General features: G+C 62.3%; 112 protein-coding genes, 1 pseudogene and 1 riboswitch (1 of these 114 running past the window's edge). Of the genes and pseudogenes, 62 read left to right on the top strand and 51 right to left on the bottom strand.

Annotated elements, in window-relative coordinates:
• On the top strand, positions 1-1,157 hold a 1,157-nt coding region (locus ACFQ6Y_RS26225), incomplete at its 5' end, for an RDD family protein (protein WP_378639018.1).
• 32 nt (positions 1,158-1,189) lie between these two features.
• Here the strand turns inward: ACFQ6Y_RS26225 and ACFQ6Y_RS26230 are convergent.
• Together ACFQ6Y_RS26230 and ACFQ6Y_RS26235 are read right to left on the bottom strand one after the other, a co-directional pair.
• Positions 1,190-2,599, bottom strand: a complete 1,410-nt coding sequence (locus tag ACFQ6Y_RS26230; protein ID WP_378639025.1) for an acyl-CoA synthetase — start codon at positions 2,597-2,599, stop codon at positions 1,190-1,192.
• 28 nt (positions 2,600-2,627) lie between these two features.
• A pseudogene (locus tag ACFQ6Y_RS26235) lies at positions 2,628-3,968 on the bottom strand (SLC13 family permease).
• Between the two features lie 99 nt (positions 3,969-4,067).
• Here ACFQ6Y_RS26235 and ACFQ6Y_RS26240 point away from each other — a divergent pair.
• The 14 genes from ACFQ6Y_RS26240 to ACFQ6Y_RS26305 all read left to right on the top strand — a co-directional run bounded on the left by ACFQ6Y_RS26240 (position 4,068) and on the right by ACFQ6Y_RS26305 (position 16,077).
• Entirely contained in the window at positions 4,068-4,715 is a 648-nt protein-coding gene (locus tag ACFQ6Y_RS26240) for a FadR/GntR family transcriptional regulator (RefSeq protein WP_378546228.1), read from the top strand.
• A gap of 267 nt (positions 4,716-4,982) precedes the next feature.
• Positions 4,983-7,529 carry an ATP-dependent zinc metalloprotease FtsH gene (gene ftsH, locus ACFQ6Y_RS26245; RefSeq protein ID WP_378639028.1) on the top strand — a complete coding sequence of 849 codons (2,547 nt, stop codon included), beginning with the start codon at positions 4,983-4,985 and terminating at the stop codon, positions 7,527-7,529.
• A gap of 59 nt (positions 7,530-7,588) precedes the next feature.
• On the top strand, positions 7,589-8,206 hold the full coding sequence (gene folE / locus ACFQ6Y_RS26250; protein WP_019746783.1) for a GTP cyclohydrolase I FolE: 618 nt from the start codon (positions 7,589-7,591) through the stop codon (positions 8,204-8,206).
• A 5-nt stretch (positions 8,207-8,211) separates the two neighbouring features.
• Positions 8,212-9,072 carry a dihydropteroate synthase gene (gene folP / locus ACFQ6Y_RS26255; protein WP_378639567.1) on the top strand — a complete coding sequence of 287 codons (861 nt, stop codon included), beginning with the start codon at positions 8,212-8,214 and terminating at the stop codon, positions 9,070-9,072.
• A gap of 1 nt (position 9,073) precedes the next feature.
• Positions 9,074-9,439, top strand: a complete 366-nt coding sequence (folB, locus tag ACFQ6Y_RS26260) for a dihydroneopterin aldolase (RefSeq protein WP_378639030.1) — start codon at positions 9,074-9,076, stop codon at positions 9,437-9,439.
• On the top strand, positions 9,436-9,939 hold the full coding sequence (folK, locus tag ACFQ6Y_RS26265; RefSeq protein ID WP_378639034.1) for a 2-amino-4-hydroxy-6-hydroxymethyldihydropteridine diphosphokinase: 504 nt from the start codon (positions 9,436-9,438) through the stop codon (positions 9,937-9,939). The genes folB and folK overlap by 4 nt, the downstream gene beginning before the upstream one ends.
• Before the next feature lie 17 nt (positions 9,940-9,956).
• Positions 9,957-10,424 carry a DUF3180 domain-containing protein gene (locus tag ACFQ6Y_RS26270; protein WP_230816814.1) on the top strand — a complete coding sequence of 156 codons (468 nt, stop codon included), beginning with the start codon at positions 9,957-9,959 and terminating at the stop codon, positions 10,422-10,424.
• Between the two features lie 68 nt (positions 10,425-10,492).
• On the top strand, positions 10,493-11,608 hold the full coding sequence (locus ACFQ6Y_RS26275) for a DUF6779 domain-containing protein (protein ID WP_378639038.1): 1,116 nt from the start codon (positions 10,493-10,495) through the stop codon (positions 11,606-11,608).
• 110 nt (positions 11,609-11,718) lie between these two features.
• On the top strand, positions 11,719-12,660 hold the full coding sequence (locus ACFQ6Y_RS26280) for a Rossmann-like and DUF2520 domain-containing protein (protein ID WP_378639041.1): 942 nt from the start codon (positions 11,719-11,721) through the stop codon (positions 12,658-12,660).
• Positions 12,653-13,585 carry a pantoate--beta-alanine ligase gene (gene panC, locus ACFQ6Y_RS26285; RefSeq protein ID WP_378546243.1) on the top strand — a complete coding sequence of 311 codons (933 nt, stop codon included), beginning with the start codon at positions 12,653-12,655 and terminating at the stop codon, positions 13,583-13,585. Before ACFQ6Y_RS26280 ends, panC begins: the two co-directional genes overlap by 8 nt.
• Before the next feature lie 27 nt (positions 13,586-13,612).
• Entirely contained in the window at positions 13,613-14,059 is a 447-nt protein-coding gene (panD, locus tag ACFQ6Y_RS26290) for an aspartate 1-decarboxylase (RefSeq protein WP_003945761.1), read from the top strand.
• 3 nt (positions 14,060-14,062) lie between these two features.
• Positions 14,063-14,878: a type III pantothenate kinase gene (locus ACFQ6Y_RS26295; protein ID WP_230816726.1), complete on the top strand. Its 816-nt coding sequence runs from the start codon at positions 14,063-14,065 to the stop codon at positions 14,876-14,878.
• Between the two features lie 219 nt (positions 14,879-15,097).
• On the top strand, positions 15,098-15,658 hold the full coding sequence (locus ACFQ6Y_RS26300; protein WP_378639591.1) for a cysteine dioxygenase: 561 nt from the start codon (positions 15,098-15,100) through the stop codon (positions 15,656-15,658).
• On the top strand, positions 15,655-16,077 hold the full coding sequence (locus ACFQ6Y_RS26305; RefSeq protein ID WP_003945445.1) for a rhodanese-like domain-containing protein: 423 nt from the start codon (positions 15,655-15,657) through the stop codon (positions 16,075-16,077). The genes ACFQ6Y_RS26300 and ACFQ6Y_RS26305 overlap by 4 nt, the downstream gene beginning before the upstream one ends.
• Before the next feature lie 21 nt (positions 16,078-16,098).
• On the opposite strand, the gene ACFQ6Y_RS26310 is transcribed toward ACFQ6Y_RS26305, so the two are convergent.
• The gene (locus ACFQ6Y_RS26310; protein ID WP_378639048.1) at positions 16,099-17,058 is read right to left on the bottom strand and encodes an AraC family transcriptional regulator; all 960 of its coding nucleotides are present in this window, start codon (positions 17,056-17,058) and stop codon (positions 16,099-16,101) included.
• Between the two features lie 80 nt (positions 17,059-17,138).
• Between ACFQ6Y_RS26310 and ACFQ6Y_RS26315 the strand changes: the two genes are divergently transcribed.
• The 3 genes from ACFQ6Y_RS26315 to lysS are packed head-to-tail and all read left to right on the top strand — an operon-like array spanning position 17,139 to position 19,995.
• On the top strand, positions 17,139-17,972 hold the full coding sequence (locus tag ACFQ6Y_RS26315) for an NAD(P)H-binding protein (protein ID WP_378639052.1): 834 nt from the start codon (positions 17,139-17,141) through the stop codon (positions 17,970-17,972).
• Complete coding sequence (locus ACFQ6Y_RS26320; protein ID WP_378639056.1) at positions 17,969-18,472, top strand: DUF1772 domain-containing protein; 504 nt, start codon at positions 17,969-17,971, stop codon at positions 18,470-18,472. The genes ACFQ6Y_RS26315 and ACFQ6Y_RS26320 overlap by 4 nt, the downstream gene beginning before the upstream one ends.
• Before the next feature lie 11 nt (positions 18,473-18,483).
• Positions 18,484-19,995: a lysine--tRNA ligase gene (lysS, locus tag ACFQ6Y_RS26325; RefSeq protein ID WP_378639060.1), complete on the top strand. Its 1,512-nt coding sequence runs from the start codon at positions 18,484-18,486 to the stop codon at positions 19,993-19,995.
• Between the two features lie 48 nt (positions 19,996-20,043).
• On the opposite strand, the gene ACFQ6Y_RS26330 is transcribed toward lysS, so the two are convergent.
• From ACFQ6Y_RS26330 to ACFQ6Y_RS26345, 4 genes are all read right to left on the bottom strand, one after another.
• Complete coding sequence (locus ACFQ6Y_RS26330; protein ID WP_378639063.1) at positions 20,044-20,421, bottom strand: hypothetical protein; 378 nt, start codon at positions 20,419-20,421, stop codon at positions 20,044-20,046.
• Positions 20,418-21,638, bottom strand: a complete 1,221-nt coding sequence (locus ACFQ6Y_RS26335; protein ID WP_378639066.1) for a hypothetical protein — start codon at positions 21,636-21,638, stop codon at positions 20,418-20,420. The genes ACFQ6Y_RS26330 and ACFQ6Y_RS26335 overlap by 4 nt, the downstream gene beginning before the upstream one ends.
• Positions 21,631-22,443 (bottom strand): hypothetical protein, encoded by an 813-nt coding sequence (locus tag ACFQ6Y_RS26340; RefSeq protein ID WP_378639069.1) that lies wholly within the window; start codon positions 22,441-22,443, stop codon positions 21,631-21,633. The genes ACFQ6Y_RS26335 and ACFQ6Y_RS26340 overlap by 8 nt, the downstream gene beginning before the upstream one ends.
• 85 nt (positions 22,444-22,528) lie before the next feature.
• Positions 22,529-23,323, bottom strand: a complete 795-nt coding sequence (locus ACFQ6Y_RS26345) for a hypothetical protein (protein WP_378639073.1) — start codon at positions 23,321-23,323, stop codon at positions 22,529-22,531.
• A 184-nt stretch (positions 23,324-23,507) separates the two neighbouring features.
• Between ACFQ6Y_RS26345 and ACFQ6Y_RS26350 the strand changes: the two genes are divergently transcribed.
• The 5 genes from ACFQ6Y_RS26350 to ACFQ6Y_RS26370 all read left to right on the top strand — a co-directional run bounded on the left by ACFQ6Y_RS26350 (position 23,508) and on the right by ACFQ6Y_RS26370 (position 29,187).
• Positions 23,508-23,846, top strand: a complete 339-nt coding sequence (locus ACFQ6Y_RS26350; protein ID WP_378546685.1) for an Lsr2 family protein — start codon at positions 23,508-23,510, stop codon at positions 23,844-23,846.
• Between the two features lie 105 nt (positions 23,847-23,951).
• Complete coding sequence (locus tag ACFQ6Y_RS26355) at positions 23,952-24,893, top strand: esterase/lipase family protein (RefSeq protein WP_378639077.1); 942 nt, start codon at positions 23,952-23,954, stop codon at positions 24,891-24,893.
• A 5-nt stretch (positions 24,894-24,898) separates the two neighbouring features.
• Positions 24,899-25,789 (top strand): esterase/lipase family protein, encoded by an 891-nt coding sequence (locus ACFQ6Y_RS26360; RefSeq protein WP_378639081.1) that lies wholly within the window; start codon positions 24,899-24,901, stop codon positions 25,787-25,789.
• Positions 25,790-26,086: 297 nt separating this feature from the next.
• Entirely contained in the window at positions 26,087-28,630 is a 2,544-nt protein-coding gene (locus tag ACFQ6Y_RS26365) for an ATP-dependent Clp protease ATP-binding subunit (RefSeq protein ID WP_003945604.1), read from the top strand.
• Positions 28,631-28,707: 77 nt separating this feature from the next.
• Positions 28,708-29,187 carry a nucleoside deaminase gene (locus ACFQ6Y_RS26370; RefSeq protein WP_378639086.1) on the top strand — a complete coding sequence of 160 codons (480 nt, stop codon included), beginning with the start codon at positions 28,708-28,710 and terminating at the stop codon, positions 29,185-29,187.
• 54 nt (positions 29,188-29,241) lie between these two features.
• Here ACFQ6Y_RS26370 and fadD5 read toward each other — a convergent pair whose 3' ends face one another.
• The 3 genes from fadD5 to ACFQ6Y_RS26385 all read right to left on the bottom strand — a co-directional run bounded on the left by fadD5 (position 29,242) and on the right by ACFQ6Y_RS26385 (position 32,692).
• Positions 29,242-30,831: a fatty-acid--CoA ligase FadD5 gene (gene fadD5 / locus ACFQ6Y_RS26375; protein WP_378639090.1), complete on the bottom strand. Its 1,590-nt coding sequence runs from the start codon at positions 30,829-30,831 to the stop codon at positions 29,242-29,244.
• Between the two features lie 95 nt (positions 30,832-30,926).
• Positions 30,927-31,706 carry an enoyl-CoA hydratase gene (locus ACFQ6Y_RS26380; protein ID WP_378639095.1) on the bottom strand — a complete coding sequence of 260 codons (780 nt, stop codon included), beginning with the start codon at positions 31,704-31,706 and terminating at the stop codon, positions 30,927-30,929.
• On the bottom strand, positions 31,703-32,692 hold the full coding sequence (locus ACFQ6Y_RS26385) for an NAD(P)H-dependent flavin oxidoreductase (RefSeq protein WP_378639099.1): 990 nt from the start codon (positions 32,690-32,692) through the stop codon (positions 31,703-31,705). Before ACFQ6Y_RS26385 ends, ACFQ6Y_RS26380 begins: the two co-directional genes overlap by 4 nt.
• A gap of 341 nt (positions 32,693-33,033) precedes the next feature.
• On the opposite strand from ACFQ6Y_RS26385, the gene ACFQ6Y_RS26390 reads away from it, so the two are divergent.
• Both ACFQ6Y_RS26390 and ACFQ6Y_RS26395 read left to right on the top strand, forming a co-directional pair.
• A complete protein-coding gene (locus ACFQ6Y_RS26390; RefSeq protein ID WP_378639102.1) occupies positions 33,034-34,257 on the top strand; it encodes a TetR/AcrR family transcriptional regulator in 1,224 nt (407 codons plus the stop codon).
• Positions 34,258-34,355: 98 nt separating this feature from the next.
• Positions 34,356-34,790, top strand: coding sequence for an OsmC family protein (locus ACFQ6Y_RS26395; protein WP_003945839.1), 435 nt, complete (start codon positions 34,356-34,358; stop codon positions 34,788-34,790).
• Here the strand turns inward: ACFQ6Y_RS26395 and ACFQ6Y_RS26400 are convergent.
• Positions 34,765-35,247, bottom strand: coding sequence for a hypothetical protein (locus ACFQ6Y_RS26400; protein WP_378639106.1), 483 nt, complete (start codon positions 35,245-35,247; stop codon positions 34,765-34,767). The genes ACFQ6Y_RS26395 and ACFQ6Y_RS26400 overlap by 26 nt on opposite strands.
• On the bottom strand, positions 35,244-35,759 hold the full coding sequence (locus ACFQ6Y_RS26405; protein ID WP_378639109.1) for a DUF4352 domain-containing protein: 516 nt from the start codon (positions 35,757-35,759) through the stop codon (positions 35,244-35,246). Before ACFQ6Y_RS26405 ends, ACFQ6Y_RS26400 begins: the two co-directional genes overlap by 4 nt.
• A 24-nt stretch (positions 35,760-35,783) precedes the next feature.
• On the opposite strand from ACFQ6Y_RS26405, the gene ACFQ6Y_RS26410 reads away from it, so the two are divergent.
• The 3 genes from ACFQ6Y_RS26410 to ACFQ6Y_RS26420 are packed head-to-tail and all read left to right on the top strand — an operon-like array spanning position 35,784 to position 38,540.
• Positions 35,784-37,139, top strand: a complete 1,356-nt coding sequence (locus tag ACFQ6Y_RS26410; protein ID WP_378639112.1) for a sensor histidine kinase — start codon at positions 35,784-35,786, stop codon at positions 37,137-37,139.
• Between the two features lie 47 nt (positions 37,140-37,186).
• Positions 37,187-37,840, top strand: coding sequence for a response regulator (locus ACFQ6Y_RS26415; protein ID WP_378639115.1), 654 nt, complete (start codon positions 37,187-37,189; stop codon positions 37,838-37,840).
• A 55-nt stretch (positions 37,841-37,895) separates the two neighbouring features.
• The gene (locus ACFQ6Y_RS26420) at positions 37,896-38,540 is read left to right on the top strand and encodes a DsbA family protein (protein ID WP_378639120.1); all 645 of its coding nucleotides are present in this window, start codon (positions 37,896-37,898) and stop codon (positions 38,538-38,540) included.
• Here the strand turns inward: ACFQ6Y_RS26420 and ACFQ6Y_RS26425 are convergent.
• Both ACFQ6Y_RS26425 and ACFQ6Y_RS26430 read right to left on the bottom strand, forming a co-directional pair.
• On the bottom strand, positions 38,519-39,787 hold the full coding sequence (locus ACFQ6Y_RS26425; protein ID WP_378639594.1) for a GAF domain-containing protein: 1,269 nt from the start codon (positions 39,785-39,787) through the stop codon (positions 38,519-38,521). The genes ACFQ6Y_RS26420 and ACFQ6Y_RS26425 overlap by 22 nt on opposite strands.
• Before the next feature lie 95 nt (positions 39,788-39,882).
• Positions 39,883-40,662, bottom strand: coding sequence for an acetoin reductase (locus ACFQ6Y_RS26430; protein WP_054831662.1), 780 nt, complete (start codon positions 40,660-40,662; stop codon positions 39,883-39,885).
• Between the two features lie 220 nt (positions 40,663-40,882).
• Here ACFQ6Y_RS26430 and ACFQ6Y_RS26435 point away from each other — a divergent pair, with 220 nt between their 5' ends.
• Positions 40,883-42,028, top strand: coding sequence for a hypothetical protein (locus ACFQ6Y_RS26435; protein ID WP_378639127.1), 1,146 nt, complete (start codon positions 40,883-40,885; stop codon positions 42,026-42,028).
• A 39-nt stretch (positions 42,029-42,067) separates the two neighbouring features.
• Here ACFQ6Y_RS26435 and ACFQ6Y_RS26440 read toward each other — a convergent pair whose 3' ends face one another.
• Positions 42,068-43,531, bottom strand: coding sequence for an MFS transporter (locus tag ACFQ6Y_RS26440; protein WP_378639130.1), 1,464 nt, complete (start codon positions 43,529-43,531; stop codon positions 42,068-42,070).
• Positions 43,532-43,742: 211 nt separating this feature from the next.
• On the opposite strand from ACFQ6Y_RS26440, the gene ACFQ6Y_RS26445 reads away from it, so the two are divergent.
• On the top strand, positions 43,743-45,578 hold the full coding sequence (locus ACFQ6Y_RS26445) for an NAD(P)-binding domain-containing protein (RefSeq protein ID WP_378639133.1): 1,836 nt from the start codon (positions 43,743-43,745) through the stop codon (positions 45,576-45,578).
• A gap of 58 nt (positions 45,579-45,636) precedes the next feature.
• Here the strand turns inward: ACFQ6Y_RS26445 and ACFQ6Y_RS26450 are convergent, their stop codons facing one another.
• The 3 genes from ACFQ6Y_RS26450 to mhuD all read right to left on the bottom strand — a co-directional run bounded on the left by ACFQ6Y_RS26450 (position 45,637) and on the right by mhuD (position 47,159).
• Positions 45,637-46,413 carry a CbtA family protein gene (locus tag ACFQ6Y_RS26450; RefSeq protein WP_378534934.1) on the bottom strand — a complete coding sequence of 259 codons (777 nt, stop codon included), beginning with the start codon at positions 46,411-46,413 and terminating at the stop codon, positions 45,637-45,639.
• Entirely contained in the window at positions 46,404-46,598 is a 195-nt protein-coding gene (locus ACFQ6Y_RS26455) for a CbtB domain-containing protein (protein ID WP_378639137.1), read from the bottom strand. The genes ACFQ6Y_RS26450 and ACFQ6Y_RS26455 overlap by 10 nt, the downstream gene beginning before the upstream one ends.
• Positions 46,599-46,622: 24 nt before the next feature.
• Positions 46,623-46,762: riboswitch (cobalamin riboswitch) on the bottom strand.
• Between the two features lie 88 nt (positions 46,763-46,850).
• Positions 46,851-47,159, bottom strand: a complete 309-nt coding sequence (mhuD, locus tag ACFQ6Y_RS26460) for a mycobilin-forming heme oxygenase MhuD (protein ID WP_007726927.1) — start codon at positions 47,157-47,159, stop codon at positions 46,851-46,853.
• Between the two features lie 45 nt (positions 47,160-47,204).
• Here mhuD and ACFQ6Y_RS26465 point away from each other — a divergent pair, with 45 nt between their 5' ends.
• Positions 47,205-47,942 (top strand): alpha/beta fold hydrolase, encoded by a 738-nt coding sequence (locus ACFQ6Y_RS26465; protein WP_378639141.1) that lies wholly within the window; start codon positions 47,205-47,207, stop codon positions 47,940-47,942.
• Here ACFQ6Y_RS26465 and ACFQ6Y_RS26470 read toward each other — a convergent pair.
• Positions 47,927-48,352: an HIT family protein gene (locus ACFQ6Y_RS26470; protein WP_378534940.1), complete on the bottom strand. Its 426-nt coding sequence runs from the start codon at positions 48,350-48,352 to the stop codon at positions 47,927-47,929. The two genes, ACFQ6Y_RS26465 and ACFQ6Y_RS26470, sit on opposite strands and share 16 nt — an antisense overlap.
• A gap of 38 nt (positions 48,353-48,390) precedes the next feature.
• Entirely contained in the window at positions 48,391-51,012 is a 2,622-nt protein-coding gene (locus tag ACFQ6Y_RS26475; RefSeq protein WP_378639145.1) for a LuxR C-terminal-related transcriptional regulator, read from the bottom strand.
• Between the two features lie 294 nt (positions 51,013-51,306).
• On the opposite strand from ACFQ6Y_RS26475, the gene ACFQ6Y_RS26480 reads away from it, so the two are divergent.
• Entirely contained in the window at positions 51,307-52,218 is a 912-nt protein-coding gene (locus ACFQ6Y_RS26480; RefSeq protein WP_378639149.1) for a hypothetical protein, read from the top strand.
• Positions 52,219-52,267: 49 nt separating this feature from the next.
• Positions 52,268-53,284: a hypothetical protein gene (locus ACFQ6Y_RS26485; protein WP_378639153.1), complete on the top strand. Its 1,017-nt coding sequence runs from the start codon at positions 52,268-52,270 to the stop codon at positions 53,282-53,284.
• On the opposite strand, the gene ACFQ6Y_RS26490 is transcribed toward ACFQ6Y_RS26485, so the two are convergent.
• From ACFQ6Y_RS26490 to ACFQ6Y_RS26535, 10 genes are all read right to left on the bottom strand, one after another.
• Entirely contained in the window at positions 53,281-54,162 is an 882-nt protein-coding gene (locus ACFQ6Y_RS26490) for an A/G-specific adenine glycosylase (RefSeq protein ID WP_378536154.1), read from the bottom strand. The genes ACFQ6Y_RS26485 and ACFQ6Y_RS26490 overlap by 4 nt on opposite strands.
• 165 nt (positions 54,163-54,327) lie before the next feature.
• On the bottom strand, positions 54,328-54,867 hold the full coding sequence (locus ACFQ6Y_RS26495) for a hypothetical protein (RefSeq protein ID WP_378639158.1): 540 nt from the start codon (positions 54,865-54,867) through the stop codon (positions 54,328-54,330).
• The gene (locus ACFQ6Y_RS26500; RefSeq protein WP_378639161.1) at positions 54,864-56,114 is read right to left on the bottom strand and encodes an MlaD family protein; all 1,251 of its coding nucleotides are present in this window, start codon (positions 56,112-56,114) and stop codon (positions 54,864-54,866) included. Before ACFQ6Y_RS26500 ends, ACFQ6Y_RS26495 begins: the two co-directional genes overlap by 4 nt.
• Positions 56,111-57,184 (bottom strand): MCE family protein, encoded by a 1,074-nt coding sequence (locus tag ACFQ6Y_RS26505; protein WP_378639165.1) that lies wholly within the window; start codon positions 57,182-57,184, stop codon positions 56,111-56,113. The genes ACFQ6Y_RS26500 and ACFQ6Y_RS26505 overlap by 4 nt, the downstream gene beginning before the upstream one ends.
• A complete protein-coding gene (locus ACFQ6Y_RS26510; RefSeq protein ID WP_378534954.1) occupies positions 57,184-58,263 on the bottom strand; it encodes an MCE family protein in 1,080 nt (359 codons plus the stop codon). Before ACFQ6Y_RS26510 ends, ACFQ6Y_RS26505 begins: the two co-directional genes overlap by 1 nt.
• Positions 58,260-59,252 carry an MCE family protein gene (locus ACFQ6Y_RS26515; protein ID WP_378639170.1) on the bottom strand — a complete coding sequence of 331 codons (993 nt, stop codon included), beginning with the start codon at positions 59,250-59,252 and terminating at the stop codon, positions 58,260-58,262. The genes ACFQ6Y_RS26510 and ACFQ6Y_RS26515 overlap by 4 nt, the downstream gene beginning before the upstream one ends.
• Positions 59,249-60,259, bottom strand: a complete 1,011-nt coding sequence (locus tag ACFQ6Y_RS26520; RefSeq protein WP_378639173.1) for an MCE family protein — start codon at positions 60,257-60,259, stop codon at positions 59,249-59,251. Before ACFQ6Y_RS26520 ends, ACFQ6Y_RS26515 begins: the two co-directional genes overlap by 4 nt.
• On the bottom strand, positions 60,256-61,440 hold the full coding sequence (locus tag ACFQ6Y_RS26525) for an MCE family protein (RefSeq protein WP_378639177.1): 1,185 nt from the start codon (positions 61,438-61,440) through the stop codon (positions 60,256-60,258). The genes ACFQ6Y_RS26520 and ACFQ6Y_RS26525 overlap by 4 nt, the downstream gene beginning before the upstream one ends.
• Positions 61,437-62,282 carry an MlaE family ABC transporter permease gene (locus ACFQ6Y_RS26530; protein WP_378639182.1) on the bottom strand — a complete coding sequence of 282 codons (846 nt, stop codon included), beginning with the start codon at positions 62,280-62,282 and terminating at the stop codon, positions 61,437-61,439. Before ACFQ6Y_RS26530 ends, ACFQ6Y_RS26525 begins: the two co-directional genes overlap by 4 nt.
• Positions 62,282-63,148, bottom strand: a complete 867-nt coding sequence (locus ACFQ6Y_RS26535; RefSeq protein ID WP_378546338.1) for an MlaE family ABC transporter permease — start codon at positions 63,146-63,148, stop codon at positions 62,282-62,284. The genes ACFQ6Y_RS26530 and ACFQ6Y_RS26535 overlap by 1 nt, the downstream gene beginning before the upstream one ends.
• 228 nt (positions 63,149-63,376) lie before the next feature.
• Between ACFQ6Y_RS26535 and ACFQ6Y_RS26540 the strand changes: the two genes are divergently transcribed.
• Both ACFQ6Y_RS26540 and ACFQ6Y_RS26545 read left to right on the top strand, forming a co-directional pair.
• The gene (locus ACFQ6Y_RS26540) at positions 63,377-64,015 is read left to right on the top strand and encodes a carbonic anhydrase (RefSeq protein ID WP_007726896.1); all 639 of its coding nucleotides are present in this window, start codon (positions 63,377-63,379) and stop codon (positions 64,013-64,015) included.
• Between the two features lie 97 nt (positions 64,016-64,112).
• Positions 64,113-64,856 carry a DUF4232 domain-containing protein gene (locus ACFQ6Y_RS26545; protein WP_378639187.1) on the top strand — a complete coding sequence of 248 codons (744 nt, stop codon included), beginning with the start codon at positions 64,113-64,115 and terminating at the stop codon, positions 64,854-64,856.
• Between the two features lie 26 nt (positions 64,857-64,882).
• On the opposite strand, the gene disA is transcribed toward ACFQ6Y_RS26545, so the two are convergent.
• Complete coding sequence (gene disA, locus ACFQ6Y_RS26550; RefSeq protein ID WP_378546691.1) at positions 64,883-65,968, bottom strand: DNA integrity scanning diadenylate cyclase DisA; 1,086 nt, start codon at positions 65,966-65,968, stop codon at positions 64,883-64,885.
• A gap of 96 nt (positions 65,969-66,064) precedes the next feature.
• Here disA and ACFQ6Y_RS26555 point away from each other — a divergent pair, with 96 nt between their 5' ends.
• On the top strand, positions 66,065-66,625 hold the full coding sequence (locus ACFQ6Y_RS26555; protein WP_378534968.1) for a PaaI family thioesterase: 561 nt from the start codon (positions 66,065-66,067) through the stop codon (positions 66,623-66,625).
• A gap of 23 nt (positions 66,626-66,648) precedes the next feature.
• Here ACFQ6Y_RS26555 and radA read toward each other — a convergent pair whose 3' ends face one another.
• Together radA and ACFQ6Y_RS26565 are read right to left on the bottom strand one after the other, a co-directional pair.
• Positions 66,649-68,082 carry a DNA repair protein RadA gene (radA, locus tag ACFQ6Y_RS26560; RefSeq protein ID WP_276116490.1) on the bottom strand — a complete coding sequence of 478 codons (1,434 nt, stop codon included), beginning with the start codon at positions 68,080-68,082 and terminating at the stop codon, positions 66,649-66,651.
• Between the two features lie 98 nt (positions 68,083-68,180).
• Entirely contained in the window at positions 68,181-68,816 is a 636-nt protein-coding gene (locus ACFQ6Y_RS26565) for a copper chaperone PCu(A)C (protein WP_021342814.1), read from the bottom strand.
• Between the two features lie 265 nt (positions 68,817-69,081).
• On the opposite strand from ACFQ6Y_RS26565, the gene carD reads away from it, so the two are divergent.
• From carD to rlmB, 5 genes are read left to right on the top strand one after another with little or no spacing between them, the layout of a single operon-like run.
• Entirely contained in the window at positions 69,082-69,570 is a 489-nt protein-coding gene (gene carD, locus ACFQ6Y_RS26570; protein WP_003945666.1) for an RNA polymerase-binding transcription factor CarD, read from the top strand.
• A 22-nt stretch (positions 69,571-69,592) separates the two neighbouring features.
• The gene (gene ispD / locus ACFQ6Y_RS26575) at positions 69,593-70,300 is read left to right on the top strand and encodes a 2-C-methyl-D-erythritol 4-phosphate cytidylyltransferase (protein WP_378639190.1); all 708 of its coding nucleotides are present in this window, start codon (positions 69,593-69,595) and stop codon (positions 70,298-70,300) included.
• The gene (gene ispF / locus ACFQ6Y_RS26580; RefSeq protein WP_378639194.1) at positions 70,301-70,777 is read left to right on the top strand and encodes a 2-C-methyl-D-erythritol 2,4-cyclodiphosphate synthase; all 477 of its coding nucleotides are present in this window, start codon (positions 70,301-70,303) and stop codon (positions 70,775-70,777) included.
• An 11-nt stretch (positions 70,778-70,788) separates the two neighbouring features.
• Positions 70,789-72,183, top strand: coding sequence for a cysteine--tRNA ligase (gene cysS, locus ACFQ6Y_RS26585; protein ID WP_378546347.1), 1,395 nt, complete (start codon positions 70,789-70,791; stop codon positions 72,181-72,183).
• Positions 72,184-72,185: 2 nt separating this feature from the next.
• The gene (gene rlmB, locus ACFQ6Y_RS26590) at positions 72,186-73,163 is read left to right on the top strand and encodes a 23S rRNA (guanosine(2251)-2'-O)-methyltransferase RlmB (RefSeq protein ID WP_020906105.1); all 978 of its coding nucleotides are present in this window, start codon (positions 72,186-72,188) and stop codon (positions 73,161-73,163) included.
• 34 nt (positions 73,164-73,197) lie between these two features.
• Here rlmB and ACFQ6Y_RS26595 read toward each other — a convergent pair whose 3' ends face one another.
• Both ACFQ6Y_RS26595 and ACFQ6Y_RS26600 read right to left on the bottom strand, forming a co-directional pair.
• Positions 73,198-74,979 carry an ABC transporter ATP-binding protein gene (locus ACFQ6Y_RS26595; protein WP_378639200.1) on the bottom strand — a complete coding sequence of 594 codons (1,782 nt, stop codon included), beginning with the start codon at positions 74,977-74,979 and terminating at the stop codon, positions 73,198-73,200.
• Entirely contained in the window at positions 74,976-76,601 is a 1,626-nt protein-coding gene (locus ACFQ6Y_RS26600) for an ABC transporter transmembrane domain-containing protein (RefSeq protein ID WP_378639203.1), read from the bottom strand. Before ACFQ6Y_RS26600 ends, ACFQ6Y_RS26595 begins: the two co-directional genes overlap by 4 nt.
• A 199-nt stretch (positions 76,602-76,800) precedes the next feature.
• Between ACFQ6Y_RS26600 and ACFQ6Y_RS26605 the strand changes: the two genes are divergently transcribed.
• Positions 76,801-77,790, top strand: a complete 990-nt coding sequence (locus ACFQ6Y_RS26605; protein WP_378546358.1) for an ABC transporter substrate-binding protein — start codon at positions 76,801-76,803, stop codon at positions 77,788-77,790.
• 38 nt (positions 77,791-77,828) lie between these two features.
• Here the strand turns inward: ACFQ6Y_RS26605 and ACFQ6Y_RS26610 are convergent, their stop codons facing one another.
• Both ACFQ6Y_RS26610 and ACFQ6Y_RS26615 read right to left on the bottom strand, forming a co-directional pair.
• The gene (locus tag ACFQ6Y_RS26610; RefSeq protein ID WP_378639207.1) at positions 77,829-78,626 is read right to left on the bottom strand and encodes a helix-turn-helix domain-containing protein; all 798 of its coding nucleotides are present in this window, start codon (positions 78,624-78,626) and stop codon (positions 77,829-77,831) included.
• A 170-nt stretch (positions 78,627-78,796) separates the two neighbouring features.
• Complete coding sequence (locus tag ACFQ6Y_RS26615) at positions 78,797-79,516, bottom strand: hypothetical protein (RefSeq protein WP_378639212.1); 720 nt, start codon at positions 79,514-79,516, stop codon at positions 78,797-78,799.
• Positions 79,517-79,819: 303 nt separating this feature from the next.
• On the opposite strand from ACFQ6Y_RS26615, the gene ACFQ6Y_RS26620 reads away from it, so the two are divergent.
• Positions 79,820-80,527 carry a hypothetical protein gene (locus ACFQ6Y_RS26620; protein WP_378639215.1) on the top strand — a complete coding sequence of 236 codons (708 nt, stop codon included), beginning with the start codon at positions 79,820-79,822 and terminating at the stop codon, positions 80,525-80,527.
• 88 nt (positions 80,528-80,615) lie between these two features.
• Here ACFQ6Y_RS26620 and ACFQ6Y_RS26625 read toward each other — a convergent pair whose 3' ends face one another.
• The 7 genes from ACFQ6Y_RS26625 to ACFQ6Y_RS26655 form a co-directional block, all read right to left on the bottom strand.
• Positions 80,616-81,308, bottom strand: a complete 693-nt coding sequence (locus ACFQ6Y_RS26625; protein ID WP_378639218.1) for an LpqN/LpqT family lipoprotein — start codon at positions 81,306-81,308, stop codon at positions 80,616-80,618.
• 77 nt (positions 81,309-81,385) lie between these two features.
• A complete protein-coding gene (locus ACFQ6Y_RS26630; protein WP_378639221.1) occupies positions 81,386-82,258 on the bottom strand; it encodes a biotin-dependent carboxyltransferase family protein in 873 nt (290 codons plus the stop codon).
• A gap of 57 nt (positions 82,259-82,315) precedes the next feature.
• Positions 82,316-82,930 carry a 5-oxoprolinase subunit PxpB gene (gene pxpB / locus ACFQ6Y_RS26635; RefSeq protein ID WP_378639224.1) on the bottom strand — a complete coding sequence of 205 codons (615 nt, stop codon included), beginning with the start codon at positions 82,928-82,930 and terminating at the stop codon, positions 82,316-82,318.
• Complete coding sequence (locus ACFQ6Y_RS26640; protein ID WP_378546379.1) at positions 82,927-83,688, bottom strand: LamB/YcsF family protein; 762 nt, start codon at positions 83,686-83,688, stop codon at positions 82,927-82,929. The genes pxpB and ACFQ6Y_RS26640 overlap by 4 nt, the downstream gene beginning before the upstream one ends.
• A 34-nt stretch (positions 83,689-83,722) precedes the next feature.
• Positions 83,723-84,604 carry a metal ABC transporter permease gene (locus tag ACFQ6Y_RS26645; RefSeq protein WP_003945811.1) on the bottom strand — a complete coding sequence of 294 codons (882 nt, stop codon included), beginning with the start codon at positions 84,602-84,604 and terminating at the stop codon, positions 83,723-83,725.
• Positions 84,601-85,443 (bottom strand): metal ABC transporter ATP-binding protein, encoded by an 843-nt coding sequence (locus ACFQ6Y_RS26650; protein WP_378639227.1) that lies wholly within the window; start codon positions 85,441-85,443, stop codon positions 84,601-84,603. Before ACFQ6Y_RS26650 ends, ACFQ6Y_RS26645 begins: the two co-directional genes overlap by 4 nt.
• A gap of 155 nt (positions 85,444-85,598) precedes the next feature.
• On the bottom strand, positions 85,599-86,549 hold the full coding sequence (locus ACFQ6Y_RS26655; RefSeq protein ID WP_317551632.1) for a metal ABC transporter solute-binding protein, Zn/Mn family: 951 nt from the start codon (positions 86,547-86,549) through the stop codon (positions 85,599-85,601).
• Between the two features lie 139 nt (positions 86,550-86,688).
• Between ACFQ6Y_RS26655 and ACFQ6Y_RS26660 the strand changes: the two genes are divergently transcribed.
• On the top strand, positions 86,689-87,777 hold the full coding sequence (locus ACFQ6Y_RS26660) for a LacI family DNA-binding transcriptional regulator (RefSeq protein WP_003945452.1): 1,089 nt from the start codon (positions 86,689-86,691) through the stop codon (positions 87,775-87,777).
• A 32-nt stretch (positions 87,778-87,809) separates the two neighbouring features.
• Here ACFQ6Y_RS26660 and otsB read toward each other — a convergent pair whose 3' ends face one another.
• Both otsB and kstR read right to left on the bottom strand, forming a co-directional pair.
• On the bottom strand, positions 87,810-90,350 hold the full coding sequence (otsB, locus tag ACFQ6Y_RS26665; RefSeq protein ID WP_378534998.1) for a trehalose-phosphatase: 2,541 nt from the start codon (positions 90,348-90,350) through the stop codon (positions 87,810-87,812).
• An 87-nt stretch (positions 90,351-90,437) separates the two neighbouring features.
• Positions 90,438-91,076 (bottom strand): cholesterol catabolism transcriptional regulator KstR, encoded by a 639-nt coding sequence (gene kstR, locus ACFQ6Y_RS26670; protein WP_003945752.1) that lies wholly within the window; start codon positions 91,074-91,076, stop codon positions 90,438-90,440.
• 94 nt (positions 91,077-91,170) lie between these two features.
• Between kstR and ACFQ6Y_RS26675 the strand changes: the two genes are divergently transcribed.
• The 6 genes from ACFQ6Y_RS26675 (at position 91,171) to ACFQ6Y_RS26700 (ending at position 98,211) form a co-directional block, all read left to right on the top strand.
• On the top strand, positions 91,171-93,333 hold the full coding sequence (locus ACFQ6Y_RS26675; protein ID WP_378639232.1) for an acyl-CoA dehydrogenase: 2,163 nt from the start codon (positions 91,171-91,173) through the stop codon (positions 93,331-93,333).
• Positions 93,334-93,416: 83 nt separating this feature from the next.
• Positions 93,417-94,457, top strand: coding sequence for an acyl-CoA dehydrogenase family protein (locus ACFQ6Y_RS26680; RefSeq protein WP_378639235.1), 1,041 nt, complete (start codon positions 93,417-93,419; stop codon positions 94,455-94,457).
• Positions 94,442-95,593 (top strand): acyl-CoA dehydrogenase family protein, encoded by a 1,152-nt coding sequence (locus tag ACFQ6Y_RS26685; protein WP_378639238.1) that lies wholly within the window; start codon positions 94,442-94,444, stop codon positions 95,591-95,593. Before ACFQ6Y_RS26680 ends, ACFQ6Y_RS26685 begins: the two co-directional genes overlap by 16 nt.
• 10 nt (positions 95,594-95,603) lie before the next feature.
• Positions 95,604-96,602 (top strand): bifunctional MaoC family dehydratase N-terminal/OB-fold nucleic acid binding domain-containing protein, encoded by a 999-nt coding sequence (locus ACFQ6Y_RS26690; RefSeq protein WP_378639241.1) that lies wholly within the window; start codon positions 95,604-95,606, stop codon positions 96,600-96,602.
• A gap of 2 nt (positions 96,603-96,604) precedes the next feature.
• Positions 96,605-97,045, top strand: coding sequence for a MaoC family dehydratase (locus ACFQ6Y_RS26695; RefSeq protein WP_378535008.1), 441 nt, complete (start codon positions 96,605-96,607; stop codon positions 97,043-97,045).
• Complete coding sequence (locus tag ACFQ6Y_RS26700) at positions 97,042-98,211, top strand: lipid-transfer protein (protein WP_317551625.1); 1,170 nt, start codon at positions 97,042-97,044, stop codon at positions 98,209-98,211. Before ACFQ6Y_RS26695 ends, ACFQ6Y_RS26700 begins: the two co-directional genes overlap by 4 nt.
• Before the next feature lie 121 nt (positions 98,212-98,332).
• Here ACFQ6Y_RS26700 and ACFQ6Y_RS26705 read toward each other — a convergent pair whose 3' ends face one another.
• Complete coding sequence (locus ACFQ6Y_RS26705; protein WP_378639245.1) at positions 98,333-99,631, bottom strand: DUF222 domain-containing protein; 1,299 nt, start codon at positions 99,629-99,631, stop codon at positions 98,333-98,335.
• Positions 99,632-99,715: 84 nt separating this feature from the next.
• Between ACFQ6Y_RS26705 and ACFQ6Y_RS26710 the strand changes: the two genes are divergently transcribed.
• The 6 genes from ACFQ6Y_RS26710 to ACFQ6Y_RS26735 all read left to right on the top strand — a co-directional run bounded on the left by ACFQ6Y_RS26710 (position 99,716) and on the right by ACFQ6Y_RS26735 (position 105,574).
• Positions 99,716-100,267 carry a GNAT family N-acetyltransferase gene (locus ACFQ6Y_RS26710; RefSeq protein WP_378639249.1) on the top strand — a complete coding sequence of 184 codons (552 nt, stop codon included), beginning with the start codon at positions 99,716-99,718 and terminating at the stop codon, positions 100,265-100,267.
• Positions 100,268-100,298: 31 nt separating this feature from the next.
• Entirely contained in the window at positions 100,299-101,300 is a 1,002-nt protein-coding gene (locus ACFQ6Y_RS26715; protein ID WP_378448229.1) for a helix-turn-helix domain-containing protein, read from the top strand.
• Between the two features lie 134 nt (positions 101,301-101,434).
• Positions 101,435-101,845, top strand: coding sequence for a VOC family protein (locus tag ACFQ6Y_RS26720; RefSeq protein WP_047269632.1), 411 nt, complete (start codon positions 101,435-101,437; stop codon positions 101,843-101,845).
• Positions 101,846-102,025: 180 nt separating this feature from the next.
• On the top strand, positions 102,026-103,165 hold the full coding sequence (locus ACFQ6Y_RS26725) for a serine hydrolase domain-containing protein (protein ID WP_378639597.1): 1,140 nt from the start codon (positions 102,026-102,028) through the stop codon (positions 103,163-103,165).
• Positions 103,166-103,268: 103 nt separating this feature from the next.
• The gene (locus ACFQ6Y_RS26730; protein ID WP_378546400.1) at positions 103,269-104,117 is read left to right on the top strand and encodes a mycofactocin-coupled SDR family oxidoreductase; all 849 of its coding nucleotides are present in this window, start codon (positions 103,269-103,271) and stop codon (positions 104,115-104,117) included.
• On the top strand, positions 104,114-105,574 hold the full coding sequence (locus ACFQ6Y_RS26735) for an MFS transporter (protein ID WP_378639253.1): 1,461 nt from the start codon (positions 104,114-104,116) through the stop codon (positions 105,572-105,574). The genes ACFQ6Y_RS26730 and ACFQ6Y_RS26735 overlap by 4 nt, the downstream gene beginning before the upstream one ends.
• Before the next feature lie 30 nt (positions 105,575-105,604).
• Here the strand turns inward: ACFQ6Y_RS26735 and ACFQ6Y_RS26740 are convergent, their stop codons facing one another.
• Positions 105,605-106,192, bottom strand: coding sequence for an endo-1,3-alpha-glucanase family glycosylhydrolase (locus ACFQ6Y_RS26740; RefSeq protein WP_378639256.1), 588 nt, complete (start codon positions 106,190-106,192; stop codon positions 105,605-105,607).
• A gap of 84 nt (positions 106,193-106,276) precedes the next feature.
• Here ACFQ6Y_RS26740 and ACFQ6Y_RS26745 point away from each other — a divergent pair, with 84 nt between their 5' ends.
• The 3 genes from ACFQ6Y_RS26745 to ACFQ6Y_RS26755 are packed head-to-tail and all read left to right on the top strand — an operon-like array spanning position 106,277 to position 108,672.
• Complete coding sequence (locus ACFQ6Y_RS26745) at positions 106,277-107,233, top strand: daunorubicin resistance protein DrrA family ABC transporter ATP-binding protein (RefSeq protein ID WP_003945489.1); 957 nt, start codon at positions 106,277-106,279, stop codon at positions 107,231-107,233.
• The gene (locus ACFQ6Y_RS26750; RefSeq protein WP_003945537.1) at positions 107,230-108,030 is read left to right on the top strand and encodes an ABC transporter permease; all 801 of its coding nucleotides are present in this window, start codon (positions 107,230-107,232) and stop codon (positions 108,028-108,030) included. Before ACFQ6Y_RS26745 ends, ACFQ6Y_RS26750 begins: the two co-directional genes overlap by 4 nt.
• Positions 108,031-108,060: 30 nt before the next feature.
• Positions 108,061-108,672: a TetR/AcrR family transcriptional regulator gene (locus ACFQ6Y_RS26755; RefSeq protein WP_378546415.1), complete on the top strand. Its 612-nt coding sequence runs from the start codon at positions 108,061-108,063 to the stop codon at positions 108,670-108,672.
• Positions 108,673-108,683: 11 nt separating this feature from the next.
• Here ACFQ6Y_RS26755 and ACFQ6Y_RS26760 read toward each other — a convergent pair whose 3' ends face one another.
• Positions 108,684-109,478 carry a putative protein N(5)-glutamine methyltransferase gene (locus ACFQ6Y_RS26760; protein ID WP_378639261.1) on the bottom strand — a complete coding sequence of 265 codons (795 nt, stop codon included), beginning with the start codon at positions 109,476-109,478 and terminating at the stop codon, positions 108,684-108,686.
• Positions 109,479-109,689: 211 nt separating this feature from the next.
• Here ACFQ6Y_RS26760 and ACFQ6Y_RS26765 point away from each other — a divergent pair, with 211 nt between their 5' ends.
• Entirely contained in the window at positions 109,690-110,850 is a 1,161-nt protein-coding gene (locus ACFQ6Y_RS26765; RefSeq protein ID WP_378639265.1) for a lipase family protein, read from the top strand.
• A 10-nt stretch (positions 110,851-110,860) separates the two neighbouring features.
• Here ACFQ6Y_RS26765 and ACFQ6Y_RS26770 read toward each other — a convergent pair whose 3' ends face one another.
• Positions 110,861-111,427, bottom strand: coding sequence for a TetR/AcrR family transcriptional regulator (locus tag ACFQ6Y_RS26770; RefSeq protein WP_378448237.1), 567 nt, complete (start codon positions 111,425-111,427; stop codon positions 110,861-110,863).
• 127 nt (positions 111,428-111,554) lie between these two features.
• Here ACFQ6Y_RS26770 and zapE point away from each other — a divergent pair, with 127 nt between their 5' ends.
• Positions 111,555-112,502, top strand: coding sequence for a cell division protein ZapE (gene zapE / locus ACFQ6Y_RS26775; protein WP_378639269.1), 948 nt, complete (start codon positions 111,555-111,557; stop codon positions 112,500-112,502).
• A 26-nt stretch (positions 112,503-112,528) separates the two neighbouring features.
• Here zapE and ACFQ6Y_RS26780 read toward each other — a convergent pair whose 3' ends face one another.
• Entirely contained in the window at positions 112,529-113,278 is a 750-nt protein-coding gene (locus tag ACFQ6Y_RS26780) for a helix-turn-helix domain-containing protein (RefSeq protein WP_378639274.1), read from the bottom strand.
• Between ACFQ6Y_RS26780 and ACFQ6Y_RS26785 the strand changes: the two genes are divergently transcribed.
• Positions 113,253-113,286, top strand: partial view of an ABC transporter ATP-binding protein gene (locus ACFQ6Y_RS26785; protein ID WP_378448240.1) — the 5' portion only. The gene runs 812 nt beyond the window's last position; the window shows 34 of its 846 coding nt (coding positions 1-34); it begins with the start codon at positions 113,253-113,255; its stop codon lies beyond the right edge, outside the window. The two genes, ACFQ6Y_RS26780 and ACFQ6Y_RS26785, sit on opposite strands and share 26 nt — an antisense overlap.

Consider the following 113,286-nt stretch of genomic DNA (forward strand, 5'->3'; position numbering starts at 1 on the left):
CGGCGGTGCTGTTCGAGATTGCGTCGAGTTCGCCGGAGTTGCGGCCGGCGATTGCTGCGAATCCGTCGACGTACGACGATCTTGTGACGTGGCTCGAGGCGTTGGGTGATCCTGCTGTGGATGCGGCGTTGGATCGAAGGGCTGCTGGGCAATTCGGTCTACCTGAGCCTCAGCCTGAGCCTGAGCCTGAGCCTGAGCCTGAGCCTGAACCGGTGCCCGTGCCCGTGTCGGTGCCTGCGCCGGTGAAGCCTTCGTGGCGTGCTCTCGAGGCTGGAGATCCGCGGACCCCGGCGGCGGTGCTGTTCGAGATTGCGTCGAGTTCGCCGGAGTTGCGGCCGGCGATTGCTGCGAATCCGTCGACGTACGACGATCTTGTGACGTGGCTCGGAGCGTTGGGTGATCCTGCTGTGGATGAGGCGTTGGATCGAAGGGCTGCTGGGCAATTCGGTCTACCCGAACCCGAACCCGAACCCGAACCTGCGACCGAGACCTTCATCTCGAACGCACAGGAATCCCGCTCCGGTAGCGACCCCGTGCAACTGGCCGCACCGCCACTGGTCGTGCCGCAACCGAACCCGGGGTATGCGCCGACCGGCGTTCCACTCCGGCCTGGTGGTTTTCGGCCGGCCGGAGCCGGGATACGAGTTGCCGCGCGATTCATCGATTTTGCCATTCTCGCAGTCGTGTCGGTCGTCGGCGGCATGATCTCCACCGCGACGCTCAGAAACGGTTTCGACTTCGATGCCTACCGGACAAGTTCGGGTCTGATCGGCCTCCTGATCGGGATGGGTTCGATCGTGTACTTCGTTTGGGGAGAGTCAGCATTCGGGGTAACCCTGGGCAAACTTGCGCTCGGAATAGGCGTTCGCTCGGTAGGAGGTGCGCGCCCGACCCTGGCGCAGTCCTTCAAACGGAATGCATTCGTGATCCCCATGTACCTCGGATCGGCTGTTTCGGCGTTGGCCATGCTCGGTAGTGGTGACGAGCTCGTCGGCATGCTGAACACGATGTCGTTGGGCAGTATCGCCAGTGTCCTGGGTACTGTTGTAACAGTGGGTATTTCGATCGCGATCATCGTCTCGATCAGCTCTGCACCGGATGTACGCGGTTTTCACGATCGGATGGCTGACGCCGTCGTCGTGGTCACCAGACAGTGAGCGAGCGCGCTTCGAGGGAAACACGCATGCCTTCAGAGCGTCAGCAGTTTCTTCTGCACCTTGCCCATGGCGTTGCGGGGCAAGCTGTCCACCAGACAAACCTGGCGAGGACGCTTGTGGATCGACAGCGATTCGGCGACGAAGTCCGAAACCACGGTGCAGTCGGCTACGTCGCCGACGATGAACGCGACTATGCGCTGGCCGAGGTCGTCGTCCGGCACGCCGACGACGGCGGCTTCGCGAACACCCGGGTATGCGAGAAGGGCCTGTTCCACCTCGCCGGCACCGATGCGGTATCCACCGGATTTGATCATGTCGACCGACTCGCGACCGACGATGCGGTGGAATCCGCTCTCGTCGATCACCGCGATGTCGCCGGTGCGGAACCAGCCGTCCTCGGTCATGGATTCCGCTGTCTTCGAGGGGTTCCCGAGGTACTCGTCGAAGAGCACGGCTCCCGCGACTTCCAGTTGACCTAGCTGCTCTCCGTCGTGCGCCGACAATTCACCGTTCTCGCCGCGCAACCTCGTCCTGACTCCCGGAACGGCGTGCCCGACCCAACCCGGGCGACGTTCGCCATCGTGCGTCGTGCTGACGGTGATGAGGGTTTCACTCATTCCGTAGCGCTCGACGGGAGCCAACCCCGTCAGCGATTTCATCCGCTCGAACAACGGAACCGGAAGTGGTGCACTGCCGGATACGAGCAAGCGCGCAGATCGCAATGCTGCCGCCGCCGAGGGATCACCGCACACGCGTGACCAGACGGTCGGAACACCGAAGTACAACGAGCCACCCGCGGCCGCATACGAATCCGGGGTCGGTCTGACGGTATGAATCAGCGGCGAGCCCACGCGCAACGCGCCCAACACGCCGAGAATCAACCCGTGGACATGGAAGAGGGGCAGTCCATGGACGAGTGTGTCCTCCGGAGTCCAATCCCACACATGAGCGAGCGCGTCGAGATCCGCTGCGATCGATGCTCGCGAGAGGACGACGCCTTTCGGAGCTCCGGTGGTTCCCGAGGTGTACATGATCAGTGCAGTAGCTGCCGCGCTCGGTTCGGGATAGGACGTCGCGGATCGCGTGTGAATATCGATGGGAATCAACGGGATACTCGAATCCGTTGGCCCTTCTCCGAGTATCAGTTCGGCCTTGGAATCGGCGATGATGTGCTGACGCTCGAGCGGGCCGGAGTCCGGTGGAATCGGGACCACGGCAACACCGGCGATCAGTGCGCCGGTGACGGCGACCACCGTCTCGAGGCCGGCGGCGGCTTGTACTGCCACTCGCTGTGCACCATGGATTTGATCGGCGACTGCGGTGGCGGCGGCTAACAGGTCGGCGCGAGAGAGGGTGGAACCTTCGCCGAAACTGACCGCCGCCTCGTGGTCGTCGAATGCGCGAGGGTCGAGGGAGCGCAGAAGTGTGGATTCGCTGTTCATCGCGAGTTCCCTTTCTTTGAGCGAAGATTCAGACGGACCAGGGAACAACGAACAGCAACCAGGCGAGAATCGGTGTCACCACCATGATGGTCATGCCCCACCGCATCGTCAGCCCGAACACCACGTCGCGTTCTTCCGGAGCGGCGTTTGCCACTACCAGTGCGCCATTGGTCGAGAACGGACTGCAATCGACCAGAGACGAGGAGATTGCCAGCGCGATGACCAGACCGGTTGCGTTGACCTGACCGGTCATGAGGAAGGGAATAGCCAAAGGGATGAGTGCTCCCAGGATTCCGGTGGTGGATGCAAACGCCGATACGATCGCGCCGATCAGGCAGATCAAGAAGGCTGCGAGAAGTGGAATGCCGACGTGTGCAACCGAATCCCCGAGCCACTGGACGGTGTTCTGGTTCTGCAGAAGAGCGACGTACGTGACAATTCCGCCGATGAGGAGCACGGTGCCCCAGCTGATCTTGTCGACGGCGCCGCGGGCGGAGGCCGGGAAGATCAGGGTGAGAAGTACCGCGACGGTCAGTGCGGTGAATCCGACGTCGAGGTCGAAGACCAAGGCGCCGAGTGCAAGTGACGCCAGTCCGAGCAGGGTGAGTCGGCGCTCGAGATTGAGTGCTCCCTCGTGCGGAGCGGTCCCACCGGAGGACTTGCCGCCACCCTTCGAGCTGTCACCGGAACCCGAACCGGTGATGGTGTCGCCACCGCCAGACGCGTTGCCGACTGCGTTGACGAGCACGCGCTCGGAGGCGCCGCGCGCAATCAGTGCGCGACCGCCGAACGAGACGTACGCGATGGCAGCAACAACGGCCGCGGCCGCGAAGGTCGAGACGAACAGCAAGGCCGGGCTCGACGGGAGGCCGTTCTGACGCATGACGTCGTTGGTGATCACACCGAAGATTCCGATGGGGGAGAAGCTGCCCGCCGTTGCGCCCTGGACGACCATGAAGCCCATCAGCATGGGGTGGATTCGGTAGCGGGTGGCGAAGCCCATCGCCACGGGCGCGATGATGGCGACGGCAGCGGGACTGACCGCGCCCATGGCGGTGACGGCCGCGCACACCGCGAACATTGCCCACGGCACGAGGGCCACTCGTCCTCTGACCGCCCGGACGGCCGCGTGAATGATCCAGTCGACCGTGCCGTTGTTTCTGGCCAGCGCGAACAGGTAGGTGACGCCGACCAGGATGACGAAGAGGCTGGCAGGGAAGCCGTCGAGGATCTCGCTGGTATCGACGGTGAAGACCAGTGTTCAGACGACGAAGGCAGCCACCAGGGCAAGCGCACCCATGTTCACCGACCTCACGGTGGATATGACGAACACCAGGACAAGTACTGACAGGGCTATGACATTTGCCATCGAACTCTCAATCCGTTCGCGACCAGCTTGTGGTCTGCATCACTTGGAATTGGCCTAGCCTCTCTGCCACTGCTCCATTTGTCAAGTACACTCCGAGGCATGAATTCGACGTCATCGCCCGGCTCGCGCTCGGGCCTGCCCGGACGATTGAAGCGTCCGCGCCTGTACGAGCAGTTGGCCGAGCACATTTCGAATTTCATCGAGGCTCAAGGTCTTTCGCCCGGTGATCGGCTTCCTCCCGAACGCAGCCTGGCTGCCGAACTCGGCGTGAGCCGCGCATCGCTGGCTCAAGCGCTCGTTGCCCTCGAGATCCGGGGCCGAGTCGAAATCCAGCACGGCAACGGTGCAGTGATTCGTGAAGCACCGACGCTCGACGCGGGCCGCTCGGCGGACTCGGGCGTGCGGCTTCAGGATCGGACCGTCGACGAACTGACTGCGGCGCGGGAAGCGATCATGGCCGGGCTGGCTCGGGCGGCGGCGTCGAATCCCAACGCTGCACTGCGGGTCGCGATGCTGACCGACGACGGGACCGCGAGAAACTTCGCCGAGACGTGGCGTTGTGTCAGGCACCTTGCCGGAGGTGGCTTATTGGCTGATCTCGACGACACGATCGCCCAGCAGGCGGACGTGCCCGAGTCCTCGGCTCGGCTGTCTGCGCGACTCGATCAGCTCGCACACCGCATCATCGACGGTGACCAATCGGGCGCCGCCGACGCTGTTGCGGGAATCCTCTCCGAGACGGCCTGACGAATAACGACGGACGAGCGTCGGAAAAGCGCACGATAACCACTATGCGCATGTTCGCTCACAGGAAACTGTGCTGCGACTTAGCCCGGGAACCTGATCGGCAATGCGCACGTTGGACACAGTGACGACCGTTCCAACCAAGCGGCACGGCTGCTGGCGGGCATCGATGGGGCCGATCGCGGTAACCTGCAGGTGTCCGGTTGGCAGCCGGAAGGCGACCTGGCAGACCCGCACTCTCGAAAGGACCGGCCACATCGGCCGACCTGTATGAACCGTAAGACTGTGTTCCGTAACGTGCTACTCGTAGCCGTCGTGCTGTTGGTGATCTATGCCTTCAGCTACTTCAGCAACGACACCCGCGACTTCAAGACCGTCGACACGTCGGTCGCGATCTCCCAACTCGACGCCAAGAACGTTGATTCGGCGCAGATCGACGACCGTGAGCAGCAGGTTCGTCTGTGGCTCAAGAACGGCAACGACGCCACCGACGGTAAGACGCAGATCCTGGCGAAGTACCCCGCGAGTGCGTCGGAGCAGATCTTCGACAAGGTCGAAGGCGCCGGAGCGGACAAGTTCAACACGACGGTCACTCAGGAGAGTTGGCTGACGTCGATCCTTCTGTTCGTGCTGCCGATGATCATTCTGTTCGGCATCTTCTTCTTCGTCATGAACCGGATGCAGGGCGGCGGTGGTCGCGGCGGAGTCATGGGATTCGGTAAGTCGAAGGCCAAGCAGCTCACCAAGGACATGCCGAAAACCACGTTCGCCGACGTCGCCGGTGCGGACGAGGCTGTCGAAGAGTTGTACGAGATCAAGGACTTCCTGCAGAACCCGGCTCGCTACCAGGCGCTCGGCGCCAAGATTCCGCGCGGTGTGCTGCTGTACGGCCCTCCCGGAACCGGTAAGACGCTGCTCGCTCGCGCTGTCGCAGGCGAAGCCGGCGTCCCGTTCTTCACCATCTCCGGTTCGGACTTCGTCGAGATGTTCGTCGGTGTCGGTGCTTCGCGTGTTCGCGACATGTTCGAGCAGGCCAAGCAGAACAGCCCCTGCATCATCTTCGTCGACGAGATCGACGCAGTCGGTCGTCAGCGCGGCGCAGGCCTGGGCGGCGGACACGACGAGCGCGAGCAGACGCTCAACCAGTTGCTCGTCGAGATGGACGGCTTCGGTGATCGCACCGGCATCATCTTGATCGCCGCAACCAACCGCCCCGACATCCTGGACCCAGCACTCCTGCGTCCGGGACGCTTCGATCGCCAGATTCCGGTCGGCGCCCCCGACCTCGCCGGCCGCCGCGCGATCCTGCGCGTGCACTCGCAGGGCAAGCCGATCGATCCCAACGCCGATCTCGAAGGTCTCGCCAAGCGGACCGTCGGAATGTCGGGTGCCGATCTCGCCAACGTCATCAACGAGGCTGCGCTGCTCACCGCACGCGAAAACGGGACCGTCATCACCGAAGCCTCGCTCGAGGAATCGGTGGACCGTGTTGTCGGTGGACCGCGGCGTAAGAGTCGCATCATCAGCGAGCACGAGAAGAAGATCACGGCGTACCACGAGGGCGGCCACACGCTCGCTGCCTGGGCAATGCCTGACATCGAGCCGGTCTACAAGGTCACGATCCTCGCTCGCGGTCGCACCGGCGGTCACGCGATGACCGTGCCCGAGGACGACAAGGGTTTGATGACGCGTTCCGAGATGATCGCTCGTCTCGTCATGGCAATGGGCGGACGCGCCGCCGAAGAGCTGGTGTTCCACGAGCCCACCACCGGAGCGTCGTCGGACATCGACATGGCGACGAAGATCGCCCGCGCGATGGTCACCGAATACGGCATGAGTGCCAAGCTTGGCGCAGTTCGCTACGGACAGGAGGGCGGGGATCCGTTCCTCGGCCGTTCGATGGGCGTGCAGTCCGACTACTCACATGAGATCGCTCGTGAAATCGACGAAGAGGTGCGCAACCTCATCGAGGCAGCGCACACCGAAGCGTGGGCAATCCTCAACGAGTACCGCGATGCGCTCGACCTCATCGCTACCGAACTGCTCGAACGTGAGACGTTGACTCGCAAGGACCTCGAGAAGATCCTTGCCGGCGTCGAAAAGCGTCCGCGCATCACGGCTTTCAACGATTTCGGTGGGCGCACGCCTTCGGATCGTCCGCCGGTGAAGACCCCGCGTGAACTCGCGATCGAGCGCGGCGAAACCTGGCCGGAGCCCGCTGCCGCACCAGTTCTCGTCAAGGCCGGCGCAGCCAACAACAGTGTCCCCAACGGCGGTGTCCCCAACAACGGCAACCAGGGACCCTCGAACGGGTATGCACAGCCTTCGTACCCGCAGCCGGGTGCTCCGCAGCAGACTCCGCAACCGGGAACACCCGACTACGGAGCGCCCGCCGGATGGTCGGCACCGGGTTGGCCTCCGCGTGAGAACCAGTCGCCGACGTACCCCGGACAGCAGTCGGGTGGATACACCGGTGGACAGAATCCGAACCCGCCGAACCAGCAGCAGGGCCAGTACGGTCAGCCCCAACACGGTCAATCCCAGCCCGATCAGGGGCAGTACGGTCAGCCGCATCCGGGACAGCAGGCGTACCCGGAGCAGCCGCACCCCGGCCGCCGCTACCCCGCGCAACCCGACTACCCGGTGCAGTACCCGGACGGTGGACCCTTCGCCGATCCGAACCGGGGAAACCCGACCGGCGAAAACCAGTGGCAGAGCCCCGCACCGGAACAGCCGCAAACTCCTCCGCCGCATCATTCGGCTGAGGACGAGGGACCGAGCACCGTTCGCTGGGACGGACCGGACGGATCTCGCTGACCTTGCGCCACTAGGCTCTGCGGCGGGGGACCTGTGAACAATTCTCGAGGAGAGTTCGGTTGTCGGTGAATGATGTGGCCAGTGAACTGGTGTCGCTCGGAACGGGCCGCCCGTTCGATCAGGCGCGGGCAGAGGCTGCCGTACGGGAATTGTTGATCGCGGTCGGTGAAGATCCCGAGCGCCCAGGCCTGCTCGATACGCCGGCCCGGGTGGCGCGCTCGTACAAGGAGATCTTCGCGGGTCTGTACTCCGAGCCCGACGACGCGTTGAACACGACCTTCGACGAGGGTCACCAGGAATTGGTGCTCGTGCGAGACATTCCGATGTTCTCGACGTGCGAGCACCACCTGGTGTCTTTCCACGGTGTTGCCCACGTGGGTTACATCCCGGGAAAGTCCGGCAAGGTCACCGGTTTGTCGAAGCTGGCGCGCGTCGTCGATCTGTACGCCAAGCGTCCGCAGGTTCAAGAACGCCTGACCAGTCAGATCGCGGATGCTTTGATGCGCAAGCTCGATCCGCGTGGAGCCATCGTCGTCATCGAAGCCGAGCATCTCTGCATGGCGATGCGCGGTATCCGCAAGCCCGGAGCCAGCACGACCACGTCTGCGGTTCGTGGGCTCCTGCAATCCAGCGCGGCCTCACGGTCCGAAGCGCTGGACCTCATCCTTCGTAAGTGAGCGAGATGTCCGCGGCTTCCGTTGCAGACAGCGATCCGGCCCGGATGGTCGTGATGGGGATTTTGAACGTCACCGCCGATTCGTTTTCCGACGGTGGCCAATTCCTCGATCGTGACGCGGCGATCTCTCGTGGGCTAGAGCTGCAACGCATTGGCGTCGACATCGTCGACATCGGCGGTGAGTCGACGCGTCCCGGTGCCACCCGAGTGGACCCGAAACTCGAGGCCGATCGTATTGCCCCGGTGATCGAAGAACTGGTTGCTGCGGGAATCCGCGTCAGCGTCGACACGATGCGTGCTTCTGTCGCCGCAGCCGCGATCGAAGCGGGTGCGGGGATCGTCAACGACGTCTCGGGCGGTCGCGCGGACCCCGACATGGCGTCCGTGGTTGCCGACGCCGGAGTGCCCTGGATCCTCATGCATTGGCGCTCGGCCCGCGACTACGTCCATCGTGGCAGTGCCGATCGCTACGACGACGTGGTCCGAGACGTCCGTGACGAACTGCTGTCGCAGGTCGACCTGGCGTTGAAGGCGGGCGTTGATTCGTCGTCGATCATCCTTGACCCCGGCCTCGGGTTCGCGAAGAACGCCGACCACAACTGGGCTCTGTTGCGGGCCTTGCCCGAGTTCAACGCACTCGGATTCCCGGTCCTGGTCGGCGCTTCCCGTAAGCGGTTCCTCGGGTCTCTGCTCAGCGATCCCGAAGGCAATCCGCGTCCACCTGGTGGCCGCGAGACTGCGACGGCCGTGGTCTCCGCCCTTGCAGCGCGCGAAGGCGCCTGGGGCGTTCGGGTGCACGACGCACAAGCCTCGCTCGACGCCATTGCCGTGGTCGACGCCTGGAACCGTGGACGAGAAAGGGCCTGACATGGGGGACCGAATCGAACTGCGCGGGCTGAAGGTTCGCGGTAATCACGGAGTGTTCGACCACGAGAAGCGTGACGGTCAGGACTTCTTCATCGACATCACGGTGTGGATGGACCTGGCGCCCGCCGCGGCGTCGGACGATCTGACCCAGACCCTGCACTACGGCGAGTTGGCGGAAGCCGCCGCAGCCATCGTCGCCGGCCCTTCGCGCGATCTCATCGAGACCGTCGCTGCCGAGATCGCTGACGGCGTCATGAAGGATTTGCGAGTCGAGAGCGTCGAGGTCGTGGTCCACAAGCCGTCGGCGCCGATTTCGCTGGTCTTCGCGGACGTCGCCGTCGTCGCACATCGGACCAGGTCGGCATGACGCGCGCTGTTCTGTCGATCGGTTCCAACATCGGCGACAGCGTGGCTCACCTGCAGTCCGTTGTCGACGGGTTGGGCAGCGCCGTCGTTGCTGTCTCACCGGTCTACTCGACGGCGCCGTGGGGTGGCGTCGAGCAGCAGGATTTCTACAATGCGGTGGTGGTGGTCGACGACCCCGAGGCTGACAGTGCTGAATGGCTTCGCCGTTCGCAAGCTCTCGAAGAAGCCGCAGATCGGGTGCGCGAACAGCGTTGGGGACCCCGAAGCCTGGACGTGGACGTGGTCGACTGCGAAGGCGTCGTCAGTTCCGATCCCGAACTCACACTTCCGCACCCCCGGGCTCATCTTCGTGCCTTCGTGCTCGTTCCCTGGCTGGACGTCGAGCCTGATGCGACGCTGATCGTCGACGGCCAGAAGTTGTCGGTGGCAGAAATTCTCGGCGGCCTCGATCGCAGCGAACGCGAAGGTGTGCGCACTACCGATGTGGTGCTTGCGCGGTGACCGAACAAGACAAGGGTTTGAAGCCGACCCGGATCAGTGAACTCGCGGTTCTGGCCGCGGTTGCGGCCGTGGCCACCTGGATTCTGATTCGCGTGTTCTACGGTTCGATGCCGCCCATCCCTGTTTATGCGGGAGCGTCGCTGTACTTCGTGGCCGTTGCCGAAGCCGTCTTCGCTTTTGTCATTCGTGCGCGCGTCAAGAATCGTCAGGTCGGCGACGGGCTCAGACAACTCCATCCGATCACTGCCGCCCGCGCGCTGGCATTGGCAAAAGCATCCGCTTTGGTCGGTTCAGCTACCGTGGGTGTCTGGGTTGGAGTGCTGGTGTATCTCATCCCACAGCGCTCGGTTCTGCAGGCCGCGGCCTCCGACACGCCGGGCGCGTGGGTGGGGTTGGGCGCCGCAATTGCGCTGGTAGCGGCAGCTCTGTGGCTCGAACATTGTTGCAAGACGCCGGAAGATACACCTGACGAGCCGGCGCACTGACAGCCTGGTCGGCAAATCACCCACCGAGGTACGTGGCGACCCCGGTCTCGGCAAGTACCCTGGCAACCATGACAAATTCTGGTCGATCGAAGTCTGCGCGCCGAAGCAAGCGCAGCGCGAGCCAGATGATCATTGCTGCTCTTCTGGCACTTGCTGTCATTGCTTCGCTGTTTCTGATTTTCAGCAACAGCGTTCAGCTTCTTCGGGTGGGTCTGGTCGTCGCTCTGTGGGCAGCCACCCTCGGCGCTATCGCCATGACCAAGTATCGGCGTGAGTCGGCACTGGACAAAGCCAAGGTTGCCGATCTACAGACCGTGTACGAACTGCAGCTCGAGCGTGAAATTTCCGCTCGACGCGAGTACGAATTGAGCGTCGAAGGTCGCGTGCGACGTGAGGTGACCGCGGACGCGGAGGAACTGGCCGGGCTGCGCGCCGAATTGGTGGCGCTGCGCCGAAACCTCGAAGCACTGTTCGAAGGTGGGCTGCTGCCCGAACAGACCGCGCTCAAGACCGATTCGACGCGAGTGCCGGAACTTGGCGGTAGTTCGTACGGCGCGTACCAGCCGGCACCGTCGGGGTTGTACGTTCCCGGCGCCGGCCAGAGCGGGCCCAGTCAACCGGCACCGAATGTCGGCGGATTGGCTTCGCCCAACGACGATCCGGTGACTGCTGAGACAACCGTCGTGTTCGCGGAGACGTCGTGGCGCGACAGCAGCTTCGTTGCGCCGCGCGTCATACCGACGCAGAAGCCGCAGGAGACGCCGAAGCCGCAGGAGACGCAGAAGCCCCAGGATCAGACCCGGAACCAGGCCCCGAAGAATTCTCCGGTGAGTTCTGTGAGTTCTGTGAGTTCCTCGCCGACACGAACGGCGAAAGATGTTCCGGTGGAGAAGGATCCGGAGCCGGTCGAGCCAGAAATCAAGGCTCCCGCCCAGGCCCCGAACATCGAAGACGCCGTCATCGAAGACGCCGTCGTCGAAGAGGTGCCCGAGGTTGTTCCCGAGGTTGTCGCGGAAACAGAACCTGAGCCCGACGCCGAGCCGCGCCGTCGTCGTCGCGCTGCCCCGGAAGATGCCGCGAGTGGTGCTCATTCCAACGGATTGACCGTCGCCGAAATAATGGCAAATCTGAGTTCGGCCAACCCGTCCGAAGGCTCCGGTCGACGCCGTCGCCGAGAGGACTGAGTCGCAGATCACTCGCCCGGCCATGGCATGACGGTTCGGGCGAAGGATATCCTCGGACGCAGAACGTCTGGTACCCGCCGAGCGGGACTGGAACGAACGAGAGGAATCCGGTGACTTCCTTCGGGATCACTAATGGACCTGCACCTGCGCGATTGACGGTAGGAATTGTCTCCGCAGGCCGGGTCGGAACAGCTGTCGGTGCCGCGTTGGAGCGAGCCGGTCATGTTGTCAGCGCTTGCTCCGCAGTCTCCAGTGCCTCGGTCGCCCGCGCTGTGAAGCGGCTTCCCGATACCGAAATTCTTCCGGCCGCCGACGTCGCAGCTCGCTCCGAACTGCTGATTCTCGCTGTTCCGGACGACCAGCTTGCTGATCTTGTCCGAGGGCTCGCGGCCACGAAAGCCGTCAAGCCGGGCAGGCTCGTCGCCCACACGTCGGGCGCCAACGGCATTGCGATCCTCGCTCCGCTGACCGAACTGGGCGCACTGCCCTTGGCTATCCATCCGGCGATGACGTTCACCGGTCACGACGAAGACACTGCGCGGCTGTCGTCGGCGTGCTTCGGAATCACGGCCGGCGACGACATCGGATACGCGATCGCGCAGTCTCTCGTCCTCGAGATCGGCGGCGAGCCGGTCCGAGTGCGCGAGGAGAACCGCGCGCTCTACCACGCTGCCCTGGCTCACGGCAGTAATCACCTGGTCACCCTCGTTGTCGACGCTGTCGAGGCGCTGCGAGCGTCGTTGCAAGGTGACGAGTTGCTCGGTCAGCAGTTGATAGACGGCGATCCGGGTGGAGTGGCCGAGCGTGTCCTGCAACCGCTGTTGTCGGCCGCCCTGGACAACGCACTACGACGCGGTCCCTCGGCGTTGACCGGCCCGGTGGCACGCGGCGATGCCGCTGCCGTCGACAAACATTTGCGCGTACTGACAGAACTGGATCCGGAGCTCGCTGCCGGCTATCGAGCGATGTCCTTGCGATCGGCCCAGCGGGTGGGCGCCCCCACCGAATTGTTCGACATCTTGACTGAAACGGGAGGTGACCGTCGTGAGTGATTTGCAGGGCGGATACAAGCGCGGCGAACTGACGGTGCACCACGATCCGGACAAGCTTCGGCGCGTCTCGCGGGCACTGCGTGGAGTCGGGCGCCAGGTGGCGCTCGTTCCGACGATGGGTGCGCTGCACGCGGGCCACATCGAACTGGTTCGTCAGGCCAAGGTCACCGGCGCCGTCGTGATCGTTTCCATCTTCGTGAACCCGCTGCAGTTCGGTGCCGGCGAAGACCTGGACGCATACCCGCGCACTCTCGATGCCGATCTCGACCTGCTTCGCGCCGAGGGCGTCGAATTGGTGTTCGCGCCCAGCGCCAAGACGATGTACCCGCGTGGTCAGCGCACCACCATCGTGCCCGGACCGTTGGGTGGCGAACTCGAAGGCGGCGCACGCCCCACTCACTTCGCGGGAATGCTGACGGTCGTGGCGAAGCTGCTGCAGATCGCGGCACCCAATCACGCGTACTTCGGCGAGAAGGACTATCAGCAGCTGACGCTCATCCGTCAGATGGTGTGGGATCTCAACTTCGACGTACAGATCATCGGAGTTCCGACGGTCCGCGAGTTCGACGGCCTCGCGTTGTCCTCTCGCAATCGCTACCTCGACGAGAGCCAGCGCGCCGCAGCTGTCGCGCTGTCCGCAGCTCTGATCGCCGGCGCACACGCGGCGGCCGGGGGAGCGGAGGCAATTCTGGAAACCGCACGCGCTGTCCTGGCAGCTGTTCCGGAAATCGAGGTCGACTACCTCGAGGTTCGGGGCGTCGATCTGGGCCCCGCTCCCGAGCGGGGTGACGGCCGACTGTTGGTGGCCGCCAAGCTCGGAACCACCCGTCTGATCGACAATGTCGGCGTTGCCGTGGGAACCGGCTTCCTCGAGCGTGACACCGATCCGTCCGCCGACGCCATCGACGACCTGCTGTCTCACTGAGCACTTTTCACGAGTAAGGACCTGGATATGTTTCGCACAATGATGAAGTCGAAGATCCACCGCGCCACCGTGACTCACGCCGACCTGCACTACGTCGGCTCCGTCACCGTCGACCAGGATCTGATGGACGCCGCCGACCTCCTCGAAGGCGAACAGGTGTGCATCGTCGACATCGACAACGGCGCGCGCCTCGAGACGTACGTCATCGCCGGTGAGCGCGGAACTGGTGTCATCGGAATCAACGGTGCAGCAGCGCATCTGGTCAAGCCGGGCGACCTGGTCATTCTGATCGCCTACGGCGTGATGAACGAGCAGGAAGTCAAGGAGTACTCCCCGCGCGTCGTGTTCGTCGATGCCGACAACAAGCAGATCGAACTCGGTTCCGACCCGGCTCACGCGCCGGAGGGTTCGGGTCTGATCACCCCGCGCATGCTGTCGACACTCGAGGCTTCGCGCGAATCCAGTCTGGTGTAATCCATGCTGCTCACGGTCGACGTGCGGAACACCAACATCGTTCTCGGTCTGTTTTCCGGAACTGGTGAGCATTCGAAGCTGTTGCAGGACTGGCGAATGCGAACCGACCCTCGGATGACTGCCGACGAGTTGGCGTTGACCTTCCGTGGGCTGTTGGGTACTCATGTCGATCAGATCGCCGGTGTCGCCGCGCTGTCGACGGTGCCATCCGTCTTGCGTGAGATCCGCGTCATGCTCGAGCGGTACTGGGGTCATGTTCCCCATGTCGTGGTCGAGCCGGGCGTGCGTACCGGTGTGCCGCTGCTGGTGGACAACCCCAAAGAAGTCGGAGCCGACCGGATCGTCAACAGCCTTGCCGCGCACCATCTTTACGAGGGACCGTGCATCGTCGTGGACTTCGGCACGTCGACCTGCGTCGACGTCGTTTCCGCCAAGGGTGAGTTCCTGGGTGGCTGCATCGCGCCTGGGCTCGAGATCTCGACCGACGCCTTGGCGTCGCAGTCTGCTGCGTTGCGCAAGGTCGAATTGGTGCGTCCGCGTTCGGTGGTCGGGAAGAACACCGTCGAATGCATGCAGTCCGGCGCGGTATTCGGCTTTGCGGGCCTCGTGGACGGACTGGTCAACCGCGTACGCGACGAACTGCCCGAATTCGGTGGTGACGACGTCTCCGTGATCGCGACCGGGGACAGTGCACCGCTGATCATCCCCGAATCCGACACCATCGATCACTTCGAACGTGACCTCACCCTCGAAGGGCTGAGGTTGGTCTTCGAGCGCAATCAGGCGCGTCGCGGATCCGGTCGACGACCGGTCGCCTGATCGATGGTTTTGTTCCAGCAGTTTCGCGATCGCGAAAGTTGTGCCACAATGGTGCTCGTGAATCGCTGCATGGGTGCTCAGGAGTGTTGTCGAGGCTGACCGCTGCCTTGACCAATTCACACTCCTTGGAGCTAGCTCGTGCTATCCACATATTCTGCAGATCTCTCTGTTTTGGCCCCGACTCTTACTGCTGATCGCACTGTTTCCGCAGGTCGTGGCATCAATCGTGGGCCCTCCGGACGTCGCCCGAGCGGTGCCTCGTTGCCCACCCGCCTTCGCCCGGCCGATTTGCTGCGACTGACCGACGAGGGAGCAAACGGCGTGCTCGACGGCCGTTTCGATCACCTCATCCCCGACGCCTTCCCGACGCTCGACCGTTGGTCCACCCGCCTGCACGCGGACGACGACGTCGATGTGTGGCTCATCAGCTGGGTACCCGAACGCAATACCGAATTGCACGACCACGCAGGCTCGTTCGGCGCATTGACCGTTCTCAGTGGTTCTCTCACCGAATTCCGTTGGGCCGGTGACACCCTGGTGGAACGCCAGCTCGACGCCGGCGATCAGGCTTCGTTCCCGCTCGGATGGGTTCACGATGTCGTACGTTCGACGGATGCTCCCGGTGTTCCGGTCGAAATCAGCTCTGATGCACCGACTCTGAGTGTTCACGCCTACTCGCCGCCGCTGACGGCAATGTCCTTCTACGAAGTGACGGATCACCGGACTCTTCGTCGCACCCGTACCGAGCTGACCGACCTGCCCGAGGGGGGCACCAAATGACCATCGACCAAATGCTCGACGACGCTCGCGCACAGATCGATCGTATGTACGTCTTCCAGCTCACCGAAGCCTTCCACCGCGGCGCGATCTTCGTCGACATTCGCCCGCAGGCGCAGCGCGCCATCGAGGGAACTCTTCCCGGCGCACTCGCGATCGAGCGGAACGTGCTCGAATGGCGCCTCGACCCCACCAGTAGCGCGCACCTTGCGCTGGCCACCGACCACGACGTCGAGTGGGTGATCGTGTGCTCGGAGGGTTACACCTCGAGCCTCGCCGCAGCGTCGTTGCAGCAGCTCGGCCTGCACAAGGCCACCGATCTGGTGGGCGGGTACCAGGCGATCAAGGCCGCCGGACTGCTCGGTGCGCTCAGCGGAGTTCGTCATTGCTCCCGCGAGTTGGCGGCTGTTTCCGCTCATTGAGGCATTTGCTGTGCGCCTTTATTAACCGCGGGCGGTTAATAAAGGCGCACAGCGGGTTTGGCGGTACATCTTCGGGCTCAATCCGTGATGGCGGGTGAACGCGGTCGTGAGCGCAAAGGGGCTCGAGTAGCCGACTTCTCGCGCGATCGACGACACTGTTCGCCCGGGATCTGCCAGCAGGTCCGCGGCCACGGACAGTCGCCACTCGGTCAGGTATCCAACCGGCCCGATTCCCATGAGATTGGTGAACCGGCGAGCAAAGGCTGCTCGCGAACTGCCGGCTTCCTGAGCCAGGCTCGCGACTGTCCAGGAGTATTCCGGCCGATTGTGCATGAGCCGCAAGGCATGTCCGACGACTGGATCTTCGTAGGCCTTGATCCATCGCGGTGATCGATCCGGGTTCTCGGCGAACCACGTTCGGACCGCCGAGATCAGGACCAGGTCCAGGAGCCTGTCCAACAACACCTCCTGCCCGGGGCCGTCGGAGGCGATCTGTTGCTCCAGAAGCGTTGTCATCGGCTCGGTTTCGATACTGCGTCGCACGACCGCGACGGGTGTCAGGCTGTCGAGGATCTGGCGGCTGACGTAGGAGTCCAAACGGTATGTGCCCGTGAGCATGACGGTCTCGCCGCTCGTCGAGTTGCCCCAAGTGCGAACCCCGAGCACTGACATGTCCTCGAGTGGTGTGCCGTCGACCGCGGCGCAGTTCTGCGCCTCGTCGATGAGTACGTGGACCGGGGTGCCGGGTTGATCGGCGACTGTATAAGGATCAGGACCCCGCAACAGTGCCACGTCGCCGGCCCCGAGATTCTCGGTCTGTCCTGTGTCGGAGAGGACGACTGCGGTGCCGCGAACCAGAATCAGCACGGTGACGGGTGCGCGGTCCTCGATACGTAACGACCACGGCGGATCGAGTAACGAGCGCAATAGAAATGCACCTTCCGCCCGCGACCCGGCCAGCATCATCGACAATGCATCCATAATTCGAAGGTAGACGCTGGCGTATGTTTTTGCGACCTTCGGCTATGGATCGTATTGCCGTCGCGCGGTCGAATGAGTTCATGACTTCAACAAGTGAAATTCAATCGGCAGTGGTGATCGGTGGTACCGGCAAGACCGGTGCGCGCGTTGCGCAGAGGCTGACGGCGGTGGGAATCCGTACCCGAATCGCGTCGAGAACATCCGGGTCGCGTTTCGACTGGAACGATCAGACGACGTGGCGGCCCGCGGTGTCCGGCGCCGAAGTGGCATACGTGACGTATGCGCCAGATCTGGCTGTTCCGGGATCGAGCACACACATCGAGGAGTTTGCGAATCTCGCGGATCGCGAAGGGGTTCGCCGCATGGTGCTCCTGTCCGGGCGCGGTGAACCGGCGGCGCAGAAAGCCGAACACGTTCTCGCCGACAGCGGTCTGGAATGGGCTGTGGTGCGGGCCAGTTGGTTTGCCCAGAACTTCAGTGAGGGGTATCTGCTCGATCCGATCAGGGAAGGCCACCTGGCACTTCCGGTCGGTGAGGTGGGGGAGCCCTTCATCGACGTCGACGATCTCGCCGACGTGGCGGTGGCCGCATTGACTCGAACCGATCTCCTCGGCCTAGTCCTCGAGGTGACAGGTCCGGAGTTCCTCACTTTCGCGGCAGCGGTGGATGCGATCTCGACGGCGTCGGGTCGCCCCGTGACATTCGAAAGAATTGGACTCCAACAGTTTTCCGACGATATGGCGGAAGTCGGGGTCCCGAGTGACGTCGTGGAGTTGCTCACGTACCTGTTTGCCGAGGTTCTCGACGGACGGAATCAAAGTGTGACCGGCGTCGTCGAAGAGGTCCTGGGACGACCAGCACGCGATTTCTCTACTTTTGCCGCCGAGGCCGCTCGAACAGGGGTGTGGTCATGAAGAAGTCCGAGATCATTCTGGAGCTACTGGTCGGCGTGACTGCACTCGGCGCGCTCGTCGCCGGTGGTGCGTTGTTTGCCTTCTCTTCCTTTGTGATGCCCGCCCTGCGGTCGTTGAATACTCAAGCCGCGATCACGTCGATGCAGGCGATCAACATCGAAGCGCCGCGCAGTGCGTTGATGCTGCCGCTGGTCGGATCGGCGCTCACCGCTATCGCCGCTGGAATCTGGGCATCGATCTCCAGGCCGGACGGCTGGGTCCTTGCTGTTGTCGGTTGTGTCGGGGTGCTCGCGTCCTTCGCGGTGACCGCGATCTACCACGTCCCCCGCAACGACGCGTTTGCCTCGGTCAGCGCTACCGATACAGCCGCATGGGCGTCGTACGAAGCTGGTTGGACTATGTGGAATCACGTTCGGGTCGGGCTGTACTTGCTGTCGGGAATCGTGCTCGCGGTGGCCGCGGTGCTACCAGCAACAAACGCGGTGGACACGGCCCAGTAGTCTTGTACCCCGTGAGTGATGTAGAAGCCCAGCCAGTCGACGACACCCCCGAGCAGCTCCGTATCCGGCGCGAGAAGCGTGAACGGATCCTGGCGCAGGGGCAGGAGGCGTACCCGGTTTCGGTCGATCGCACCCACACGCTCGCGCAGATCCGCGCGGAGTACCCCGAACTCGAACCGGACACGGCGACTGGTGTGCTGGTCGGCGTCGTCGGCCGCGTCATCTTCATGCGCAACACCGGAAAGCTGTGCTTCGCGACTCTGCAGGAAGGCGACGGCACCCAGCTGCAGGCCATGATCAGCCTCGCCGGCGTCGGCGAAGAGGCACTGGCTGCCTGGAAGTCCGACGTCGACCTCGGCGACTTCGTCTTCATTCACGGTGAGGTCATCAGCTCCCGTCGCGGCGAGCTCAGCGTGATGGCCGACGCCTGGCAGATCGCATCCAAGTCGCTTCGCCCCCTGCCGGTTGCGCACAAGGAGATGAGCGAAGAGTCCCGTGTGCGTCAGCGTTACGCAGACCTGATCGTTCGCCCCGAGGCTCGTGACAACGCCCGCAAGCGTGTTGCTGTCGTCCGTGCGTTGCGCAATGCGCTCGAGAGTCGCGGCTTCCTCGAGGTCGAGACGCCGATGCTGCAGACGCTGCACGGCGGGGCGGCGGCTCGCCCGTTCGTCACGCACTCGAACGCCCTCGACATCGACCTGTACCTGCGTATCGCGCCGGAACTATTTCTCAAGCGTTGCGTCGTCGGCGGTATCGAGAAGGTCTTCGAGATCAATCGCAACTTCCGCAACGAGGGCGTCGACTCCACCCACTCGCCCGAGTTCGCAATGCTCGAGACGTACGAGGCCTACGGCACGTACGACGATTCCGCGAAGATGATTCGTGAACTCGTCCAGGAAGTTGCGCAGGAAGCATTCGGCACGCAGGTCCTCACTCTCGCCGACGGCTCCGAGTACGACGTCAGTGGCGAGTGGCAGGTCCTCGAGATGTACCCGTCGTTGTCCGCGGCCATCGGCGCCGAGGTCACCCCGGATACGACGGTCGACGAGCTTCTCGCTTTGGCGGAGAAGGTCGGCCTCGAGGTTCCCAAGGACAAGGGTTACGGCCACGGCAAGCTTGTCGAGGAGCTGTGGGAGCACCAGTGCGGCGATCAGCTGTACGTGCCGACGTTTGTTCGTGACTTCCCGGTCGAGACGTCGCCCCTGACCCGTGATCACCGCAGCAAGAAGGGTGTCACCGAGAAGTGGGACCTGTACATTCGCGGATTCGAGTTGGCGACCGGCTACTCCGAACTTGTCGACCCGGTCATCCAGCGTGAGCGCTTTGTCGATCAGGCGCGCCTCGCGTCGGCCGGCGACGACGAAGCGATGGTGCTGGACGAGGAGTTCCTCGCCGCGATGGAACAGGGCATGCCGCCAACAACGGGCACCGGCATGGGAATCGATCGACTGCTGATGGCTTTGACCGGCCTCGGTATTCGCGAGACGATCCTCTTCCCGATCGTCCGTCCTTCCACTCGCTAGCTTTACTTCGATCAAGGTTCGGCCGCACATGTTGCGGCCGAACCTTTTTCAGTTGGGACGCTCCCAAGGGATTCGGTACGGTTCGTAGTCTTCGTCCCCGTCAGATATCGGCGGTGCGGCGAACCAGATGAATCTGGGTGAGTTCTTCAGCTCGACCAGTTCAGCAGGGAGCGCTCGAAGTTGGGATTCGATTTGTTCCCAACGACATTCGCCTGCCGCCACCCTTGCTGCGTAGTGGCGAAGTTCGGGTGAGGCTTCGGGTCTGTCGGCAAGAAAGTTCAGCAAGTGGTCGGTGACGTCGATCCGGGAGTCCCAGTCCCCGTCCGTGACCCGGTCCAACTTGATCGCTGCATCGGCCACCGCGGCCGCTGCTTTCATGATCTTGTCGTAGCTGCTGCGCAGCTCGGGAGGTATCTCGGAGTTCATACGGCATCAGCCCACGGATCGCGACCGGTCCCCGGGTTGTAGCCGGTCTTCGGCGTATTCAACACGCCCTCCGCATCCGCGACACCGGCGATCGACAGGCCGAGTTCGGTCTTCTTCTTCGCGTCGTCGAGTGTGTCGACGACCGGTGCGAGCAACCGTTCGGACATCTCGCTCAGCTTGCCGGATGGTGAGGTGACGAGATCGAGGAACTCCTTCAAACATTCGACCAGGACTCGGATATCGTCGACAATTTCCTGAACTTTCTGTGCGGTCGAGAATGCTGCGCTGACCAGTTCTACCGTGATGATGGATGGTCCGGCATACGGAACTCGGCGAAGAACCCATTTCATCGCCGATGTCCCGTCGGTAATTTGAACCTGATCATCGAGTTTTCGTTCCAAGAATCGAAGGGCTGATTCGACACCGCGTCGGATCTGATCCGAGAGAACGTACAGAATCTCTTTGACGACTCGACCGTGTGGGCCTTCCCATTTCAACGCTTCCGACAGTTTGCGTGAGTATCCGTCGAACGACTGGGCGGCAAGGCCGTCCCAGCTCTCGCCGACTCGCTTCGTTCCGTCTTCGAGATTCAAGCCGCATTTTTCGATGCCGTCGCCGCCGGTTTTGTATGCGTCGCCGATCCGTTTGAGCTCGTTCCAATTACCGCTCAGCGGTGCGATCAGTCGTTCCAGCGGGCTCCATCCGGTCACAATCTTGAATCCGTTGTCGACGTCTCCCACCCACCCCGCAGATTCCGCGATGACCTTTCGGATGTCGTCGGTCGCAGACTGGGGTGGTGGAAAGTCGACGGCGTTTGCCGGCTTGAACTCTGCTGGACTGTCGTACGGCACGGCGGGGCCAGATATTGGATTCTCGGAATTGTAGGGCGACATGTCCACAATTGACATTTCACTGTGCGCGTTCAGCGCATCGTAGTTTCGCTTCTCTTGATCGTGGTACATCCACGCAGCACGATTGAGATGCATGCCGGTAGTAGCGCAATCGGATGCCAAGTTGGCATAGCGGCGGTAGGTGACATCGGTGTACGTCTGGAGTGGCGTTGAGAGTAGTCGCATCAACTCGCCATCAAAATCTCCGAACGGAGCGGTGTGGTGCAATACCAAGCGGCAGCCGACGCCAGCGTCCTCGCCGATCTGAGTAGCAAGTTTCGACAGCCCGGCGATTTCGCTCGAATCGGCGGTAAAGGATTCATCCATGCGCGGTCGCCTGAGTTTCGGACTTTCGTATTGTTGCGATGATTTGGTCGATCGTGCTCTGGTTGAGTGTGTCAGGTAGTCCCTGATCTGACTGGACAAGGAAGACCATGACCTCGGCTGTGGAGTAACCGGGTGTGGTGACGACATCGAATTGTGCTGAGGGCGGATCGCATTCGTTGTCCGCCGAGATATTGGTGGCGATTGCGGTGTATCGGATCGCAGGGCGTCCGGAGATGGTGAAATTCGTGGGTCCGCTGTAAGCGATGCTGGCGCGAGTGCCGTTCTTGGCGGCGAAGATTGCCTCGGCTTTGTGGACCCATTCTTGTGCTGCGGTGTCGATGTCGACGCCGTTGCGCCCTGTGGCCCCAGTCAGGGCGAGGGTGCTGCCATCAACGGCCGAGCAATAGTTTCTTCTGTACTGGCCGAGCGCACCAAATGTAACCGGACCCCATTTCGTATTCCATCCAGCGACTGAGGTTGCGGCGTTCTTCCAGTCGGCCGGGATGTCGTATGTGAGGCCGAATTTGGTGGCTATGGGTTGGGGTTGGCCGGGTTCGACCTCGATTTTGGGTGGTGGTCGATCCAGTGATGGGAATCCCGGTGGCAGTGGTGGGGGCGGCGTTGTGCTTGTGGTGTTGACGGGTGGGGCGAGTGCGGTTGCGAGTGATTCCGCTGGTGGGAGTTCGTCGGTGTGTGCGTTGCTGATGTGTCCCATGATGAAAATGAATGCGTAGAGTCCGGCGATGGCTCCGCCGATTCGCAGTAGCGCTCGGTAGAGGTCTTTTCTCGAGCCGTCTTCTGTCATGATTCCCCCCGTCTGGATGCATCCCCCGATGCGTTCCGGGGACTTTACCGTCTACCGCGCAACGACGTCGGTAGGCGGTAGCGCGTCAATCTGTTGTTCGACGGATTGTTGAAATGATTTGGTCGATCGTGTCCTGGGCGAGGGCGTTAGGCAGCCCCTGATGCGATTGGACGAGGAAGATCATGACCTCGGCTGTGGCGTAACTGGGTGTTGCGACGATGTCGAATGTTGCGGAGGGCGGGTCGCATTCGTTGTCGGCGGGGATATTTGTTGCGGTTGCTGTGTATCGGATCGCAGGGCGTCCGGAGATGGTGAATTCGGTGGGCTTGCTGTATGCGATGTGGGCGGTGTTGCCCTTTTTGTCGGTGAAGATTGCTTGGGCTTTGTGGACCCATTCTTGTGCTGCGGTGTCGATGTCGACGCCGTTCCGTCCAGTCGCTCCCGTCATCGCGAGTTTTGCGCCGTCGGAAGCCTCGCAGAAATCGTAGGCATATTCGCCGATCGCACCGAAGGCGATCAATCCCGCTGCCGTGCTCCATCCGGCAATTGCGTCCGAACCGTTACGCCAGTCTGGCGGAATGTCGTATGTGAGACCGAATTTGGTGGCTATGGGCTGGGGTTGGCCGGGTTCGACCTCGATTTCGGGTGGTGGTCGATCCAGTGATGGGAATCTCGGTGGCAGTGGTGGGGGCGGCGTAGTGATTGTGGTGTTGACGGGTGGGGCGAGTTCGGTTGCGAGTGATTCCGCTGATGGGAGTTCGTCGATGTGTGCGTTGCTGATCTGTCCCATGATGAGAAAGAATGCGTAGAGTCCGGCGATGGCTCCGCCGATTCGGAGTTGCGCTCGGTAGAGGTCTTTTCGCGAGCCGTCTTCTGTCATGATTCCCCCTCCGGATGCATCCCCCGATGCGTCGCGAAGAGTGTATCGGCACTGTCCTTGTCGCAAGACAAGTCAACCGGCATACCCGGTGGTGAGTAGTCCCAATCATCCGGATCAGCCGAGACAGGACGTTTGTCCAGGTGCTATTGTCGCTGCTTATCGAAGGATCCGGGGAGGAATGGTCGTGGTGAAAAAGGTTGTTGTCACGATGGTTGACGATCTGGACAAGAAATCGCCCGCTGACGAAACTGTCGAGTTTTCGGTCGACGGAGTTGCATACGAAATCGATCTGACCGCCGCCAACGCCGCGGAACTGCGTGATGCACTGAAAAAGTGGATTCCCCATGCAAGAAAGTCGAATTCAGCCAAATCGGTCAACGGGTCGGTGGCCAAATCGCGCCCGGTTGCCGACCGCGATCAGAGTGCCGCCATCCGTGAGTGGGCCAAGGGAGCGGGTTTCGAGATCTCGGCCCGGGGACGCATTTCCACCGAGGTGCGCCGAGCCTACGAAAAGGCCGTCTGAAATGGATCGCGAATGGATTTGGGCGCATTTTCCCGAAACGGATTGGTAACGCGTTCTAGTTTGTTAGCGTCTGCACGGTTCGCATCTCTCTCAGAGGAGTCGGTCGTGCACAGAATCAGGTTGTTCGGGGGCGTGGTTCTTGCCGCTCTGATGCTCGTCGGGTTCACATCCGTGGCTTCGGCTCAGGCTCCATTGCCCGTGCCCAACGCATTCCTCGCAGGAGTTCCTCAGGAGTTGGGAAATCCTGGCGGTTCAGCTCCTGGATCCAATGACTTTTCATGCAAACCGACTGCCGAACATCCCAATCCGGTTGTGCTCGTTCACGGAACCGGTGGAAACAGGCAGACCAACTGGGCCACCTATGCGCCGTTGCTCGCCAACGAGGGCTACTGCGTCTTCGCGCTGACGTACGGCAACTTCCCCGAGCAGCCGTGGCCGTTGTCAGCAATCGGTGGAATGCAGGAAATTCCCTCCAGCGCAGCGCAATTGTCGAATTTCGTCGATCAAGTTCTCGGCGCTACCGGCGCAACGTCGGTGGATCTCATCGGCCATTCGCAAGGCACGATCATCAACGGGTACTACGCGAAGTTCCTCGGCGGTGCTGACAAAGTGGACAACATCGTCTCGGTGGCGTCGCTGTGGAAGGGAACGCTCGGAAACGAGCAGGCAAGTGTCGGCCGCAGCCTTCGCGAACTCGGGGTATCCGAGGCAGCGCAGGCCGGATTCCCGATATGCAAGGCGTGCCTGAACATGGGGGCCGGTTCGGAGTTCATCGAAAATCTCCGTGCGGGAGGCGTTTACGCGCCGGGTGTTCACTACACGAACATCACGACTCGCTACGACGAACTGGTGCTGCCGTATACAAATGGTCTCGAGTCCGGGCCGAACGCCACCAACATCGTCGTTCAGGACGGTTGTGAGCAAGACATCTCTGATCACCTCGCTATCGCGGCATCGCTGCGCGCCGCGACTTTTGCTCTCAATGCACTCGACCCCGCGCATCAGCGGCCGGTACCGTGCAACTCGGTATTGCCCGTCGTGGGTTGATCAATATGCGGAGGCCTTCGGTGGGGATCAGAACATGCGTGGGCGCTCTCGCTCTGGCGGGAGCCGTGGCCGCGTCCGCCGCGCCGCTTGCGTCGGCGAACGAACCTCTCCCCGTTCCGTCGGGTTTCTTCAGCGGAATCGCTCTCGAAGCGATCAACCCGGGCGGATCGGCTCCCGGTACCAACGATTTCTCATGCAAGCCTTCCGCTGCTCATCCTGATCCGGTAGTCCTCGTGCACGGGACGGCGGCCAACCGTCAGACCAATTGGGGCGTACTCGCGCCCGTACTGGCCAACGAGGGGTACTGCGTTTTTGCGCTCACCTTCGGGAATCGAGCGGACCAGCCGTGGCCGATTTCCGCAGCCGGCGGTCTCGCGCCACTCAGAGACAGCGCAGAGCAGCTGTCGGAATTCGTCGACGACGTCCTCTCTGCGACGGGTGCCTCGAAGGTCGACCTGATCGGACACTCTCAGGGAACGACGGTCAGTGCGTACTACGCCAAGTTCCTCGGCGGCGACGCGAAGGTTTCCACGATCGTCTCCATCGCTCCGTTGTGGGACGGCTCGGAGGTCGGTCCGCCTGAAGGCGTCGGGGGACCGGATTTCGACAACGCCACCTTCGTGACAGAGCTGCGCGACGCCGGCGTCTACTCCGAGGGCGTCGAGTACACCAACATCGTGACTCGGTTCGATCAAGTGGTCGTTCCGTACAGCAGCGGAATCCTCGCCGCGTCGAACGCGTCGAACATCGTTGTTCAGGACGGCTGCGAACAGGACCTGTCGGATCACATCGCGCTGGTGGCGTCGCAGCGAACGGCGACTCTGACGCTCAACGCGCTGGATCCGTCGAATCCGCGTGAGGTGCCGTGCGCTCGGGTACTCCCGATATTCGGCTGATCAGGCGTCGAAAATCGCTGTTCGCTTCAGGCGTACAGGAACCGGGAAACGATTCCCTCAGCTGCGACGTTGTGAACGGTAAGCAGTCCGGCTTCCGCCGCCAATCGGGTGGAGGAGCAGCAGGTGGACTTCGCGCCCTCTAGAGTAATAAGTGGGGTCGTGCAACCTTTGTCGATTCGTGGACGTCAGTCCGCTGACCGGCGAGGCGATCAGTCTGTAGTGCCGGAGCGAAACGCGGCGACCAGGGACGAGACATCCGGTCTCGAACCTGCCCGCCGGAGAGTGTGAGGGAGAGCGATGTTCGAGAGGTTCACCGATCGCGCGCGGCGCGTTGTTGTCCTGGCTCAAGAAGAAGCCAGGATGCTCAACCACAACTACATCGGCACGGAGCACATCCTTCTCGGCCTCATTCACGAGGGCGAAGGTGTTGCAGCCAAGTCGTTGGAGTCGTTGGGTATCTCCCTCGAGGGAGTCCGCAGCCAGGTCGAGGAGATCATCGGCCAGGGCCAGCAGGCTCCGTCCGGTCACATCCCCTTCACACCGCGCGCCAAGAAAGTCCTCGAGCTGAGTCTGCGCGAAGCGCTGCAGCTCGGACACAACTACATCGGTACGGAGCACATCCTGCTCGGTCTCATCCGTGAGGGTGAGGGCGTTGCAGCCCAGGTTCTGGTCAAGCTCGGTGCCGATCTCAACCGCGTCCGCCAGCAGGTCATCCAGCTGCTGTCGGGCTACCAGGGCAAAGAGCCCACCGAAACCGGTGGCACCCGCGGAGAGGCCGGCACGCCGTCCACCTCGCTCGTGCTCGACCAGTTCGGTCGCAACCTGACGCAAGCTGCCCTCGAAGGCAAGCTGGACCCGGTCATCGGCCGCTCGAAGGAAATCGAGCGTGTCATGCAGGTTCTCTCGCGTCGTACCAAGAACAACCCGGTTCTCATCGGTGAACCCGGTGTCGGTAAGACCGCTGTGGTCGAGGGCCTGGCTCAGGCAATCGTCAACGGTGAGGTCCCCGAGACCCTCAAGGACAAGCAGCTGTACACGCTCGACCTCGGGTCGCTCGTGGCCGGCAGCCGTTACCGCGGTGACTTCGAAGAGCGCCTGAAGAAGGTTCTCAAGGAGATCAACACCCGCGGCGACATCATCTTGTTCATCGACGAGCTGCATACCCTCGTGGGTGCGGGCGCGGCCGAGGGCGCTATCGACGCGGCCTCCATCCTCAAGCCCAAGCTTGCTCGCGGTGAGCTGCAGACCATCGGTGCCACCACGCTCGACGAGTACCGCAAGTACATCGAGAAGGATGCCGCTCTCGAGCGTCGTTTCCAGCCCGTTCAGGTGGGCGAACCGACCGTCGAGCACACCATCGAGATCCTCAAGGGTCTTCGTGACCGCTACGAGGCTCACCACCGTGTGTCCATCACGGACGGTGCTCTCGTGGCAGCGGCGACGCTGGCCGACCGCTACATCAACGACCGCTTCTTGCCGGACAAGGCGATCGACCTCATCGACGAGGCGGGCGCGCGAATGCGCATCCGTCGGATGACTGCACCGCCGGACCTGCGCGAATTCGACGATCGCATCGCCGACGCGCGTCGCGAGAAGGAGTCCGCGATCGACGCGCAGGACTTCGAGAAGGCCGCGAACCTGCGTGACAAGGAGAAGACCCTCGTCGCTCAGCGCGCTGAGCGTGAGAAGCAGTGGCGTGCGGGCGACCTCGACGTCATCGCCGAGGTCGACGACGAGCAGATCGCCGAGGTTCTGGGCAACTGGACCGGTATCCCCGTCTTCAAGCTCACCGAGGAGGAGACCACTCGTCTGCTCCGCATGGAAGAGGAACTGCACAAGCGGATCATCGGCCAGGAAGAGGCAGTCAAGTCCGTCTCGAAGGCGATCCGTCGTACGCGTGCAGGTCTGAAGGATCCCAAGCGTCCCTCGGGCTCGTTCATCTTCGCCGGCCCGTCCGGTGTCGGTAAGACCGAGCTCGCGAAGTCGCTCGCCAACTTCCTGTTCGGCGACGACGACGCTCTGATCCAGATCGACATGGGCGAGTTCCACGACCGCTTCACCGCTTCGCGTCTGTTCGGTGCCCCTCCCGGGTACGTCGGATACGAAGAGGGCGGCCAGCTCACCGAGAAGGTGCGTCGCAAGCCGTTCAGCGTTGTGCTGTTCGACGAGATCGAGAAGGCACACCAGGAGATCTACAACACCCTCCTGCAGGTGCTCGAGGACGGCCGTCTCACCGACGGTCAGGGACGTACCGTCGACTTCAAGAACACGGTGCTGATCTTCACGTCCAACCTCGGTACGTCGGACATCTCCAAGGCAGTCGGCCTGGGCTTCAGCTCGGGAACGGGCACGGAGTCGAACTACGAGCGCATGAAGCTCAAGGTTCACGACGAGCTGAAGAAGCACTTCCGTCCCGAGTTCTTGAACCGTATCGACGACATCGTCGTCTTCCATCAGCTCACGAACGAGCAGATCGTTCAGATGGTCGACCTGATGCTCGCTCGCGTCGAGGCGGCTCTCAAGAACAAGGACATGGCCATGGAGGTCACCGACAAGGCCAAGTCGCTTCTGGCCAAGCGCGGATTCGATCCGGTACTGGGTGCACGACCGCTGCGTCGCACCATCCAGCGCGAGATCGAGGACCAGATGTCCGAGAAGATCCTCTTCGGAGAGATCGGACCGGGCCACATCGTGCTCGTCGACGTCGAGAACTGGGACGGCGAAGGCTCGGGCGAGGACGCGAAGTTCACGTTCACGCCCACCAAGAAGCCGATCGACGTGCCGGACGCACCGCCGATCGAGCTGACCAAGGCCGGCGAAAGCGAAAGCGCAGCAGAGTAGTACAGCAGAGTAAGTAACAAACGGGCGGCACCTCACCGGTGCCGCCCGTTTCGTGTATCACGGGAGAGGATGTGCACATGAACGACATCGAACTGGGTCACCTGCGCCGTTGCGTCGAATTGGCTTCGGAGGCATTGGATGCCGGTGACGAACCTTTCGGTTCCGTCCTGGCATCGGCCGACGGAACCTTTCTGGCGGAGGATCGAAACCGGATTGCGGGCGGCGACAACACCCGCCACCCCGAGTTCGAGCTGGCGCGGTGGGCGGCTCAATACCTGACGCCGGAAGAGCGCTCCACAGCAACGGTGTTCACCTCGGGCGAGCACTGCGCGATGTGTTCGGCAGCGCACGCATGGGTGGGACTGGGACGTATCGTCTACATCTGCTCTTCGGCCCAACTAGGCGACTGGCTCGCGGAGTGGGGTGTGGCTCCGGCACCGGTGAAGTCTTTGTCCGTCAACGAGGTTGCGCCGAACATCCCGGTCGAAGGCCCGGTATCGGAGTTGGTTCCGCAGGTGCGAGAGCTGCATCGGAAGTTGCATTCGCAGAGCGCTTGACGGGCACACAAACGGGCGGCACCTCCTGGAGGAGCCGCCCGTTTGCGTGTGGAGTCAGGAAACTGCGTCGACCGCTCGAACCTTCTCTCGCAGTTCACCCTTGACGACCTTGCCGCTTGCATTGCGCGGCAGTGCTTCCACGACGACGATGTCCTTCGGGTGCTTGTAGCGCGCGAGCCGATCATTGAGGAAGATGCTCAGCTCCTCGATGGTCAGGTCCACGGCTGAACCTGGCGCCATCGCGACGATCGCGACCGGCACCTCACCCCACTTGGCGTCGGGGCGACCGACTACGGCGGCTTCGATGATCAATTCGTGTTCGTAGAGGACGTTTTCGACCTCGGCGCAATAGATGTTCTCTCCGCCGGAGATGATCATGTCCTTCTTGCGGTCGACGACATAGACGAAGCCTTCGTCGTCGACGCGAACGAGATCGCCCGAGTGGAACCATCCACCGTGGAACGCGTCAGCGGTGGCGGTGGGGTTGTTCCAGTATTCGCTCATCATCGTGGGCCCGCGGTAGACGATTTCACCGATTTCACCGGGCGCCACGTCGTCCATGTTCTCGTCGACGACCCTGGCCGAGATGGTCGGGATGACCCGACCGACGGATCCGAGCTTACGAATCGCATCCTCGCCGTCGAGAACGCAAGTGATGGGCGACATCTCGGTCTGACCGAAGACTGCGACATTGAACGCGTCGGGGAAGGTTTCGGCCATTGCCCGCAGGATCGTGTCGGACGACGGTGCGGCACCCCACGAGATGTTCTTCAGTGACAGTGCTCGAGGTTGCGCCTTCTGCACTGCGCACACGGCCTGCCATTGCACGGGCACGAGGAACAAACTGGTGACCTTCTCGGCTTCCAGAATGTCGAGTAACTGACCCGGGTCGAACGCGCCGACCGGGTGGATCACCGTGGTCGTACCGAGTTGCAGGCTCGGTGCGATGGAACCGAGGGCCGCGATGTGGAACATGGGCGAGGCGCAGAAGCCGATGGAATCGGCATTGAACAAGTGGAAGGCCCTGATGCAGGTCAATGCTTGCGAAGACAGGTTCGAGTGGGAAAGCACCGAACCCTTGGGACGACCGGTGGTTCCCGAGGTGTACATGATGAGAGCCGGAGTGTCGTCCGGGATGTCGACGAACGCGTGCTTCTCGCCCTCTTCGCTGATCAGGTCCTCGTAGTTCAGGCTGTCGCCCTCGGCGGGGGCGCCCACGGTGATGGAGATGTCTATACCCTCGGACGCTGCGCGCGCGGCGCCGGCCAGCGGAGCCAACGGTCCCTCGGCGACAATGACTTTGGAGCCGGAGTCGTTTACCAGGTAAGCGACCTCGGGTGGCGTCAGACGGAAGTTCACCGGAACGGCAATCGCGCCCAGTGCGTTGGTAGCGAGAATGACCTCGAGGTATTCGGGGCGGTTGAGCATCAGGATGAGCACGCGGTCGCCGAAGCTGACGCCGCGTCGGGCGAGAGCGTCCGCCAGCTTCTCGACGCGTGCGTCGAGGGTGCTCCAGGTGATGGAATCGCCCAGGAATCGCAGTGCGGTGCGATCGGGAATCATCTGCGCATGCCTGGCGATCTGATTGTTCCAGTTGGTGCGGCGTGAACGCTGCGCCTCGGAGACTGCATCGGTGGAGGCCATCGATGGGTTCCTCTCATGCGTGGGTGATTGTATGACTCAGGCTACAGTGAGCCGTCGAAGTGCACAGTGGTTTTGTTAACGAAAATTCGCAGCGGTCACTTGAAGTGCGGTGCACGCTTCTGGAGCATCGCCATCGCGCCTTCTTTGAAGTCCTCGCCAGTGAGAAGTTCTGCCTGACCGGTATTTTCGAGCTCCACGGCGGCGTCGAGGCGGTCCAACGTAGCCGCATTGAGTGCGCGTTTGGTGAGTTCGAGGGCGCGTCGGGGAGCCTTCGACGTGCGATCGGCGATCGACTGGATGTGTGCGTCGAACGCGTCGTCGGAGAGGGTGCGGGACACGAGCCCGAACCGCTCGGCGTCCTCGGCGGAAACCCGCTCGCCCAGCAACGCCATCTCGGCCGCGCGGGCGCGTCCGATCGCCGCCGGTACCAGCGCGCTGGCGCCGCCGTCCGGCATCAGACCGATGTTGACGAACGAGAGAAGGAAGTAGGCGCTCGATGCTGCGTACGTCAGGTCCGCGGCTAGAGCGATGGATACACCGACGCCGGCGGCCGGGCCGTTGACCGCGGCGATCACCGGGACGGGGGCGCCGGTGATGGCGCGAATCAGAGACGTTGCCGCTTCCATGACGACCTTCGGGTCTGCGGGGTTGACGGCCGCTGCGGCGAGGTCGGCGCCGGTACAGAATGCTCGACCGGCGCCGGTGATGACGATGGTACGAACTGCCGGGTCTGTGCCGCCGTCGTGGACGGCGGCAGCGAAAGCGTTCATCGTGGGCAGATCGATCGCGTTCATGCGCTTGGGGCGATCGAAAGTCAATCGCAGTACGCCGTCGGTGATTTCGGAGCGGAAGCCAGCCTCGGCAGTGGCGGTCATGCCGCGCTCACCGCCGTCACGAATCCGGAAAGCCGTGAGGTGATGATGTGTTCGGCCTCCGACACCATACGGTCGATCATGTAGGCGACGGTCGGGATGTCGTTGATCAATCCCTGGCTTTGGCCGGCCGACCAGATGCCTGCATCGAGATCGCCGTCTTCGAAGACCTTGCGCCCGCGTGCTCCGGCGACCAGATGCTGAATGTCGCTGAACTCTGCGCCGCCGCGTGCCTCGATGTCGACGACCTCTGCGCTGATCGCATTTGCGGCCACGCGTGCCGTGTTGTGAAGGGTCCGGAAGATCAGCTTGGTATCACGCTCGGTGTTTGCGACAATCTGCTCTTTAACCGATTGTGCTACAGGGGATTCCACGGTGCACATGAATCGAGTTCCCATGTTGACGCCGTCCGCTCCGAGAGCAAGCGCCGCAACGAGTCCTCGGGAATCTGCGATTCCGCCCGAAGCGATCACGGGAATCGTGAGTTGCTGCGTGGCAGCCGGAATCAGAATCAGCCCTGGTATGTCGTCCTCACCTGGATGCCCAGCGCATTCGAAACCGTCGATGCTGACGGCGTCGACGCCCAGTCTCTCGGCCTTGACCGCATGTCGAACTGCAGTGCACTTGTGGATAACCTTCACGCCCGCGTCCTTGAAATGCGGAAGATGATCGATCGGATTGGAACCGGCAGTCTCGACGATCTTGATTCCGGATTCGATGATCGCCTGGCGGTATTCGGCGTACGGCGGCGGCGTGATCGACGGCAGAATAGTGATATTGACGCCGAAAGGCTTGTCGGTGAGATCGCGGGTCCGAGCAATTTCCTTGACGAGGTCTTCCGGTGTGGGCTGGGTGAGGCCCGCCAAGAACCCGAGGGCGCCGGAATTTGCCGTGGCCGCAACAAGTTCTGCGCGTCCTACCCACATCATGCCGCCCTGCACGATGGGATGGTCTACGCCGAACATCTCGGTGAAGCGAGTGCGAATCATGTGCTCACAACTACTTTCTTACGGTCGGTCTATCGACGTCGAACCCTCTTGGGGGCAAGGAAAAACCCCACGCAGCATGGAATGAGCCCGCCAGCGGACTTCGTGCAAGTTTGTGCGAATCGTCACTAACATAACACCGGGGTGAGAGCGTGTGTCAAGACTCTTTTTGCGGAATCCGTCCGTCGCAACACCTGCGTTGTAGGGTTTCGGGTGAAGCTGTACCGGGCGCGAATTGCGACTTTCGTGACGGTTACCATGATCCGTTCGGACTCGCGCTTGTGAAAGAGCGGTGCAGCGGACGAAGGACGTAGAAGAGGAAAGCAACGGAAGTGGAGGGTTTGGTGCCCGGACAGACACGCGTCTCCGTGCGCGGCAGTGAACCTGCACCACGGACGCGTCCGAAGAATCGGAAGGCGCAAATCGCGGCCGCTGCCGCGGAGGCGTTCAGTGAACGTGGCTACCACGCGGTCGGTATCGACGAGATCGCAGCGAAGGTCGGAATCTCCGGGCCGGCCCTCTACCGTCATTTCCCTACGAAATACGCGCTTTTCGTCTACACGGTGAACAACCTGACGCAGGCGTTGTTGGATGCCAGCGATCCAGCGGTACACGGAAACGAAGATCCACGCGAGCAGTTGAACTCCACGATGGTGGGTGTCATCCGCGCGACGATCGAGAATCGGCGCAGGGGAGGGCTCTACCGTTGGGAGGGGCGCTACCTGGTCGACGAGGATCGTGAGCAATTGCGGGTGGGAATGCGCACGCTCAATCTTCGGATCGCCGAGCCGCTTGCCGCGGTGCGTCCCGAACTCGATCCGGCCGATGTAGAGCTGATCGCACCGGCCGTGCTCAGTGTGATCGCCAGTATTACCGGACACCGATCGGCGTTGTCCGCCAAGCAGATCGAAGCGCTGATTCTTGCGGCATGCTGGTCTGTCATCGGCGTCGAATTGCCCGTTGGTGAGGAGGATGGCGCGAGGGTAGCGGCGTCCGAACGCAAGACCGGCCTGGTGCGGACGTCGAAACGTGAAGTGCTGCTTCAGGAAGCAGTTTTGCTGTTCTATCAGCGCGGCTACCACGACGTGAGCATCGAGGAGATCGGTGCCGCGGCGGGTATCAATGCGTCGAGCGTGTATCGGCACTTCGCGAGCAAGGCCGACCTACTTGCTGCTGCATTCCACCGGGCGTCCGATCGTCTGACTATGACGTTGGGTTCGGCCTTGGCGGAGTCGGAGACTCCTCTCGCGGCCGTCGAGACGTTGGCGAAGATGTACGTCGAGGTTTCATTCGGGACCAGCGAACTGTTGGCCGTGTACTTTGCCGAGATCGGCAGCTTGCCGGATCGATCACGGACCGAGTTGCGCAACATTCAGCGGCTCAATGTCGAGGAGTGGGCGCACCTGTGCGTCGAGGCACGTCCGGAGTTGACGCTCGTCCAAGCGCGGTTCCTCGTCCACGCGGCGCTCGGACTGGTCTTCGACATCGGCCGAATCGTGCACTTTTCCTCCGGGAACTCCGCGCAGGCGCGTGTCGAGAAACTGCTGTCTGCGACGCTCCTCGGGTAGAGCAGTCCGAAACAGTAGGTGTGACTTCACGTATCGCGGGTAGGTTCGTGAACGCAAGGCGTTCACCGAATCATGTGAAGACGGAAGTAGGGACAGCAATGCCAACTCGTACCGCACGCACCGCCTGGAACGGCACCCTCGAGGCCGGATCGGGACAGGTGGAACTCACCAGCTCGGGCGTCGCCACCTTCGACGTGTCGTTCCCCAAGCGCGCAGCTGAGGAGGCCGGCGGAACCACCAGCCCCGAGGAACTCATCGCCGCGGCGCATTCGTCCTGCTACGCGATGCAGTTGTCGGCCCTGATCGCCGAGGCCGGCGGAACCCCGCAGAGCCTCGACATCACCGCGGACGTGTCACTCGGCCCCGACACGGTCGGCTTCAAGCTCACCGGAATCAAGCTCACCGTTCGCGCCGAGGTCGACGGCCTCGACGCTGACGGTTTTGCCAAGGTTGCCCAGGCGGCAAAGGAAACCTGCCCGATCAGCAAGGCTCTCACCGGCGTCGACATCACGTTGGACGCGGCCCTGGACTGATCATCTCGTGCTCGGGCGCCCCCTCCGGCGCCCGAGTGCGGTGGTGTGTGATGACCAGGTAGCTCGCGAACAGTATCGGGAGCACCCACAGATCCGAGGGATCGCGAAAGACCACGATCGGCACGAGATCTCCGCGGAATCCTCCTGCGGTCAGGCGGAGAAACCCGATCACCCACTCGTACGCGTCGCCGATCGGCGGTACCACCTTCACGGCGGCGAAGCCGATTCCCGTGACTGCGATGGACCAGGCGATCGCTGCTCGCCCCACCAGGTTTCGCCTGAGCACCTCGAGAACCGAGAGAAGAAGCAGGGGAAACAGGAACACACCGGCGACGTCGGACAGCTTGCCCGTCATCGTGTTCCCGAAGGCTCCTTTGAGTACGTGGTCGTTGACCAAGATGACGGCCACCGAGACCAGCGCCCACGGACTCAGCAGCAGATCGCCCGGACGGTTCACGACAGGTTGATCGTTGCCGAGCCGGACGAGAACAGATCGCACTTGAACTGAAGGCGCAGACCGGTGGCGGCTTCGGGGACCTCGTACGCCAATTCGCCTCGCTTGGCAGCGCCCGGCGCAAGTTCTCCGTCGACACTCGACGTGCTGCTGTCGGTGAACGTGATGTTGTACGACTTGTTTTCCGAGTCCTGCAGTTCGAAGCACATCATCGACGAGACCGTCGACGGCTTGTCGCTGTTGTTGGTGACCTCGGTGTCGACGACGACGTAGCGGTTTCCGGGATTCGCGGTGATGAACTGATTGGTCGAAACGTAAGGATCGACAACGCCGTGTACCTGGACGCGCCAGTCGCCCAGTTCGACGACGTCACCGATACCGAACGCAGCCGCAGGTGCGGCGGACGAACCGTTGTCGTCGACCTTCTTCGCTTCGTCTGTTTCGCCCGAGGCGATGGTGGCGAACAGAGCTGCGCCGACGGCGAGGAGGGCGAGGGGAGTGCGGAGTGATCGCATGATGTGCGCCTTTCGAGAGTTGGTATGGCACAAGTCAACGATGTGAGGACCGCTCACCGCTTCAGTCGAAAGATCGGTCCGCCTCATCCTTTCGGTCGGAGCTTGACTGTTCGTCCACCCGTTCGGCTGATTCGAGGCGTCGGTGGCGATCGATACGCTTACTCGGTGATCACTACCAAAGGAACTGTTGTGCGACGACGCGTGTGGACTACCGCCGCTGTCGCGTTCAGCCTTTTCTGTTCCTTCATGACGGTGGGCATCGCAGGCGCGTCGGGAAATATGCCACCGGTATTGGTCGGGATCGGGTTCGTCCTGGGCGTGGCCGGTGGGATATCTCTTGTCTGGCGCCATCAACATCCCTGGGTGGTTCTGGCGATCACACTGGTCGGCCCGCTGTTCTTCCCTACCGATGCGACGGCGGCGCTCATCGCGTTGTTTGCCGTTGCTCGGATCGCTCGTGGGCCTCGGCTTGCGGCGGCTGCGGCAGCTGTCTTCGTCGTGTGCGGAATTTCGTTGACCTACGACGCTTTTCGAAATCGTGAGTACTCCGTCCTAACGATGGGAACGATGAAACCCAAGGACGGTTCGGCGGTCGTTCAATACGACGTCGCCATCTGGATCCCGTGGCTCGTCGCGGCCGTCATGGTCGGCATCGTCGTGGCGCTCTCGCTCCTGATTCGGACCAGAACCGAGCTTGTCGAGGCCGAGCACGTACGGGATCTGGCCACTGAGAAAACAGACGTGATGCGTGACGAGATGATTCGCACCGAAGAGCGAACGCGGATCGCTCGCGACATGCATGACACGATCGCGGCCAGTCTGAGTCGGATTTCGTTGTTCGCCGGTGGGTTACAGGTCAGCGCGGCAGACAATCCCGAGAAGGTCGTCAACACCGCTGCGATGATCAGAACCACCGCGCACGAGGCTTTGGACGAATTGAAGGGAATCGTCGGAGTGCTCAGGGGAAGCGGTGATCGTCGCGAACACGGCGGGCATCAGGGGATCGACGCGATCGGTGATCTGGTCAACGGTGCACGCGCGGCAGGCATTCACTGCCGTCTCGAATCGGAGTTGTTCCCGGGTGATGTCGGAATGTTGGCGGGGCACGTCTGTTATCGCGTCGTGCAGGAGTCGTTGACCAATGTCCAGAAGTACGCGAGCGACCAGATGCTCGTCATTTCGGTCACCGGGTCGCCGCACGACGGAATTCGCATCCTTGCACGCAACAAGCTCAGCGAGCTTGCGCCCATGACGTCGATCGGTTCGCGATCAGGTCTACGCGGGTTGGCCGAACAGGCGCGAGAGATCGGCGGCAAGGTCGAGGCAGGCGCGCTGGAGGACGATTTCCTCGTCAGTTGCTGGGTGCCCTGGTCGTCGTAGCCCGACTAGCTCTAACTGTCGGGGTCACTGGGTAATCTGAGCGCACTATGGACGCTGACTCACGAATCACAGTTTTGATCGTCGACAACGACGCCTGGGTTCGGCGCGGGATGAAGGACATCCTGGAAGCAGCGCCGGACATCGTGGTGGTTGCCGAGGCCGAGGACGGCGATCAGGTCGCAGCCAAGGTCACTCGTTTTCGTCCGCACGTGGTGTTGATGGATCTGAAAATGGCACGGGTGGGCGGCTTGGCGGCCACCCGAGAACTGATGACCATGAGCAATCCGCCGAAGGTCATCGCGATGACCGCCTTCGATGTCGACGACATGGTCGTGCAGGCAGTCGAGGCTGGTGCGCACAGTTTCCTGAGCAAGGATGCGGCGCCGGAGGCGTTCCAGCAGGCAGTACGGGTGGTTGCGTCGGACCACTCGTTGTTCAGCTCCGATTCTCTACGCGCCATCGTGGCCTCGTCGCCGCGTCGGCAAGCACCCGATCAGACTCCGCTCGCTTCGCTCACCGACCGCGAGCGTGAAGTGCTGACAATCCTGGCGACGGGCGCGGCCAACAGCGTCATCGCGGAGCGACTGTACCTAGGTGAGACCACCGTCAAGACGCATATCTCTTCGCTGTTCGCCAAGCTCGGTGTGCCCAACCGGGTGAGTGCGTCGTTGATCGCGTTCCGGTGTGGCCTGGTCACATGATTCGGGACTAATCCCGCCCCTGTTTGTTGTTGCACCTTCGGTGACTGATCAAATCGTGATTGACCAAGACGTGACCATCGAAGTGTGGTCGGACGTTGCTTGTCCGTGGTGCTACATCGGAAAGACCAGGTTCCTTTCGGCTCTGGATCGTTTCGAGAACAAGGACCGCGTCAACGTCATCTGGCGTTCGTACCAGGTCGCTCCGGAGACTCCGGTGGGAGAAGGGCGCACCGAACTCGACGCTCTGGTCGAGATGAAGGGTATGGCACCTGATCAGGTACGTCAGATGTTCGCCCACGTCAGCGCGACGGCAGCCGAGGTCGGGTTGACCTTGGACTTCGACACCGTGATCGCCGCCAATACCTTTGATGCACACAGGTTGCTGCATCTCGCGGGCGAGCGGCAGAACGAACTCCTCGAAGCGCTGTTCAAGGCTCACTTCAGTGACGGCAAGGTGATCGACGACCGTGAGGTGCTGGTCGAGCTGGCGGTGAGCGTCGGCCTCGACGCCGAGGTCGTGCGCGAGCAACTCGACTCCGATGCCGCCGCCGAAGCGGTGCGCGAGGATCTGTCCATGGCCCGCCAACTCCAGGTCAGCGGCGTTCCGTTCTTCGTTGCCAACCGTGCAGTCGCAGTATCCGGCGCTCAGCCCGAAGAGGTGTTCTTGCAGTTGCTTACTCAGGCCTCCGAACCGGCCTGAAGCAGGCGAGCAGCACGAACTGCCGGCGCGTTCGAGAACGGCAACAGATGCGCGCCGTCGTCGGGGCAGGAAAGCGTGACCTGCGCTGCATCGACGAACCGGTACGGCTGCGCTGCAACAACTCCGGCAAGGTTCTTGCGCAGACGCGACATCTCGGCCCGCGCGGTCACCGTGCGGGCCGGGTCACCGAAAAGATCCTGCGCCAACCGCGATGCGGTCAGTCCACGCCTCTCGGATCCGAGGAGAAACAGAATCTCCGCATGCCGCTGGGTTGGGGAGTAGGCCCATTCGCCCAACCCCGACGTGACGGTCACCGACATGTTCTCGGAATCGCGCAGATCGATATGCACCGTGGGCGCACTGATTTTCTCGCCGGTGGCGATCGGCCGAACCACCCACCCGCCGGGAAGTGGATCCAGTTCGCACAGACCCAAAGCGGGGAACCACGTCCTGCCGGGAGCCAAAGTCGCGGGGAGCAGCACGCGCGAGCGATGAGGTAGCGCATCGACCGCCGCTACCCAGCCATGAGTATCGATCACCAATGCCGGTGATCCGCTACGTGCAAGCATCGGCCCTGCAACAGAACGCAATTGATCGAGATTGTCCCGATGCTTGTCGCGTAGGTGTGATTGCGCGAGGCGTGCGACGGCGTCGACCAGAGCGAGTGTGGTGGGGTGGACGGTCTTGGCGGGACCACTGATGTCGACGACGCCGATGACACGGTCGTCCCTCGGATCGCGGATGGGTGCCCCCGCGCAGGTCCACGGATGATGGCTGCGCGCATAGTGTTCCGCCGAGAAGATCTGAACCGCCTGTCGTGACACCAATGCCGTTCCGATGGCGTTGGTGCCGACGCTGTCCTCGGCCCAGTTCGCACCCTCGACAAATCCCAGACGCGCAGCTTGGTCCAGTACTCGATGGGACCCGCTGCGCCACAGAACAGTTCCGCGAAGATCTGCGACGACCATGATGTTCTCACCGCTCGCGGTAACCGATTCGAGTCCACGCGTCACGTCGTCGAGCACGTCGTACAGTCCGGACTCACGACGACGGAGATCGAGTTCGGCGACGTCCATGGACGGTTCGACCCGGTTGTGTTCGGGGTCGATACCTAACTCGCGCAGGCGCTGCCACGATTGGCGGACCACGTCCCTTGGGCGGGCCGGTGCGCGGTCTCCGGCCATCGTCGCGTCGTACACCGCGGCGAGGGTCCTCGCGTAGTCGCGAGGATCCTCGCCGGGCGGCATCGCGGGCTCGGGCAACCGCTTTTTCAGCGAAGATACCGTTTTCAGCGAAGATACCGTTTTCAGCGAAGACACCGCTTTCAGTGAAGACACCGCGGTCAGCGGTAGACGAGGCCGCCGTCGATGAGACCGGCCTGACCGGTCATGTAGTCGGAATCGGGCCCGGCAAGGTACGAGACGAAACCGGCGACATCGTCGGGGGTTTCAGCTCGACCCAGCGCAATTCCGCCGACGAACTTCTCGTAGGTGGCGCCCTCTGGTGCACCGGTCAATTCGGCGAACCTCTTGTCGATCGTCACCCACATGTCGGTGCCCACGACGCCGGGGCAGTACGCGTTGACGGTGATTCCGTCGGACGCGTATTCCTTGGCTGCAGCCTGAGTGAGGGCCCTGACCGCGAATTTTGTTGCGCTGTAAACACCTAACATGGCGAACCCGTCGTGGCCGGCGATGGACGACGCATTGATGATCTTTCCGCGCTGACCCAGAGCTTGGAACTTTGCTGCTGCAGCTTGAATTCCCCACAGGACGCCGTCGACGTTGACACTCCAGATCTTGGAGACCTCTTCCGGCGTCGCGTCGGAGATCGGGCCGACGAGAGCGATTCCCGCGTTGTTGACGATGACGTCGAATCCGCCCAATTCCTGGTGTGCATGTTCGACGGCTGCGTTGACCTGCGCTCGATCGCTGACGTCGGCGACAAACGTCGTTGCACGACGGCCGATCTGTCTGATCTCGTCGGCAACCGCATCCAGCTTGGTTTGGTCGAGGTCGACCAACGCGATGTCGGCGCCGTCGTGGGCGAGGCGGAGAGCGATTCCGCGCCCGATGCCTTGGCCGGCGCCGGTGACCAGTACTACCTTGCCCGTGATGCTCATGCAGTTTCTCCTCGTAAGCAGTGAACCGGTTGCCTGGGAACCGATGAGTGATTTGTATGTGACGGCGACCACAATGCGGAAGGGTTGCACCGTGTTGCAATTCCGGAAAATCGGACGGCGCTTGCAACCCTCGGCAACCCTCCCGGTGCCCCGCGCAACAGCTTCATAGTTGCGCCACCACTTCGCGAATCATCTTGCGAGACAATCTGGGAGAGGGAACATGACCGCTACAGTCGACACACCCACAGAACCGGCGACGCCGAGTCGGCAGCCGTCACGCCGCTGGATCGGGTTCGGGATCGCCAACCTCGTGATCGTTCTCGTGCTGGCCGTGGCGAGTTGGTACCTTCTGGCCGATCCGACCACCAGTCCGTGGAATTTCTACCCATTGCCATTCAATGCGGCGCTTTTCTGGGCGATCCTCTTTGTGGTGTTCATCGGCTTCAACTGCGAGTTCGCGGGCTTCGATCGACTTCCGCAGCCGGTGAAGGGCCTGGCGATCATGGTCGCGACCGCGGTCTTCGCCGTCGTGGTGACGTGGCTCCTGGCAAGCGGCGTGGGGAGCCTGTACCCGGATTTCGCGGCCGATCGTGAGGGCGGCCTCGGATATTTCGCGGGTGCGCTGTTCGTGCTCTTCGGCTTCGGGACCTGGGTGATGGTGGTCCTGAACTGGCAGCATTGGCCGTGGACTTCCCTAGGGATGAAGCAACCGCTGGTGGGGTTGTGTGAGATCGCGTTTGTCGCCGTTCCGACGCTGGCGCTGTACTTCGTCTTCGGTCTGCCGTCCGTGTCGCTCTCCGCCACCGATCCGTTGATGACCGTCGACACTGTACTCGGGTGGTTCTACTGCGTCGTGGTGGTCGTGATCTTGACCGGCCAGACGCTCGACAACTGGCCGTGGAGACTGTTCGGCGGCGGCGGAAAGACGGCACTCGCAGCCACAGTCGGCAACTTTGCCTTGGGAACAGGCTTGTACTTCGTGGCACTGCCGGTCGTGAAGGCGCTCTTGGGCAGCGATTCCGTTGCCGAATTGGGCGGCGTAGTCCATCAGTTCCCGGCGCAGCTCGGTGTGTGCTGGGCCTTCTGGATGATCTTCTGGGCCAACGCTTTCGGTAACAAGCCGACGGGTTTTGCGGACGGGGTCAACTTGGCGATCCGCGCTGTGCTCACGTTTGCGCTGGCGGTGGTGACCTTCTTGTTCTACTACCGTTTTGCGGCAGAGCACATTCTTCACGAGCCGGCAGTCGTCGACGGATTGCACGGCACTGCACTGGGTTTCGTGGACTGGGCCGTGCTGTGGACGTTGTTCTATGTCGTGGGATTTCAGTCGCTGGGACTCGGCAAACTGAAGCCTGCCGAGGGGTGACTCGGTTGCCCGCACGACGGTGCGGGCAACCGACAGCGGTCAGCTCGCCGCGGCAGTCGCAGGCTCTGCGGGTATTTCGATCCGGGAAGACATCTTTCGAAACGGAATCGACAACGCGATCGCTGCGGCGATCAAAGCGGCCCCACAACTGATCAGCAGGCAGATCCGGAATCCGGCTTCCGACGGCAGAGTGTGGTCACCCACCTGGACGGTCATCTGCGCGAGAACTACACCGATGACAGCGGCGCACATCGACGTGCCGATCGAGCGCATCAAACTGTTGAATCCGTTGGCGGCGGCAGTGGCAGACGGCGGTACCGCGCCCATGATGAGGGCAGGCATGGCGCCGTACGCAAGACTGATGCCGGCGTTGGCAATACAGGCGACGATCAGCAGTCCCCATGTCGAGCCCATCAGCAGCATCGAAGACCCGTACCCGAGGGCGACCACGAGGATGCCCGTGAGGAGTGTGAACTTCGGTCCGCGCAGTGCGGAGAGCCGTGCGCCGAGCGGTGACACCGCCATCATCACGAATCCGGGCGGAGCCATCCACAATCCCATGGCCAGCATCGACTGTCCCATGCCGTATCCCGTGGACTCGGGCAGTTGCAGGAGTTGCGGGATGATCAAGAACTGTCCGTACATCGCGAATCCGGCTGCAACGGAGGCGAGATTGGTCAGTAGCACCTGTGGCCTCGCAGTGACACGTAGATCGACAAGCGGCTCGTCGGTGCGTCGTTCGAACCAGATCCAGGCGAGAAGAACGATGATCGTTGTGGCGAACAAGCCCACGGTGGTGACGCTTGTCCAACCCCAGGTGCCGCCCTTCGATACGGCCAGGAGGAGGGAAACCAGGCCGACTCCGAGCCCGACCCCGCCGACCAGGTCGAACCGTCCGCCGGCCTCGTGTACCGGAGTTGCCGGAACGAAGAACCAGGTCAGGATCAGAATCAGCACACTGAGCACCGCAGATCCCCAGAAGAGAGCCCGCCAGCTTGCATTCTCGGCTACCACCGCGGCGATCGGCATACCGAGTGCACTGCCGATTCCCATCGACGAACTCATCAGTGCGATCGCAGAATTTACCCTTTTCGGCGGAAGCAGATCGCGCAGCGCGCTGATGCCGAGCGGGATCAGACTGGCGCAGGTGCCTTGCAATCCGCGACCGATCACCATCGGAACGACCGAATTGGCGGTTGCGCAAATGATCGATCCGGCAATAAGTGGGATCGTGAAGATCAGAATCATCTGTCGCTTGCCGTACAGATCGCCGAGGCGACCGGCTATCGGAGTGGCGACGGCGCCCGCCAGCAGAGTTGCGGTGACGACCCACGACGCGTTCGATGCCGTCGTGTTCAGCAGTTTGGGTAGATCTGCGATCAGCGGGACGACAAGCGTCTGCATGAGTGCGGCGACGATGCCGACGAAAGCCAGGACGACGACGAGTCCACCAGGTCGGACGCCGGGTGCTGGCCGCTCGGCGGTAGCGCTCACACTTGGCATGCGTGTCTCCTGTGCGGGTCGAGGGTGGTTGGCGATGCGAAGGATTTGCATCATCGAAGCGGTTTGAATCGTACATACCGTTGCATACTTCAACTAGTTTTTTGATCGAGGGATTGGTCACAGTGGTTCGGATTGCAACAGGCTGCAACGCTTGTGACCGGGGCCACTTATGCGATGTGCTGTGTGTCACATTCACAAACAAGGAGAAGTGATGACGCAAACCATCGATTCCGCAGTCGCCCCTGAGGTGAAGGCGACGGCGGTGACACCTCAGGAGCGCGTCGACGCCTGGCTGGCGGATTTCGAATCGGCACTCGCCGCTCGTGACATCGAGCGTGTTGCAGGCAAATTCGCGCTCGACAGCTTCTGGCGAGACTTGGTGTCATTCACCTGGAACATCAAGACCGTCGAAGGTCGCGAGCAGATCGCCGACATGCTCTCCGAACGTCTCGACGACACCGATCCTTCAGGATTTCGGACCACCGAGACACCCGACGAAGCCGACGGCGTCACGTCTGCCTGGATCGAATTCGAGACGGCAACCGGTCGCGCGCACGGGCACCTTCGCCTGAAGGGTGACGAAGGTTGGACCCTGCTTACGTCGCTGCAGGAGTTGAAGGGGCACGAAGAAGGCAAGGGCACTCGCCGGCCGCGTGGAGCGAAGCACGGTGCAGATCCGAACCGCATCACGTGGGCTGAGCAGAAGGAGATCGAGGACCGCGAACTCGGTTACACCACACAGCCTTACGTCGTGATCGTCGGCGGCGGACAGGGCGGCATCGCGCTCGGCGCCCGGATGCGTCAGCTCGGAGTTCCGGCCATCGTGATCGACAGCCACGAGCGGCCCGGCGATCAGTGGCGTGGACGCTACAAGTCCCTGTGCCTGCACGATCCGGTCTGGTACGACCATCTGCCCTACATGCCTTTCCCCGACAACTGGCCGGTGTTCGCGCCCAAGGACAAGATCGGTGACTGGCTCGAGATGTACACCAAGGTCATGGAGGTTCCGTACTGGAGTTCCACGACCTGCACCTCCGCGTCGTTCGACGAGAAGACGCAGGAATGGACCGTCGAGGTCAACCGCAACGGCGAGAAGCTGACTTTGCGTCCCAAGCAGTTGGTGATGGCGACCGGTATGTCCGGCAAGGCCAACGTTCCCACGTTCCCCGGCCAGGACAAGTTCCTCGGCGATCAGCACCACTCGAGCAAGCACCCCGGACCGGATCAGTATGTGGGCAAGAAGGTCGTCGTGATCGGGGCCAACAATTCCTCGCACGACATCTGCGGCGCTCTGTGGGAGAACGGCATAGACGTCACCATGGTGCAGCGCAGCTCGACGCACATCGTGAAGTCGGATTCACTGATGGATCTGGGCTTGGGCGATCTGTACTCGGAGCGCGCCCTCGCCGCCGGCATGACGACGCACAAGGCCGATCTCACGTTCGGTTCGCTGCCGTACCGGATCATGCACGAGTTCCAGATCCCGGTGTACGACGCAATCCGTGAGCGCGACAAGGACTTCTACGATCGCCTCGAGAAGGCAGGCTTCGAGCACGACTGGGGCGACGACGGTTCGGGCCTGTTCATGAAGTACCTACGACGCGGCTCGGGTTACTACATCGACGTCGGCGCTGCAGAACTGGTTGCCAACGGGGACATCAAGCTCGCGCACGGCAATATTCGTGAGCTGACCGAGAACAGCGTGATCCTCGAAGACGGTACGGAATTGTCTGCCGACGTCGTGGTCTACGCGACCGGCTACGGCTCGATGAACGGCTGGGTGGCGGATCTGATCGGGCAGGACACCGCTGACAAGGTCGGCAAGGTGTGGGGCCTCGGCTCGAACACGACCAAGGACCCGGGGCCGTGGGAGGGCGAGCAGCGCAACATGTGGAAGCCGACGCAGCAGGAAGCGCTCTGGTTCCACGGCGGCAATCTGCATCAGTCGCGGCATTACTCGCTGTACCTCGCGCTGCAGTTGAAGGCGCGCTACGAGGGCATTCCGACGCCGGTGTACGGGCTGCAGGAAGTGCATCATCTGAGCTGAAAACTACTGCTGTGCGCCTTTGTTAACCGCCCGCGGTTAATAAAGGCGCACAGCAGGTTCAGCGAAGGGCGTACTTCTTTGCCACGTCGGCATTCTTGGTCGCGCGCTCGGTGAGGAAGGCAAATGCCAATCCGAGTACGAGCCACAGTGTCGCCTGCGTAGCAAGCGAGGAAAGTCGGAACTCCCACAGCAGAGTTGCCGGGAAGTCCTCGCCCACCTCGTTGATGCCGGGAAGCGAGACGTAACCGATCGCGACGATCACCAGGAACGCAGCCACCGGAGCGGCGATGCGCACACTGAGGAACTCGTGCCCGGAAACTGCCTTTGCTGCAGCTGCCGCCGCAGTGACGGACAGCAGCCCGAGAATCACGGCCGCCAGCCACAGCAGTGTCCGCTGGTTGATGGTGTCCGGATCTCCGACGGCCGGCGGATTGGCCGGGTACTTGAAGAACGGCACCGCCTCGATGGCCAGCCAACCGCCGACGGCGATGGTGATCGCCAACAACGGCCCGGACATTCCGGTGAGTCGTCGCGCGTAGTTGGCGACGACCGAGAAGATAGCGCCGAGCGCGAGTCCGGCCAGCGCGGTGGCCAGGAACAGCCCAGCGCGCTGCCCGTCGCGGCTCACCAGTGGTTCTTCTTCGTCACCGTGTGAATGCCCAGCGGCTTCGCCGGCATGTTCTCCAGCGGCACTGTTGGCTTCTTCGATCGCAATGGCAGCGTTGACGTGGGGTTCACCCAGCACGAACGCAACACCGCCGGCAAGAATGCCCGCGATCAAACCAGCCAACAATCCACGAATGAGAAGCTTCGTGAAACTGTCGACTAGTGGCACGGCAGGCCCATCATGTGGCGTCCGTCGTGCATCAATTCATGCATGTACATGCCGGTGCGAGAGATCGCGCCCTGGTCGAATCCGACCAGGTAGAGAGCCAGCATCGCGAACAGAACTACCGCAGCGGCGAGGAAAGCAAGACGAGTCGAATCGATCGACGTATCGGGAGAATAGGCGAGAGCCATCGAAGCCTCCTGGGATTTTCGCGTCCCCTAGGTCCATGCGATGGCCGAAGTGTCTGGCTGTCGAGAAAGCCGTACCGAAAAAGGCACTTCACCTCGAATTACAGTGGCGCGACCGCTCCGGGCTTTCACCGGATTCCTGTCGGACCATCGCGTTTACATGCGAACTTTTGCACTACTGCCCGCACCGTGTCAACGCGTGAAGCCGAGATGACCGTCGATTGTGCCCGGCAAGGCGGGCACAATCGTTCGAGATCAGCTCTTGGCGGCGACGTCCAAGACAACTTCGAACTCGAGCAACGACGCACCCGAAGCGACGGGCTTCGCACGCTCGCCGGAATGGGCTTCACGGGCAGGGCCGTCACGCCAATCGGCGAACGCCTGCTCGGACTCCCACTGAGTCACCACGAAGTAGCGGCTCTCACCTGCGGTGGGGCGGAGGAGTTGGAATCCGAGGAAGCCCGGGGAGTTCTCGACTGCGTGAGCGCGTGCTGCGAAGCGCTTCTCCAGTTCGGGGCCGGCGCCCTCGGGGACCTCGATTGCATTGATCTTCACGACTGCCATGAAAGCGACATTACCCGTGTACCTTCACCGCGTACCGTGACACTCGTGTTGCATGACGAAGGTGGAACGGGACAGCCGATTCTGTTGTTGCACGGCCTCATGGGCAGTTCCCGAACGTGGCGTCGCCATGTGCCGTGGATCCGCGAGTTCGGCCACGTCTACACCTTCGACGCCGCCGGTCATGGCAGGCCGGCGCCGGCGGAACTGACTACCGAGGCATTCGTCGAGGACCTGACATCGGCCGTTTCCTCCATCGAAGGTCCGATGATCGTGATCGGTCATTCGATGGGCGCTCTGCACGCGTGGTGCTTCGCCGCTGCGCATCCTGAGAAGGTGTGTGCCCTGGTCCTCGAAGACATGGCCCCGGACTTTCGCGGACGCACCGCAGCGGATTGGGCGCAGATGATTTCGGCGTGGCCGCAACCGTTTGCTTCCGAGGCCGCGATGAAGGAATTCTTCGGCCCCGTCGCCGGCCAGTACTTTCTCGATTCCTTCGACCGCCGCGACGACGGGTGGTACCTGCACGGTGACGTCTCGACCTTCCGCGACATCTCGGAGGAGTGGGGCACGCGGCACTTCTGGGATCAGTGGAAGGCGATCGAGGCGCCGACTTTGCTCATCGAGGGGGAATTCACCATCACCCCCGAGGGGCAGATGCGAGAGATGGCCGAGCGGCCGCAAGCCCGGTACGTATGCATTGCGGACGCCGGTCACCTGGTCCACGACGATCAACCGCAGCGTTACCGCGACGTCGTGACGGACTTCCTTCAGACAGTGAGCTGACTGCGGATCGACGAGCCCACCTGCTCCAGTTCGACGGCTCGTCTGGCCAGAAGTCCGGCAGCGAACTTCGCCTTGTCGCCGCGATGGCGGGGGACCACGTGCAGGTGCGAGTGGAACACGGTCTGGCCCGCGGCGCGACCGTCATTGACCAGGAAGTTGACGCCGTCTGCGGCGATGTCGCAGCGCCGCAGAGCACCGGCGATGAGCGTCCCGACGCGGAACATCTCTGCGCCCTCATGGCTTTCGAGAGCATCGAGGTTTTCCGCATGACGCTTGGGGACCACCAGAGTGTGTCCGCGACTCACCGGTCGGGCGTCGAGAAATGCGAGAGTCGTCTCGCTCTCGTGAACGAGAATCGCCGGCTCGGTCAGTGCGATGATCTTGCAGAAGACACAGGTATCGGTGCTCATGTCTACAGAATGTAGTCCGAATCAGATCCGGTCCGGGACTACAGCAGGCGCAGTTGACGTGCCTTCGTTATCGCTTCGTTTCGATTGTGTACGTCGAGTTTCTTGTAGAGAGTGCGTAGTTGAGTCTTGACGGTGTTGACGGAGACGTACAGTTTGTCGGCCATCGCGGCCGACCCCATTTCCAGTGCCAGGAGTGAAAGTACCTTCTGTTCGCGTTCGGTCAGTTCCACGATGTGCACGAATTCCGGAAATGATTCAGCTCGAGGCTTTTTCGCGAACTCGGCGAGTGCTCGCGAATTCGACTTCGCCATCGATTCGAGTTTCTCGACGTCTGTCGATGCGATGGTCGCGAACGAACGCAGAAGTCCGGTTTGCTCCGCGATACTGCACGCTCTGGACCATTCCTGAGCGGCGAGGCGTGGCTCACCCAATTCGGAGTGTGCAACCGCCTGCACCAGAAGCGATTCCATCTGTGCCCGCGGATAGGATTCGCCCGACCAGTCGAACTGGTGACACAGCGCCACGGCGGCTTCGTTCTGGCCGATCCGTTGGCGTAAACGTGCCACCGACGCGAGTGTCCACGGGTTGGCTGCAGGATCAGCGATATCCTTGGCCAGAGCAACTGCCTTGTTTCCCTCGCCGAGTGCGAGCAGGAGGTCGATCTCGGCAGATTGCAACAGAGGAAGCGCGAAAGATGTAGCCGTGTACTGCTTGGAATGAGCTTCAATCGCGTTGTGGAGCAACAACAGAGCGGAAGATGCAGTGCCCTGAGTCAGGGCGAATTGGCTGTGCGCATAGACGACGAACGCCCACAGTTCCTCGGCGTCGGACGGAACGCCGAGTTCGGTCAATGCGATACGTGCGTCATCGAAGTCAAGCGTGTCGAGAGCGGTGAGAGCCCGTGCGGTCAAGCCGGCGATCTTGACCACAGGTTCGAGCCAACCTCCGGGGTCCGGATGCTTCTGCTCGAGTTCGAACCAATGTGCGGCCTGTCGCGGCTCACCTGCCAGCGCCCAATTCAGAGCGGCGCTGCCAGCGGAGTTGCGAGCGATGAAGTCGACTCCTCGAGACAGAGCACCGTGGTATGCCATTCGAGCTTTGATCGTGGATTCGGTGAGTCTGCCGTTCAATTGGAAATTGATCGCCCATTGAAGTCGCATGAGGGGGAGTTGTGCGTTGACGGTCTCCGGGTTGTTCTCCAGCGCACTGCGACTGAGGTGAGCCAGACGCCTGGTGGTCTCTGCCGCTAGTCCGTACTCGCCGGCGAGCCTGAGCATGATCGATTGGACGCAACCGATGCTGAGGGCGTCTTTTGCCTCTGCCCCGGCGCCGAGTTTCCACAGTTCGGCGGGCGATTCGGGCAGCGAGTCGACGACACTTGCACGCTTGCTCGGATGCATGGTGAACAGGGCGCGCCCGGCCTGGACAGCGGAGTGTTTGTCGGCAGCCTCCACCGGAATCCGTTGAAGTGCAGAGCGAACCGTGTCCAGGCTGCTCACGATCATCGTCACCCAATGCTGTTCGACGATGTCGACTGCGAGGGTCCAATTCTGTGCCTCGATCGCGTAGTCGAGCGCCGACGCGTGATGGCCGACGTCGAGTCGATTATGGGCAAGGAATGAAAGACGTTGCGACGGTTCGATTCCACTGCGGGTGTGGCGCGCGAGTAATGATTGCCGAATGGCGGGCGACAACTCCCAGGTCTCGTCGGCCTCGCTTTCTGAACGCGACAGTAATCCGGCAGTCTCCAGTGTCACCAGTCTCGCCCGAATTCGACGAATAGTCTCTGCAGCATCGTGGTGTTGGGACTCGAACAGGACTGCGGCGATGTCGACGGTGATCGATCGAGCAAAGGCGATCGCGAGCAGGAACTCGTGTTGGTTCACGCGCTCGGCGATGGTGAGGACGGAACCAGTCACGTAGTCGTCTATCGCTCGCGCGACGTTCTCCTCGATTACCCGCCGGCGGTTGTCGCCGCCTGGAATTTTTGCGACTGCGGCAGCGGCGGCGCGGACCAGCGAGGGAAGCCCACCAGTCAAAGATGTGATTCTTTCAGCATCGCCCGCAGCCGTGTGAGCGTCGGTCTGTTCCAGTACGTGGGCGGTATCGGCTGCCGTGAACAACAACTCGCCCGCGCTGACAACCTCATGATCTGTGTCGAGAAGGTACGGCTCGGAGAACATTCCGAAGCCTGAGAGCGTCACCACGAGGTCAAGATTGTGGCAGCGAGTGAGGAGTTCGATCAATTGATCATCCAACTCCGGTTCCGGTACCAGATCCGGCCTGATCAAAACGAGCAGTACGGGTCGGGACAGATCGTTCAAGGATTTGGTGATCGCGGTGAAAGGATCGGCGAGTCCACCGGCGTCGGGTAGTGCTATTCCGGCGGCGTGAATTCGCTCCAGGACCAGTGCCCAGAAAGTCGCGAGTGTCGATGAAGGAGGTGGCGCCGAGACCCACACCAGAATACGTTCGGACGCCAGATTGGCGCGTAGCCACGACGCGATCAACGACGATTTTCCGTAGCCGTTCGGTGCGCGGACGATGGTCAGAGCGGCGCGGCGGTCGAGTTTCGCGAACAGGGCCTGCCTGGGAATCGACACGGCGATCGTGCGTCTTTCGGGAATAGCTGCCCAGTCATGGCCGTCCATCCCGAACATCAACGCGGACCCTTTCTGCCTTCGCGCCCCCGTTGTAATTGAAGCGTTTGGGCGGATTGTCTCGATCCATCTATCTACAGGGTGGAGCGTAGCTGGTGCGAATCCAGAGTGTGCCATCCCGGGCAATTCACCCGGGACTTCACCCTGGGTGAGAGAAGTTCACCCACACAATCACGCCTTCACCATTGGCTTTCGAGTCCCTCGAGCGACTTCTATTGAACGTAGCTCGGGATTCGCCAAATGCGGCCGAGAGTGCCCGCCGGGGGCCCGAGAGTCAGACATCGAAGGAGCGTCGTGAGAACTCGTCTGTCAGAGGTGTGGTCGAAGGCCGTTACGGTCGGACTCCGGCTGAGGGCGTGGCGCCGAGGAGTAGGAGGCATCGGCATAGTTGTCGTGACCGGAACTCTGGTGGTCGGCGCTGCTGCGCTCGGCTTGCTGCCGATGCAGTCGGATGTTCGATTGGCGGCCGATGGAGAGTTCGTGCCTTCCTTCACCGTCGAGCTGACGGCGATTGACGGTGCACCACCCTTCGATCCCGCTGACGGCCCGGGCCTCGATTCGGGACCGTCCAACGGCATTGTCCGAGAGGGTGATCCGGTGACGTATGTCATCGACATCGGTGTCCGGGGCAACCCGCTCTCCGACGTGGTCGTGCAACTTCCGGTGCCTCGAGGTTTTACTCTGCCGTCCGTGCCTGACTACTGCGGAGACGACTCGGGCATCGACGAGGTCGGGTTACTCTGCCGGGTGGGGGATCTGGAAGCAGGTCGATACTTCACTCGAACCGCGACGATGACTGCAGGTAATCGGGACGACCCTGACGGTTTACCGATAGCGGCAGTGGTCACTGCGGATCGGGGTGCGGTGCGCGTGCGGTCGGGCGACGTCACCGTGCGAGTGTCGACTACCCCGGGAGTGTGTGATCCGCAAGGGAATTCTGTCGACGGTCAGACGGTCCAGGGAAATCCGGTTGCGGCGAACGGGCAGATCTCGGGTCTGGTGACGTCCGGAATATCGGAAGCAGTGAGGATCGACGGTGTCGATCAATGCGGGCATGCGATAACACGGACGGTCAAGCCGTTCGAAGGTCGCTTCTCGTTTGTCGGACTTCTCCCGGGTGGGTATCGCGTCACGGTCGACGGCCGAGCGCCGGTGGACCTCGTGCTGGAACCAGGCGCAATGGCGCTCAGTGGCCTGACGTTCTGATACGGCTCCGCAGAGATCTCGACCCCCGCAACAGTCAATGGAGGATCCAGTGCGTGAAAGCCTGGGCGTTGTATTCGAAAACACTTCTATTTCAACAGCTCTCGTAGATGCCGACACGCCGCTACTTGGCTCGATCGACGAGTTCCGTCACCCCTGGGGTGCAGACGGGACTGTTCCCTCTCCGCAAGCGTCGGCGCGCGCACTCACCTCCGCGGCCGAGGTCGCCACCGGTCGAGCCCTGCGCTCGAATCTGTGCCCCACCGTCGTCGGAGTGATGTGCGAGCGTGCGGACGTGCGCGAACTTGTCCCGGATGTGTTGTCTTCCAGTGCTTTCGAGAACGTCGAGTTGGTCAACGGTCTGGACGCCCGCCTTGCCTACCTGCGGACTGTGGACGCGCTGAACGGTGTTTCGCCGATCCTCGCATTCTGGCCGGACGGCAGCGAGATTGTGATCGCGGCCATTGATCCGAGTGCCGGCGTCGTGGACTCGGCTCACCGCTACGCCACCGCCGAGTTGCTTGCAGACAGCTCGACATTTGCTGCGACTTTGGATCTGCTCGTCGCCGAACAAGACCCAGCTCCGAAGATGCTCGTCGCGATGCTGGTGAAGGAAGAGGCCAGGCAGCCCTGCGCCGAAGCCGCCGAACTGGTGGGGCTCGCCTTCCTGTTTCTGAGCGAGCGCACACAACTGGCGATTGGCGCTGCGCTGGTAGCGGCCGCGAGGGGAAATGAAGTTCGGCCCGGCGTGGCTGTTCAGCCCGTCAACAGGATCCGGTGGGCAGCGGCAATAGTGTTGCCGCTTCTGCTCATGCTGACGGGATTGCTGATCGCCCTCTCTCCTGACGGGTCGCACGCGGTGTCCACTGACAGCCCGAACGTCGGCGCCGAGCCGGCGACCTCGACCAGCGGTCCACCGCCGAGCGCTGCACTACCGATTCTGACCCTTCCGCCCTGCGATCCGGTTGTACCCGTCTTTCCCGCTGCACTTCGACGTTCGGATCCTGAAGTCGCACCACCCCAGACCGCCGAACCCGCAGCAGCATGCGACCCGATGCGAGTCGGTTAAGCCGTACCCTCTCCCGCCAGCGCAAACAGGCCGTCGTCGGTCTGCTCGACCAGTCCGTCGACCAGCAGGGAATGCAACGCGCGGTCACGTTGACCAGGATCAGTCGGCCAGACGATGTCCAGTTGCGCACGTTCGACCGGACGGTGACTCTCGCGCAGAACGGCCATCAATTTTCCACGTACCTGGCGATCGGTGCCGGCGAACTTCTGCACTTTCTTGGGCGGTCCGGTGTGTGCCGGCTTGCCCGACGCGACCCAGGCGCAATTCGGCAACGGACAGTTCTCGCAGTTCGGTGTGCGCGCCGTGCAGATGAGTGCGCCGAGTTCCATGAGAGCTGCGCTGTAGGTGGCGGCGCGCTCTCGCGTCCTCGGCAGTAGTGCCGCGACGTCGGCGAGGTCGCGCGTGTTGGATGGATTGCCAGGTTCCGCATTGCCATGGACGGCCCGCGCAACTACGCGTCGTACGTTGGTGTCCACCACCGGTACTCGCTGTCCGTACGCGAAGCACGCTACGGCGCGGGCGGTGTACGAACCGATTCCCGGCAGTGAGAGCAGGATGTCGACGTCTTGCGGCACCACGTCACCGTGCTCGGTGGCCAGGACGCCGGCGCATTCGTGGAGGCGCAGCGCACGTCGAGGGTAACCGAGTTTGCCCCACGCGCGAAGCACTTCTGCCTGACTGGACGCTGCCATCGCCGACGGAACCGGCCAGCGCTCCACCCACTCTTCCCAGATGGGCGCAACACGCACCACTGGCGTCTGCTGGAGCATGATCTCGCTCATCAGGATCTGCCAGGCACTGACGCCCTCACGTCGCCACGGCAGGTCACGGGCCGTATCGGAGTACCACTTCAGCAGCACCGAAGATTCCACTGCCACCGCTATCGACACACTCCTCGAACCTGCGCTCCCGGCCGACGAAGGACACGTCGACTTGTGGAGGCCACTTTATCGGCAGGCGCCGACACGGCTGCGTTCCGATACGGCTGCGTTCCGATACTGCTGCGTGCCGATACGGCCGCTTGCTGATGGCAGACCTCCCGATCACAACAATTGCACGTTGCTCAGTTTCCACTCGCCGTCTTCGCGGACCAGTGAGAGTTGCATGCGGTTGCGGTCGATCCTCGGATCGGGGGAGTTGGTGTTGGTGATCGTTTGATCGAGGAAAACGAGAACTTCGGCGTTGTCGCGGTCACTGCTCGCCAGGCCGGCTGAGATGATCTGCGCGGACGAGGTCGCTTGATACTGCACGATCATGTTCTGCAGGTTGGCTGCCACTTGGGCGTACTGGCCGGCGAACTCACCGACGGAGTTGTCGCGCACCACGGAGAGATTCTGATCGAGGTTCTCGAAGTTGTATGTCGCGAGGTCGGTGGCGAATTGCCGTCCGTTCTCGAGTGCGCTGGTGCGGGCGTCGTCGTCGACGGATTTCTGCCAGGTCGCGAATGCACCCCATCCGAGCGCAGCGACGACGACCAGGACGCCGGCAATGATCACTACGGTCTGCTTGCGAAGCCGCTTGGGCTTGTCGACGATTGCGGGTGTCGGGGGCTCGGGTGTCTGGGGTTCAGCTGTCTCGGTCATTGCGTTCCTTGAACTAGTAGTGCGGCAAACGAGTTGTCACCGAGAACGGTGTTCTGACCACCGTTGAGGCCCAGGCGAATCGATGTTCCGTCGCCGGTAGCGACCGTGCCGACGGCAGGATCGTATTGCGCGACCCCGTCGATCGTTCCAGTGTTTGCTCCGGTTGCGGTGGGGATGTTCTGCGAACCTCGGTTCTGGATGCGGCCCGACTGGTCCGTGCAGTGTTGGTTCTTGTCGATTGTGGTCGGTGAGGTGTCCTGTACCGATCGCCGGGGTGTGTCGTAGAGGCAGACCGGACCGAGTGCTGTGATCAGATCAAGTTGCGCGCGTCCGTCTTTGACGATGCTTCCGAACTTTTCGAAACCTTTCGGGACCACCACCAACAAGGCGTCGACGGCAGGCATCCGTGCGGTGACGATCTGCGTGGAGACGAGGGAATTGGCCAACAGCAGACTGAACGGTTCACGGCTCTGCTCGATGAGAGGGAGTATCTGATTGTCGAGAACGCTCGGGCTTCGATCGAGGAGTGTGCGCAGTTGCGGGTCGGAGTTTCGTACCTGATCTGTCAATTGGCGAAGTGTGAGTGCAACTTCGGGAAGAGCATCGACGTTGTCTTCGTTCGCGGCAAAGAGTGAACGAGAATTCTGTACGAGTGTGTTGACTTGCGGCTGATCGGCTCGGACAGTGCGCGCGAGTACGTCGAAGTTGTCGACGAGAGCCTGTAGATCCGGACCCGATCCGTTCAATCCCTCACCGAGTTCGTACGAGAGGGTCCGCAGGTCTGCCGGATCGACGGTGTCGGCAGCAGCGTTGAAATTCGCGATGACGGTTCCCAACGCGACCGGGATCGACGTGCGCTCAGTCGGAACCACCGAACCTTCGGCGAGGTAGGGGCCGCCGTCGGTCTGCGAGGACAACTGAACTTTCAGTACCGGAACTGCGGTGTCCTGGCTGATGGCCGCATGCGAATCGTTGGGGATCTGTTGGTCGGCGGCGATGCTCAACGTCATCACGACGAGGTCCCGGGCGGAGTCCACCTGCACCGACTCGACGTCGCCGACGGTGACTCCGCGGTATGCCACCTCCGAACCTGGTGCGATTCCGGCCGCGTTCTCCAATTCGACGGTGACCGAGAAGGTTCCGGTGAACGGATCTCCGGCACCTACTTGCCGGAGTACGTACGTCGTGCTGATCACCGCGATGAGGAGGAAGGCTACGATCTCGAAATAGACGGTTCGGTTCTTCATCGCGCGCCTCCTTGCAGGGGTGTCGTGATCGGCAGCTCCCGGTCGAAGGCAGGCAGAGGTGGCAGTGGCGGTGCGGCACCGGGAATGATCTCGTTGAGCACTCCGGTCACTGTTCCCTCGAGATCGACGTCGAGGTCGATGTTCACGTAGTCACCTGGGCTGGCGCGTTCGAGGAGCACTCTCGCGTTGTCCAGGTTGGTCATCGTCTCACCCAGTGTCGGGCCCATCGCCGAGAACTGGTCGAGGATGGGTGAGAGTCGATCGGTGATGTCGGAAATCTGGTCGGCCGACTGATCGAGTACGGAATTGGTTGCGGTACTGAGCCTGTCGGTCTCATCGAGAAGATCCAGCAGTGGTTGTCGTTGGTCGGAGACAACACCCAAGGCAGGCGTGAGTGCGCGCAAACCTTCGTCGATGGTGGCGCTCTCGTCACCGATCAAGGCGCTGAGCCGATTCAGTGAGTCCAGGGCCGAGTTGATCGATTCTTTTCGGTTTTCGAGTGTTCCGAGAAAAGCGTCAAGGCGCGCAAGCAGATCGCGGATCGTCTCGTCCCTGCCGTCGAGAATCTGATCAGCCTCGCTGACGATGTTCTTGACCTGCGCCAACCCGCTGCCGTTCAACAGAGTTCCGACGGCGCCGAGTAGTTGTGCGACGTCGGGCCCGCGAACGGTCTCCGATCGCTTGATGGTGGAACCTGGTGCGAGGACGGGGCCGGTCGCATCGGCCGGAACTTCGAGGTTGACGAATGCATCGCCGATCGGGGTTGACAGCTCTATACGGGCGCGGGTGCCGATGGGTAGTTCGATGTCGGACTCGATGTCGGTATGGACGACGGCGGCAAAGGTTTCCGCGCTCATCGAGGTGACTTTGCCGACGACAGCCTGCCCGATCCGTACCTCGCCGCCGACGGGCAGTAGTGACGCGTCGTCGAACTCCATGTTCAACGGGTACGACTGTCCTGGCAGTCCGCGACCGAGGGGGAGGTGCTGGAAGTTGAGACTGCAGCCGGTCAAGGGCGCTGCGATGGCAAGTGCCACAACAATGCTCGCCACGGACCTGTTCGACGCCATCAGTTGCCTCCACCCAGGATGCGTGCCAGCTCGGAACTGCCTGCGGAAGGGAATTCGATGGGATTGACGATTCCCGGCCCGGTGCACAGTGGAATCGGCATCTTCTCGCACAGTGCTCGTGTCGTGTCGAACTGTGAGAGGTCGGTGGCGATGTCCAAGCGGCCGCGTGCCCTGCCGTCTTCGGTGACGAGGTTGGCGACGTTCTCGAATCCCGTTGGTGCCGTTTCGATGATCTCGCGCAGTTGGTCCTGCTTGGTCGCCACTGCTCCGGTCAACTGTGCGAGCGCACCGAGGTCGGCGGTGACCCTCTCGCCGTGTTCGGCGAGTAGCGCCGAGACCTGTCCGAGCAACGTGGTCAGGGAATCGAGCGCCCCGCTGATGTCTTCGCGTTGTTCGCTGAACGTGCGGGCGGTCAGTGTCACCGAGTTCGACAGCGAATCGACCTGGGTCTGGTTGTCCGCGATCAACTGCACGAGGGTGTTCAGGTTCTTCACCAGCTCGGAGATGTCAGGACTTGCACCCGCCAGCACCGAACTTGCCTGTGAGATGGACTGCACGGCATCGTGAAATGCTTGTCCGTTGCCGTCCACCGCGTGGGCGCCTTCTCCGATGAGGTCACCGATCCCACCGCCGTCGGCGCCAGGGCCGAGCGCGACCGTCAGTTCGTTCACCGAAGCAGTGAGCTGGTCCCACGTCAGAGGAGAGTGAGTGCGTTCGAGAGGGATCACCGCGCCGTTGGTGAGGAACTCACCGTCTTCGTAGCCGGGGCCGAGTTCGATCGTGCGGTCACTGATGACCGAAGGAGAGAGGACCCAGGCCTGCGCGTCGGCTGGCACGCGTGTTCCCGGTGGCAGGCTCAGTGTCACCCGCACCCGGGGCCCGTCCGGTGTGACGCTCTCGACTCTCCCGCTGGGAACTCCCAGAATCGTCACCGTGTTGCCGGTGAAGATGGCATCGGTGGAAGTGAATTCGGCAGTGAGAGTGAGTCGGTGCTCGTCACGCGTGACGAACAAGATCGCGCCGATCGCGCAGATCACCATTGCGGCCAGAGCAGCAAGTTTCTTGACGGTCGTGGTCATCGGCACCCCTGCACAAGCCCTACGACGCACAACCAGTTGTCCGGGATGAGCGTGGAGGGTGAGTTGAGATCGAGCCAGTTGCCGTTGCCGGTCGCGTTGGTGACGTAGCGGACGCTGGGCGCGAAGTTGTCGAGCAGCGTGGTCAGCGATTGTTCGTTCTCGGACAGAACTCCCGTCACCTCGTGGATGTCTCCCATGACCGAGTCGACCAAAGCCTGGTTGTCACCGAGGAACTGGGCAATGGTGGTACTCAACTGATTCAGGTCTTGTACAAGGGCATTCAACACGTCCCGCCGGTCGGCGATCGTGGCCAGCACCAGATCTGCATTTCCCAGAAGGGTTTGCAGAGTGTCCTTCTGCTCGATCAGGGTTGTCGTGGCCTGCTGCGCCCCGGTGAGAAGGGAGCGCAGTGCATCGTCGTTGTTGTTGACGACCCCGGAGAGTGCGTCGATTCCCTCGAGTGAGCGGCGGATGAGTTCGGGATCGTTCGGTGAGTTGTCGGAGACCACGGTCAGCATGTTTCGCAGTTGTTGCAGATCAAGGTTTTCCGACGTGGATTGTGCGCTGCGTCCGAGGTCGTCGAGAGTGAACGGAACACTGGTGTTCGTGATGGGGATGGTCGAACCTGCGGGCAAGGAGCGCAATCCGTTCGGAGTGATGTCGAGCGAGCGTCGGCCGAGCAGAGTCGAGATCTTGATGTCCGCACGCGAGTCTTCGCCGAGAGTGACGCCGTTGTCGAGTCGGAAGGTGACGTCAACGGAGTTGCCGCTGACCGCCAACGACGTGACTACCCCGCTCGGAACTCCTGCGACGTTGACCGGATCGTCTCGCGTCAACCCGGTGGCGTTGGCAAATACGGCGTGGTACTCGTTGGTCTTGACCTTCAAGATCAGTTGAGGGACGACAAGTGCGGCCAGAACGACTCCGACTCCGACGAGAATGCAGATGATTCCGTTGCGGACCGGGTTCTTGACGGTGAGCCAGTTCATCGACACACCGCCGAGCGCTCGGGACCACCCAGCGCCACCGATTGACCCAGTGCACTGAGTCGAAAGTTGCAGATGTAGATGTTCGCCCAACTGCCGTAGCTCATTGCGATTCCCAACTGGGTGAACAGTTGATCGAAGGCGGTGATACCTGTCGCGAGCGAGTCGCGATTGTCGACGACGGCGCGGGCCGACTGATCGATGGAGGTCAGTGTGCCCGCCAAGTCAGGCTCGACCCGCGTGACCAAGTCCTGAAGGGAAGAGGTCAGGGCACCTGCGGAATCCACTGCGGCCGAGATCTGTTGGCGGTCCTGTGCCAAACCGCCGACCAGTGTGTCGAGGGTGTTGATCATCTCGACGAAGTTGGGTCGATTCGTCGTGGTGACGGTCAGTACCCGGTCGAGGTTGGTCAGTAGCTGGTCCAGGATCGCGTCGCGGGACGTCAAGTTCTCGGTGACGGCAACGGTGCGCTCGAGCAGGCTTTCGATGGTGGAACCTTGTCCTTGGAATACCTGCACGACGTGTCCGGCAAGCTCGTTGACTTCTGCGGGGTCGAGTGCGTCGAACAGTGGACGGAAGCCGCCGAGGATGTCGGTGAGGTCGATCGCCGGCTGAGTCCGTTCCACCGGAATGGTGGCCCCGGGGGAGAGGTAGTTGCCGGTTGCTCGTTCGTGTGGGTCTGATTCGATCGAAATCGTCCGTGCCCCCAACAGATCCGCATACCTCACCACCGCTCGACCGTCGGTCGGAATGCGTTGTGTGGATTCGAGTTCGAAACCGACGACGGCTTGATTGTTCACCAACTCGACGCTCTCGACGCGCCCGACTCGGACCCCGGCGATCTGTACGTCACTGCCCGTGACCAGACCGGAGGCATTGGCGAAGACGGCCTGGTACTGCGAACTCGGCCCGGAGACGGGGTTGATCAGGGTGCTCACCACGATCACGGTGGCGAGAATCGACAGTGCGGCAAACACTCCGAATCTGATCAGAGACTTCTTCACGCTCATTCGCCCACCACCGTCGTGCCACGAAGTACCGGTCCGGCCACCAGAGTGTCCAACGCTGTACCTCCCTGGGTGAGAGCTGCGATCAGCGACTGTTCGACGGGACTGCCGACCGGTCCGACGGTTCCACCCAACGCGGCAGCGGCGGCAGGGCAGTTGGGGCCGCGGGCCGCGTCGTATTGTGGGCAGTCGATTTTGCCGTACGGATACAGATCTGTGACGGACAGTCGCAGGTCGGTGCTCAGCCAAGGCCCGTGTGCCAACGCGGGCGGAAGCTTGATCGTGAGATTGCGCAGGCCGGTGTAGAAAGTTGTGATGTGGTCGGGTCGTGAAGTGATTGCGCCGGTGAGGGAATCGGCGTCGTCGATCACGGTGATCATGCGGTCACGATTGTCGCCGATCACAGTCGCGGCAGCAGAACCCGTGCTGGTACCGGCTCGCAGAAGCGCCGCCAATCCGTCGGATTTCTCGACGACGGTTTTGGATGTGGTGATGGAGTTCTCGAATGCGGCGAGCATGTCCGGCGCACTCGACGAGAGACTGTCGGCGAGGGTGGCTATGTCGTCGAGGTCGTCACCGAGCCCGTCGATGACGGGCTGCGCACCGACCAACGCGTGGTGAACCGAATCGAGAGATTCACCGATCTGGTTTCCCTTGCCGCTCATCGCGTCCGAGACTGCCGTGAGCGCAACGTTGATGTCGGCGGGGTCGAGGGAAGAAACGAGCGAGTAGATCCGCGAGATCGATTGGTAGAGCTGGACCGCGACCTCGGACTGATCCGATACCAACTCCGTACCCGGCGCGAGAGCAGGTCCACGGGAGAGTCCGGCTGGTTGAATCAGGTCTACGAAAAAGTCGCCGAAGATGTTGCGGGGCATCAGCCGCACCTGACTGGTCGACGGTATGTCCTCGAACGCACCCTCGTCGATTGCGAGTGAGACGGTGGACGCGGTGGTGCCCGGCTCGATGTCGGCTACCGTTCCGACTACGACGCCGCGGTACTGAACAGACGATCCGACGCGCAGCGCACCGGCGGCGGCGGGGACGACAGCGCTGACCTGAGGTGTGGAACCGAAGGTGTCCGTTCCCCTGCTGAACAGGAAGACATAGGCGATGATCAGCAAGACAACGGCAAGTAAACCCCGCAATGCCAGCGTGATTCGACTGGTATTCGTGACGATCATCCGGTCAACCCGGGTACTTGAGGTTTGAGTCCCCACAGCGCAATGGTCATCGCGACGTCGGTGAAAGCAAGGAAGACGATGCTGGTGCGCAAGGCTCGCCCGGCGGCTCGTCCGACGCCTTCGGGGCCACCTGTGGCGGTGTAACCGTAGTAGCAGTGCACGAGGGTCACCACGACCGCGAACACCATGACTTTTATCAGTGACAGCCAGATGTCGTTGGGGGAGAGGAAAAGACTGAAGTAGTACCCGTACGTTCCCTCGGACTGTCCCTTGACCCGGATCACCGCAAGCGCCGTTGCCATGTACGAGGCAAACAGGCCGACGAGGTACAGCGGGACCACCGCGATCAGTGCCGCGATCATTCGGGTGGTGACCAGATACCGCAGTGAGGGAATCGCCATGACCTCGAGTGCGTCGATTTCCTCGGAGATCCTCATGGCGCCGAGTTGCGCGGTGAATCCGGTTCCGACTTTGGCTGCCAAGGTGATTGCGGCGACGAGCGGTGCGACCTCGCGAGTGTTCGCGATGGCGGACATCACCCCCGACAGTGGAGCGAGGCCGACGAGGTTGAGCCCGCGGTAGCCCTCGAGTCCGATCTGGGAACCGGCGAAGAACGAGATCGCGAAGATGACGACGACGCTGCCGCCGCCGGCGAGGAGGGTGCCCGAACCGAATGCCACCTGCGCGACCAGACGGGCCACTTCACGCCAGTATCGCTGCAGGGTTGCCGGAATCGAGGTGATCACGCGCGCGTGGAAGGTGAACTGATCGCCGAGTCGACTCAACCCGTCGACGGTTCGCGAACTGACCCGCTTGGCACGAATTGTGATGGGAAGGTGCATCAATAGGCACCTTTCACCGAGACGAACAGCGGGTAGAACTGGGTGATCGCGAGATTGGCGACGAATACGAGGACAAACGAGAGCACCACGGTCTCGTTGACGGCATCGCCGACGCCTTGGGCTCCACGCTTGACGGTCAAGCCCTTGTAGCAGGCCACGATTCCCGAGATGAGAGCAAAGGCAACGGCTTTGATGCCGGAGACGACGAAGTCGCTGGGTTGACTGAATTGAACGAGATTGCGTAGGAAGCTCTGTGCGTTGCCGTCGAGTATCAGGACGTGAACGAAGAGGCTTGCGCCCAAACCGATTACGAGAACTATCGAATTCAGTAGGAGGCAGACGATCGCGATCGCGATCATCCGGGGCACGACCAGGCGTTCGAGCACGGGTAGGCCCAGCACTTCGAGTGCGTCGATTTCTTCACGGATCGTTCGCGCTCCCAAGTCTGCGCAGATCGCGGAACCGCCGACGCCGGCGATGATCAGGGCGCACACCAGCGGTCCGGCCTGTCCGATGATGAGGAACGCGACGACGGCACCGCTGTACGCACCCGCGCCGATTTGATCTGCCAGCGCACCGATCTGCAGTGCTACTCCCACACCGAGGGGAATCATCACCAGAGCAGACGCGACCGAGGTGACGTGGGCGAGAAACCACATCTGGTCGAGCGCTTCACGCCAGGCGAGGCGCCGGCGTCGCAGGGTCGTGACCGCGGCAACGCACACACGCACGGTGAAGGTGAACAGCAGTCCGATCTCGGACAGCAGGTTCGAGAACATATTCGTCTTGGCCGGGGAGGCAGGTGTTGCGTCCCCGCTTGTTCCAACTTCGGGGTTGTCTCCGGTTGTTTCAACTTCGGTGCTCACGCCATCCCCCTTTCCGGCCGAATCGTGCTGGTCGGGTTTCTTCGATCACACTCGGATGCTCGAAGTGCTCCAGGTCACGTTGGGAGACGGTATCAGGAAACTGACTCTGAAGTAAGTTCCAATTCGGGTGCTTCATCACAAGGTGTGAAAGCCGACGCGGATCTTTCGTTTGCGTCTACGCAACCTTCCCGGCGAGAGCCCGAAATGCGGCGGGTGCACAATGAGTGAATGCCACGATCAAGCCCCATTTCCGCTTGGAAGTCTCTTCGCGAAGGCAACGAGCGATTTGTCAACGATGCATCCATCCATCCCAGCCAGGGAATCGCCGACCGCGCGAAACTCGTCGACGGGCAGCACCCCACAGCGGTTCTGTTCGGTTGCGGTGATTCGCGCGTAGCCGCAGAGATCATCTTCGACCAGGGCCTCGGCGACATGTTCGTCGTGCGTACGGCCGGTCATGTACTCGACGATTCGGTTCTCGGTTCGATCGAGTACGCCGTTCACGTGCTCAACGTGCCGCTCATCGTCGTCCTCGGGCACGACGGTTGCGGTGCTGTGAAGGCAACGCTCGACGCCCTGGACAAGGGCGCAGTTCCCGATGGATTCATCCGCAGTGTGGTCGAGCGTGTTGCCCCGTCCATCCTGATGGGCCGCAACGAAGGCTTGTCCACCGTCGACGAACTCGAAGGCCGTCACGTCGTGGAGACCGGCTCTCTGATCATGCAGAGGTCCCGGATCATCGCCGACAAGGTGGACAAGGGTGCGTGCGCGATCGTCGGCGTCACGTACACGTTGTCCGACGGTCACATGCGAGTTCAGGGCGCAGTCGGCGACATCGGCGAGAGCGTCGAGACCGTCGAAGGTTAGATCTTCCGGGGCAGTGGTACCTGGCAGCAGACAATGGGTACCGACACGCCGCCTCAGCTGACGGTTAGTGGACCCTGCGCCAACTACCGTTGAGTCCGTGTTGGAACCTAATGGACCACTGCCCCCCGAGATCTACTGGCGTCGCCGGGCGCTGGCCATTGGTGCCGCCGTCATTGCACTGGCGTTGATCATCTGGGCGGCGTCTGCCCTGTTCGGCGGTGGAAGTGATACCCCGGAGGCCGATTCGGCCGCTGCGAGTTCCTCGCTGACAACAGACGTCTCGTTCACTCCCAACCCTTCCGGATCCAACGCGCCGTCGGGTGACGGTGGTTCGGGTGGGGGCGCTGCCGGTGGATCGGGCGGCTCGGGCACGCAAGCTTCGGGATCGTCGACATCGGCGTCGTCTTCGTCGGCCACCGGCGCCCCGGTTCCGGCCGGTCAGTGCGCCGACTCGTCGCTGGCAGTCAAGGCAACCGCTGACAAGGCGACCTTCGCTCCCGGCGAAGAGCCGTCGTTCACGATCGTCATCACCAATATCGGTTCGGCACCCTGTGATCGAGATCTGGCGGGCGGCCTTCAGCAGGTGCTCGTCTACAGCATCGACGGCAAGACCCGTCTGTGGTCCAACGTCGACTGCTACCCGCAGCCCGCTGCCGACGTGCGCAACCTCACTCCGGGTGAGCAAGCCGCGTTCAAGGTCGCCTGGTCGGCCACGACCTCGAACCCCGAGTGCGCGACCGCGCAGAACCCCGAGCGCAATCCGGTGGGCGCAGGCGCCTACACGGTTGTCGGTCAGCTCGGCGCATTGCGAAGCTCCCCGGAGCCGTTCAACATCGCGTGAGAGCGAGCAAGCGGCGAACGGGTTGGCTAGTTGAACGATCCGGTGATCGACGTCTCGGCGAGCCGGGACAGTCCCTCACGGATGTGACGGGCCCACAGTCCGCCGATGCCCTCGACCGACTGCAGATCGGCAGCCGTAGCGGCCAGCAGCGACTGGAGAGTGCCGAACGATCCGACCAAGCGGTGGATCTGATGGAACTGCAATCGAGGCACACGCATCAGTACGCGATATCCGCGAGGAGTCATCGGAGTATCGAGGGCTTCGATAGTGCCCGGATAACCGAGCACACGCGCAAGCGTCGTGAGATCGAGTAGGTCGGCGTCGGTGACGCGATCGAGTGCGACGAGGACGTTGTCCATCGCCGCGGTACCGATGGGTTCGGGGGCGGCAAGGTAATCCCGAACGATCAGTTGACGTGCAATGTCGTTGTCGCCGACCAGTTCTTCGAGTTGCAGTGCCAGCTGGCGACCGTCGGTGCCGAGCTCGAGGACGTCCTGCTCGATCTCGATCGACACACGGCGAACCATTTCGAGTCGCTGTACGACGGTCAACGCGTCGCGCAGGGTCACAAAATCCTCGATTTCGACGACCGACAGTTGCCGTGTCACTTCGTCGAGTCGCGCTTTGTATCGTTCGAGCGTCGCGACGGCCTGGTTGGCGCGCGAAAGAATGGTGGCCGAGCCGTCGATGACGTGCCGGATACCGCCGACATACACACTGACGATCGACATCGACTGACTGACCGACACCACGGGATAGCCGGTTTGAATCGCCGTACGCTCGGCGGCACGATGCCTGGTGCCGGATTCGACGGTAGGAATCTTGTGATCGGGAACGAGTTGGACGTTTGCGCGCACGATGCGTGTGCCGTCCGTCGAGAGGACAACCGCGCCGTCCATCTTCGACAACTCGCGCAATCGGGTCGGGGCGAACTCCACGTCGAGATTGAATCCGCCGTCACACAGCGCTTCCATCTCTTCGTCGTATCCGAGGACGATCAGCGCGCCGGTACGACCGCGAAGAATGCGCTCGAGCCCGTCTCGCAACGCGGTACCCGGCGCCAACCTGGCGATGGTCTCTCGCAATGCCGACGACGACTGTGTGTCCGCCATCGCACTGATCATTGAGAAACTCCCTGCTGAGGTCGATGTCACTTCGGTCGGGTCCGATGCCTGTGCCGGACTGATCCCCGTTTAGATTACCTATCCATGAGTAGTACCTGGACCCTGCCTGACGACCTGACCCTCCCGGAGCCGACCGAATTCTTTCCGGCCGCCGGCGAGAAGCTGCCTCAGCACTGGTCGAAATGCTTCGGCTGCGGCGACGACCAGCCTGCGGGAATGGCGATGAGTTTCAGGGCCGGTGACGGGCTGGAAGTGACCGGTCGTTTGGAGGTCGCCAAGAAGTATCAGGGCGGTCCGGGAGTTATTCACGGCGGCATTCTGTCGACGGCATTCGACGAGGCTCAAGGTATGGCATGCATGGCTCTCGGCTCGCCGGTGGTGACCGGGCACCTCGAGATCGACTTCGCCAGACCGATCCCGTTGGGATCGGTGCTCGAATTCCGGGCCCGCATCGACGGCGTTGTGCGCCGCAAGGTCTACACCAGTGCAGAAGCGGTGATCGTCGAAGGTCCGACAGCGGATCCGGACACGGTGGTGGGAACATCCCGGGGACTGTTCCTGACCATCACCTCGGAACACTTCGCCAAGACCAAGGAGTTCGTGGACGGCGAACCGACTTCCCCGTTCGGCACCTCGTCGGTCTGAAGCGGTAGTCGGCCGCACGCCGATCACTTCACCGGTGTGAGCTTGGGGCGAGACGGGGCTTGTTTGCCGCCCATCAATCCGGCGTAGGCCAGCGCCTCGGCCAGATTCGCCACTTCGTTGACGCGCATGCCGGGAATGTTCGGGCCGGAATCGACCGGCACTATCGCGCTGGTGAATCCCAATCGGGCAGCTTCGATCAGCCGTCGGTTCACGCCGGCAACTCGTCGAACCTCTCCGGCGAGTCCGACCTCGCCGAGGATGACGAGCCCCTTGGGGACGGGTTTGGCTTTCACGGCGGAAGCGACTGCAATGGCGAGAGCCAGATCGGCACCCGGCTCGGTCATCCGCATTCCGCCCACGGTCGCGGCGTAGACGTCGGCCTTCGAGATCGACACGCCGACGCGGCGCTCCAACACGGCCAGAACCATGGCCACACGGGCGGTGTCCAGCCCGCTGACGGCACGGCGAGGTGTTGGCAGGGGTGTGGTGGCAACGAGGGCTTGAACTTCGCCGAGCAGAGGACGCTTACCGTCCATCATCACGGTGACGGCAGTGCCTTCCACGGCTTCTTCGCGGTGATGCAGGAACAGCCCGGACGGATCGCTGATCTCGTTGATGCCCTGCTCGCTCAGTTCGAAGCATCCCACTTCGTCGGCTGCGCCGAACCTGTTCTTTACGCCACGGACCATGCGCAGGGTGGAGTGCTTGTCACCTTCGAAGTGCAGGACCACGTCCACGAGATGTTCGAGCGAGCGAGGGCCGGCGACGGCGCCGTCCTTGGTGACGTGGCCGATCAGAAGCACCGGGATGCCACTGGCCTTGGCCAAGGAGGTCAGGGCGCTGGTGACGGCCTTGACCTGGGTCACGCCGCCGACGACTCCGTCGACGTCGGCAGCAAGCATGGTTTGCACCGAGTCGACGATGACCAGAGTCGGCTTGACCTGCTCGACGTGGCCGAGGATTGTCGCGAGATCGGATTCTGCTGCCAGGTACATTCGCTCGTGGACCGAGTTGGTGCGATCTGCTCGTAGTCGAACCTGACCGGCAGACTCCTCGCCCGTGACGTACAACGCTCGATCTTCGGCACTGCGCATCGCCCAGCGGTAGACGACCTCGAGAAGTAGCGTCGATTTTCCGACACCAGGCTCTCCCGCGAGCAGAACTACGGAACCCGGAACGACACCACCGCCGAGGACGCGGTCCAGCTCGCCGATTCCGGTGGGCTTGGCCTGCGTCGAGGTGCTGTCGATCTGTGTCAACGGGGTGGCCGGAGTCGTTGGTAGTACGGCGCTTGACCCCGCTTTCGCGAGTGAAGCGCCGGCGCGACTGGCGACGGGTGCGACGACGGCGACCTCGGTCATCGAGCCCCACGAGTCGCAGTCCGGACATCTACCGACCCACTTGGGCACTACCGACTGGCATTCGGAGCATCGGTAGTTCGATTTCACTTTGGCCACCGGGACAGACTAGAGGCGGGGTCCGACATGGACCCCGCCTCTAGTGCGATGCTGAAATTGTTCTGCGAGGCGCAGTGTGCGCCTTGGTGATTCGGGGCTCAGTGCCCAGCTTCTGCAACGTCGGGCGACTTGTCCGACTCGTTGCGCTCGAGCTGCGGGCCGGCATCGACAGGCACGTCGACGGTGACCGAACCGGCCTTCTCGAACTTGAACGTGATCGGGACGGTCAAGCCCGGGCGAACGCCTGCCTTGATGTCCTGCAGAACGACGAGAGTGAGCGCAGCGGGTGCGTCGTCGTTCTCTTCGTTGTTCTTGATCTGGGTCTCGGCCTCGGTTGCGGCGCCCTCGCCGGCGGGCAACTGACCGGCCTGCAGTGACGTCTGCGGCTTGATCGTCAAGCCGCCGACCTCTTCACCTGCGATGACGCGCGCTGCGTAATCGGTGGTGATGCTGACGAGCTTGTCCGTGGTCTCGGCGCTGTCGTTCACGACGGTGAATGCGAGCACGGCGTTGCCGCCCGGCTCGATGCTGTATTCCTCGGACGAGGGGTAAGCGATGTGCACGTTGCGCAGTGCGATCTCACCGAGGTTGGCGCTGTTGCCGTTCACGGCGGCCTGCTGGACGGCGGTCTGGCTCACCTGTCCGGAACCGCAAGCGGACAGCGCGATGGCTGCGCCTGCAGCCAGTGCAATGGCGGTAGCGACTCGACGAGTCGGCTTACGGATAGCAGTCACGATTTGTCCTCCACGGCGTCAGGTTCGCACTCCACTAGGCAGAGTAGTAGATAAGGTCCCGCAGGCTGGCCGTCGGGTCGCCACAACGGTTGTCTGCGTGGGCTTTCAGTCGGTTACACAGGGGTGCTCCAGACCAGTTGAATGCACGTACAACAAGCCCTGTCAACCCCTACGCTCGAGCAAGGATGCCCCTGACCTGCACAGTTGATGAGTGGTCGGTTCTTTCACGTGTTAAACTAGTGGAATCGAAAGGGGCACGGGACACATGATTTTCAAGGTCGGAGACACCGTCGTATACCCCCATCACGGTGCGGCGCTGATCGAAGCTATCGAAACCCGCACCATCAAGGGTGAGCAGAAGGAGTACCTGGTTCTGAAGGTCGCTCAAGGCGATCTCACAGTTCGGGTTCCTGCAGACAACGCAGAGTACGTCGGAGTTCGTGACGTGGTCGGCCAAGAAGGCCTCGACAAGGTTTTCCAGGTTCTGCGAGCACCGCACACCGAAGAGCCCACCAACTGGTCTCGTCGATACAAGGCAAATCTCGAGAAGCTTGCCTCAGGTGACGTGAACAAGGTTGCAGAAGTTGTTCGTGACCTGTGGCGTCGTGAGCAGGACCGTGGACTTTCCGCTGGTGAGAAGCGCATGCTCGCCAAGGCTCGTCAGATTCTCGTCGGAGAGCTCGCGCTCGCCGAGGGCACTGACACCGAGAAGGCAGAGACCATTCTCGACGAGGTCCTCGCGGCCGCGTCCTGACGGTAATACAACAAAGCTGACAGTGGCAGTAGTAGCCCTGGTACCTGCTGCAGGTCGGGGAGTGCGTTTGGGCGAGAAATTGCCCAAGGCATTCGTCGAACTCGGTGGGTGCACCATGCTTGCACGCGCGGTCGATGGACTCCGGAAATCCGGAGCGATCGACCGCGTTGTTGTCATTGTGCCGCCTGAGCTGGTCGAATCCGTCGTGGCCGACCTCGGTCTCGCAGCGGACGTCGACGTCGTCGGTGGTGGCGCCGAAAGGACCGATTCGGTTCGAGCCGGCCTCAATGCTGCCGGTGACGCGGATTTTGTACTCGTGCACGACGCTGCGCGGGCATTGACGCCGCCGACGCTGATCGCACGTGTCGTCGAAACTCTCCAGGCCGGCAGCTCCGCGGTCATTCCGGTACTTCCGGTTACCGACACGATCAAGTCGGTCGACGTACTCGGCGCAGTCACCGGTACGCCTCTTCGTTCGGAGTTGCGTGCGGTTCAAACTCCTCAGGGCTTCTCCACCGACGTCCTGCGGAGTGCGTACGGTGCCGGTGACGTCGCCGCGACCGACGATGCCGCTCTGGTCGAGCGTCTCGGTGTTTCGGTCCAGACGATTCCCGGCGACGCTCTCGCCTTCAAGATCACCACTCCACTCGACCTCGTCCTTGCCCGGGCGCTCCTGATCTCGGAGACAGAGGAGACAGAGTTGAGTGCGGACTCACGGAACGGAAATTAGATGCGCGTCGGTCTCGGCACGGATGTCCACCCCATCGAGGTGGGCCGACCTTGCTGGATGGCGGGGTTGCTGTTCGAGGAAGCAGACGGGTGCTCAGGGCATTCGGACGGCGACGTCGCCGTCCACGCGCTCTGTGACGCGTTGCTCTCCGCGGCGGGCCTCGGTGACCTCGGTTCGGTTTTCGGCACCGGCAGGCCCGAATGGGACGGCGTGAGCGGCGCTCGAATGTTGGCCGAGGTTCGCCGACTGCTCGAGGAGAACCAGTTCACCGTCGGCAACGCAGCAGTGCAGGTCATCGGTAACCGTCCGAAGATCGGGCCGCGACGCGACGAGGCTCAGAGGGTGCTCTCGGGCATCCTCGGCGCCCCTGTTTCGGTGTCCGCGACCACCACGGACGGCCTCGGCTTGACCGGTCGCGGCGAGGGGATCGCCGCCATGGCCACCGCGTTGGTCATGACAACCGAACACGACAGGTAAGATCGCTGGTCGTGACCCTGCGCCTATACGACACCGGTACGCGGGCCCTTCGGGATTTTGTTCCGTTGGCCCCCGGACATGCATCGGTGTACCTGTGTGGGGCGACAGTTCAGGGCGACCCTCACATCGGACACGTTCGCAGCGGCGTCGCTTTCGACGTGCTGCGACGCTGGCTGTTGGCGCACGGCAACGACGTTGCCTTCGTGCGCAACGTGACGGACATCGACGACAAGATCCTCAACAAGGCCGCCGACGCCGGCCGACCTTGGTGGGAGTGGGCGACGACGTTCGAGCGTTCGTTCACGTGGGCTTACGACCAATTGGGTGTGCTTCCCCCGTCCATCGAGCCGCGGGCCACCGGTCACGTGACGCAGATGGTCGAGATGATGGAACGCCTGATCGCGAACGGCCACGCGTACGCGGCGGGCGGTGACGTCTACTTCGACGTACAGAGCTACCCCGAGTACGGCGCACTGTCCGGCCACAAACTCGACGACGTCCATCAGGGCGAGAGTGCCGCCGAGGGAAAGCGCGATCCCCGCGACTTCACTCTCTGGAAGGCCGTCAAGCCCGGTGAGCCCTCGTGGCCGACACCGTGGGGACCCGGCCGTCCGGGCTGGCACCTCGAGTGCTCGGCCATGGCGGAGTTCTACCTCGGCGCGGCATTCGACATCCATTGCGGTGGACGCGATCTCGTCTTCCCTCACCACGAGAACGAAATCGCTCAGGCCAAGTGCGCCGGCGACGATTTCGCTCAGTACTGGCTGCACAACGGTTGGGTCACGATGAGTGGCGAGAAGATGTCCAAGTCGTTGGGCAATGTTCTCTCGGTGCCGAACGTGCTCAAGAAGGTTCGCCCGCAAGAACTTCGGTATTACCTCGGTAGTGCGCACTACCGTTCCAACCTCGAGTACTCCGACGAGGCATTGGACGAAAGTGCGAAGTCCTACCAAGGGCTCGAGTCGTTTGTCCTGCGCACACACAAGCGCGCAGGTGGCGTCGAACTCGGCACGTGGACCGAAGGTTTCGCGGCGGCTCTCGACAACGACTTGTCGGTGCCGATCGCGTTGGCCGAGATCCACGGCAAGGCAAGCGAGGGTAATTCCGCGCTTGCTGCCGGTGATCTCGACGCGGCTCGGGTGGCTGCCGGCCAGGTGCGGGCCATGCTCGCGATCCTGGGCGTCGACCCACTCGACGAGCATTGGACGCAGTCCGGTGGCGACACCGAGACGGCAATGGAAGCTTTGGACGTGTTGGTGCGGGCCGATCTCGATCGTCGGCAGCAGGCACGTACGGAAAAGAACTGGGCGGTGGCGGACGAGGTCCGCGATCGCCTCATCAAGGCGGGTATCGAAGTAACCGATACTCCCGACGGACCCGAATGGTCCCTTAAGGCAGGGCAGTAACAATGGCTGGAAACTCGAGCAGGCGCGGCGCAGTCCGTAAGGGCGGCACCAAGAAGGGCCAGGTTGCCGGTTCCGGTGGCCAGCACAAGCGTGGTCTCGCCGGCCGCGGTGCTACGCCTCCCGCCGAGGCACGCACCAAGCACCCCGCGGCGAAGCGTGCAGCGCGCGCCGCCCGGGCCGACGAGAAGCAGAACCAGGGCCGCGGTGGCCGTCCGGGTCCGGGCCGCAAGGTTCTCGACGGTCCCGAAACCGTGCTCGGTCGCAACCCGGTGGTGGAGTGCCTGCGCGCGGGTGTTCCGGCGACGGCGCTGTGGGTGGCTGTCGGTACCGAGAGCGACGACCGGCTGAAGGAATCTGTTCAGCGGGCTGCCGACGCCGGTATCTCCATCCTCGAGGTGCCGCGCTCGGATCTCGATCGCCTCAGCGCCAACGGTCTTCACCAAGGCATCGCTCTGCAGGTTCCGCCGTACCGCTACGCGCACCCGGACGATCTTCTGTCCGAGGCACGTAAGCACGCCGAGCCGCCGCTGCTCGTCGCGCTGGACAACATCACCGATCCCCGCAACCTGGGTGCCGTTGTGCGCTCGGTCGCAGCTTTCGGTGGACACGGCGTCGTGATTCCGGAGCGTCGTAGCGCGAGCGTGAGTGCTGTCGCTTGGCGTACCAGCGCCGGCGCTGCCGCTCGTTTGCCGATTGCTCGGGCAACCAACCTCACCCGCACGCTCAAGGACTGGGCATCGAAGGGTGTTCAGGTCGTCGGTCTCGACGCCGAGGGCGACACCACTCTCGACGATTTCGACGGCAGCGGTCCCGTTGTGATCGTGGTCGGTTCCGAGGGCAAGGGCCTTTCGCGCCTCGTCCGCGAGAACTGCGACGCGATCCTGTCGATTCCGATGGCCGGTCCGGTCGAGTCGCTCAACGCCTCGGTTGCCGCCGGAGTTGTCCTGGCGGACATCGCCCGCAGGCGTCGTAGCAGCTGAGTTGTAACGGCGTTCGGGTGAGTCTGGCGGGGTTCTAGCTCCGTACCGACCAGGCTTCCCACAGTGCAGCGTAGGAACCGTCCGCGCCGATCAGTTCGTCATGTGTCCCGCTCTCGACTACGCGGCCACCGCTCATGACGAGTATCCGATCGGCGCGGACTGCTTGGCTCAGGCGGTGCGCTATCACCACAGCAGTCCTGGCGCTGACCGCGAGCTCGGCCGCCTGATCGAGCAGACCTGCTGCGGTGGTTCCGGCTTCGGCAGTGGCCTCGTCGAGGATGACGACGGGTGGATCGAGCAGAGCCAGTCGGACGAGGGCTATGTGCTGTGCCTGAGCCGCAGTCAATTGGTACCCGCCGGCGCCCACTCGGGTCTCGATCCCTTCCGGAAGCTCGTGAATCCATTGAGCTTTCATCGTTTCGACGACTTCGGCGATCTTCGCATCGTCCGAATCGGGTGCGCACAACCGGAGATCATCGGCGATCGTCCCGACGAACACGTGAACTTCCTGGCTGACCAGGACGACTTTGTGCCGAAGTTCGGCATCACTGAGGTCGTCGATCGGTATGCCGTCGACGATGATTCGCCCGTCTCCGACGGGAATGATGCCGGCAATCAGTTTGGCGAGCGTGGTCTTTCCGGCGCCGCTGCTTCCGACGACGGCGATTCGTTCCCCCGGTGCGATGGCGATCGAGATCGAATCGATGACCGGGATGGAGTTGTTGTACGAGTAAGAAACCCGGTCCACCTCGACGCCGATGGGGTCGGACCGAGCCGGGGCAGGAATGGTCGAAGGACGCCCGGGCATCGCGGTGACACCGATCAGGCGAGCCAAGCTGGCACCAGCATCCTGCAATTCGTCGATGTTGGAGAGAAATACCGCGATGGGGCTGAACAGACTGTGGAAGTAGAGCGCGGCGGCGGTAGCGGCCCCGATGGACACCGATCCCGTGGTCACGAGCCAGTAGCCGACGCTCAGGACGGCGGCCAATCCGAGTAGTTCGGCGCCGTTCAGTTGAGCGAAGAAGTTGGTACGCAGCCGAACTGCCTGCATGTCGAAGCTGATGGCATGCTCGGAGGTCGCGGCGATTCGGCCGATGTGCTCGTCAGTTCTCCGTAGGGCAGTGACAGTGCCTGCGCCACCGAGAGTTTCGATGAGCTGCTGTCCCCGCCTGGCCTGCGCAGCGCGGGAGCGTCGGTAGACGGGTCCGGAGCGTCGGAGGAAATGACGAAGAGCAAAATAGTGGATCGGCGCGACCGCAACGATGGCCAGGGTGAAGCGCCAATCGATCACTCCCACACCGACAAGCGTCAGCGAAATCATAAACAGGGCCGATACCGTTGCGGGTAGCACCCGAGCGATGACGGTGTTGACCGCTTCGACGTCACCCGAGACCCGGGAAATCAGATCGCCGGTTCCGGCATCCTCGACCAGCGACGACGGCTGCGCGAGCGTAGCGGCGAACACGTCCTCACGAAGATCGGCCAGCACGTTCTGCGCGACTTTCGCGAGAAGCTGTGTGCTCCACCAAGTCAGCGCGACTCCTGCGGCCGCTGCGCCGAGCATGAACGCGGTGATACGTAGAAGTGAGACAAACGGCTTGCCCTCCGTGACCGCATCGACCATGAGTCCGAGCAGCGCGGGGGTGGACAGGCCGCAGGCCGTAGCGGAGAGAAGTACGACGGTCGTGAGTGCGAGTGCTCGCTTGCGTGGCCGAAGCAGTGCGATCAATGCGCGGACGGTCTGCTTGGTCGACGCGATCGGCAGGGCAGATACAACCGGAACAGCAGATGCATCCGGAAGAGTTTCGGTCACAGCGAGTCTCCGTCCCGCGCGTCGTCGATCGTCACGACGCGGTCGCACGAATGGAGCAAGGTCGGACTCGAGGTGATCACCAGAATGGCCTTGTCGGGAAAGTTTCTCAGTGAGTGTGCAATTCGATGCTCGGTGACAGAATCCACGGAAGTGGTGGGTTCGTGAAGGACCAGGATCGGCTGGGGTTGATGGAGAGCGCGGGCGAGGAGAAGACGTTGGCGTTGACCCCCGGAGAGCTTCTTTCCTTGCTCACCTACCTCGGAGAGGTGGCCGTCGGGCAGATGCGTCAACACGTCGTCGAGTGCAGATGACGTCATTGCCGACGAGTCGACGCTCGGTGCAGCCAGATTGTCGAAGACGGTGCCTGTGAACACGGTTCCTTCATGAGCGGAGACGAACACCTGATCGCGAACTCCGTCCGGACCGAGTTCGGTTGCATCGGCGCCGAATACGAAGTAGCAGTCGGGGACGAGCGGGGTCTGGTAGGCGAGTTGTCGTGCCAGCCGGTCAGCGGAATCGTCAGCGCGCACGCCCACCACTTCTCCGCGTCGAGCTGAGACGACGGTTCCGTTGTCGGCCGAAATCAGCAGGGCGTCTTCACTTCTGTCGGAGCTGACCGTGGCCGTGGAGAGCAGCGAATCGATCAGGTGCGGTTCGGCCAGGAGTTCGGACAGTCTGCGCGCGGAGCCCCGCTTGGCAGCGAGTTCGGCACCGAAGAACCCCAGCGTTTCCATCGGACCGGCAATCACTCTGCTCAGGCCGACCACGGTGACGAAGTTGCCCACGGTGATCGTGCCTTGATGCGCCATCCACGCGGCACCCAATGCGACTGACGCCAGTACCAACGCGGAGACCCCTGAGTTGAGTGCGGTCAGACTGGACATTGCCCTGACCGTCCGGATCGCTGCTTTCATCGACTCCCGGCTGGCATGGACGTATCGGGAGAGAGCAGTGGGCTCGGCTCCGAAGCCTTTGAGTACTCGCAGTCCGAGCGTGAAATCAGTTGCGAGCATGCCTGCCTCGGCTGCCTTCTTCTGCTCTGCATATACACGCTCGTCCAGTGGACCGCTGATCTTGTGGATGAAAACGAGCTGCGCAGCCGTGATGAGGACGACGATCAATGCCAGCGGCCACGATACGAAGGCAAGCGAAATCACTGCCGCGGCAAGCCCTGCGAAAGCTGAGCCCTGCTCGGCGACAACCCAAGAGAAGCCCGAGACGTGCGAGGCGTCCGAAGTGGAGATGGTGAGAACTTCACCCGTCGAACGCTGAGCTTGCATGCCCCTGGCGTCGAGTACCCGTCTGGCAGCGTTCAGTCGTAGGTCGTGTTCGCCGTAGACGAAGACCTGTGTGTTCAGGCGAACTGCGATGCGCCACGACAGGGCGAGTCCGACGAACAGAGCGCACAGCACCGCCAGCCACACGAGAAGTGCTGTGCTGTCGGACTTTCCGATTGCCCGATCGACGACGGTGCCGATCAGCACCGGAATAAGCGCTTGAGCTACCTGGTACGACGCCTGACCGGTGACGGCTGCAACCAGTCGCGGGCCGCGCCCGGAGGAGAACGATCCGGTTCTGATCATCTCCATCGGACCGGTACGAGTTTCGGGCAGCGCTGACACTCGTGAAACTCCTCGCCCAGATCCGAACACTCGTTGTGCAGTTCTACGGTAGAGCCGGTGGAGGTACGGAAAGTGCTCGTAGATGCCAAGGGCTACGCGGCAGCGGACAGATGGAGCATCGAGACCCCATTACCGGGATCAGGTCTCGATATACCTGCCTGGTCGAAACAAGTACGTTTGCGAAGAGAGCTGACAGAAGATGAAAAGCACTACCCGAATAGTGGCTGCGTTGGCCGCGATTGCCCTGCTCGCAGGCTGCCAGAGCAGCACCGAGTCAACTGCGTCGGAGGATACGACGCAGTTGGCCGAGACCGGTGCGCTGCCGGCCACCATCGACCACGCGTACGGCTCGACAACCATCGAGACCGAACCTCAGCGGATCGTGACCATCGGTTGGAACAGCCAGGATTCGGTCCTTGCACTGGGTAAGACGCCCGTCGCCATGGAGTCGTTCAGTGGGGCAGGCTTGGAGAGCGGAATCCTGCCGTGGGACGAAGAATTGTTGGGCGATGCCGAACCGACGTTGCTCGACAGCACGTCAGGTGTGCCGTTCGAGCAGATCCTGGCATTGGAGCCGGACGTGATCATCGCGGTGGTCTCCGGAATCACCGAAGACGACTATGCACGTCTGACTCAGATCGCACCCACGATTCCGTTCAAGGAGACTGCATGGGCGACCACGTGGCAGGAACAGTTGTCGACCATCGGTTCAGTGCTCGGTCAACCGAAGCGGGCGGCTGAGCTGATCGAGGAAACCGACGAGTCCATAGCCGACCTCGCCGCGGGCTCCCCGAATCTGAACGGGAAGACCTTGACCTTCCTCTCGGGAAACATCGACGGCCTCACCAATTACTGCGCCGACGACGGCCGAGTCATCCTGATGACCCAGCTCGGACTGAAGCAGTCGGCCGGAAGCGCAGGGCTGTGCGGCGATACGCAGGGTTCCGTCACCGCATCGCGCGAACAGTTCAACGAACTGGGCGCGGACGTTATCGTGCTCAACGACGCGAGTGGCCAGGGGCTCCCCGGATTGATGGGAGACAAGTTGTTCGCCGACCTGCCGGCGGTCAAGGAGGGCAGGCTGATTCAGCAGCTCGGCCTGGCCCGAGTCATGGCACTGGCCTCACCCACGTCGCTGAGCGTGAAATATGCCTTCGCCGAACTGGTCTCGAAGATGAACGGGTTCTGACCGACTGATACTTCTGCCCAGCTGATGATTCTGACCAGCTAGGCCGACAATTCGCACGCATCCGAGTAATAGTTCTTCGGTGTCCGTCCGGTGACCTTGCGGAACACGCTGGTGAAGGCGCTGGGGGTTTCGTATCCGACACGGCGGCTGACCGTCGAAACAGGAACGCCCGCAGCGAGATAGGACATCGCAGCGCGGACGCGAACTTGAATTCTCCACTCGGTGAAGGACATCCCCGTGCCTTGAGCGAACACGCGGCTCAGGGTGCGGGGGCTTCCGCCGACCACATAGGCCCAATCGGCAAGTCCGCGTTGATCGGCGGGGTCGGCGATCAACCGGTGTGCAACGGCGAGGGCCCGGGGATCAGCGGGCATCGGCACTGCGACATCGGCCGCCTCGATGGGCGCTAGCGTGTCGAAGACTACTGATTCGGCGCGCAAGCGAGCCTCGGGCGGCATATTTCGCTGGTGCAGGTGGATGAGCATCGTCTTGACCACGTCGTCGATGCCGATGATCGCGGGTTTTGTCCACGGGTGGGGGAACGACTCGGGCCGGAAGTACGTGAAGCGAGCCTCGGTGGATGCGCCGAGCGTGATGCGCCGTGGAGTTCCGGCCGGGATCCACATGCCGACCGTCGGTGGGATCTGCCAACGAACGTCGTCGATGTAGGCGCTCATCTCTCCGGAAGCGCCCCAGAGGAGTTCGTGTTCGGGATGGCGGATCTCACGCCACGCCCGCTTCTGATCGCGCCCGATGGTGGACGTGGTCATGGAGAAAGGGAGCGGAACGTACCGGCCTGCCGGCACAGCCCAGTACGGAAATCCTGTGGAACTCATCGCTGGATCATACCGCGAATGACTTAGGTAATGCTTTCCTATTTGGTTCTATGATGCGGGCGCGACGGAGTGTGATCGCCACAAAGGATCGAGGGTGGCATCGAGTCCGAAGACTCGATGCCACCCTCGAACACATTCCCCGACGGAGTGTTTACAGGTGGAGCGGAAAATCAGCTGCCGTTGGCCAGGACACCGCTGATGATGTCGGAGATGAAGCCGGCCGGGTTGTCCAGGATGGAGGAGCCGGCCGAACCGGTTCCGCCCTCGCCGTCAGAAGAGCCGAAGCCCAGATCTGCCGAGCCCGATGCGGCTGCCTCGCCCGGGTTCTTGGCGCGGATCTTGGCGTAGACGCCGCTGATGTTCTGATCGGTGCTGAACAGCGAGATACCGATCGAACTGGAGAGTTCCTGGTACGAACCGATCGGTGCATCATCGGCCACGAGGTACTGCGCCTCGATCGTCACGGTCTTGCTACCGGTGGGGGAAATCAGCCAACCGGTGCTCGGAATGTTGACGGTGCGGTTGGTCGTATCGACAGACGGCGTGACGGATTCGGTCTTCTGGCCACCGACCAAATGCCATGCGTTGACCGTCGCGGAGTCCTGGATGAATTTGAACGTGGCGGGGTAGCGATCGACGAACTGATTGACGTAGCGCTCGGGGTGGCCGGTCGTAGAGATCACGGTGCGTACGGTGACCTTGCCGCCGGGTGCAACTTCGCCGTCGCCGACGATGCTCTTGGTGATCCGGACGTTGGAGGAGTTGACGGTCGCAGAGGCCGGGTGGGCTGCATCAGCGCTTGCGGTGCCTGCGCTCATGAAAAGTCCGCTGGTGGCCAACGCAGCGATTGCTACTCCGGTGAGTGTTTTGCGCATTGAAAAACGTGACATGAAGTTCTCCGTTCGAGGGGTTCGGCGGCGATGTGGTGACTCTTCAAAGGTTGCGCCGCGGTAACCATTGAAATCTATCGGACGCTTGCTCATGTAGAAGTTGGGCAAAATTTACGGAAAAGTCCGGTTTGAGAAGCTTTTTCTCGGCTAGGTTGCCTGTCGATAACTGAGTGCTGACAATTTTGACGAAAAGCTGGGCGAATGTCCAGGTCGCCTGTATCGTACTTCGGGAGTCGGGTTGTAACAAGTTTCAGTAATCGACGAAATCGGTTGTCCTGGAACTCTAAAGAGCGGAGATGTTTCGTGAAGAAGGTTGGATCCAGGAATCGGAATCTGTCCACTGTCGGCGTCGGGCTGGGGGCGATCGCTCTGGCTGTGGGTGCAAGCACTTTTAGCGCTGGGGTCGCGACTGCCGAGACTGCAACTTCTGGTGCCTACACATTTACTCGCACCGTGGACAACGCGTCCCCGAAGATCGGCGACACGATCACCTACACGACAGTGTCGAAGAAGAGCGGAATCGACGGATATATCAGCAGGTTCACCGAGACTCATGCCGCATGCTTGACCTTTGTCCCGGGTTCGGCGAAGGTCACGAAGTTTCACGTTGGCGGGACGATGACCGAAACCACGGAAACACCGGAACTGACAGCCACGACGCTCCAAGTGACCAGTGCCGGCTGGATCAACAACGGAAGCAAACCGGTGACCATGAAGACCAGCTACACGGTCACTGCTTCGTGTGCGCCGGGAACCGTGTACGGAAGTGGATTGGCGGTAGGTGCCACGGTGATGGGCAACGGATTCCAGTCGAGTGCGAATTTCGCCAACGTGGGACCGTCCATCACTGTCCGCGCCGCGGATGCGGTCGACCCAGTCGATCCCGTCGATCCGGTCGATCCCGTCGATCCCGTTGATCCCACTGGCCCCGGAACCGGTGGAGGAAGCGGATCACTCGGCTCGTTGAGTGGTGGTCTCGGTTCCCTCAGCGGCCTGTTCGGCTCGAGCTAGTCGAGAGTTGTGAAACGGCGGGCTGTGACTGTCGAAGTCTCGGCCCGCCGCTGTTGTTCGGTGATCAGGTATTCAAACCATCAGGTGCTCAGCCGAATTCGATGGAAGTGTTGATTTCCTCCACCTGGTTGGACGTCTGCATGTTTGTCGTATCGGTGAACTGGTTTGCGAAGCTGACCAAGTAGACCGGCGAGTTGTCGTCGGCTTGGTATGCGACAACTGTCATGACGGCGTACAGCGGAACGTCCACATTTGGAGCGGTCCAGGTTCCGGAGAGGCGGAATCCCCGCTGTCCGTCGACGTCGATCTCGGTGTACTTCACCTCGGTCCACCCGTCGAGAGTGGCGATTGTTTCACGCGCGGCGGCAAGAACCTCGTCTTTTGTTGCGGTGCCTTGGTTTTCGACCGTCACGGTGGTGTTCGGCATGAAGCCGCTGGGTTCGCGGCTGTTGCTGGACAACGCATCCGTAACGCCGGCAGGGATGTTCTCGCCGTGAGTCCAGCTCGGCGGGAGGCTGACGCTGATGCTCGGCGCTTCGGGGTCGTCGCCGGTTTCGATCGTCGTCCGCTCACCGATGAACGGTGTTCCGTCCCGCAAGGTTGGCGTCGCGACAGCGGCAGACGGCGAGGATGCAGAACTTTCGGAAGCGGTGGTCTCGCTGGTGTTGGTATCACTGGAGACGGCGTCGCCGCTTTCCGAACTGCTGCATCCGGACAGGATGAGTGCAGCAGTGATCAGTGACGCTATTCCGAGAGCAAGTGTGCTGCTCTTAGGGCTCATAGTGTGACAGTCCTTCAGGTTCTGGCGACGGCCGAGCGCCGCCGGCAGCGTTGCTGGCGCGGCTGAGACTATCAGCGCTACGACGGCCTGGTAGTGGCCTTGAAGGTAATGGTGCTGCCGGGCCGCAGCTGTGCCAGCGACGCAATCCCGGCGTCGGAAACGACGGCGATGACTGGGTATCCGCCGGCCACGGGATGGTCGGCGAGAAACACGACGGGCGCTCCGCCTGGTGGCACCTGGATGGACCCCACGACGACGCCTTCGCTCGGCAGTTCCTCCGTGCGTGAGCGGTGCAGAGGCCCTTGGCCCTGTAACCGGACACCGACGCGATTGGTGTGTTCGGTGACTTTCCAGGTGGTGTGAAGGAGCGCCTGAACGGATGCGGCAGTGAACCAGGAATTTCGTGGGCCGAGCGTGATCTCGAGTGGAACTGCGCCGAGTGGAGGGGCCGGCGGTGGAATCAACTCTTCGGTGGGCCACGTCCCTTCCTCGGCCCCGAGGAGGAGGTGATCGCCGACGGTGAGCGGCGGCGGCCCGAGTCCGGAGAGCGTGTCGGTGGATCTGCTGCCGAGTACCTGCGGGACGTCGATGCCGCCGCGTGCGGAGATGTACGTTCTCAAACCAGTTGTACTGTAACCTAATTCGAGAATACTGCCATCGTCGAGGTGCATGCTCGAGTAGTCAGGCACCGGCTGTCCGTCGACGGTCAGCGCTACCCGCGCGCCCGTCACTGCGACCGTCATCGATCCGACGGCTCGCATAGCGAAACCGCCAGTGGTGACTTCGATGGTTGCTGCTCGAAAAGTGTTGCCTACAAGTCTGTTCGCGCTGTCGTGCGCGATCATGTCGACGGCCCCGGATCTGCCGACCCCGAGGGCGCCGTAGCCTGTCCGCCCGCGGTCTTGAACTGTGGCGAGCGGGCCGGTACGCACTACCTCGAGCCAGGCCATGAATCCATTCTCCCGCAACAACGCGGTGAAGACACCGAAATCATGAGGGCATCAAATTCACGCACGGACAAAGGTGACCGTGGTGCCGGGTAGAAGCAACGCCGGCGGGCGGCGTTCGGCATCCCACACCGACAGTTCCGTGGTTCCGATCAACCGCCAGCCGCCCGGGGAACTACGTGGGTAGACGCCTGAGAACGGGCCGGCCAATCCAACTGCCCCGGCCGGGACCTGCCTGCGCGGGTCCGATCGACGTGGAACCTCCAGCCTTGTCTCGCTGCTGGTCAGATACGCGAAGCCGGGGGCGAAACCGATGAACGCGACGGTCCACGACGCAGACGCGTGAGCGTCGATCACACCGTCGACCCCGAGTCCGGTCAGCTTGCCCACTTCTGCAAGGTCGGCGCCGTCGTAGCTGACCGGAATCTCGACGGCAGGTCCGCTCTCGTCGGCCGTCAGTTCGATCGGTACGGCACCGCGCACCCATTTCTCCACGAGTTGGTGCCCGGTGATCGTGTTGTCGTACTCGATCAAGATGGTTCGCGCCGCAGGAATCAAGTCGATCACCCCGGGGATCCGACTGGCGTCGAGGGCCCTGAAGTTGCCCAACACGTTCAGCAGTTCGTCGTACTCGACGAGGACTGCGGATTCACCGGCGGGCAGGATCGTGATCATGTGAACGGCGTGATCTCGACGTCGGAGGATTCGAGGAGTGCGCGGATCGCCGCGGCCATGTCGACGGCCGCCGGACTGTCACCGTGCACGCACACCGAGGCTGCGGCGATCTCGAGGGTGCTCCCGTCGACTGCGTCGAATACGCCGTCGACGATCATGCTGCGAACCCGTTCTGCAACAAGCGTCGGGTCGTGCAGCACCGACCCCGGTTCGGTTCGGGGGACCAGGGTGCCTTCTGCCGTGTACGCGCGATCGGCAAAAGCCTCGGCGACGATGTCGAGTCCGGCCTCGCGAGCCTCTTCCAGAAACACCGAACCCGGCAGTCCGAGAACAGGGAGCGAACTGTCGTAGGCGACGACAGCGGCGACCACGGCCCGTGCTTGCCGACGGTGATGAACTATCGCGTTGTAGAGCGCGCCGTGGGGTTTGACGTACGTGACCCGCGATCCGGCGACACGAGCCAAACCGTCGAGCGCCCCTATTTGATAAATGACGTCAGCGGTCAGGTCCTTCGGAGAGACGTCGATGAAGCGTCTGCCGAAACCGGCGAGGTCTCGGTACCCCACCTGCGCGCCGATCCGGACGCCGCGGGTGGCGGCGGATTCGCAAGTCGCCAACAGCGTCGTCGGGTCGCCCGCATGGAATCCGCAGGCGATGTTCGCGCTTGTGACAAGTTCGAGCATGGCGTCGTCGTCGCCCAGGGTCCAGGCTCCGAAGCCCTCGCCGAGGTCGCTGTTCAGATCAACGCTGTAGCCCATACCTCGATTCTAGGTAGGTATGGGCTCTCGGTGTTCAGGCGTGCGCCGGAATCCGTCCGGCATTCTTGCGGCGTGCGGATCCGAAGAGTCGGCATATCAGGTAAATCACGAACGAGACCGAGGTGACGAAACTCGAGACGGGAACGCCGGGGGCCAGCGAGAGAAGGATGCCGCCGACGGCTGCCAGTTCGGCGAACACGACGGAGAGAATCGTGGCCTTGAGCGGGCTTGCCGTGACGTACGCGGCGGCCGCTGCGGGAGTGATCAGCAGCGACATCACCAGCAGGGCGCCGACGATCTGCACGCCGAGCGCGGCGGTGATTCCGACCAACACTGCGAACACTATCGACAGTGCCCGAACCGGAACACCGCGAGCTGCAGCAACTTCGGGATCGGTGCTCGCGAAGAGCAAAGGGCGGTAGATGAATCCGAGTGTGCCGATCACGATGACCGCGCACAGCAGCAGAAGTTCGAGACCGCTGTTTCCCGGCGCCACGATCTGTCCGACCAACAACGAGAAGCTGGTTCCCGTGCGACCGTCGTACGCCCAGAGGAACAACACCGACAGGCCGAGGCCGAAAGCCATGATCACACCGATCACCGAATCCCGGTCCCGCGCTTTGGCTCCGAGTAGCCCGAACAGAACCGCGGCGACCACGGATCCGACGATGGCGCCGAAGCCGACGCCCACTCCGACAAGAAGTGCGGCGGATGCACCGGTCAGTGACAGCTCACTCGTACCGTGCACCGAGAACGACATCTGACGGCTCACGATCAGCGGCCCGATGATGCCCGCCAGCAATCCGAGGATGGCGCCGGCGATCAACGCCTGTTGGACGAAGTCGTACTGCAGTAGATCGACGGTGGCGGACACGTCGAACATCCGCGACATCGCGTCGGTGAACTTGTTACTCACTGGTGGTGATCCTCATCAGAATGGTGAACGCCTTCGCCTGGACGCAGTCCGCCGGCGCTGCCGAGCGCGTCGATGGCATCTCCGGTGCCGATCACGACGAGGCGACCACGAACCTGCAACACCTCGACGTCGGTGTTGTACAGATCCGAGAGAACCTCGGACGTCATCACTTCGGCCGGCGTCCCGATCCGGAATTTGCCGTCCACCAGATAGAGCACTCGATCCACCAACGGCAGGATCGGATTGATCTCGTGCGTCACGAACAGCACCGCCGTGTCATGGCGGCGTCGACGCTGGTCGATCAGAGTCGAGACCAGGTGCTGGTTGGCGAGGTCGAGGCTGAGCAGCGGCTCGTCGCACAGCAGGATCCGCGGGTCGCCGACCAATGCCTGAGCGATCCGCAGTCGCTGCTGCTCGCCGCCGGACATGGAGCCGATGGGAGCGTCGGCAAACGACTGGGCGCTGACCTGCGCGATGGCGTCGTCGACGATCTTGCGTCGACGACCCCGGCGCAGTAGCCCCGTGCCCCACTGGTGACCGTCGACGCCGAGGCCGACCAGGTCGCGGCCGCGGAGCGGGAGGCCGTCGTCGATCGACTTCTGCTGCGGGATGTACCCGACATGTGAGTTCCCTGCCCGCGCCGGCGTGCCGACGATCTGAGCACTACCGCCGCTGAGTTGTAGTTGGCCCAGCAGAATCTTCAGGAGTGAGGTCTTGCCAGACCCGTTCGGTCCGAGTACGGCGATGAACTCACCTGGCTGTACCTCGAGGTCGAGTCCGTCCCAGAGGGTGCGGGTGCCGAAGGACAGTCGAGCATCCTTCAGCGTCACAGCGGGCACGGTGGTACCAGAAGGCTCGGTGGTACCAGAAGGCTCGGTGGTACCAGAGGGCAAGGTGTTTCCTGAAGGCACGGAGTCACCAGAAGGCACAGGAGTATTCGCGGAAGTTTCTGTCACAAGCCGATCGGTTCTTCTCGGAAATGGTGGGGCAAAAATTACTGGGCAGAGAGGGCGTTTGCGAGCGACTCCGCGGTCTGCGTCTGCCACTGAATGTAGTCCAGGCCCTCGGGGAGAGTCTCCGTAACCTCGACGACGGGCACTCCGGCGGTTTCGGCGGTGGTGCGCATGTCCTGGGTCACTTTGTCCTGCGTCTGGATGTTGTAGACCAGTGCGCGGGCCTGCTTCTCCGAGAGGAGCTGGCGCGTTGCGGCGATTGCGGCCGGTGAAGGATCGTTGCCGTCTTCGATGGCGCTGGTGAACTCTTCGGGAGTTGCGTCCTTCAGTTCAGCTGCGACCAGGAGGTAGTGCGCGATCGGTTCGGTCTGAGCCACCGGTGCGCCCGCGTGGGCAGCGGCGATGGAATCGGTGATCGCTGTGACGCCGGCGAGCTTCTGGCTGTATGCCTTCGCGTTGTCCTCATAGGTTGCCGCGTTGTCAGGATCGAGTGCGCTCAGTTGATCGGCAACCGAATGTGCGACGGCGTCGACGGTCGGGATGTCGAACCAGACGTGTTCGTTGACTGCGCCGTGGGTGTGACCGTCATGCGATTCGCCCGCGGTTTCGCCGGCATGGATGCCGCCGTCGAGCAGGTTGTAGGCGTTGACAGTCTTCTGCTCACCCTTGCCTGCGTCGAGGACGTCGGTGATGAACTGGTCGTAGCCGCCGCCGTTGTAGACGACGAGCGATGCGTCGGTGATCTTGGCGGCGTCGGCGGGAGTCGCCTCGAACGAGTGTGGGTCCGCGGACGGCTCGTTGATGATCGACGTCACGGTCAGCTTGTCGCCTGCGACGGCCTGCGCGACGTCGCCCCACACGTTCGTCGATGCGACGACGGTGATGCCTTCGTCTTTCGAAGAGGTGGAGCTGCACGCGGTGAGCGCGAAGGCTGCGGCGACCGAGACGGCCGCGAGGGCGGTGGCGGTGCGGAATTTCGACGACGAACGCACGTGCTTTTCTCCTGAACAAAGGCTGGGCTAAATGCTATTGGAAACCGTTACCGTTACACATTAGCGCATAGTCGCTGGTAGTTCACCTTCGGTTCAGCCCCAACGCGCCGTCTGCGGGTACTACGGCTAACGTCCGTTTATGCCCCGGTCCCGTCAGCCACGCCGTCAAGCCACTTTGGCGTCGCTTGCCGCCGAGCTCAATGTGTCGAGAACTACAGTCTCGAACGCGTACAACCGACCCGATCAGCTCTCCGTCGAGCTGCGGGATCGAGTGCTCCAAGCGGCCAAGCGACGCGGATATCCCGGACCTGATCCGGTCGCCCGCTCCTTGCGAACTCGCAAAGCCGGCGCCGTCGGTCTCCTGCTCACCGAAGCACTCAGTTATTCGTTCCGTGACCCGGCCGCCATGAGCTTTCTGGCCGGTCTCTCGGAATCGTGTGAGGACGCCGGTCAGGGCTTGCTGCTCATCCCGGCCGGTCCCGGACGCGACGAGGTGGACGCGGCGGCCGTGGTCCAACAGGCGGGCGTCGACGGATTTGTCGTCTACTCGGTGGCCGACGACGATCCGTATCTCGCTGCCGTGCTCGAGCGTCACATTCCGATCGTGGTGTGCGACCAGCCGCGCGAGATTCCCGGTGCGTCCCTCGTAGGCATCGACGACCGCGCTGCCATGCGCAAGGTCGCCGACTACCTCATCGGGCTCGGCCACCGCGACATCGGCGTGCTCTGCATGAGGCTGGGGCGCGACCGGATGGACGGCGTTGTCAGCCAGGAACGGCTCAAGTCCCCGCACTTCCACGTCCAGCGTGAGCGGATCGAAGGAGTGCGCGACGCGATGGTGGCGGCGGACATGGACCCACTCTCACTCACGGTGATCGAGCGGTACGTCCACACCTCGCAGTCCGGCCACTCGGCCGCGGCGGAAGCTCTCGCGACCAACCCTGAGATCACCGCACTGGTCTGCACCACCGACGTGCTGGCCCTCGGCGCCTTGGACTGGGCGCGCTGGCAGGGAATAGATGTACCTGGCCAACTGTCGATCACCGGATTCGACGGCGTCGACGAGGCGCTGCGTGAATCACTGACAACGGTGCGCCAGCCCCAGGAAGAGAAGGGCCGGCGCGCCGGTGCGCTCCTGATGTCGCCGTCGGGATCCGGCGTTCCGATAGTCGAGATGCTCGACACCGAGCTACTGGCCGGGCGAACATCAGGTCGGATCAAGGGGTAACTGTCACAGGGGTAGGTGTCAGGGTGTAGTTGTCACGCCAGGAGTTGGGCGCAGCGCAACAATCCCAGATGGCTGTATGCCTGGGGGTGGTTGCCCAGCGAGCGTTCCGCGATGGGGTCGTACTCCTCCGCGAGCAGTCCGGTGGGACCCGCTGCCGCGACCAACTGGTCGAACAGTGCCTCTGCTTGCAGGCGTTGCCCGATCAGTAGGTAGGCCTCGACGAGCCAGGCTGCGCAGAGATGGAATCCACCTTCGATGCCGGGCAGGCCGTCGTCGTGGTGGTAGCGGTATACCGTTGAGCCGCTGCGTAGTTCAGCCTCGGTGGCTACGACGGTTGCGGCGAAGCGTGGATCCGTCGGATCGATCAGTCCCGACAGTCCGATGTGCAGAGTAGCGGCGTCGAGATCGGTACCGTCGTAGGCAGCGGTGTACGACTGGACGTCGTCCTTCCACCCCTTGTGTCGTACTTCGTCGGCGATCTGGTCACGTAGTTCCACCCACTCGGGCAGAGCCTCACGAGAAAAGCGGGCAGCAAGATCGACAGCGCGGTCGACGGTGACCCAACCCATCACCTTGGAATAGACGTGGTGGCGAGGGTTGTCGCGAATTTCCCAGATACCGTGGTCGGGTTCGAACCAGCGTCGCTGCACTGCTTCGACCATGGCGCACACCAATTCCCAGTCGCGGTCGCTCAAAGGGTCAGCAGCACCGGCCTTTTCGCGTGCATTGGCCAGTTCGACGATCAGCTCGACGATCGGGCCGAACACGTCCAGTTGAACCTGCTGATTCGCGGCGTTTCCGATGCGGACCGGCCTGGACCCGGCGTACCCGGGCAGTGAGTCGATGACGGCTTCGGGCGGTAGTGAAGTCCCGTACAGCGTATAGAGGGGATGCAGGCGCTCGGGTCCCGGCAGCGTTTCGAGCACGCGGTGGACCCAGTCGAGGTAGTTCTCGGCCTCGTCGGTGGATCCGACGCTGACGAGAGCTGTTGCGGTGAGGGCGGCGTCGCGCAACCAGCAATAGCGGTAGTCCCAGTTGCGGACTCCGCCGATCTCTTCCGGCAGAGATGTCGTAGCGGCGGCCATGATGGAACCGGAATCGGCGTGAACCAGCCCGCGCAAGGTCAGCGCAGAGCGTTTCATCAAGTCCGGCTTCAGCTTCGGCAGTTCGAGCGTCTTGGCCCAATCGGACCAGTATGCCTCCGAAGTCGCTCGGCGTTCGATCTCCGGAATCTCCGAGGGGCCGATTTCTTCTGTTCCGCAGCGCAATTCGAGGACGACGTCACCCTTGGACGGCTCGACGATGGCGTGCGCGGTCTGCTGGTTTCCGTCGGTGGCGATGTTCCACAGCACGCCGGGGGAGCGGAGCACGTATGGCTCGTTGGTGCCGAGGACCCGAATGCCCTCGTCGACGACCTCGAGGGTGACCTGACCTTGGCCGAACTCGGGACGGGGTGCAAACGAGACGATCGCGTCGGCCTGGCCGGAAATGATGCGAGTCAGGTCGGTTCGTCCCTGCGGGACGTCGTGGGGGAGGTAGTCGGTGACTGACAGGCTCGCCCAGCGGGTCTGAACGGTCATCGTGCTGTCGATGTACTTCTGGCTCAGCGGCAAGGCTGTGCGGCGAGGGCCGACCGTGAAATGGCCCGCCCCGGTTCCGCCGAGAAGGTGTGCGAAGACTGCTGCGGAATCCGGTTCCGGGTGACACAACCAGGTCAGCGTCGCATCCGGGGTCACCAAAGCGACGGTCCGCGGACTGGCGAGCATCGAGAGCCGCTCGATGGGCGGAGCGTCGGCACCGGAAAGCCACGTACGACGCTCGTCGAGCAGGAACGCCAGAGCGGCAGCGACGTCCTCGGTGCTGTCGACGCGATAGTCGGCGACAGTGTCCCCGCTGCCGACCTTGATTCCGATGTCCGGCCCCTGAAGCCTGCTGAACGCCTTTTCGTCGGTCACGTCGTCCCCGATGAAGACGGCTGCGGTAGCGCCGTCCTGGTGGCGAATCAAGTCGAGTGCGTGGCCCTTGTCGGTGGCGATGACGGCCAATTCGACCACCGATTTGCCCTCGGTGACCTGAACACCCGGCCAGAGCGCCGATTCGGTGCGAACGGCGATGAGTGCCTTCTCGGCGTCGTCGGCGCTGGTGTTGCGTACGTGCAGGGCGACGCTGGCGGGCTTCTTCTCCACCGTTGCCCCAGGGGTGTCGGCGGCGATTCGGCCCAGCTCGGTGACGATCTCGTCGAGCAGCTTCCTGGCGTCGGCGTCGATCGCGTGAACGAATCCGATGTCGAACTCGGAGCCGTGGCTGCCGACCAACTGCACTTCGGCGGGAAGTCGGGACAGCGCAGCCAGATCCTTGAGGGCGCGACCGGAGATCACGGCAGCCGTCGTCGAAGCCAGGCTGGCGAGGGAGCGGAGCGCACGCACCGTTTCCGCACGGGGATACGCCTTGTCCGGGTTGGCGACGATGGGTGCCATCGTCCCGTCGTAGTCGGAGGCTACGAGCAGACGCGGGGTGCGTGCCACGCCCGACAGTGCTCGGCGGAGTTCGATGGACAGGTCTTGTGCGCTCACCTCTTCAAATCTAGGTGATGCAGCGACTCCTGGCTCGATACGTTTCCGGCCGATCAGTGCAAAAATGACAGATGCGACAAAGGACGTCTATTCGGGTTTCCGAGTTCCGTCACCGAGCAGCAGTTCAACCGTCAATTCCAGTCGATTGGCGACATCGGTAGCCGAGGAACGTCGCGTGAGCCATGCCACCAAATTGGACAGCCACACATCGGAGATCACGCGCGCGATCGCCAACTGCTCTTCGGTTGGCTCCTCTTCGGTCATCGCTCGTGCGAAGAGGCGGTCCATCAACTGGCCCACTTGATCGACCTCGGCCGCTGCGGAGGCGTCGGCGAACATGAACGCGCGAGTCATGGCTTCGGTCAGGAGTGGATCGCGCTGCATCGCGCGGGTGATGAGGCTGAGGATCAGCTGCATCCGCTCGAGCGGGCTGGTTCCGGGTGGGATCTTGCCCTTGGAATCGATCTTCTCGAATTCGCGTGCCAGAGCGGACACCAACAGGTGAACCTTGGACGGGAAGTAGCGATAGAGCGTTCCGACTGCGACGTCGGCGCGCTCGGCCACGGCGCGCATCTGGACAGCCTCGTAGCCGCCCTTGGACGCCAAGGCGAGGGTTGCGTCGAGAATCCGCTTGCGGCGTTCGCGTTGCGCGTTGGAGCTGAGATCGTCGTCCCCGAGCGTTGCAGAAGCAACCGCGTTGGAGCGGGATCGGGATGTTGTGGTCATCGACAAATTCCTTCGCGCCTTGACTCTTGGCCAGGTGTCATATTAGAACACGTTCTAAACAATTGTGTCACTTATCGAGAGGCGGGAACCAGTTGTGACAATCGCCACGACCGATGAACAGCGAGCGGTCCAGGAATCGATAGAGGCCTGGGCTCGCTCGGCCACGCCGATGGACATGGTACGCCGTGGACCAGCAGTTTCGTGGCGGGAGAAATGGTCCGAGTTCGCGTCTCTCGGGATATTTTCGGTCGCCGTTCCCGAATCGGTAGGCGGAGCCGGGGCCGAAATCGTCGATCTCGCAGCAATGCTCGAACAGGCGGCAATCGAACTCGTGCCGGGTCCTGTTCTCACGACTGCACTCGCAGCTCTGGTGGTGGGGCGAAGTTCTTCGCCCGCTGCCAAGCGTTGGTCCGAAACGCTCGCCGACGGTGCGTTGCCGTGCGCCGTTGTATTGGACGAAAGTCCAGTTGCGGCAACGGCGAACGCGTCCGGTGGCATCGAGCTTCATGGCGAAGGAGGTTACGCCTGGGGTGGAGATTCGGGCGTATCGGTGCTCGTGTCGGCAGGCGTGCATTCCGAAGGTGACGGCTCGCGTGTCGTCTGGGCTCTCGTCGACGGCGACAGCGAAGGCGTGACCTACGACGCCGTCGACACGATCGACAAGTCGCGACCACTGGCACGGGTCTCGTTCGACCGAGTGACAGTCGACGCCGACCGAATCCTCGATGACATTGCGCCAGGATCGGTTTCCGATCTCGCGGCGGTACTGGGGGCCGCCGAAGCAGCCGGAATTGCGGCGTGGAGTCTGCGTACTGCGGTGGAGTACGCGAAGATTCGCGAACAATTCGGAAAGCCCATCGGGTCGTTCCAGGCGATCAAACACATCTGTGCCGAAATGCTGTGCCGCGTAGAGAATGCCGGAGCGGTCGCCTGGGACGCCGCGGTCGCTGCCGAGTCGGGCGACGAACTTCCGATCGCCGCAGCAGTGGCGGCCGCGGTGTCGCTGGACGCCGCAGTCGACACGGCAAAAGACTGCATTCAAGTGCTCGGCGGCATCGGATTCACCTGGGAGCACGAGGCGCACTTCTACCTTCGTCGAGCACTGTCGCTCCGGCAGATTCTGGGCGGATCGTCTCACTGGCGCGCACGCGTCGCGGAATTGACGATCGGCGGCGCACGGCGCCACCTTCAGATCGACTTGAGTGAGCTCGAATCCGACCGGTCCGAAATTCGCGAAGAGGTAGCGCAATTGGTGGCGCTGCCTGAATCCGAGCAGCGCAACGCGCTGGCCGAATCGGGCTACCTCGCACCGCACTGGCCCAAGCCGTACGGCCGGGGCGCCAAGGCCGCGCAACAAATCCTGATCGAAGAAGAGTTGGCGGCCGTCGGTATCGGCCGACCCGATCTGGTGATCGGTTGGTGGGCAGTGCCGACCATCCTCGAGCACGGCAGTGCGGAGCAGATCGAAAGATTCGCGACTCCGACGCTCAAGGGCGAGATCACGTGGTGCCAGCTCTTCAGTGAACCTGGCGCAGGTTCGGATCTTGCGGCACTGCGCACGACCGCGGAAAAGATCGACGGCGGTTGGAAGCTGAACGGCCAGAAAGTCTGGACTTCGCTTGCGCGTGAAGCTGACTGGGCCATCTGCCTCGCCAGAACCGATCGCGATGTTCCCAAGCACAAGGGCATCACGTACTTCCTACTCGACATGAAGACGGCTGGGATTCGGATCTCTCCGCTGCGTGAGATCACCGGAGACGCCCTGTTCAACGAAGTCTTCCTCGACGACGTCTTTGTCCCGGACGAGTGCGTCGTCGGCCAACTCGGTGGAGGCTGGAAGCTGGCCCGCACGACCCTCGCCAACGAGCGAGTCGCGATGAGCGGTGGCTCTTCGCTCGGCGGTGCGATGGAGGAATTGCTCGAGTTGGCAGGCGATCCCGATCCTGTGGTTGCAGACAAGCTCGGTGGGCTGATCGGAACCGCCATGGTGGGCTCACTGCTGGAATTGCGCACGACACTGCGGCAATTGGATGGTCAGGATCCGGGCCCGGCGTCGAGCGTCCGCAAGCTGGTGGGCGTGCGCCAGCGTCAGAATGTCGCGGAGTTCGCCATGGAATTGGGTGGTACTGCCGGGTGGGTGGAGGGACCGCTCTCGCGTGAGTTCCTCAACACGCGATGCCTGTCGATTGCCGGCGGAACCACCCAGATTCTGTTGACCGTCGCCGCGGAGAGAATTCTGGGCTTGGCCCGTGATTAGACGGCGTGAGTAGAGGCCTTTAGAAATGTCCACGTTGGTGATACAACTAGAACACGTTCTACATCAGAGACAGGATTGCCAGCGTGGACTTCACTCCCGATGAAACCCAGGAAGCGGTAGCCGAGGTGGCTACCGCGCTCCTTGCCCGCGAACTGGAGCCGGACGCGCTCTGGGCGGCATTCGCCGAAGCCGACCTGCTCACGTTGGCCCTGCCCGAGCGTCTGGGCGGCGAGGGACTCTCCGTCACCGACGTCGGTTCCCTCCTCGTCGAGGTTGGCCGGGCCGCCGCTCCAATTCCGGCTCTCGCAACTCTCGGCTTCGGTGTACTCCCCATAGTCGCTCTGGGGACCGACGCGCAGCAGGACGAATTGCTCACCGGAGTCGGCGCCGGACGGGTGTTCACCGCGGCACTCGGTGAGCCGGGGCAGCAGTTCCCGGCGCAGCCGTCGACCACCGCGCAGCAGTCAGGCGACTGGTATCGCGTCAGCGGGACGGTGCTTGCCGTGCCCTTCGCGGCGAGCGCACACAGAATTCTTGTGCCCACCGACGCCGGAGTGGTTCTCGTCGATCCGACGGCCGCCGGCGTCGCATTGACGCCGACTCCCAGCGCGTCCGGCAGTCCGGAGTTCGCAGTCACCATGGACGAGGCAGTCGGTGAACTTCTCGGTGCCGGCGCGGAAGCCGGCCAGACGCTGTACCGGATCGCCACGGCGAGTATCGGAGCCGTCGCCGATGGTTTGGTATCCGGCGCCGTCGATCTCACTGCGACACACGTCGGCTCGCGTGAGCAATTTGGCAAGCCGCTCGCCACGTTCCAGGCAGTCTCACAACAGATAGCCGACGCGTACGTCACCTCTCGGACCCTTCACGTCGCGGCGTTGTCGGCGTCCTGGCGCGTGTCGGAAGGCCTGGACGCCCAGTCGGACCTCGACGTCATGGCGTACTGGATCGCCCAGGAAGTTCCTGCCACGATGCAGGTGCTTCACCACTTGCACGGCGGTCTGGGTGTCGACGTCACCTATCCGCTTCATCGTTACTACTCGACGGCAAAAGACTTGGCGCGCCTGCTCGGCGGCGCTTCGCAGCGACTCGACCTCGTGGGGGCCCGGTGTTCATCGATCTGACCGACAGTCAGCGCGCATTGCAAGCTGAACTTCGACGCTACTTCTCGACGCTGATTTCGCCCGAAGAGGCCAAGATCATGCGTGTGGAGCGGCATGGCCCTACCTATCGCGAGGTCATCCGTCGAATGGGCAAGGACGGCTGGCTCGGCGTCGGCTGGCCGGTGGAGTACGGCGGACGTGGGTTCGGTGAAGTCGAGCAGCAGATTTTTGTCAACGAGGCTGTGCGGGCGGATGTCCCACTGCCTTCGGTCACTCTGCAGACCGTCGGTCCGACTCTGCAGAAGTACGGCAGCGAGGAGCAGAAGCAGAAATTCCTGCCCGCGATCCTGGCCGGTGAAGTGCACTTCGCGATCGGCTACACCGAACCGGAAGCGGGCACGGACCTTGCAGCACTGCGGACCTCGGCAGTGCGCAATGGTGACGAGTACGTCGTCAACGGCCAGAAGATCTTCACGACCGGCGGGCACGACGCGGATTACGTGTGGCTCGCCGTACGGACAGGGTCTGCCGATTCACGGCATCGCGGCATCTCCATCCTGATCATGGACACCAAAGATCCCGGTTACACCTGGACCCCGATCATCACCTGCGACGGCGCGCATCACGTCAACGCCACCTACTACGAGGACGTTCGCGTTCCGGCGAACATGCTTGTGGGTGAAGAGAATCAGGGCTGGCGCCTGATCACGACGCAGCTCAACCATGAGCGCGTCATGCTCGGCCCGGCAGGTCGTGTCGCAGGGATCTACGACCACGTCTTCGACTGGGCCAAGCGTGAAAATCTGCTTGATCACGTTGACGTACGGCGCGCGCTCGGCGAAATTCATGCGACGTACCGCCTCAACGAACTGCTCAACTGGCAAGTGGCGTCGAGTGATTCGGAGTCGGTGGATATCGCCGACGCTTCGGCAACCAAAGTGTTTGCGACCGAGCGCATCCAGCGGGTCGGTCGACTGGCGGAAGAGATCGTCGGGCGGTACGGAAATCCGATCGATCCCGAAACCGCTGATCTCATGGAGTGGCTGGACATGCAGATCAAGCGCAACCTGGTGATCACCTTCGGCGGTGGAGTCAACGAGGTGATGCGCGAACTGATTGCGACTGCCGGCCTGAAGCTTCCCCGCGTTCCGAGATAGGAAACAAACCGTGTCAGATCCCATTCTCACTGCTGCCGAGCGGGTTCGAGAGGACGGGCCAAGCGCTCCTCGCGCCGGCCGGGACCCCGTGAACCTGCCGATGATCCGCAACTGGGTCGAGGCGATCGGAGACGAGAACCCGATCTACGTCGACGAATCAGCTGCCCGCGCCGCCGGACACGACGGCATAGTCGCGCCGCCGGCGATGGCGCAGGTATGGACGATGCGCGGTCTGGGTGCGATTCGAGAAGCCGACGATCCGTTGGGCCGGATGACGGACATACTCGACGAAGCCGGATTCACGTCCGTCGTCGCGACCAACTGCGATCAGATCTACCACCGCTATCTGAAGCCGGGCGAAGAAGTCACCATCTCGTCGGTGTTGGAAGATGTTGTGGGGCCGAAGAAGACAGGTCTCGGTGAAGGTTGGTTCTTCACTACCCGCAGCTACTGGCGGGTCGGCGAAGAACTGGTCTCGGAGATGATGTTCCGGATCTTGAAGTTCGCGCCGCCAACAAGTGAGAGCCCCTCCACTGACGTTCCGGCTGACCTGGACGCATCTCGGATGCTGCGTCCGACAGCATCTCTCGACACGCAGTTCTTCTGGGACGGTGTTGCCGCACACGAGTTGCGTATCCAACTGCGTGCGGACGGTTCGGTGCAGCACCCGCCGGTGCCCGCGATCTGGAAGGACAAGTCGCAGCAGACCGACTACGTGGTCGCGTCAGGTCGGGGAACGGTCTTCAGCTTTGTCGTTCACCACGCCCCCAAGGTTCCTGGTCGGTCGTTGCCGTTTGTCGTGGCCCTGGTCGAACTGCCGGAGGGTGTGCGGATGCTCGGCGAATTGCGCGGTATCGATCCCTTGAGTGTGTCGATCGGGATGGAGGTGGAGGCGATCTACCTCGACTTCCCCGGTGACGACGAGACAGGCGGCACTCCCTGGACTCTGTACGCCTGGCAGCCGCTTTCTGTGTCTGCGGTGTCGGCTGTTTCTGCGGTGAAGGAGTGATGATGACTTCGACGACGGATATCACTGTGGGAGAGATTCTTCCGCAGCTCTCGATTTACGGCGACCCGACTTTTGTCGTCTCGGCGGCGCTCGCTACCCGAGACTTTCAAGATGTTCACCACGACCGCGACCTCGCACAGAAACGCGGCTCGAAAGACATCTTCGTCAACATCCTCACCGACACCGGCCTGGTACAGCGATTCGTGACCGATTGGGCAGGACCGCGGGCCGTACTCACGTCGATCAAACTCCGCCTCGGAGTCCCCTGGTACGCCTACGACACCTTGACGCTCTCCGGAACGGTGACCTCCTACGACGAGGATCTCGTGTCGCTCGCGGTGGTCGGCAAGAACAGCCTGGGAGATCACATCACCGCACAGGTCACACTGGCATTTCCGGCGTCGGGCTCGAATGGAGACATTGAAAACGGAGACATTGAATGAGCGCATTGTCCGGCAAGGCCGCGATCGTCGGAATCGGCGCCACTGATTTCTCGAAGGACTCCGGTCGCAGTGAACTGCGACTGGCCGCTGAGGCTGTTCAAGCCGCGTTGGACGACGCCGGTCTGACACCCGCCGACGTCGACGGTCTTACCTCGTTCACTATGGACACCAACACCGAAGTGGCAGTAGCTCGTTCGGTGGGTATCCCGAACCTCAAGTTCTTCAGCCGCATTCACTACGGAGGCGGCGCCGCTGCAGCGACGATTCAGCAGGCAGCCATGGCTGTTGCCACTGGCGTCGCGGACGTCGTCGTCGCCTATCGCGCGTTCAACGAGCGGTCGGGTGCGCGTTTCGGTCAGGTGAACTCCGGTCTTGTGGCGCAGGTCAATTCGTCGGGCACGGACAACGCTTTTTCCTACCCTCACGGATTGGGCACGCCCGCATCGTTTGTCGCGATGGTCGCGCAGCGATACATGCACGTCTACGGAGCGTCCAGCGAGGACTTCGGCCGAATCGCCGTCGCGGACCGTAAGCATGCAGCCACCAATCCGAAGGCATTCTTCTACGGAAAACCGATCACCCTCGAGGACCATCAGAACTCGCGATTCATCGCCGAACCTTTGCATCTCCTCGATTGCTGCCAGGAGTCCGACGGCGGCATCGCCATCGTCGTCACCTCGGCAGAACGAGCCAAGGATCTGAAGAACACCCCTGCCGTTATCGCAGCCGCCGCACAGGGCAGCGGGGCAGATCAATACATCATGACCAGCTACTACCGTGACGGTTTGACCGGCCTACCAGAGATGGGCCTTGTCGGCGATCAACTCTGGTCACAAAGTGGGCTGCGCCCGTCGGACATGCAGACGGCGGTCTTCTACGACCACTTCACGCCCTACGTATTGATGCAGCTCGAGGAACTCGGATTCTGTGGCAGGGGAGAAGCGAAAGACTTCATCGCCGGTGGCGCAATCGAACTCGGCGGCAAGCTTCCGATCAACACCCATGGCGGACAGCTCGGTGAGGCATACATCCACGGGATGAACGGTATCGCGGAGGGAGTTCGGCAGATCCGCGGTACTTCGGTCAACCAGGTCGACTCCGTCGAGAATGTACTGGTGACTGCGGGAACGGGCGTTCCGACATCAGGGCTTGTGCTGACTCGCTGATTGATCACGCTGATTGATCGTGGGCACGGCTTCATCAAGCGTCACGGCCTGTTGGCACCGCATCGGGGGGATCCCTTCGATGCGGTGCTGGGCTGTGTTCTGTTGTGCCTGAGGTTCGTCGTCAGGTTTTGAAGGTGGTGTTCGCCGGCCGTGGGTGCTGCCCGGGGTCGATCGAGGGTGGTGGGATGAACCAGGGTTTGTTGTCGACGCCGATCCGGATTTCCCATTTTCCGACGAACCCCGTTTTGCGGTGCATCAAGCGGTGGTGCGAGCGGCAGAGTAGGACAAGGTTGTTCATCACCGTCGGACCACCGTTCGCCCAGTGCCGGATGTGGTGTGCGTCGGTCCAGGCTGGTACGCATGTGCAGCCGGGGAAGGCGCAGCCTTTGTCGCGGGCGATCAGCGCCACTCTCTGTTCGGCGTTGACCAATCGTTTTCCGGGTTTCGCATCGAGCGGCGCGCCGTGATCGTCCAGTAGGACGGTGGACAGGAAACAATCGCAGCCGAGAAGCCTGGTCTGCGAGACCGACAGCGGCCCGAGCCATGGCATGTGTCCGACGTCGAGATCCGACGGGGACTCTTCACCATCTGAAGGCGCGGCGGCACAGTCCCGATGCTCAGCGAGATCGCGCGCGTTGATGTGTACGTTCACGTGCGGACGTTGACCGCCGTCGGTTCCGGTCTTGGCGCAGTCCAGATAGCGGCGGATCAGTTCAGTGAACCCGTCTGCCGTCCGCTTCGCCGCCGACCTGGCATCGGGAGTTCCATCGGGCGCTGGGGTCGGCATCGTCAGATTTGACAACGCCGACAGCAACATTTCGCCGGTGAGAGCGTCGAAATCCCCGCGCACCACCACCCGACCGTTCAGCGTCGAGGCGATCCGGAGCTCGTTCCGATCCACGTCTTCGGCCGGCGGAATCTCATCCGATTCGAACAACCGCTCCAAAGTCGCGATGACATGCCGCACCTTCGTCGTCGTCGCTTCCACACCCGACGCAGCCGCCAACAACAAATCGATGCAGCGAGGGAGCGCTTCCTCCGGCATGCCTTTCGGCGGGGACTCACAGAACGCGACGATCAAGACGGCGTGATCGAACGAGCAATCCCCAACATCGAACCGAGCCGCCACAGCCGGGAACGGCCGCAGCGAGGCGCCCAGGGCGGCGATCTTCTTCCCGTCCCGAACCTGCAGCATCGTGTTGGCCGCCAACCAGGAACCGACTCCGCGGGACGCGATCACCTGATCATCGGGCCGCATCGAGAGTTCGTCTACCACCGCCACCCGCACCGCTTCCAGGCGAAGAATCTCCGCACTCGCTTCGACAGCAGCAGCGCGTAACTCGGCAGCAGTCAATTGCCGCAGGCGTCCGCGTAACCCCACCGCAGAACCCGACACCACGTCTGACGACAAGACACTCATAGAATCCCCCGATCCCCACCCCCAACAATACTCGAACACACGTTCGAGTCAAGGAATATTTCGAACCCGATCTAGGATCGCTGGATGTTCACGTTGACTACGGAACGCCTTGTTCTGCGAGATTTCATGCCCGAGGATGAAGAGGCCGTCCATCAGTACGCGTCCGACCCCGCCGTCTGTAGACATGTTGATTGGGGTCCGAACACTCCCGCGATGACCAGGGCGTTCCTTACCGATGCGGCGCTCGAAGCTGCGCTCGTCGAACGTCGCTCGTTCATCCTGGCGATCACGTCGAAAGCTGACGGAGCAGTGATCGGGTCGGTAGCTGCTTGGGAAGTATCCGCCGCGCACCGTCGGGCCGAACTCGGTTTTGTCGTGAACCCGAAGTTTCAGGGGCAGGGTTATGCGTCCGAGGCAGCGCGCACGGTTCTGGAACTCGCCTGTTCCCGCCTTGGAGCGCAGCGAGTGCAGGCAACGTGTCGTCCGGAGAACTCGGCGTCGGCGTCGGTGCTCGCCAAAATCGGCATGGTGGAGGAGGGACTGATGCGGGCGCACATGGTGATCCGGGGGACCGCGGTCGATTCGCTGCTTTTTGCCGCCGTACGAGCAGAGATCACGCCACCTGACTTTGCGTGACCTTCCCCGGCCCTGGTGCGATACTCGAACCATGTTCGAGGACGCCTTGCTCATCGATGTGGCCGGTCGGCCCACCATGCAGCATCATCAGGCCTTTTCTCAGGACTGGGACCGCATCAAGGAGTGGTCCGACAACATTTACATGCCCTATACGGTGACGCCGATCGGAAGTCGGTTGAAGCCGGCTTCGGACATGTACTCGGCGGCAGTCGGCAAGATCGACGTCACCAGATTCTGTTACGGGATTCCGGTCTCCGTCGGTGAATGTTCGCCTGAAGCCGGAAACATTCTGGTCCTGACGACGATCAGGGGCAACGGTCGACATGCACTCGGACGGGGCGCTGCGGCGAATACCGGAGTGGGGGAGACCTTTGTCGCAGACTGCAGCCGGACCGACTACTTCGTCGAATTCGACGAGGATCATCTGCAGCTGAATCTCACTGTGCCGCATCAGCTTGTCGCCGATCACGCCCAACAGTGGTACGGGGTAGTTCCCGATGACCGCCTGTGGCGGCACAAGTGCACGATCGGCGGGCGTGGCTCGAGTTGGCTGGCATTGATGGACTACGTCGTTCGCGCAATTGCAGAGTCACCCGACGCGATGTCGGGTGAAAGGTTGGGTGTCAGGGTTCAAGAACTCGTCACGGCTCAGCTTCTCGACGAGTGGGCGACGCAGGCCGGGTTGCAACTCGGAGTCGACGTCGCCTCCGCCGAACCGGCCTACGTGCGATCGGCAGAGGAGTACATCGACACCTTCGCGCGCTCGGTGCCGACGGCGTCGGAGATCGCGGCTGCAGTGGGCGTCAGCGTCCGAGCGCTCACTGCGGGATTTCGACGGTACCGAGACACCACGCCGGGTCAACGACTGCGCACTCGTCGACTGGAGGGAGTACGCAGCGAACTGTTGCGTTCCGATGGGAGAACCGTCTCCGAAATCGCCAACGCCTGGGGTTACGTCAATCTGGGTATGTTTGCGGCGGCATACCGGAAACGGTTCGGGGAGCTACCTTCCGAGACTCGGAACCGGTTCTGAGGACAGCTGTTTGAACGGTCATGACGATCGGTTTACACAGTGGATGAACTGCCTTGATCCGTTGTTTCGTGTCGGAGCGTTCTGCAAGGATTGAATTCGAACGTGACAGCAATCCCACGAGCTAGGAGTACGTCATGGCAACTCGACTCAATCCGTACATCAGCTTCAACGGCAATGCCCGCGAGGCGTTGGAGTTCTACAAAGAAATCTTCGGTGGCACGCTGGCGCTGAGCACGTTCGGTGAATTCGGCAATCCCGGTGAAGGCGGCGACAAGATCATGCACGGAATGCTCGAAACCGATCAGGGATACACCCTGATGGGTGCCGACACTCCGCCCGGCATGCCGTACAACCCCGGCGACAACATCACGGTCAGCCTCAGCGGCGACGACGGTGACGTGCTGCGCGGGTACTGGGAGCAGTTGTCGGGAACGGGAACGGTGAGCGTTCCACTCGAGAAGCAGATGTGGGGCGACGAATTCGGCGCCTGTACAGACAAATTCGGCATTTCCTGGCTGGTGAATATCGGAGCGCCCCAGAGCTGACTCCAGGCTCTGCCCGGTTCTGCCGAAACGAGACAGTTTTCCTGCCGTTTCGAGGCAGAACCGGGTATGTGATCGCCGTTACATTCTGTTCGACAAGACAAGTTGCGAGTCGGATGGAGAAATGCAGTGACGATCGAAGATATTGCGCGGAAACCTCTTTCGAAGCCCCGCCTCGACGACGTGCTGGCGCGAGCAACTCAGGGGGCTGACCGTGTCCCGGGTGTCGTCGCGATGATCACGGATCGAGAAGGCAACATCTACGAGGGTACAGCCGGTGAGCGGACTCTCGGTCACGGCGAACCGATGACCCTAGATACAACTTTTGCGCTCTTCTCCACGACCAAGGCGATCACCGGTACCGCTGTCCTGCAATGTGTGGAGGAGGGGTTGCTCGATCTCGATGCGCCCGCTGCGACCTATATTCCCGAAGTTGGTGAGCTGAAGGTCCTGGACGGTTTCGATGCCGGCGGAAACCCTGTTCTTCGGGAACCCAAGCGAGACATCACCACTCGAATGCTGCTCCTTCACACTGCAGGGTTCGGCTACGACTTCTTCAACGAGTCCTACAACCGGCTCTCGCAGGAGCACGGGCAGCCCAGCGTGATCACGTGTAGCAAAGCCGCGCTCACGACGCCGCTGCTCTTCGATCCGGGTGAGAAGTGGGAGTACGGCACCAACATCGACTGGGCAGGTCAGGTCGTCGAGTCGATCCGAGGTCAGCGGCTCGGCGATGTCATGCGCGAGCGCATCTTCGAACCTCTCGAGATGGCGGATACGGCATTCACGATGAGCCCGTCGATGAAGGATCGACTTGCGCCGATCCATCAGCGTGAGAGCGACGGAAGCCTCACTCCGCTCATAGGATTCGAGCTTCCGGCTGAGCCCGAGGTGCACATGGGTGGTCACGGTTTGCACGGCACTGTCGGTGACTACATGAAGTTCATCCGTATGTGGCTGAACGACGGCGCGGGTACTGCGGGCCGCGTGTTGGCGCCGGAGACGGTCGCTGCAGCCGTACGGAACGGACTCGAAGGCCAGCACGTCGGGTTGTTGCCCGGAGTTCTTCCGACACTGTCCAACGATGCGGAATTCTTCCCCGGTGTACCCAAGGGATGGGCATACTCCTTCATGACAAATGAAGAGGTGGCACCCACCGGTAGGCCGGCCGGATCGCTGGCTTGGGCGGGTCTTGCCAACCTCTATTACTGGATCGACCGGCAGACCGGCGTCGGCGGGTTCTGGGCAACGCAGATTCTGCCGTTCGCGGACGCTGGATCCATCAACGGATACCTGGAATTCGAGACCGCCGTTTACCGATGATCGGCTAGATTCCCGCTGTCCGGGATCGACTGTTTCTTTCGGGTGGGTTCGGAGTACGCATGCAGTACAGCGCACGCTGGCATACGACGAACTAGGAGACGGCATGAACAGCCTCGAAGGCAGCTTCGAAGGAAAAGTTGCACTGATCACCGGTGCCGCACGCGGTCAGGGGCGCGCCCACGCTATCGCATTCGCGGAGCGTGGCGCCGACATCGTGATCTGCGATCGGTGCGAGAACAGTGATGTCGTCGCCTACCCCCTCGCAACTGAGGAGGACCTGAAGGAAACCGTTCGGTTGGTGGAAGCCACGGGCCGCCGGTGTATTGCCGTTAAGGCTGACACAGCCGATCGGGAGGCGATGGATGCGCTGGTTGCCCGCGCTGAAGCCGAGTTCGGCCATGTCGACATCGCCGTCGCGAACGCCGGCGTGTCCGTGCCCGCTCCGATCACGTCGATGACGTCGGCACAGTGGAACGAGGTCATCTCGTCGAACCTGACCGGTGTGTTCAATACCGTGGCAGCAGTGTCGGGCGGGATGGCGGAACGTGGTTACGGTCGCATCATCACGATCTCCTCGATGATGGGTCGATCCGGTGGCACCCAGATGGCGGCGTACGGCGCCTCCAAGTGGGGCGTCATCGGTTTGACGAAGAGTGTGTCACTCGAACTGGCCAACTCGGGTGTGACCGTGAATGCTATTGCACCGGGCAATATCTCGACGCCGATGATTCACAACGACATGATGTACGCAATGATGCGGCCGGACCTGGAATCGCCTACGGCAGACGACGTCGAACCTGTGTACGCAACCTTGCACGCGCAGCCGATCGGTTGGCTGGATCCCTTCGAGGTCACCCGAGTCGTCCTGTTCCTCGCCGCAGACGCGAGTGCCCACATGAGTGGCATCGTGGTTCCTGTCGACGCCGGAGTAGCCGCTCGCTCGAACGCTTGACGGACAAGACTGTTCGCGCGAAAGCGCGGACCGGGTGGGTCGTCGGCGTCCTGAGTCTGAGCGGTGTGGTGGTCGCGCTGCAACAGACCTTGGTGGTGCCGGTCCTGCCTGCGTTCGCGACGGCATCGGGAGTATCGTCGTCCACCGCTTCCTGGCTGGTGACCTCGACACTGCTGACCGGTGCCGTCGCGACCCCTCTCATCGGCCGACTCGCCGACATGTTCGGCAAGCGCGCGATGATGCTCGTCTGTCTTGCCGTGATGATCGTCGGCTGCGTGGTTGCTGCGCTCAGCCAGAGTTTCTGGCTACTGATCCTCGGTCGCTCGTTGCAGGGCTTCGCGACGGCGCTTCTGCCCGTCGGAATCAGCATCATGCGCGATGTCCTTTCCCCGGAAAAGCTCAGTGGTGCAGTTGCTCTCATGAGCGCAACGCTGGGTATCGGCGGAATGTTCGGCATGCCGATGGCGGGGGTGATCTCGGCGCATTGGGGATTATCCGCGCTTTTCTGGGTCACCGGCGGGTTCGGGGTTGTACTGGTAGTCGTCTTGCCGCTGGTGGTGCCGGAATCGGCTGTGAAAAGTCGAGGACGCTTCGACTTTCTGGGAGCCGCAGTCCTCACATTCGCCATGACTGCACTGCTGCTGGCCGTTTCGAAGGGAACCGAATGGGGCTGGGGAAGCCTCCAGATTCTCGTTCTGCTCGCGTCCGGAGTTGTCTTGCTCTGTGGATGGATTCCGTGGGAACTGCACACGCCGGCACCGTTGGTAGATCTGCGGACTTCCCTTCGCGCCCCGATTCTCGTCTCGAACGTCTGCGCGGTGTTACTCGGATTTGCCATGTTCATCAGTGCATTGGCGGCAACGCAGGAACTTCAGTTGCCCCTGGCGTCGGCTGACGGTCTCGGACTCTCAGCCGCCGAAGCGGGATTGGCGATGATGCCGGGCGGAGTTCTGATGATCGGGTTGGCGCCGGTGTCGTCGAAGGTGACGAGGCGATGGGGAGCGAAGGCCACGTTGGCGTCAGGTGCGATCGTCATTGCAATCGGATACGTCTTGCGTGTGCTGTTGACGCCGACGTTGGTCAATATCGTGATCGGCGCTGCCGTGGTGTCCGCCGGTGTTGCATTTTCCCTGGCAGCCATGCCGACGCTGATCACCGAATCTGCACCGATCCATCAGACTGCGTCGGCCAACGGATTCAACAGCTTGCTCCGCTCGGTCGGTACCTCCACCGGAAGCGCTGTTGCGGCAGCGGTATTGGCCAGTTCGACGGTGGTGATCGGTGCGACCGCTGTACCGACCCTGCATTCGTTCGCGGTTTTGTACTGGATCGGAGCGGGTGTATCGGCATTGGCCGCAGCCGTGACGTTGGCAGTGAGAGTGGATCGGACGGGTGCGGTATCTGTGTCCGAGTTGCCTACTGCAGCAGAAACCGACGGCGTAACGAGGATCGGGTGAGCCGAGGGACTCACCCGATCCTCGTCACCGCTATCTCCTACTGGAATCGACCAGGTACTCGAGATTCTGGTTGTACGGTGTGGCCGTTACCGCAGCGTGAGAACTCACCCGGGACACCTCGGTCGAGCCGCGAACGACTGTGGCTTTGACAGCGCCTACCTTCAACGGTGCGATGCAGCTGCTCATCCCGGCCGGAGCATTGCAGGTGGTTGTTGTGGTTCCGATCGTTACTTTGACGACTGCGGGAGCCGTCAAGAAGGTGAGAACCTCAACGGTATCGCGAGCGGGAGATGACCATTGGCGCAGTGTCATAGGGGCGGCAGAACGGTTGGTGGGGACCGCGGAGACCGACTGATTGCGATAGATGAGATAGGCGGTGTCGCGAACTATCGCGGGTGAGGCGCCGGTGCGGAAGCTGTACAACCCGTAGGAACTCATGTCGAGCAACGCGCGTCCATGACCGGCACTGGGCGCGAACGACGTTCCCTCGCTGTAGTCGTTCCAGGTGACGAGCTGTACCCATTCGCTGTTGGACGCAATCGCGATCTGCCACATGTTCTGCAGATTCTGTGAATTCTGTGCCTCGGCGAAACCGGCGAGGTGATTGCGGCCCGTCAACTGACGAAATTTCCTGGAATGTGTCGGCCTCCTGGGTCACACTGGGGAACGGACTACCGACGGATTACCGATGCGGGAGGGCTCATGACCGAAGCGATTGTGGCCGAGGGGCTGGTCAAGAAGTACGGCGACGTCACGGCATTGGACGGCATCGACCTGGAAGTGCGCGAGGGTTCGGTGATGGCTTTGTTGGGACCCAACGGCGCCGGAAAAACCACTGCGGTAAGGATATTCACGACGCTGCTCATTCCGGACGGTGGACGCGCCAAGGTTGCCGGGCTGGACGTGGTCGAGGATGCGCGGGCGTTGCGATCCAAGATCGGTGCTTCGGGTCAGTACGCCGCGGTCGACGAGTACCTGACGGGCTACGAGAATCTGGACATGGTCGGGCGGCTGTATCACCTCGGCGCCCGAAGCAGTAAGGCCCGAGCGCGTGAATTGCTCGAGCAGTTCGATCTCGTCGAGGCTGGAGATCGGCCGGTCAAGGGCTATTCCGGCGGAATGCGGCGACGTCTCGATCTCGCCGGCGCATTGGTTGCTCGGCCGCAGGTGTTGTTTCTCGACGAGCCGACCACCGGCCTCGATCCTCGGGCGCGACTCGGTCTCTGGGACGTCATCGAAGGGTTGGTGGCTCAGGGGACCACGCTGTTGCTCACGACGCAATACATGGAGGAAGCCGAGAGGTTGGCCGACCAGATCGCCGTCATCGACCGCGGCTCGGTCATCGCGCGCGGTACTGCAGACCAGTTGAAGGCGCGGGTCGGGGGTGAGCGCATTGAACTGAGTGTGCACGAGGTCGAGCATCTCGACATCGTCCGCGAGGAATTGCGCTCGCTTGCCGTGGGGGACATTCAGGTTCAAGAGAATGTCCGTCGCGTCACCGTTCCTGTCGACGACGGCACCGACGCGTTGGTCGCGGCGCTGAATCTTCTGTCGGCACGAGGCATCCGCGTATTCGACGTCGGCCTGCGCAGACCCACTCTCGACGATGTCTTCCTCACACTGACCGGGCACCAGGCTGAACTGGAGGATCAGAAATGACCGTGCAGATGGCGCTCGAAGACGGTTTGACCATCGCCAGGCGAAACTTGATCAAGATCAAGCGCGTTCCGGATCTGCTGGTGTTCACCACTTTGTCGCCAATCATGTTCGTGCTCTTGTTCGCGTATGTGTTCGGCAGTGCGATCTCCGTCCCGGGCACGTCGTATCGAGAATTCCTGATCGCCGGAATCTTCACGCAGACGGTCATATTCGGTGCTACCTGGACTGGTTTGGGGATGGTCGAAGACATTCAGAAAGGAATCATCGACAGATTTCGATCGCTGCCCATGGCTCCGTCTGCCGTGCTGACCGGCCGAACATCGAGTGACGTGTTGATCAACGTCATCAGTTTGGTGGTCATGTCGTTGACCGGTCTTCTGGTCGGGTGGCGGATTCACTCCAGTTTCCTCGAAGCGGTGGCGGGTTATGCGCTGCTTCTGTTCTTCGCGTACGCGTTGTCGTGGGTCATGGCTGTTGTCGGGCTTTGGATCCGGACACCGGAGGTATTCAACAACGCGAGCTTCATCGTCATCTTTCCGCTGTCGTTCATCGCGAACACTTTTGTCGAGACCACCAATCTTCCCGGCCCGCTCAAAGTGATCGCCGAATGGAATCCGGTGTCGGCGGTTACTCAGGCGGTGCGTGAATTGTTCGGCAATACCAATCCTGCGATGACGGTTCCGGATGCGTGGCCGCTGCAGAACCCGGTCATCGCGTCGTTGTTGTGGACTTTCGGTTTGCTGATCGTCTTCGTACCGTTCGCTATTCGTCGCTATCAGAAGGCAGTCAGCCGCTGACCTGGTGGTTCCGGCCGGTAGGGTAGGTATGTGCCGGAGTCTGAACGCATCGACAAACGCAGCCTGAGATACGCCGGGCGACGTGAGGAGTTGCTCGACGCATTGACCCGGTATGTCATCGACAACGGTGTCGGGGAACTGACGGTGAGGCAGCTCGCCAAAGCCGTAGGTGTGTCGCATGCGTCGTTGCTCAACCATTTCGAGAGCAAGGAGAATCTGCTCTCCGAGGTAATCGAGAACATGCGTAGCGAGTCCATTCCGTTTGCGGTCCCGATGGAAGCGGGGATCGATCCGGCGACAGTGCTGACCGCGTGGTGGACCGAACGTACGACACCGGAGGTCCTGCCCCGATTCCGAGTGATGGTCGAGATCTACGCCCTCGCGCTCGGCGATCGCGAACGCTACGGACGGTTTTTGGACCGTTTCGTGGGCGATTGGATCGAAGCTCTGGAAACCGGACTACGGCAAGCGGGCTGTCCCGAGGAGGATGTTTCGTCGGTCGCTACCTTGTTGCTTTCGCAAATGCGGGGTTTGTCGATGGATCTTCTGGCCACGGGGGACCGGGCTCGCGTCGATCGCGCGTTCGGGCTTTTTGTCGACGGCTTTGCCGCCCACGCTCGGAACTGGTCTGTGCCTTCATGATTCGATCGCCGTCAACGCTGACCGATCACCACGGTTGATGCGGTTTCATTGTAGGCTGCCACCCGAGTGAGAAACCCTCCCCGAGTGAATGTTTCGACGGTCATCTCGACCTGCTCCGTGCTCGTCTCGACGAGTAGATGGCCGCCCGGTCGTAGCCACGGCGCAGCATCGGCGATGATGCGGCGCTGGAGGTCCAGGCCGTCGGGGCCGCCGTCCAACGAGACTCGCGGTTCGTGAAGTCGCGCTTCGGGCGGCATGAGTCGGATTGAATCGGTGGGGACGTAGGGCGCATTGGCAACGACGACGTCAACATGACCTCGTAACTTCGTCGGCAGTGGGCCGTACAGATCGCCTTCGAGTACACGCTCGGGCGGTGCGATGTTCTGGCGAGCGCACCGAATCGCTGCCGGTTCGATGTCTACCGCGTAGAGATCGACAGTATCGATCTTCGCCTGCACAACAGCCCCGACAGCTCCTGAACCACAACACATGTCGATGACGACGCTTCCCGAGTCGACGAGTGTGCAGGCCTGTCGAGCGAGGAGCTCGGTGCGTCGGCGGGGGACGAATACTCCAGGGTCGATGTGGATGCGCAATCCGCAAAATTCGGCCCACCCGATGACAGGCTCGAGGGGCTCGCCGGCAACTCGTCGATCGATCATCGCGTCGAGTTCGTCGCGCGAGCGTGCGGCGTGGAGGAGTAAGCGAGCTTCGTCCTCGGCGAACACGCAACCTGCTGCCCGGAGGATCGCGGCCACCGAATTCTGCTGCGAATGGGGAGAGGTCGGGAGATCAGGCGCTGACATGAGAGAGCCTTTCGGCCTCCTGATCTCGCGGGGGACCTGCATGTATAGAACACCGCCACCCTACCGGAGCAGGCGCGTGACGACGGGGAATGTGCAGCGGGAATCTAGGTTGACCAATTGGTAGGGCTGTTCTAGGGTCTGAACTCGATCGGCTGATGTGGGGCTGATCACCACATACGGCACTGTCAACGCAATCGGTAGGAGAAGGCACGTGAGCAAGCGACTGTGTAGGACACTCGTCGGATTGGGCGCGAGCGCATTGGTGGCGTTGACCGTCACAGTGCCGGCCGCGGCGGAAGAGAATGATCTTCCGGGCTCCGTGGTGAGCCACGAGCCGCTCGGCCCCGATCGGGTGATCCCCGGCGCTGTGAGCGCAACAAAGGTGACGTACTGGTCGACGGGCCCGAAGGATGCGCCGATGACGAGTACCGGTGTGGTGTACCGCCCCGAGGGGGCTCCGCCCGAGGGTGGTTGGCCAGTCATTTCCTACGCGCACGGAACGGTGGGTGTCGCGGATCAGTGTGCGCCGAGCAGTAGCGTTCCGCTCGAGCGGACCGCGACGCATCTCGGGCATTGGCTGGAGCAGGGATACGCGGTCGTGACCACCGACTACGTGGGGCTCGGAACACCCGGTGTTCATCCGTATCTCGACGGTCGTTCCGCTGCGCACAGCGTTGTCGACATGGTGCGTGCCGCTCGTGCGGTCGACGACGACCTGTCGAGCGCCTGGGTAGCGATGGGGCAGTCACAGGGTGGACAGGCGACTATGTTCACTGCTTCTCTTGCCACCGATTACGCGCCGGAGTTGGACTACCGCGGCGCTGTCGCCACTGGTGTCCCCTCGAACATCGAAAATCTTCTACCGCTCGGTGGCCCCGCTTTCCCGGCACTTCCACTCAAGGGTACGACGGTCTACATTGCGAATGTTCTTGACGGATTGCGTGCTTCGCGTCCGGACATCGACATCGACTCGTATCTGACCCCGCTCGGCAAGACCATCCTCGACGACGTCGAGAACAACATGTGTTACACCGAGGCGCGCACCAAATACGGAACCGTCACGCTCGGTCAGGTGCTGTCGAAGTCGCTGGACAATCCGACGTTCATGGACGCTGCGCGCGAGCTGCTCACTGTGCCGACCGCAGGATACGACCGCCCGTTCTTCATAGGTCAGGGACTCTCGGACATCGATGTTCCGGCGCCACTGACTTTGAAGTTTGCTGCTGACCTTGCTGCCAACGGCGTGGACTTTGCATTCCATACCTATCCCACGGATCACCTGGGAACCGTTCCGGCTTCGGTTCCAGATAGCACCCCGTTTGTCGCGGCACTGTTCTCTGGTCAAAGGCCCTGCACCGGAAGCCTCTGCTGACCACTGTCTTTCAGGTGGCGCCAACTCCGCGCAGAAAGATGTCGATCGGGATCCGAAGTTGCCGAACGGTTTCGGAGGAGCGAGGATCTCGGCTACGTGCTCCGAGGCAGTAGTCGAAGATCAAGCCCTCCAGAAGGCTCAGGAAATTTGCGGCGGCGACGTCAGGATCGTCAACGCCAATGGTGTCGAAGATAGGTCTTGCCTTCTCCTGTGAAAACAGGCTGCCTTCGAGGAGTTGGTGCAATGCCGAATCTCGGGGAGTTTCCACGAGCAGTGCGTATCGAGCGATCAATTCGTTTCTGCGGTGCGAGAGAAGATCGTCGAGATACTCGGCCGTCAGGGCGGCAGGATTTCCGGGCCCTTCTCGGAGTTCGTCGAAAGTCGAACGTGACCGGTGCACGATGTGCAATGCAGTTGCTTCGAGAAGTGCCTCGCGAGTGCGGAAATAGTACGACGTCGAACCGGCAGGAAGTTCCAGGGACTGATCAACCGCCCGATGGGTGAGTGCACGCGGGCCCTGCTCGGCGATGATCGTGACGGCGGATGCCGCGATGAGGGCTCTGCGATCGGGCTTCATGTCGTTCCTTGCTGTCGATGTTGCATGCTGCCGGAGTTGAATGTTGCTGATGGTGCGTCGTGAGGGTCACATTGACTCGATTTGCCTTCGATCACTAGCCTCGACTCTACAGATGTAGAGGAGCCTCATGTTACTGGACGAAGAGCAGTTGGCGGCACGTGAAGCCCTCGATGCACTGCGGGTTCGTATCTCCGACGGTGAGGTCGGGGGTGGGATCTATCTCTGGGGAAGCGTCGGTCGCGGGAAGACGATGCTCATGGACGAGTTCTACGACGAGCTCCCGGTCGGCAAGCGGCGCATTCACTTTCATCGGTTCTTTGCAAACCTGCACGCCCGGGCGCATGAATTCGGATCGATGGGTTCGGCGCTGGACCACGTGGTGGACGGAATCCGCGTGCTCTGTTTCGACGAGTTCCACATCGACGACGTCGCCGACGCGATGTTCATGGCAAGGGTTCTCGATACGATCGTCGTGAAAGGTGTGACTGTTGTTGCCACGTCCAATGTCCCGCCGACCGAGCTTCTTCCGAATCCGCTCTTTCACGAACAGTTCGTGCCGTCCATCGAGTTGATGGAGCAGAGGCTCGAGGTGATCGAGTTGGGTGGCTCCGTCGACTACCGGACAGCGGGACAACCAAGTGCCGGGGACTACCGGTTTGCGACAGGGGAATTCCTCGTCGACTCGGAAATCGTGAGGCCTTCGGGCGAGGGCGTCGAATTGACGATCGGCACACGCACATTGGCATGCTCGGCGATTCGAGACGGCGTCGTCTGGTTCGACTTCGACGTGCTGTGCGGCGGTTCGACCTCGGCCGCCGACTACCTCGAGCTCGCCGCCCGCTTCGGCGACTGGGTGATCTTCGGAGTGCCGGTGCTCGCCGAGGCTTCGGAATTTGCCCTTCGCCGTTTCGGAAATGTCGTCGATGTTCTCTACGACGTCGATGCGCGACTGACGGTGTATGCCGCTGCCGGTGTGGAGGACGTTGCGGGCAGTCTTCGGGGCGTTTCCGGATTGGCGCGCCTCTACAGCCGACTGTCGCTACTGGCGCGGTCGGAGCTGGACAGCGTCAGTTGAGGCCCAGCGTCAGTTAAGGCCCAGCGTCAATTCCAGGTGAGATCACCGGTCGCGGCGCTGGGCGTGAGCCCGAACATACTGTGGCAGATACGGTTGAGATGGGCGCTGTCGGTGAAGCCGGCCTCGTGTGCACTGGTTGTCAGGGTTGCGCCACTGCTCATCACTTCCATGGCACGTCGTAGCCGCAACCAACGAATGTAGGTCGAAAAGCTCATCTGCAGTTGATCGTTGAAGATTCTTCCCAATCGGCCGGGTGAGATGGAGACCAGCGCGGCGGTGTCCGTCAGCGTTATCGGGCCCGAGATTCGCTCGGGCAGTAGCGTCAGAGCAAGATCTAGAGCAGGGTGAAGAGCGCGTACGCTCGACGGCTGCTTGCTTTCGGAGAGTGAATCGATGAGCCTCGCTGCGTATTCCAGATCCGACTCAACGCCACGGACCGTCATCGCTACGGCAGTCCGTCCACGAGTTGACCATTCGGGCACACCGCCGTGGTCGGATTCAGGCGGCCTGATGCGCCGGCCCATTCCGGTGGTGGAATCGACATAGATCGCCCGCCCCCGCGCGCCCTCTGTGGCGGACAATGCGTGGACCGCCCCGGACGGAATGACCACGGCAGCCACGACTTCACTGTGGCCCTCTCCGTCGGTGACCTCGACGTCCCCGTCGTCGACGATCATGATCTGAACAGCGGCGTGCGAATGCATGTGCGCCGATCCGACGGCGCCGGTGAACATGAGAATTCCGGGCTGCATGTGGACGGCGCCGGACCAGGTCATGTCAGCGA

This window comes from Rhodococcus sp. NPDC056516 (assembly GCF_042794655.1).
Taxonomy (GTDB): domain Bacteria; phylum Actinomycetota; class Actinomycetes; order Mycobacteriales; family Mycobacteriaceae; genus Rhodococcus_F.

Coding starts and splice junctions, on each gene's coding strand:
- ACFQ6Y_RS26230 (WP_378639025.1), bottom strand. CDS start 2,599: ATGAACAGCGAATCCACACTTCTGCGCTCCCTCGACCCTCGCGCATTC.
- ACFQ6Y_RS26240 (WP_378546228.1), top strand. CDS start 4,068: ATGAATTCGACGTCATCGCCCGGCTCGCGCTCGGGCCTGCCCGGACGA.
- ftsH (WP_378639028.1), top strand. CDS start 4,983: ATGAACCGTAAGACTGTGTTCCGTAACGTGCTACTCGTAGCCGTCGTG.
- folP (WP_378639567.1), top strand. CDS start 8,212: ATGTCCGCGGCTTCCGTTGCAGACAGCGATCCGGCCCGGATGGTCGTG.
- folB (WP_378639030.1), top strand. CDS start 9,074: ATGGGGGACCGAATCGAACTGCGCGGGCTGAAGGTTCGCGGTAATCAC.
- folK (WP_378639034.1), top strand. CDS start 9,436: ATGACGCGCGCTGTTCTGTCGATCGGTTCCAACATCGGCGACAGCGTG.
- ACFQ6Y_RS26275 (WP_378639038.1), top strand. CDS start 10,493: ATGACAAATTCTGGTCGATCGAAGTCTGCGCGCCGAAGCAAGCGCAGC.
- panD (WP_003945761.1), top strand. CDS start 13,613: ATGTTTCGCACAATGATGAAGTCGAAGATCCACCGCGCCACCGTGACT.
- ACFQ6Y_RS26295 (WP_230816726.1), top strand. CDS start 14,063: ATGCTGCTCACGGTCGACGTGCGGAACACCAACATCGTTCTCGGTCTG.
- ACFQ6Y_RS26305 (WP_003945445.1), top strand. CDS start 15,655: ATGACCATCGACCAAATGCTCGACGACGCTCGCGCACAGATCGATCGT.
- ACFQ6Y_RS26310 (WP_378639048.1), bottom strand. CDS start 17,058: ATGGATGCATTGTCGATGATGCTGGCCGGGTCGCGGGCGGAAGGTGCA.
- ACFQ6Y_RS26315 (WP_378639052.1), top strand. CDS start 17,139: ATGACTTCAACAAGTGAAATTCAATCGGCAGTGGTGATCGGTGGTACC.
- ACFQ6Y_RS26320 (WP_378639056.1), top strand. CDS start 17,969: ATGAAGAAGTCCGAGATCATTCTGGAGCTACTGGTCGGCGTGACTGCA.
- ACFQ6Y_RS26330 (WP_378639063.1), bottom strand. CDS start 20,421: ATGAACTCCGAGATACCTCCCGAGCTGCGCAGCAGCTACGACAAGATC.
- ACFQ6Y_RS26335 (WP_378639066.1), bottom strand. CDS start 21,638: ATGGATGAATCCTTTACCGCCGATTCGAGCGAAATCGCCGGGCTGTCG.
- ACFQ6Y_RS26340 (WP_378639069.1), bottom strand. CDS start 22,443: ATGACAGAAGACGGCTCGAGAAAAGACCTCTACCGAGCGCTACTGCGA.
- ACFQ6Y_RS26345 (WP_378639073.1), bottom strand. CDS start 23,323: ATGACAGAAGACGGCTCGCGAAAAGACCTCTACCGAGCGCAACTCCGA.
- ACFQ6Y_RS26360 (WP_378639081.1), top strand. CDS start 24,899: ATGCGGAGGCCTTCGGTGGGGATCAGAACATGCGTGGGCGCTCTCGCT.
- ACFQ6Y_RS26365 (WP_003945604.1), top strand. CDS start 26,087: ATGTTCGAGAGGTTCACCGATCGCGCGCGGCGCGTTGTTGTCCTGGCT.
- ACFQ6Y_RS26370 (WP_378639086.1), top strand. CDS start 28,708: ATGAACGACATCGAACTGGGTCACCTGCGCCGTTGCGTCGAATTGGCT.
- fadD5 (WP_378639090.1), bottom strand. CDS start 30,831: ATGGCCTCCACCGATGCAGTCTCCGAGGCGCAGCGTTCACGCCGCACC.
- ACFQ6Y_RS26380 (WP_378639095.1), bottom strand. CDS start 31,706: ATGACCGCCACTGCCGAGGCTGGCTTCCGCTCCGAAATCACCGACGGC.
- ACFQ6Y_RS26385 (WP_378639099.1), bottom strand. CDS start 32,692: ATGATTCGCACTCGCTTCACCGAGATGTTCGGCGTAGACCATCCCATC.
- ACFQ6Y_RS26395 (WP_003945839.1), top strand. CDS start 34,356: ATGCCAACTCGTACCGCACGCACCGCCTGGAACGGCACCCTCGAGGCC.
- ACFQ6Y_RS26405 (WP_378639109.1), bottom strand. CDS start 35,759: ATGCGATCACTCCGCACTCCCCTCGCCCTCCTCGCCGTCGGCGCAGCT.
- ACFQ6Y_RS26410 (WP_378639112.1), top strand. CDS start 35,784: ATGGCACAAGTCAACGATGTGAGGACCGCTCACCGCTTCAGTCGAAAG.
- ACFQ6Y_RS26415 (WP_378639115.1), top strand. CDS start 37,187: ATGGACGCTGACTCACGAATCACAGTTTTGATCGTCGACAACGACGCC.
- ACFQ6Y_RS26425 (WP_378639594.1), bottom strand. CDS start 39,787: ATGCCGCCCGGCGAGGATCCTCGCGACTACGCGAGGACCCTCGCCGCG.
- ACFQ6Y_RS26430 (WP_054831662.1), bottom strand. CDS start 40,662: ATGAGCATCACGGGCAAGGTAGTACTGGTCACCGGCGCCGGCCAAGGC.
- ACFQ6Y_RS26435 (WP_378639127.1), top strand. CDS start 40,883: ATGACCGCTACAGTCGACACACCCACAGAACCGGCGACGCCGAGTCGG.
- ACFQ6Y_RS26440 (WP_378639130.1), bottom strand. CDS start 43,531: ATGCCAAGTGTGAGCGCTACCGCCGAGCGGCCAGCACCCGGCGTCCGA.
- ACFQ6Y_RS26445 (WP_378639133.1), top strand. CDS start 43,743: ATGACGCAAACCATCGATTCCGCAGTCGCCCCTGAGGTGAAGGCGACG.
- ACFQ6Y_RS26455 (WP_378639137.1), bottom strand. CDS start 46,598: ATGGCTCTCGCCTATTCTCCCGATACGTCGATCGATTCGACTCGTCTT.
- mhuD (WP_007726927.1), bottom strand. CDS start 47,159: ATGGCAGTCGTGAAGATCAATGCAATCGAGGTCCCCGAGGGCGCCGGC.
- ACFQ6Y_RS26470 (WP_378534940.1), bottom strand. CDS start 48,352: ATGAGCACCGATACCTGTGTCTTCTGCAAGATCATCGCACTGACCGAG.
- ACFQ6Y_RS26475 (WP_378639145.1), bottom strand. CDS start 51,012: ATGTTCGGGATGGACGGCCATGACTGGGCAGCTATTCCCGAAAGACGC.
- ACFQ6Y_RS26495 (WP_378639158.1), bottom strand. CDS start 54,867: ATGACCGAGACAGCTGAACCCCAGACACCCGAGCCCCCGACACCCGCA.
- ACFQ6Y_RS26500 (WP_378639161.1), bottom strand. CDS start 56,114: ATGAAGAACCGAACCGTCTATTTCGAGATCGTAGCCTTCCTCCTCATC.
- ACFQ6Y_RS26505 (WP_378639165.1), bottom strand. CDS start 57,184: ATGGCGTCGAACAGGTCCGTGGCGAGCATTGTTGTGGCACTTGCCATC.
- ACFQ6Y_RS26510 (WP_378534954.1), bottom strand. CDS start 58,263: ATGACCACGACCGTCAAGAAACTTGCTGCTCTGGCCGCAATGGTGATC.
- ACFQ6Y_RS26515 (WP_378639170.1), bottom strand. CDS start 59,252: ATGAACTGGCTCACCGTCAAGAACCCGGTCCGCAACGGAATCATCTGC.
- ACFQ6Y_RS26520 (WP_378639173.1), bottom strand. CDS start 60,259: ATGAGCGTGAAGAAGTCTCTGATCAGATTCGGAGTGTTTGCCGCACTG.
- ACFQ6Y_RS26525 (WP_378639177.1), bottom strand. CDS start 61,440: ATGATCGTCACGAATACCAGTCGAATCACGCTGGCATTGCGGGGTTTA.
- ACFQ6Y_RS26530 (WP_378639182.1), bottom strand. CDS start 62,282: ATGCACCTTCCCATCACAATTCGTGCCAAGCGGGTCAGTTCGCGAACC.
- ACFQ6Y_RS26540 (WP_007726896.1), top strand. CDS start 63,377: ATGCCACGATCAAGCCCCATTTCCGCTTGGAAGTCTCTTCGCGAAGGC.
- disA (WP_378546691.1), bottom strand. CDS start 65,968: ATGGCGGACACACAGTCGTCGTCGGCATTGCGAGAGACCATCGCCAGG.
- ACFQ6Y_RS26555 (WP_378534968.1), top strand. CDS start 66,065: ATGAGTAGTACCTGGACCCTGCCTGACGACCTGACCCTCCCGGAGCCG.
- carD (WP_003945666.1), top strand. CDS start 69,082: ATGATTTTCAAGGTCGGAGACACCGTCGTATACCCCCATCACGGTGCG.
- ispF (WP_378639194.1), top strand. CDS start 70,301: ATGCGCGTCGGTCTCGGCACGGATGTCCACCCCATCGAGGTGGGCCGA.
- rlmB (WP_020906105.1), top strand. CDS start 72,186: ATGGCTGGAAACTCGAGCAGGCGCGGCGCAGTCCGTAAGGGCGGCACC.
- ACFQ6Y_RS26605 (WP_378546358.1), top strand. CDS start 76,801: ATGAAAAGCACTACCCGAATAGTGGCTGCGTTGGCCGCGATTGCCCTG.
- ACFQ6Y_RS26610 (WP_378639207.1), bottom strand. CDS start 78,626: ATGAGTTCCACAGGATTTCCGTACTGGGCTGTGCCGGCAGGCCGGTAC.
- ACFQ6Y_RS26615 (WP_378639212.1), bottom strand. CDS start 79,516: ATGTCACGTTTTTCAATGCGCAAAACACTCACCGGAGTAGCAATCGCT.
- ACFQ6Y_RS26625 (WP_378639218.1), bottom strand. CDS start 81,308: ATGAGCCCTAAGAGCAGCACACTTGCTCTCGGAATAGCGTCACTGATC.
- ACFQ6Y_RS26630 (WP_378639221.1), bottom strand. CDS start 82,258: ATGGCCTGGCTCGAGGTAGTGCGTACCGGCCCGCTCGCCACAGTTCAA.
- pxpB (WP_378639224.1), bottom strand. CDS start 82,930: ATGATCACGATCCTGCCCGCCGGTGAATCCGCAGTCCTCGTCGAGTAC.
- ACFQ6Y_RS26640 (WP_378546379.1), bottom strand. CDS start 83,688: ATGGGCTACAGCGTTGATCTGAACAGCGACCTCGGCGAGGGCTTCGGA.
- ACFQ6Y_RS26660 (WP_003945452.1), top strand. CDS start 86,689: ATGCCCCGGTCCCGTCAGCCACGCCGTCAAGCCACTTTGGCGTCGCTT.
- kstR (WP_003945752.1), bottom strand. CDS start 91,076: ATGACCACAACATCCCGATCCCGCTCCAACGCGGTTGCTTCTGCAACG.
- ACFQ6Y_RS26695 (WP_378535008.1), top strand. CDS start 96,605: ATGACTTCGACGACGGATATCACTGTGGGAGAGATTCTTCCGCAGCTC.
- ACFQ6Y_RS26700 (WP_317551625.1), top strand. CDS start 97,042: ATGAGCGCATTGTCCGGCAAGGCCGCGATCGTCGGAATCGGCGCCACT.
- ACFQ6Y_RS26705 (WP_378639245.1), bottom strand. CDS start 99,631: ATGAGTGTCTTGTCGTCAGACGTGGTGTCGGGTTCTGCGGTGGGGTTA.
- ACFQ6Y_RS26710 (WP_378639249.1), top strand. CDS start 99,716: ATGTTCACGTTGACTACGGAACGCCTTGTTCTGCGAGATTTCATGCCC.
- ACFQ6Y_RS26715 (WP_378448229.1), top strand. CDS start 100,299: ATGTTCGAGGACGCCTTGCTCATCGATGTGGCCGGTCGGCCCACCATG.
- ACFQ6Y_RS26720 (WP_047269632.1), top strand. CDS start 101,435: ATGGCAACTCGACTCAATCCGTACATCAGCTTCAACGGCAATGCCCGC.
- ACFQ6Y_RS26730 (WP_378546400.1), top strand. CDS start 103,269: ATGAACAGCCTCGAAGGCAGCTTCGAAGGAAAAGTTGCACTGATCACC.
- ACFQ6Y_RS26745 (WP_003945489.1), top strand. CDS start 106,277: ATGACCGAAGCGATTGTGGCCGAGGGGCTGGTCAAGAAGTACGGCGAC.
- ACFQ6Y_RS26750 (WP_003945537.1), top strand. CDS start 107,230: ATGACCGTGCAGATGGCGCTCGAAGACGGTTTGACCATCGCCAGGCGA.
- ACFQ6Y_RS26760 (WP_378639261.1), bottom strand. CDS start 109,478: ATGTCAGCGCCTGATCTCCCGACCTCTCCCCATTCGCAGCAGAATTCG.
- ACFQ6Y_RS26770 (WP_378448237.1), bottom strand. CDS start 111,427: ATGAAGCCCGATCGCAGAGCCCTCATCGCGGCATCCGCCGTCACGATC.
- zapE (WP_378639269.1), top strand. CDS start 111,555: ATGTTACTGGACGAAGAGCAGTTGGCGGCACGTGAAGCCCTCGATGCA.
- ACFQ6Y_RS26780 (WP_378639274.1), bottom strand. CDS start 113,278: ATGACCTGGTCCGGCGCCGTCCACATGCAGCCCGGAATTCTCATGTTC.